We start from the raw sequence: 110,753 nt of genomic DNA on the forward strand, positions 1-110,753 counted from the left end.
GCGACGGAAGCCGCCACCACGGTTGTCATCACGACGGTCACCACCGGAACGGAAACCACCCGACGGACGGTCATCGCGGCGGAAGCCACCACGGTCACCGCCACGGTCGTCACGGTTGAAGCCACCCGACGGACGGTCGTCGCGACGGAAGCCGCCACCACGGTTGTCATCACGACGGTCACCACCGGAACGGAAACCACCCGACGGACGGTCATCGCGGCGGAAGCCACCACGGTCGCCACCACGGCTGTCGCGGTCGCCACCGCGGTTGTCGCGGCGCTCGTAGTTGCCGCGGTCGTCGCGACGCTCGACGGTGCGCTCCTGGGCGACCGGCTCGGCGACGGCGGCGACGGCTGCCGCGACCTCGGCCTCGGCTGCCTCGACGACCTCGGCGACGGCGGCCTCCGGGTCCTCACCGCGCTCGCGGGCGGAACGGGCGACGAGGCGGTCGGCCTCCTCGCGCAGTTCCACGGCGCGGCGCGACAGGCGCTCCAGCTGCTTGGTGAGGTCGGCGACCTCGCGCTCGGCCTGCTTGGCGGCGTTGTTCGCCGAGTCGGCCTGGACCTGGGTGAGCGAACGCGCACCGGTGATCTCGGCGACCTCGGGGTCGAACGCGCCGACGCCCTGGACGATGTGGCGCGAGGCGTCGACGCCCGCGTCCTCCATCAGGCGGAAGATCTGGCGACGCTGGTGCGGGAGCGCCAGCGACACGACGACACCGGACTTGCCGGCGCGGGCGGTACGGCCCGAGCGGTGCAGGTAGTCCTTGTGGTCACCGGCCGGGTCCACGTTCAGGACCAGGTCGATGCCGTCGACGTGGATGCCGCGGGCGGCGACGTCGGTCGCGACGAGCGCGTTGACGTAGCCGTCCTTGAAGTCGGCGAGGACGCGGGTACGGGCACCCTGCGTCATGCCGCCGTGCAGCGCGTCGGCCTTCACGCCGGACTCGATGAGCTGCTCGGCGATGCGGTCGGCGCCCAGCTGGGTGCGGACGAAGATGATGGTGCGGCCCTTGCGGGCGGCGATGGCGGCCGTGACCGGCGCCTTGTCCTTCGGCTTCACGACGAGGACGTGGTGCGTCATGGTCGTGACGTTGCCCTGCGCGCTGTCGACCTCGTGCGTGACGGGGTTGGACAGGTAGCGCTTGACCAGGGTGCCGATCTCGTTCTCCATGGTGGCGGAGAAGAGCATGCGCTGGCCGCCGCCGGGGATCTGGTCGAGCAGCTCGGTGACCTCGGGCAGGAAGCCCAGGTCGGCCATCTGGTCGGCCTCGTCGAGGACCGCGATCTTGACGTTCTCCAGCGAGCAGGCGCCGCGGTTGATGATGTCGCGCAGGCGGCCGGGGGTGGCGACGAGGACGTCGACACCGCGCTCCAGGGCGTAGATCTGGTTGCTCATGGAGGTACCGCCGCAGACGACCTTCATCTTCAGGCCGAGGACGTCGCCGTAGGGCTGGAGGGCGTCCGCGACCTGCATCGCGAGCTCACGGGTCGGCGTGAGGATGATCGCGCGGGGCTTCTTCTTGTCGGTGTGACCGCCCGCCAGCAGGGCCAGGGTCGGCAGACCGAAGGAGAGCGTCTTGCCGGAGCCGGTGCGGCCGCGGCCCAGGATGTCCTTGCCGGCCAGGGCGTCCGGGATGGTCGCGGCCTGGATCGGGAAGGGGGCGGTGACGCCGTTCTGGGCGAGCTTGCGGACGATGCCGTCCGGCAGGCCCAGTTCGCCGAAGGTGATGGTGGGCTCCGCGTCGGCCTCGTCGGCGGCGTCGTCGGAGGGGGAACCGTCGGACGTCACGTCGGCCTCAAGGGCCTCGATGATCTCCTCCGCCTCGATGGCCGCCATGGCCTCGGTGACCGCGAGGGTCTCGGCGGTGACGATCTCGTCGTTGGAGTCGTTCTCGGGCATGACGGAACGGTCAGAACTGGAAATGGACATGCGAAATGCGAAACCTTCCGGAGTCTCGGCACGCGCCCAAACTCCGTGAATCGCAAATCGACCGCCTCAATGCGGTCAGCCACGGCTAGGGAGTACGCGCCACACGGCGCTCTTCGGATTCGGCGCCGGGCAATGGGATCAAACGATCTATAACCATACGCACCCTCCTGGGGGTCTGGCAAGTCGTTCCGGCCGAAACCCGTCTGACCTGGGACGATCCCACCGCAGCGTGCCTCGGGGAAGCGCCGCCGACCCACCCGGAGGCGGCGGGAACTACGACGTGCCGCCCGTCCCGGGGGTCGGGTCGGGGCCCGGGTCGACGGGCGGGGTCGGAGTGGGTTCCGTCACAGGAGGGTCGACGGGGGGATCGACCGGCGGCACGGTGGCCGACCCTCCGGAGCCCCCGGAGCCGGAACCCCCGGACCCGGAACCGGACCCCGAGCCCGAACCCGAGCCGCCCGCACCGGAGCCGCCGGAGGCCGACCCCGAGCCGGAGCCGCCGGAGCCGGAGCCGCCCGCACCGCCCGCGCCGCCCCCTGAGGGTTCCTGCGGCCCCTGGCCGCCCGCGCCGCCACCCGGGCCCGCCGAGGGCGTCGGAGCGCCGGGCCGGCCGGCGGGGGCGCCCGGGCTGGGGGAGGCCCCGGCCGCACCGGAGGCCTTGCCGGGCTCGCCGGCCTTGCCGTCCCGGTTCCCGGCGGCGTCCTTCGCCCCGTGCCCGTTGCCGTGGGCCCCGGAGCCGCGCCCGGCGCCGGCGGCCGCCCCCGTACCGGCGGTGTCCTTGGCGCCGGCCGACGCGGCCGGGCCGGGCTTCGCGGCGTCCTCGCCGACGCTCATGCAGCCGGCCGTCGCCGCCACGGCGAGCGCGGAGACGGCCAGTCTGAGGGAAGTGGTCAACTGGCGCACGGGGGCACCTCCGGAACACGGCGGCGGGGTCCGCGATGAGCGGGTCAAGTTGCCCAACTCCCTTTACCCCGTAAGAGACACGCCCCTTACGCGAACAGCTGCCGGGCCACCTGCGAGCCCAGGTGGACGGCGCCCAGCCCGACCAGCACCGATCCCAGGACGTTCGCCGCCGCCAGGAACGGCTCGCCACGCTCGGCCAGGCGCAGGGTCTCGTAGGAGAAGGTCGAGTACGTGCTCAGCGCCCCGCACAGCCCCGTCCCGAGGAACAGGGCCAGGCTCCGGGGAGCGGCCCCGGCCAGCACCGCCCCGGTCAACGCGCCCAGCAGAAGGCAGGCGGCCGCGTTGACCGCGAAGGTCCCCCACGGGAAGTCGGAGCCGTGGCGCGCCTGCACGGCGCGGTCGGTCAGGTAACGCAGCGGCGCGCCCACGGCCGCCCCCGCGATCACCCACAGCCAGTTCATCCGCGCCCCCGCCGGGCCGGGAACCGCAGGAACCGCCTGGTCAGGGTCGCGCCGGCCAGTACGGCCGCCAGTGCCCCGACCACCGTGAGCGCGGCGTACGCGAGCGCCACCCCGGCCTCGTCGGCGTCCAGCAGTCGCGAGACGTCCAGGGCGTAGGCCGAGAAGGTGGTGAAGCCGCCGAGCACGCCGGTGCCCGCGAAGGGCCGCAGCAGCGGGTGGGCGGTGCGCCCGTCCTCGGCGATCGCCGCTATCAGTACGCCGATCAGCGCGCAGCCCAGGACGTTGATCCCCAGGGTGGTCCACGGGAAGGCCGTCGGCCCGGCGGGCCACAGCAGTGCGGCCCCGTACCGGGCGCAGGCCCCGAGCACGCCGCCGGCGGCGACGGCCGCGAGCACCGGGCCCTGGGGGCGCGCCCGTTCCCCGGCCTGCCGGAGGTCGACGTCCGGGTCGACGGGGTCCGGCTCGCCGGCGGGGGCGGGTCCGCTCACCCGTAGCCCAGGGCGTGCAGCCGTTCGTCGTCGATGCCGAAGTGGTGGGCGATCTCGTGCACGACGGTCACCTCCGTCTCCGCGACCACGCTCTCCCGGTCCTCGCACATGCGCAACGTGGGGTTCCGGTAGATCGTGATGCGGTCCGGCAGCACCCCGGCGTACCACTCGCCGCGCTCGGTGAGGGGGGTCCCCTCGTAGAGCCCGAGGAGCTCGGGGTCGTCGGCCGGTGGCTCGTCCTCGACGAACACCGCCACGTTGTCCATCAGCCGCGTCAGCTCCGGCGGAATGCGGTCCAGGGCCTCTGCGACGAGCTCTTCGAACTCCTCGCGCGTCATCTCCAGCACCCGGTCATTGTCGCTCCGCGGGAAACCGTTTTGGCGATAGCTCCCCGGATCCCATATGCTTCTCACGTCCCCGACGCGCTGAGAAGTGCCCGGCGGGCCTTTAGCCCTCATCGTCTAGTGGCCCAGGACGCCGCCCTTTCAAGGCGGTAGCACGGGTTCGAATCCCGTTGGGGGTACGCATTAACTGTGTGCGAGACTTGTGCTCGCACATTGCAAGGACCTGTGGAGCAGTTGGTTAGCTCGCCACCCTGTCAAGGTGGAGGTCGCGGGTTCAAGTCCCGTCAGGTTCGCTGAGGCTGGAAACGGTCTCGTGGCTGGGTAGCTCAGTTGGTACGAGCGATCGCCTGAAAAGCGATAGGTCGCCGGTTCGACCCCGGCCCCAGCCACCAGAGGAAGGCCCCGTCCATCGGACGGGGCCTTCCGTGCGTCATCCCTCCGGTTCCGGCCGTTCCGCGCGGACCGCGCGCCGCCACCGAATCAGGCCGACGGCGGTCGCGGCCGCCACGACCAGCCCGAGCAGCGCCCGGTCCGGTACGGCGTCGGCGACGGAGCCCACCCACCGCTCCACCGCGAACGAGTCGTCCACGTCGAGCAGCCCCGGCAGCGCGCTCGACCCGTCGTAGACGAGGAACAGGACGCCCAGGGTCAGGAAGAACAGCCCGGACAGCAGCGAGGTGGTGTGCAGTTCCAGGCGGCCCACCCGGAAGGCCCGGCCGCGCAGCCAACGCCGGCCGCCCAGGTCGAAGCGCTCCCAGAGCAGCGCCAGCAGGAACAGCGGCACGGCCATGCCCAGCGCGTACACCGCCAGCAGCAGGCCCCCGTAGACCGGGCTGCCACCGACCGCCGCCACCGTGAGGACGCTGCCCAGGATCGGACCGGCGCAGAAGCCGGCCAGCCCGTAGACCGCGCCGAGGGCGTACACCGACAGGGCGGTGGTCGGGCGGATCCGGCCGGACAGTTCGGCGAGCCGCTTCGGGGCGAAGCCGAGGCCGAGGATCTGGGCGAGGCCGAGCGCGATGATCAACCAGCCGCCGGCGAGCACCAGGGCGTCCCGGTTCTGGTGGAAGAACCGCCCCGCGTACGAACCGGCCGCGCCCAGCGGTACGAGGGTGCTCGCGAGGCCCGCGTAGAAGATCCCGGTGCGCGCGAGGAGCCGGGAGCGGGAGTCGATCGAGTACGCGAAGAAGGCGGGCAGCAGCAGCGCGCTGCACGGGCTGAGCAGCGCGAGGAGGCCGCCCAGCAGGGCGGCCAGGTATCCGATGCCGGTCACCGGCCCGCCGCCGCCTCGGTCTTCGTCGCCTCGGTCTTCGCCGCGGCGATCGCGGCCCGGAAGGCGTCGATGGGCTGCGCCCCGGCGATCGGGCGGCCGTTGACGAGGAAGGACGGGGTGGAGCTGACGCCGATGCGGTAGCCCTCCTCCTGGTCCTTCTTCAGGGCGGCGGCGGCCTCCTCGCCGGCCATGTCCCGCTTGAACCGCTCCAGGTCGGGGACCCCGGCCTCGCGGGCCAGCTCCACCAGACGCGCCCCGGCGAAACCGGCCTCCTTGGCGCCGTCGGCGTACGCGGCCCGGTGGAAGGCGGCGAAGCGGTCCTGCCGGCCGGCGGCCCAGGCGGCCTTGGCGGCGGCCTCGGACTCGGCGCCGAAGATCGGGAAGTTGCGCCACTCGATGCGCAGGGTGCCGTCCTCCACGTACTTCTTCACCAGTTCGGGTTCGGTGTCGCGGGCGAACTTGCCGCAGTAGCCGCACCGGAAGTCGGAGTACTCGATGAGCACGACGGGGGCGTCGGCGCGACCGGTCGCGAGCTTGTCGGCGCCGTCGCGGCGGGCCAGGGCAAGCAGTTCCGGGGCGACGTCCGTACGGGGTCCGGCGTGGGCGGAGGCCGCGGGGGCTTCGGCGGAGGTGTCGCGGGACCTGTCGTCGGGGGCGGTGGCCTGCCAGGAGACCAGGCCGAGGGTGATCGCGGCGACGGCCACGCCGGCCGCGGCGAACAGGGGCGTGCGGGCGGGACGGGGGGAACGGGCGGGGGAAGGCATGCGGGTGCTCCAGGAGTACGGGTGGGGTGGGACCGGCGGGCGGCCCCTCCTAGACCCGCATCACCGAGAGCTCCACCGGACCCGGCGCGGGCCGGTCGGGCCCGCGTACGGGGCCCCGTACGGGCATCGTGCCGTGCGGCCGGCCCTCCTCGGGCGCGGGCCGGGCCGCCGGGAGCGGCGCGTGGTCCTGCCCGGCGCGCGGCGGGAGGGCCGGGGCCCGGCCGGTGTCGGGGGAGCCGGGGGCGCAGGACGGCCCGCGGGGCCCGGCGGGGTCGGCCAGGGCGGCGGCCGGGATCACGCGCGGGTCGACGGAGGCGCCGGCCGACCGGACGGCTGCCCCGGCCCCCGCACCCGGTACGGCCGGAACCGGAACCGCGCGCCCCGGCGGCGGCGCGGCCGCAGCCGGTGTCACCGTGGGGAACAGCACCGCGAGGACGGCCGCCAACAGGCAGCACACACGGTGGCGGCGGGACAAGGTGGGCTGCCTCTCACTCGTACGGCCGGGGGACTCGTCCCGAAATGGTACGGGGAGGCCCACAAATGCGTTCGCCGGCCGGAGGCCGCAGGTGAGATCCTCGATCAGGTATGTCTACTTCCTTCGCCGCCCTGCAGACGCTTCTCGGTGAGATCTCCCTCCGTGACGCGCACCGCCTCGGCCGCCGCCTTGAGGGCGCCCGCCGCATCCGCAAGCCCGAGGCCCAGCAGGCCGTGCTCGACGAGATCGCCGCGGAGGCCGCGAAGGCCGCCGAGCGGCTCGCCGGCCGTGCCTCCCGGATGCCGGAGGTCACGTATCCCGAGAACCTTCCCGTCAGCCAGAAGAAGGACGAGATCGCCGAGGCGATACGCGACCACCAGGTCGTGATCGTCGCCGGCGAGACCGGCTCCGGCAAGACCACGCAGATCCCCAAGATCTGCATGGAGCTGGGCCGTGGCGTCCGGGGCATGATCGGGCACACCCAGCCCCGCCGGATCGCGGCCCGCACGGTCGCGGAGCGGATCGCCGAGGAGCTGAAGTCCGAGATCGGGCAGACCGTCGGTTGGAAGGTCCGGTTCACCGACCAGGTGAACCCGGACGCCACCTACGTGAAGCTGATGACCGACGGCATCCTGCTCGCCGAGATCCAGACCGACCGCGAACTGCGCGCCTACGACACGATCATCATCGACGAGGCCCACGAGCGGTCCCTGAACATCGATTTCCTGCTGGGCTACCTGGCCCGGCTGCTGCCGAAGCGTCCCGACCTGAAGGTCGTGATCACCTCGGCGACCATCGACCCGCAACGGTTCTCCCGGCACTTCGGGGACGCGCCGATCATCGAGGTCAGCGGCCGTACGTATCCGGTGGAGGTGCGCTACCGCCCGCTCCTCGAAGAGGATTCCGAGGACAGCGACCGCGACCAGATCACCGCGATCTGCGAAGCCGTCGACGAACTCCAGTCCGAGGGGCCGGGCGACGTCCTCGTCTTCCTCTCCGGCGAACGGGAGATCCGCGACACCGCGGACGCCCTGGAGAAGCGCAAGCTACGCCTGACGGAGGTCCTCCCCCTCTACGCGCGCCTCTCGCACGCCGAGCAGCACCGGGTCTTCCAGCAGCACACCGGCCGCCGGATCGTCCTCGCGACGAACGTCGCCGAGACCTCGCTGACCGTGCCCGGCATCAAGTACGTCATCGATCCGGGCACCGCCCGCATCTCGCGCTACAGCCACCGCACCAAGGTGCAGCGGCTGCCCATCGAGCGGATCTCCCAGGCCAGCGCGAACCAGCGCAAGGGCCGGTGCGGTCGTACCAGCGACGGCATCTGCATCCGCTTGTACTCGGAGGACGACTTCCTCTCCCGTCCGGAGTTCACGGACGCCGAGATCCTGCGCACCAACCTGGCCTCCGTGATCCTGCAGATGACCGCGGCCGGGTTGGGCGAGATCGAGAAGTTCCCCTTCATCGACCCGCCGGACCACCGCAACATCCGCGACGGCGTGCAGCTGCTCCAGGAGCTGGGCGCCTTCGACCCGGCGGAGAAGGACCCGCGCAAGAAGCTGACGCCGATGGGGCGCCAGCTCTCGCAGCTGCCGGTGGACCCGCGGCTGGCCCGCATGGTGGTCGAGGCCGACAAGAACAACTGCGTCCGCGAGGTCATGGTCATCGCGGCGGCCCTGTCGATCCAGGACCCGCGCGAGCGGCCCTCGGACAAGCAGACCCAGGCCGACCAGAACCACGCCCGCTTCAAGGACGAGACCAGCGACTTCCTCTCGTACCTGAACATGTGGCGCTACGTCCGCGAGCAGCAGAAGGAGCGCGGCTCCTCCTCCTTCCGCCGGATGTGCAAGCAGGAGTACCTGAACTTCCTGCGGATCCGCGAGTGGCAGGACATCTACACGCAGCTGCGCACGGTCGCCCGCTCGATGGGCATCCACGTCAACGAGGCGGACGCGCCGGAGCAGCACGTCCACATCTCGCTGCTGGCCGGCCTGCTCTCGCACATCGGCCTGAAGGACACCGACAAGAACGAGTACCTGGGCGCCCGGTCCGCGAAGTTCGCGGTCTTCCCCGGTTCCTCGCTGTTCAAGAAGCAGCCGAAGTTCCTGATGTCGGCCGAACTGGTGGAGACCTCGCGGCTGTGGGCGCGGGTGAACGCGAAGGTGGAGCCCGAGTGGGTGGAGCCGCTCGCGCAGCACCTCATCAAGCGCACCTACAGCGAGCCGCACTGGGAGAAGGACCAGGCGGCCGTGATGGCGTACGAGAAGGTCACGCTGTACGGCGTACCGATCGTCGCCCAGCGGAAGATCAACTACGGCCGGATCGACGCCGAGGTCTCGCGCGAGCTCTTCATCCGCAACGCGCTGGTCGAGGGTGACTGGCGCACGCACCACAAGTTCTACGCCGACAACCGGAAGCTGCTGACCGAGGTCGAGGAGCTGGAGAACCGGGCCCGGCGCCGCGACATCGTGGTGGACGACGAGACCCTCTTCGACTTCTACGACCGGCGCATCCCGGACCACGTGGTGTCGGGGGCGCACTTCGACTCCTGGTGGAAGCACAAGAAGCGGGAGGAGCCCGAACTCCTCGACTTCGAGCGCGAGATGCTGCTGACCGAGAAGGCGGCCGGGGTCACCAAGGCCGACTACCCGGACAGCTGGCGGCAGGGGCCGTTGAAGTTCCGGGTGACCTACCAGTTCGAGCCGGGCGCGGACGCGGACGGCGTGACCGTGCACGTCCCGCTCCAGGTGCTGAACCAGGTCACCGACGAGGGCTTCGACTGGCAGATCCCGGGCCTGCGCGAGGAGGTCGTCACCGAGCTGATCCGCTCGCTGCCGAAGCCGATCCGCCGGCACTACGTGCCCGCGCCGAACTTCGCGACGCGCTTCCTGGACACGGTCGTGCCGTTGCAGGAGCCGCTGCCGGTGACGCTGGCGCGCGAGCTGCACCGGATGGTCGGGGTGCCGGTCTCGGCCGACGACTTCGACCTGACCCGGATCCCCGACCACCTGAAGATCACCTTCCGGATCGTCGACGAACGACGCAAGAACCTCGCCGAGGACAAGGACCTGGAGGCCCTGCGGCTGCGCCTGAAGCCCAAGGCCCGCCAGGCCCTGTCCCAGGCCGCGGCGGCCACCGCCGAGCGGGCGGGCGGGGAGTCCCTGGAGCGGTCCGGGCTGACCGACTGGACGATCGGCACCCTGACGAAGATCTTCGAGACCCGTCGCGCCGGCCAGCCGGTGAAGGCGTACCCGGCGCTGGTGGACGAGGGGACGACCGTCTCCGTACGGCTCTTCGACACCGAGGCCGAGCAGCGGCGGGCGATGTGGCTGGGCACGCGGAAGCTGATCCTGCTGAACATCCCGGTCAACCCGGCGAAGTTCGCCTCGGACAAGCTCAGCAACCAGCAGAAGCTGGCCCTTTCGCGGAACCCGCACGGCTCCATCCAGGCGCTGTTCGACGACTGCGCGACGGCCGCCGCCGACAAGCTGATCGCGGACCACGGCGGCCCGGCCTGGGACGAGGCGGGCTTCCGCAGGCTCTACGACGCGGTACGGGCCGACCTGGTGGACACGACCGTACGGACGGTGGGCCAGGTGCAGCAGGTGCTGGCCGCCTGGCAGGCCTGCGAGCGGCGACTGAAGGCGACCAACAGCCTGGCCCTGATGGCCAACGTCGCCGACGTGAAGGCCCAGCTGGCCGCGCTCGTACCGGCCGGCTTCGTGACGCTCACCGGCCTGCGCCGGCTGCCGGACCTGATGCGCTACCTGGTGGCGGCGGACCGGCGGCTCCAGCAAATGCCCACGGGCGCCCAGCGCGACACCACGCGCATGGAGAAGGTCCACGAGATGCGGGACGAGTACCTGTGGCTCCTGGAGCAGCTCCCCCAGGGCCGGCCGGTCCCGGAGGAGGTCACCGAGATCCGCTGGATGCTGGAGGAACTCCGGGTCTCCTACTTCGCGCACGCGCTCGGAACGGCGTACCCGATCTCGGACAAGAGGATCGTGAAGGCGGTCGACGCCCTCGCTCCGTGAGCGGGTTAGACCCCACCCCCTGAGCTGCTGTACAGTGGCGTTCGCAGCCGAGAAAAGCGGCCGCGAACGAGGACCTGTGGAGCAGTTGGTTAGCTCGCCACCCTGTCAAGGTGGAGGTCGCGGGTTCAAGTCCCGTCAGGTTCGCAGAAACGTCAGGGCCCGTATCCCCTCAGGGGATACGGGCCCTGACGCGTTTCCCGACGCGTTTCGCGGTGCCGCTTCGGCGGGCGCTTCCGGGCGGAGTTCGGCTCCGACTCCGGGCGGGCCCCGAGTCGGACCCGCGCCATGATCATTGGGCGGCCGCCGAAGCCACTGAAGGCCCCCAGGAGGGGCCGGCACCCCCTAGCGGCCCCTCAACCCCTCGCCGCCCCCGCGAAGCCCCCAGCGGGCCGCCTGCGCGGCCCGGTCCGCGCGCGGCCCGCGCGGGGCGGTTGCCCCTCCCCGGTCGAGGCGCTCTGCGGCGGACATCCCCTTACGGGCGCAATGCCGGATGTACAAGAGTGATCAACTGTGACGGGAGTCACCGCACGAGTTTTTGAGACGCGCACGTTTATCGCACACCTACGCCCGCTCGATTTAATATGTGCAATGGCACCTACCTCGTCGGACCCCGCACGCCCCGACGATTCCACCCCTGCGGGCATAAAAAAAGATCGCGCTGGACCCGGCGGAGTCCAGCGCGATCGAACGGCAATGAGGCTGTTGGGGCAGCCTCAACCGTCTGAAGCGTTGTGGGTTTCATCGGATTGGGGGACCCGATACAGACCCGTTAAAGCGGTGGTACTACTGCGCGACCTCAGGCCTCGCTGCGCTGCTGCGGAATTCCCGCGAGCAGTGCGCGAACCTCAGCCTCGCGATAACGGCGGTGTCCACCCAGGGTGCGGATGGACGTGAGCTTGCCAGCCTTGGCCCAGCGGGTGACCGTCTTCGGGTCCACGCGGAACATCGTGGCAACCTCAGCCGGGGTCAGCAGCGGCTCGGCATCAGGGGTGCGAGCGGTCATGAGCGGCCTCCTCGGGAGAACCGAACCATCTCGGTTCTTTCCTCTAAATTCTGCACCTTGGCCCGCGTTGCCCGAAATGGACATACGCAGGCCGAGTCGGTTATAGGACGAACGGCTTGTCCTCGGCACTACAACTACACCATCCGTCCAGCCCCAAGGGCCAAACCGATGGAATTGCCCTCCGAGGTGTTCATCAGCGGCGGAAGCCGATGGACCGCCCCATAGCGGACAGTCACCCCACTGTGACGATCAGTCACAGGGCGATCGGGAGTCGTCAGACCCCCCATAGAGTGCAATACCGAGCATTCCGCCCTTAGTTGGACGGAAGGAACCCTCCCCGGACTCCTTGTCCTATTTTGGCACGAGGGTAGGGGAAGGGCGCAAGGGTGTAGATAGTGCGGTCCGTCACCCTTGGGCCAATGGCCCGTATCGGGACGTAGGTCCTGGAACTAAGACCCCAATGTGCCGATCAAGGCCCTGATCTGCACCTTGTGGCCGATCGGCCGATACGACCGATACGGGTGATACGCCCAGGGCCCGGCGCGGGCCTCCCGACGGGGGTGGCGAAGGACACCCTGCCAGGTGGATCAGTTCGCGAACAGCCTTTCCCTGACCGACCGCCAGCGCTGGGCCAGTTCGCCGTACACCTCCGAGGCGCCCTCCCGGTCGCCGGCCCGCAGCGCGTCCATCCCGGCCGCGAGGTCGCGGGCGGAGCGGTCGTCGGCGAGGTCGTCAGCCGGCAGCGCGTGCAGCAGCCCCCCGTAATCCAGTTCGACCATCGACCGCGGATGGAACTCCTCCAGCCAGCTCCCGACCTCCACCAACCCCTCGGCCAGCGGCGCGTACCCCTCCGCCTGCCGTAGGGTCCGCAGCCCTCGGGCCAGCCGGCGGCGGGCCTGCACCATCGGCGTCCGGTACCGCAGCCGTTCGCCCGGCACGTACTCCCGCTCCTCGTCGCCGACCAACACGAACCAGCGCAGCGGAACCTGCCACACCCCCGTACGGATCCACGGCCGCGCGTCCGGGTTCCGCTCGCGCCACTCCTCGTACTCCGCCGCCGCCCGCTCGCGCGCAGACGCCGGTAGCGCCGCGTCCAGCACCGGCGGCGGGAACGACTCCGTCAGCTCCCGGAGGGCCAGCCAGCCGCGCAGCCGGGTGCGCCACGGACAGACCAGGACCACCCCGTCCCGCTCGGCCGTGAACGCGTCAGCGCTCTCGTGCGCCGGCACCCCCACCACCGGGACGCGGACCAAGTCCACCAGCGAGCGGCGCAGTTCGTCCTGCGCCGTCGCCACCACCCCGCGCCGGACGTAGTCCGCCCAGTGCGCCCGCTCGGGTTCCGAGAAGGCCGCCAATGGCTCGTAGACACGCAGGTAGGAGGCGTACGGGACGATCGGTACGGGGCGGGCCGAGGGCGGCCGCACTTCGGGGGATTCGCTCACGCTGTCGTACCTCCCCGTTTTCCGGGCTCCCTCACCTCCGGGGCGCCCGCGGCCCGAACGGCGGCGCCCGCGACCCTCCGCGCGCGGCCCGGAACCCCTCGTTCCGTACGGTTCCCGACAGGCCCGCGGGGCCGGTGTGACACGGGAGTGTTCCGATCCCCGGACAGGCCCTTCCCGGGCGACCCACAGGTCTTACGCTGCTCCCAGCGCGCCCTCCCCCACCCGCAGGGCGGGCGTCTTTCCGCCGCATCTCTTCCATGGGAGTCACCACCGTGACCGAAATGACCGACGGCGTCCTGCACACCCTGTTCCGCACGGAACAGGGCGGCCACGAGCAAGTCGTGCTGTGCCAGGACCGAGCCTCAGGCCTCAAGGCCGTCATCGCGATCCACTCCACCGCCCTGGGCCCCGCCCTCGGCGGCACGCGCTTCCACGCGTACGCCTCCGACGAGGAGGCCGTCCTCGACGCGCTGAACCTCGCGCGCGGCATGTCGTACAAGAACGCCCTCGCCGGTCTCGACCTCGGCGGCGGCAAGGCCGTGATCATCGGCGACCCGAGCGCCCTCAAGAGCGAGGAACTGCTGCTGGCCTACGGCCGGTTCGTGGAATCGCTCGGCGGTCGCTACGTGACCGCATGCGACGTCGGCACGTACGTCGCCGACATGGACGTCGTCGCCCGCGAGACCCGCTGGGCCACCGGCCGCTCCCCCGAGAACGGCGGCGCCGGCGACTCCTCGGTCCTCACCGCCTACGGCGTCTTCCAGGGCATGCGCGCCAGCGCACAGCACCTGTGGGGCGACCCGACGCTGCGCGGCCGCAAGGTCGGCGTCGCCGGTGTCGGCAAGGTCGGCCGGCACCTGGTGGAGCACCTGCTGGAGGACGGCGCCGAGGTCGTCATCACCGACGTCCGCGCGGAGTCCGTCCAGGAGATCCTCGACAAGCACCCCGGCTGCAAGGTCACCTCGGTCGCCCACACGGACGCCCTGATCCGCACCCCGGGTCTGGACATCTACGCCCCGTGCGCCCTCGGTGGCGCGCTGAACGACGAGTCCGTCCCGGTGCTCACCGCCACCGTCGTGTGCGGCGCGGCGAACAACCAGCTGGCCCACCCGGGCGTCGAGAAGGACCTCGCCGACCGCGGGATCCTCTACGCGCCGGACTACGTGGTGAACGCGGGCGGTGTCATCCAGGTCGCCGACGAGCTGCACGGCTTCGACTTCGACCGCTGCAAGGCCAAGGCCTCGAAGATCTTCGACACCACCCTGGCCATATTCACACGTGCGAAGGCCGATGGGATCCCGCCGGCCGCCGCGGCCGACCGGATCGCCGAGCAGCGGATGTCCGAGGCGCTCGCGGCCCGCGCCGCCGCCCGGGCGGGCGGCGCGCGTACGGCGTAGTAGCCCCGACTAGGGGCCCGTCGGGGTGCGGCGAGACGGAACTCACTGCACTTCGGCGGGTCGCCCGCCAGGAAAGGGTTAAAATCGCAGCTGACCAGCGAGTACGGGGTGTCCCGCTGGTTCTGCACCGGGGCGCGTCATGCGGGCGGCGTACCGTATGGCCGCGGAAGCAGGTACCGTTAAACCCCTACGGACGGTCTCTCCACGGAGAGCCCGCTCCGAACCATGAACGCGTGTCAGACTCTGGGGCCGTCGAGCCCCGTCACCGAGGGGGTCGAGCCATGGGGCGCGGCCGGGCCAAGGCCAAGCAGACAAAGGTCGCCCGCCAGCTGAAGTACAACAGCGGCGGGACTGACCTCTCGCGTCTGGCCAATGAGCTGGGCGCATCGCCGACAGAGCCGCTGCCTATCAGCGCGCCGGTCGAAGTCGATGACGATCAGGACGATGACGACGACGACCCGTACGCCAAGTACGCGGCTCTGTACAACAGCGATGACGACGACGACGAGGACGAAGAGTCCGGTCCGTCGGCGCACCGTCGCGGGGCTTGACGCGCAGGAACTCCTGCACAGCGGCGTCCGAGTCGGCTGACATACATCGAAACCCGGTCCGGGGCATGGCCCCGGACCGGGTTTCAGTGCTGCTCAGACAGCGTAGGAGCCGGTGAGGGTCGCGCCCTCGGTGTGGTCGCCGCGGTCCAGGATCTCGCCCGCGACCCAGGCGTCGAGGCCCCGGTCGGCGAGGGCGGTCAGGGCCACGTCCACCGACTCCTGCGGGACGACGGCCATCATGCCGACGCCCATGTTCAGGGTCTTCTCCAGCTCCAGCCGCTCGACCTTGCCGGCCCGGCCGACCAGGTCGAAGATCGCGCCCGGGGCCCAGGTCGTACGGTCGACGGTGGCGTGCAGGTGGTCCGGGATGACCCGGGCCAGGTTGGCCGCGAGGCCGCCGCCGGTGATGTGCGAGTACGCGTGGACCTCGGCCGTACGGGTGAGCGCCAGGCAGTCCAACGAGTAGATCTTGGTCGGCTCCAGGAGTTCCTCGCCGAGGGTCCGGCCGAGTTCCTCGACGTGCTGCTCCAGGGACATCCCGGCCCCGTCGAAGAGGACGTGGCGGACCAGCGAGTACCCGTTCGAGTGAAGGCCGGACGAGGCCATCGCGATGACGGCGTCCCCCGTACGGATGCGGTCCGCGCCCAGGAGGCGGTCGTACTCGACCACGCCGGTGCCCGCGCCCGCCACGTCGAAGTCGTCCGGGCCGAGCAGGCCGGGGTGTTCGGCGGTCTCGCCGCCGACCAGGGAGCAGCCGGCGAGGACGCAGCCCTCGGCGATGCCCTTGACGATGGCCGCGACACGCTCGGGGTGGACCTTGCCGACGCAGATGTAGTCCGTCATGAAGAGCGGCTCGGCGCCGCACACGACGATGTCGTCCATGACCATCGCGACCAGGTCGTGGCCGATCGTGTCGTAGACGCCCATCCGGCGGGCGATGTCCACCTTGGTGCCCACCCCGTCGGTGGCGGAGGCCAGCAGGGGACGCTCGTAGCGCTTGAGGGCGGAGGCGTCGAAGAGGCCGGCGAAGCCGCCGAGGCCGCCGAGGACCTCGGGGCGCTGCGTCTTCTTCACCCACTCCTTCATCAGCTCGACGGCGCGGTCGCCCGCTTCGATGTCCACGCCCGCGGCTGCGTAGCTGGCACCGGTGGTCTTCTCTGTCATGACAGGAGAGAGCTTTCGTGTCGTTACTGCGGGTGGTGCGGGGCCCCGGGAGAAGCTTGAAAGACAGGGCCCCGCGCAGGTTGAGCGGGCCGCGCGGGGGATCCGGCTACGGGCGGCGCAGCGCGTCGGCGGCGTCCTTGCCGCCGGCGAGCTCGGTCTCCAGGAGCTGCTTGCCCAGGAGCTGCGGGTCGGGCAGCTCCATCGGGTACTCGCCGTCGAAGCACGCGCGGCAGAGGTTGGGCTTCTGGATGGTGGTCGCCTCGATCATCGTGTCGAGCGCGATGTACGAGAGCGAGTCCGCGCCCATGGAGGTGGCGATCTCGTCGACCGTCATGCCGTTGGCGATCAGCTCGGCCCGGGTGGCGAAGTCGATGCCGAAGAAGCACGGCCACTTCACGGGCGGGGAGGAGATCCGGATGTGGACCTCGGCCGCGCCGGCCTCGCGGAGCATCTTGACCAGGGCGCGCTGGGTGTTGCCGCGGACGATCGAGTCGTCGACGACCACCAGGCGCTTGCCCCGGATGACTTCCTTGAGGGGGTTGAGCTTGAGCCGGATGCCGAGCTGGCGGATCGTCTGCGAGGGCTGGATGAAGGTCCGGCCGACGTAGGCGTTCTTGACCAGGCCCACTCCGAACGGAATTCCGCTCGCCTCGGCGTAGCCGACGGCGGCGGGCGTGCCGGATTCCGGCGTCGCTATCACCAGGTCGGCGTCGACGGGGGCTTCCTTGGCCAGGCGCCGGCCCATCTCGACCCGCGAGAGGTAGACGTTGCGGCCCGCGATGTCGGTGTCCGGGCGCGCCAGGTAGACGTACTCGAAGACACAGCCCTTGGGCTTCGCTTCCGCGAAGCGCGAGGTGCGCAGGCCGTTCTCGTCGATCGCGATGAGCTCGCCCGGCTCGACCTCGCGGACGAAGCTGGCGCCGCAGATGTCGAGGGCGGCGGTCTCGCTCGCGACCACCCAGCCGCGCTCCAGGCGGCCGAGGACCAGCGGGCGGATGCCCTGCGGGTCACGGGCGGTGTAGAGGGTCCCCTCGTCCATGAAGACGAGGGAGAAGGCGCCCTTGACCTTCGGGAGGACCTTGGTGGCCGACTCCTCGATCGTCAGCGGCTTGCCGTCCTCGTCGATCTGCCCCGCGAGCAGGGCGGTGACCAGGTCGGTGTCGTTGGTCGCCGCCACCTGGGTGGCGCGGCCGTCCTGACGGGGGAGGTCGGCGACCATCTCGGCGAGTTCGGCGGTGTTCACCAGGTTGCCGTTGTGACCCAGGGCGATGGAGCCGTGGGCGGTCGCGCGGAAGGTCGGTTGGGCGTTCTCCCAGACGGAGGCTCCGGTGGTCGAGTAGCGGGCGTGACCGACCGCGATATGACCTTGGAGCGAGCCGAGAGAGGTTTCGTCGAAGACTTGGGAAACGAGGCCCATGTCCTTGAAGACGAGGATCTGGGAACCGTTGCTCACAGCGATGCCCGCGGACTCTTGTCCGCGGTGCTGCAGTGCATACAGTCCGAAGTAGGTGAGCTTGGCGACCTCTTCACCCGGAGCCCAGACACCGAAGACGCCGCAAGCGTCCTGGGGGCCCTTCTCACCGGGGAGCAGGTCGTGGTTGAGTCGTCCATCACCACGAGGCACGCTCCGAGTGTAGGCGAGATCGACCACCGGTCCGAATTGAGAAGGACCCAGAAAAGTCACAGTGCGGACAGTCGGGTAACCCCTGCGGAGGGTGACCGCGAAAACCGCTGTGACGTGGGCCTTCTCCGGTCGTCTCGACATCCGGAATGCCCTGGTTGACAGGTGCCTGTGGGTTCGTACAAGGTTCCGATCCATGCAGCCTTCCGGTGACCGCTCCGTCACCCTCGTCGAGCGCCGACACGTGGACCTGGTCCGTGTCGCCAGCGCCATCTGTCGCGGCTGCGCGTAGGCATCGCCGCGCGCCGCGGCGCGCGTGTTCCCTCCTTCCGGCTCCTCCCGTCGCACCGACCGCTGTTGTGACGCCGCGCGCCGACCCCTTCCGCTCTGCCCTCCCGTCCTGACCGAGCCCGCCCCGCCGTGCCGTGCGCCGTCCCGCGCCGCCCCGGGCAGGCCGGTCGGCCATGCCTTGGAGTACCTGTGTCTTCGTACGAATCGAACCTGTCCCGGCGTGCCTTCGGCGGCGCGGTCGGGGTGAGCGCGGCCGCCGCCGCGGTGGGGCTGGGCGCGGGCCCGGCCGCGGCCGCCGGGGCGGAGCACGCCGGACCCGAGGAGCGGGAGTTCAGGGCCGCCCGGGGGCGGCGGTCGAGGCGCCCGAACGTCCTGTTCATCCTGGGTGACGACCTCGGCTGGTCGGACCTGTCCTCGTACGGTTCGCCCCACATCAAGACCCCGAACCTGGACCGTCTCGCCCGCCAGGGCGTGCGGTTCACCGATGCCTACTCGGGCTCCGCGACCTGCTCGCCGACCCGCTTCAGCCTGTACACCGGGCGCTACCCGGCCCGTACGAAGGGCGGGCTGGCCGAGCCGATCGCCGACAAGTCGGTGGGGCTGGAGCCGACGCACCCGACGCTGGCCTCGCTGCTGAAGGAGTCGGGGTACGCCACGGCGCTGATCGGCAAGTGGCACGCGGGGTACCTGCCGGACTACAGCCCGACCCGGTCGGGCTGGGACGAGTTCTTCGGGAACTTCGGCGGGGCGCTGGAGTACTACTCGAAGCTGGGTCTGGGCGGCGAGTACGACCTGTACGAGGGCGACGCCGAGTACAAGGACCTGCGGTACTACACGAAGGTGCTGACCGAGCGGGCGAGCGAGTACGTCTCCCGCGACCACGACGGCAAGCCGTGGCTGCTGAACCTCAACTTCACCACCCCGCACTGGCCGTGGATCGCCGAGGGGGACACGAAGGAGAGCACCGAGATCGTCCGGCGGATCAAGGCGGGCGACGGGCGGGCGCTGTGGCACCAGGACGGCGGTTCGGTCGAGAAGTACAAGCAGTTGGTGGAGGACCTGGACCGGTCGATCGGTGAGGTGCTCAGGGCGCTGAAGCGCTCCGGGCAGGAGGACAACACGGTGGTCGTGTTCTCCAGCGACAACGGCGGCGAGCGGTTCTCGTACAACTGGCCGCTGTCGGGCAACAAGGCCTCGCTCCAGGAGGGCGGGATCCGGGTGCCGAACATCCTGCGCTGGCCGGCCCGGGTGGACGGCGGCCAGGTTAGCCACGTCCCGGTGTTCAGCCCGGACTGGACGGCGACGCTGCTGGAGCTGGCCGGTACCCGCCCGCACCGCGCGTACCCGCTGGACGGGGTGAGCCTGGCCGGGTACCTGCTGCGGGGCGAGAAGCCGGCCGAGCGGGACATCTTCTGGCGGGTGCGCGGGGAGCGGGCGCTGCGGCGCGGCGACTGGAAGTACTACCGGGGCAGGTCGGGCCGGGACCAGCTGTTCAACCTGGCCGGGGACATCAGGGAGCAGGCCGACAAGGCAGCCGTGGAGCCGGCCCGGCTGGCGCAGCTGCGGGCGGCGTGGGAGAAGACCGACGCGGGCCTGCTGCCGTACCCGGCCTGAGCCACCGGGCGGGGCGCCGGGCGGGGCGGCGGGCCGTCACTCGACGGCCGTGACCGCCTTGGCGCCGAGACCCTTGCCGTCGGGGGCCGTGAGGGTGAGGGAGGTGCCCTGGACCTTCCAGGCGAGCGGGCCGCTGCCGAGCAGGGCGGTCAGCGCCCGCTCGACCTCGCCGGTCGGTCCCGCGCAGGCCATCCGGGTCGCGGTGAGCGGCCCGAAGGTGAGCGAGGGGCCGTCGACGGTGGCGGGCGCGCTGAACCGGTTGCAGCCGAGGTTGCCGCTCGCGGCGCCGTCGGCGGCGAGGGTGAACCGGGCCCGGCCCGCCGCCTCGGGGGCGAGGGAGGACACGCTCTGCCCGTCGATCAGGGAGTCGACGCTCCAGTGGGTCGCGACGAGGGGGGCGTCGGGGACCGGGGGCTTGGAGCTCATGGCGATGGTGCTCCCGTCGGCGGTCCTCAGGGTCAGCCGGTCGGGGCCGCGGTCGAGGGTGAGGCGGCCGGTGAGCAGTTTCGCGAAGGCCGTCTCGAACTCCATGTTCTCGCAGGCCATCGTGGTGCTCCGGCCGGGCGTGACGATGAGGACGGAGGCGCCGTCGCGGGCGATCCGGGCCGTGAAGCCGTTGCAGCCGTAGTTGCCGGTGGCCTCGTCGGGGCCGAGGTCGACGCGGGCGGCGGCGGGCGCGTGCAGGGTCCGGCCGCCGGTGGTCAGGGACTCGACGGCCCAGGAGCCCGTGGGGTCGGGGAGCGGGTCGGAACCGCTCTGCGCGGACTGGCCGCAGGCGGCGAGGCCGAGGAGGGCCAGGCCGGTCGTGAGGTGCCTGAGGGTACGCATGCTCCTGGGACGGGCCGGGCGGCCGGACGGTTCCCCCGGCCCGCCGGGTCAGCTCATCAGCGGGAGCAGGGCCGCCAGGTCGGCGCGTTCCCCACTGGCGCTGACCCGCGCGGAGTCCAGGGCCTCGGCCCAGCCGGTGCGGCCGGTGGCGAGCCGGATCCAGGTGAGCGGGTCGGTCTCCACCACGTTGGGCGGGGTACCGCGGGTGTGGCGGGGACCGGCGACGCACTGGACCACCGCGAACGGCGGGATCCGTACCTCCACCGAGCCGCCGGGTGCCTTGACCGCGAGCGCGTCGGCGAGCAGCCGGGTGCAGGCGGCCAGCGCCTGCCGGTCGAGGGGGATGTCCAGGCCGACGGCCCGGTTCAGGTCGTCGGTGTGGACGACCAGCTCGACGGTGCGGGTGACGAGGAAGTCGGCGAGGGTCATGTCGCCGATCCACAGGTCCAGCACCCGGCTGCCCGCGTTGCGTTCCAGCTGCGCGGCCAGTCGGGCGGCGGCCGTCTCGTACAGCTCGGGCAGCGGGGCGCCGTCCAGGGTTTCGCGGGCGGCCTCGGAGATCTTCCCGGCGAGGGAGGCGGTGGCGAAGGGCCATTCGACGGCGGGGAGTTCGGCGACGGCGGCGGGCGGCCGGGCCAGGCCGGCCGCGAGCGAGTCGGCGATCCAGGCGACGTGGGCGGCGAGGTCGGCCACGGTCCAGTCGCCGAGCCCGCTGGACCGGGCGAGCTGCTCCGGCGTCAGGCCCCGTACGGCTGCGGCGACGTGCCCGAACTGCGTGGTGACGGCCGTACGGATCCTGGCGGGGTCGTACGTGCGCGGCTTCTTCTTCCCAGGCGGCATGGGCCGACCCTACTCGGGGGCCGGCCCCGCGGGCCGGGAGGCGTCAGTCGCCGCCGCAACCCCCGCCGCAGCCGCTGCCGCAACTGCTCCCGCAGCCGCCGGAGGAGCCGCAGCCCCCGGAGGACGACGCGGAGCGCTCCTCGCGGCGGCGCGCGGCCCGCTCCTCGCGCCGCTGGGCGTACGAGGCGCCGGCCGGTCGCCACGGGCGCAGGCCGTGGCGGCGGAACGGCATGAGGGGGGCGGCCGTGTACCGGGTGACGACGCGGCCGTCGTGGGTGTTGACGGCGTACTCCAGGACGACCTCGGCGCCTTCGCGGGGCACGCCGTACAGCAGGGCCTCGTACGGTTCGGCGTCCGGGTCGATGTCGTGGTGCTCGGCGCGCAGCCGCTCCGACGGGCCGCCCACGAGGATGCGGCCGGGGCCGGCGGAGTAGCTGTCGTCGAAGCGGTTGCGGAAGGCGACCAGCGGCGGGGCGGTGGGGGTCCGGGCGTCGGGGAGGATCCAGACCGTGTCCGCGGAGCGGCGGACGCCGACGCGCAGCACGGGCTGCGGGCCCGGGTGGAGCCGGCGGGCGGCGCCGCCGGCCGTGACGCCGCGGCCGAGCAACGGGGTGCCGGGGACGAGCAGCAGCAGGGCGAGGACCTGTTGCCCGGTGGCGTCGTAGGGCTGTCCCGGGGGCGCGTTGAGGTCCTGGGCGAGGGCGGTCAGGAGCAGGGCCGCCGCGAGCGCGCAGAGCGGGGCGCCGGTCAGGAGCATCGTGCGGCCGCGGGTGCGGTGGCTGTCCGGGAGGCCGGCCGGCAGCGGACTCCGGGCGTCGCCGGCCGCCTCCAGGATCAGGGCCCGCTGGATCCCGCGGGAGCGCAGCCGCAGCAGGGCGCCGGTGAGGGCGAGGACGGAGACGACGAGGATCAGCCCCGCGCCGGCGCGGCCGGCGGCGTCGTCCGGGGCGAGTTCGCCGAGGACGAGGACCGCGTCCAGGGCGATGAGCGGTGCGGCGACGGCGGTGGCACCGGGCAGGAACCGGTACCAGGCGGGGAGGGCCAGCAGCAGGACGGCCGCCGGGTAGCCGGCCCATTCGGTGCCGACGGAGGTGTCCTCGGGGGTGTTCCAGGCGAGCAGGACGACCGCGCACAGGATCAGGGGCAGGAGGATCCAGCCTCCGGCGACGGGCCCGAGGACGGCGGGGACGCGGGCCGCGAGCCAGCGTTCGGCGTCGGCGGCCTTCCATGCGGGGGCGCCGCCCACGGGTATGGCCGTGGGCGGCAGGTACTTGACGAAGTCACTCACGGCGTCAGTATGCGGACGCCCCCCGTGGGCGCGGATGCCGGGCGTGCCACGGAATCGCTACGGCCGGATCGCCCGGCCGGCTCCGGCGTCGAAGGTCTCGCCCCCGGCCGGGACGTCGACGCCGCGCCGGGGCAAGGGCAGGCCCCGAGCGGGGTCGGGGCCGGGGGCCTCGTCGGCCGGGCTGTTGGGGGCGCTCCGTACAACAGGTGGCCCCGGGAACGTACGGGCCCCCGCCCGGACGGTGTCCGGACGGGGGCTCGTACGTGGAGCGGGCGGGCGGGATCAGGCGAGCAGCGCCGGGATCGTCGCCTCGTGGGCCTCGCGGAGCTCGGCCAGCGGGAGGGTGAACTCGCCCTGGACCTCGATCGCGTCGCCGTCGACCACACCGATGCGGGCGGCCGGCAGACCCCGGGCACCGCACATGTCGGTGAACCGGAGTTCCTCGCTGCGCGGGACGGCCACGATGGCGCGGCCCGCGGACTCGGAGAACAGGAAGGTGAACGCGTCCAGGCCCTCGGGGACCACGATCCGCGCACCATTGCCGCCGCGCAGGCAGGACTCGGTGAGCGCCTGGATCACGCCGCCGTCGGACAGGTCGTGCGCCGCGTCGACCATGCCGTCGCGCGAGGCGGAGATCAGGATCTCGCCGAGCAGCTTCTCGCGACCCAGGTCCACCTTCGGCGGCAGGCCGCCGAGGTGGTCGTGGACGACCTGCGACCAGGCCGAGCCGCCGAACTCCTCGGCGGTGTCGCCGAGCAGGTACAGCAGCTGACCGGCCTCCGCGAACGCCATCGGCGTGCGGCGGTTGACGTCGTCGATCACGCCGAGGACCGCCACGACCGGGGTCGGGTGGATCGCGGTCTCGCCGGTCTGGTTGTACAGCGAGACGTTGCCGCCGGTCACCGGGGTACCCAGCTCCAGGCAGCCGTCCGCGAGGCCGCGGGTGGCCTCGGCGAACTGCCACATGACGTCCGGGTCCTCGGGGGAGCCGAAGTTCAGGCAGTCGGAGATCGCGAGCGGCTTCGCACCGGTCGCGGCGACGTTGCGGTACGCCTCGGCCAGCGCCAGCTGCGCGCCCGTGTACGGGTCGAGCTTGGCGAACCGGCCGTTGCCGTCGGTGGCCATGGCCACGCCGAGGTTGGTCTCCTCGTCGATGCGGACCATGCCCGCGTCCTCGGGCTGCGAGAGCACCGTGTTGCCCTGCACGAACCGGTCGTACTGGTCGGTGATCCAGGACTTCGAGGCCTGGTTCGGGGACGACACCAGCGCCAGGACCTGCGCGCGGAGCTCCTCGGAGGTCTGCGGACGGGGCAGCTTGCCCGCGTCGTCGGCCTGGAGGGCGTCCTGCCAGGAGGGACGCGCGTACGGGCGGTGGTAGGTCGGGCCCTCGTGGGCGACGGTGCCCGGGGGCACGTCCACGATGAGCTCGCCGTGCCAGTAGATCTCCAGCTGCTCGCCCTCGGTCACCTCACCGATGACGGTGGCGATGACGTCCCACTTCTCGCAGATCTCCATGAAGCGCGCGACGTGCTGCGGCTCGACGATCGCGCACATGCGCTCCTGCGACTCGCTCATGAGGATTTCCTCGGGCGAGAGCGTCGCGTCGCGCAGCGGCACGGTGTCCAGCTCGACGCGCATGCCGCCGGAACCGGCCGAGGCCAGTTCGGACGTGGCGCAGGAGAGCCCGGCGCCGCCGAGGTCCTGAATGCCGGCGACCAGCTTCTCCTTGAAGATCTCCAGGGTGCACTCGATGAGGAGCTTCTCCTGGAAGGGGTCGCCGACCTGGACGGCGGGGCGCTTCTTCGGCTTGCCCGTGCCATCGGCACTGTCGGACGCGGCGTCGAAGGTCTCGGACGCGAGGACCGAGACGCCGCCGATGCCGTCGCCGCCCGTGCGGGCGCCGTAGAGGATGACCTTGTTGCCGGGCCCGGAGGCCTTGGCGAGGTGGATGTCCTCGTGCTTCATGACGCCGATGCAGCCGGCGTTCACGAGCGGGTTGCCCTGGTAGCAGGCGTCGAAGACGACCTCGCCGCCGATGTTGGGCAGGCCCAGGCAGTTGCCGTAGCCGCCGATGCCGGCGACGACGCCCGGCAGGACGCGCTTGGTGTCGGGGTGGTCGGCCGCGCCGAAGCGCAGCGGGTCCACGACGGCGACCGGGCGGGCGCCCATCGCGAGGATGTCGCGGACGATGCCGCCGATGCCCGTGGCCGCGCCCTGGTAGGGCTCGATGTACGAGGGGTGGTTGTGCGACTCGACCTTGAAGGTGACCGCGTAGCCCTGGCCGACGTCGACGACGCCCGCGTTCTCGCCGATGCCGACGAGCATGGCGTCGTTCTGCGGGACCTTCTCGCCGAACTGCTTCAGGTGGACCTTGCTGCTCTTGTACGAGCAGTGCTCGGACCACATGACGGAGTACATGGCGAGCTCGGCGCCCGTGGGGCGGCGGCCGAGGATCTCGCGGATGCGCGCGTACTCGTCCTCCTTGAGGCCGAGTTCCTTCCAGGGCTGCGCGGCGTCCGGGGTGCCGGTGGCGTTCTTGACGGTATCGAGGCTCATGCGCTGACCAGCTTCTTCAGGACCGACGTGAAGAACGGGAGGCCGTCGGTGCGGCCCGTCCCGATCAGCGGCTCGACCGCGTGCTCGGGGTGCGGCATGAGGCCGACGACGTTGCCCGCGGCGTTGGTGATGCCGGCGATGTCGCGCAGCGAACCGTTCGGATTGACGTCCACGTACCGGAAGGCCACCCGGCCTTCGGCCTCCAGTTCGTCGAGCGTGCGCTCGTCGGCGGTGTAGCGGCCGTCCATGTTCTTGAGCGGGACGGAGATCTCCTGGCCGACGGCGTAGTCGCCGGTCCACGCGGTCTCCGCGTTCTCCACCCGCAGCGTCTGGTCGCGGCAGATGAAGTGGAGGTGGTTGTTGCGGAGCATCGCCCCCGGCAGCAGGTGGGCCTCGGTGAGGACCTGGAAGCCGTTGCAGATGCCGAGGACGGGCATGCCGCCCCTGGCCTGCTCGATGATGGTCTCCATGACCGGCGAGAAGCGGGAGATGGCCCCGGCGCGCAGGTAGTCCCCGTAGGAGAAGCCGCCCGCGAGGACGACCGCGTCGACCTGGTGCAGGTCCTTGTCGCGGTGCCAGAGCGAGACCGGCTCGGCCCCCGCGAGGCGGATGGCGCGCAGCGAGTCACGGTCGTCGAGCGTTCCGGGGAACGTGACGACTCCGATGCGAGTGGTCACCGTCAGGCCTCGACCTTCACGGTCTCGACGCGGACGGTGAAGTCTTCGATGACGGTGTTGGCGAGGAAGGTTTCGGCCATCTTGTGGATGCGGTCGAGGGCGGCCTGGTCGACCGGTCCCTCCACCTCCAGTTCGAAGCGCTTCCCCTGGCGGACGTCGGCGATCCCCTCGAAGCCCAGACGCGGCAGTGCACGCTGCACCGCCTGGCCCTGGGGGTCGAGGATCTCCGGCTTGAGCATGACGTCGACTACGACGCGTGCCACTGGCACTCCCGTGTGGTGGTTGGTGCGAAGGCGGTTCCATCAGCGTACCCGGCCAAAATTTCTACGCGGGTAGATATCGGATGCCGCCGATCATCCCGTCGTTTCGGCTTCACCAACGCTTCGCAAAATCCACCGGAAAACCACGCACCCGGCATTGCGGCGGGACACGCGGGGAGAATTAACTGGGCTTCGCTATTCAATGAGAATCACGGTACAAAGGAATCTGCCGGGATTCCGGCGGTTTGATGCATTCCACCGAAACATCCACACACGCGACATCACCGCACGTCAACGGGTGGTGACCGCGTACGAAGGGACCGATATCCGTGGCGCAGCACGTAGTAGTCACGCTCTCCGACGACCTCGACGGCGGGGAAGCGGCGGAAACGGTCGTGTTCGCTCTGGACGGTAAGTCTTACGAGATCGACCTCAATGCGGCCAACGCAAAGAAACTGCGGAAGGGCCTGGCCCCCTTCGTGGCCGCCGGCCGTCGCCAGTCCCGTTCCGGGAAGGTGTTCCGGCACACATCGGTGGCCCCCGATCCGGCGGTCGTCCGCGCCTGGGCCCGGGCCAACCAGCACGACGTGCCGCCCCGCGGACGGATCCCCAAGCGGGTCTACGAGGCGTACAACGCAGCCCACTGAGAGCGGATTTGCCAAGCACCCCCACCGATCGGCTAATGTGTGGATCACGCCGAGGGGCCAGCCGGAAGGCCGGAACCCGAAGTCGTGCGGGTGTAGTTCAGTAGCAGAACACCCCCCTTCCAGGGGGGAGGCGCAGTGTGCGATCCCTGTCACCCGCTCTGCACGCTTTACCGGCCACGGTTGTGGATCAGGTAGAGTGATGCTCGCAGCCCACGGCACTCGTGTCGTGCAAGCATGCGGACGTAGCTCAGTTGGTAGAGCACCACCTTGCCAAGGTGGATGTCGCGCGTTCGAGTCGCGTCGTCCGCTCAGCGAATGAAGGCCCCGATCCTTGATCGGGGCCTTTGTCATACCCCCCTTCCGTTCCCGGTCCCGTTCCCCGTTCCGGGGGCCGTGTGGTGTGGATCACCAGCGATGACAAATGTCATCGGGAGCCGTGACAGCGCGCACTGACCGGCCCGGCCGGCCGCCACGAGGCTGGGGACATGACCGACACAGTGATCCAGGCAGAGGGACTGCGCCGCGGCTACACCGGCGGGTTCGAGGCGGTGCGGGGCGTCTCCTTCTCGGTGGCCCGCGGCGAGATCTTCGCGCTGCTCGGCACCAACGGAGCCGGCAAGACCTCCACGGTGGAACTGCTGGAGGGGCTGAGCGCGCCGACCGGCGGGCGGGTCCGCGTCTTCGGCCTGGACCCGTACGCCCGGCGGAGCGAGGTCCGGCCGCGGACCGGCGTCATGCTCCAGGAGGGCGGCTTCCCCTCGGACCTGTCCGTCGCCGAAACCGTCCGGATGTGGAGCGGGGTCACCTCCGGGGCCCGGCCGGCCGCGGAGGTGCTGGAGCTGGTCGGGATGGGCGCGCGGGCCTCCGTAAGGGTCAAGCAGCTGTCCGGGGGCGAGCGGCGGAGGCTGGACCTGGCGCTGGCCCTGCTGGGGCGGCCCGAGGTGCTGTTCCTGGACGAGCCGACCACCGGCATGGACCCGGAGGGGCGCCGGGACACCTGGGCCCTCGTACGGGAACTGCGGGCGCAGGGCACCACGGTGCTGCTGACCACGCACTACCTGGAGGAGGCCGAGGCCCTCGCGGACCGGCTGGCGATCCTGCACGAGGGGGAGCTCGTGCTGACCGGCACCCCCGCCGAGGTGACGGCGACCCGGCCGTCCCGGATCCGTTTCACCCTGCCGGCCGGGGTGCCCGCCGGGCGGCTCCCGCTGGGGCTGCGGGCGGCGGCGGACGGGCCGCGGGTGGAGATCCGTACCGACCGACTCCAGGGGGCGCTCGGCGAACTGCTGCGCTGGGCGCACGACTCCGGGGTCGAACTGGGCGGGCTCGACGCCCGCTCCGCCTCCCTGGAGGAGGCCTTCCTGGACATCGCACGGAGCCGGCGCGAGGCCGGGGCGTTCTCCGCCGGCGGCGCCGGCGACGACCACGGCCACAACCACGGCCACAACCACGACGACCTGATGGCGGGGACCCGATGAGCACGCCGACCCTGAACCCCGGCCGGCTGACCGCGCTCGGCCGCTCCGAACTGACGCTGCTGGTGCGCAACCGGGCCGCCCTGAGCGTGGCCCTGCTCATGCCGGTGATGATGGTCTTCGTCCTGCGTTCGACCCTGAGCGCCGACACCGTGGGCTCGGTGGCCGTGGCCACGCTGACCGGCGGCATCGGGATGGTGCTGCTGCTCGTCGTCTACATGAACCTGGTCTCCGCCTACGTCGCCCGGCGCGAGGAGCTCGTCCTGAAGCGGCTGCGCACCGGCGAGGCCGGCGACCTGGAGATCCTCGCCGGGACCGCGCTGCCCGCCGCCGTCATCGCCCTCGCGCAGATCGGCGCCCTCGCCCTGGCCGGGGCGGCCGTGCTCGACGCGCCCGCGCCGGACCGCCCGTTGCCGCTGGTCGGGGGCGTGCTCGCCGCGCTGCCGCTGCTCGCCGGGATGGCCGCCGCCACCAGTGCCGTCACCCGCAACGTCGAGACCGCCGGGATCACGACGCTGCCGCTGTTCCTGCTGACCGCGCTCGGCTCGGGGCTGTTCGTCCCGCTGGACTCGCTGCCCGACGCGATGGCCACGGTGTGCGAACTGCTGCCGCTCAGCGGGGTGATGACCCTCGTACGAGCCGGTTGGGACGCCGGCGCGACGGGCGGGGACCTCCTGACGGCCGCGGCCGTCACGGTGGCCTGGATCATGGTGACCGTGTTTGCTGTCCAGCGGTGGTTCCGTTGGGAACCGCGCCGCTAGCGCGTACGACGGGGGACGTGGGGACGACGTGTCGAAGCTGACCGGATGGTGGAAGGACCGCAGCAGCGCGGCGAAGGTCGAGCTGTACACGCGCTGGTCGTTCCACTTCTTCATGGCGGTCGAGGCCTTCGCGGTGCTGATGGGGCTCGCGCCCCAGGGCGGCGGGACACTCACCGCCGTGTTGGCGCTGCCGCTGGCCGCGCAGGTCGCGCTGTGCGGACTGCTGTCCTCCCGCGCGCTGGACTGGGCGCTGGGCCGCCGGAACCGCCCGCTGCGGATCACGGTGGCGCTGGTGGCGCTCACCGCCGCGATCTGCGTGGCCATGATGGCCCTGCGGTCCGCCGGGCTGATCACCCACGAGAACGTCGTCCCCACCCTCGTGATCAACACGATGGCCTTCGCCTCCGGTGCGCTGACGCTGACGCTGGTCAAGGTCCGCCACATGCTGCTGCTGGCGCCCGCCGGCGGGGTCGCGGTGGCCGCCATGGGTCTGGCGACCGGGCAACCAGTGCCGGACTCCTTCGGGTTGGCCGTCGGGTACCTGATCGTCAGCCTGTTGCTGACCTTCACCTGCGGGTTCTCCCGGTGGCTGCTGAAGACCGTCTACGAACTGGACCACGCCCGGGAGCTCCAGGCCCAGCTGGCGGTCGCCGAGGAGCGGCTGCGGTTCGGCCGGGACCTGCACGACGTGATGGGCCGCAACCTCGCGGTGATCGCCCTGAAGAGCGAGCTCGCGGTGCAGTTGGCGCGGCGGGAGCGCCCGGAGGCGGTGGACCAGATGATCGAGGTGCAGCAGATCGCCCGCGAGTCCCAGCGGGAGGTCCGCGACGTCGTGCGCGGCTACCGGGAGGCGGACCTCGCGGTGGAGCTGGAGGGCGCGCGCGGGGTGCTCAGCGCGGCCGGCATGGACTGCCGCGTCGAGTTGGGGCCGCGGGGGCGGACGCTGCCGGGCGAGGTGCAGTCGGCGTTGGGCTGGGTGGTCCGCGAGGCGACGACGAACGTGCTGCGGCACGGGGACGCGCGCAGCTGCCTGATCCGGCTGACGGTTCCGGAGGGCGCGGGCCCGGTGACCCTGCTGGTGGAGAACGACGGGGCGCCCGACACCCCGGCCGGGCCGCCCGGCTCCGGCCTCGCCGGGCTGCGCGAGCGGCTCGCGGCGGTGGGCGGGACCCTGTTGGCGGGACCGGCCGGCGGCGGCCTGTTCCGACTGCGGGCCGAGGTTCCCGGCCCGGAAGCGCGACGAGTGGAGGCGCGGGCGTGAACCCCGTACGAGTACTGCTGGCGGACGACGAGCACCTGATCCGGGGCGCGCTGGCCGCGCTGCTGGGTCTGGAGGACGACCTGGTGGTCGTCGCCGAGGCGGCTTCGGGACCGGAGGCGCTGGCCATGGCGCGGGCGCACCGGCCCGACGTGGCGGTCCTGGACCTCCAGATGCCGGGGGCGGACGGTGTGAGCGTGGCCACAGCGCTGCGGTCCGAACTCCCCGACTGCAAGACCATGATCGTGACCAGTCACGGCCGGCCCGGGCACCTGAAGCGGGCCCTGGCGGCCGGGGTGCGCGCCTTCGCGCCGAAGACGGTGTCGGCGCAGCGGCTGGCCGAGCTGATCCGCACCGTGCACGGCGGAGGGCGTTACGTGGATCCGGAGTTGGCGGCCGACGCGATCAGCGCGGGGGACTCGCCGCTGACGGCCCGGGAGGCCGAGGTGCTGGAGTTCGCGGCGGACGGGGCGCCGATCGCCGAGATCGCGGAGCGGGCCTCGCTCTCGCAGGGGACCGTACGGAACTACCTGTCCTCGGCGGCGACGAAGCTGGGAGCCGAGAACCGGCACACGGCCGTGCGTCTCGCACGCGAGCGGGGTTGGGTATAGTTGTCCTCGCGCCACGGCGCACAGGCGGACATAGCTCAGTTGGTAGAGCACCACCTTGCCAAGGTGGATGTCGCGCGTTCGAGTCGCGTTGTCCGCTCAGTTGACGAAGGCCCCGATCATCGATCGGGGCCTTCCTCGTACCCCGGGGCCCTTGGCGTACTCGGGGCCTTTGGCGCTCCCCCGGGCCCGGACCCGGGGCTCCGCCCGGGTCCGGGAGCAGGGGTCAGGTCCAGGACAGGCCGGTGAGCCGCTCGTACGCCTCGACGTACTTGGCGCGGGTCCGGTCGACGACCTCCTGCGGCAGCGCGGGCGGCGGGAGTTCGCCCTTGGGGTCCCAGCCGGAGGCGGGGGACTTCAGCCAGTCGCGGACGAACTGCTTGTCGAAGGACGGCTGCGCGCGGCCCGGCTCCCACAGGTCGGCGGGCCAGAAGCGGGACGAGTCCGGGGTGAGGACCTCGTCGGCCGCGACCAGGACGCCGTCGGCGTCGAAGCCGAACTCGAACTTGGTGTCCGCGAGGAGGATGCCGCGCTCGCGGGCGATGTCGCGGGCCCGTCCGTACACGGCCAGGGTGGCCTGGCGCAGCAGCGCGGCCGTCTCGGGACCGGTGGTGCGGGCGACCTCCTCGTAGGAGACGTTCTCGTCGTGCTGGCCGACCTCGGCCTTGGCGGCCGGGGTGAAGATCGGGGCGGGCAGCTCGGAGCCGTCGACGAGGCCCTCGGGGAGGGCGAGTCCGCAGACGGTGCGGGTCTGCTCGTACTCGGCGAGGCCGGATCCGGTGAGGTAGCCGCGGGCCACGCACTCGACCGGGACCATGTCGAGGTTCTGGCAGATCAGGGTGCGGCCGGCCCAGTCGGCGGGGGCGCCGGCGGGCAGCTCGGTGCTGATCACGTGGTTCGGGACGAGGTCCGCGAGCTGGTCGAACCACCACAGGGACAGCCGGGTCAGGACGCGGCCCTTGTCCGGGATCTCGGAAGGCAGCACCCAGTCGAAGGCGGAGATGCGGTCGCTGGCGACCATGACGAGCCGGCCGTCCTCGTCGCGGTAGAGGTCGCGGACCTTGCCGGTGTGGAGGTGGACGAGGCCGGGCACCTGGACCGGCTCGGGCTTTTCGACGAATCCGGACACGGGGTCTCCCTGTGGTTCTGTACGAGCGCGTGCCCATTCTCCCGCACCGGGCCCCGTGCCCGGCCCGGGGGGGGGCCACCGGCGGGGTCGGTGGCGCTCTGCGGCCCGGTGTCGGTCGCGCTGTGCGGCGCGGGGTCCGTCGCGCTCGCGGCGCGGGGTCGGTCGCGCTCGCGGCGCGGGGTCAGTCGCGCTCGCGGCGCGGGGTCAGTCGCGCTCGCGGCGCGGGGTCAGTCGCGCTTGCAGATCCGGTCGAGGAGGTTGGCGGTGGCGCGCTGGACGCGCTCGTCGACGTGGCCGGGGCGGTCCAGGGCCGGGGACCAGGCGAAGGTGCCGGAGGCGAAGACCAGGGCCCCGCTGGGCGCCCGGTAGAGGGAGGTCTCCTGGTGGCGCTTGGCGCCCTCGGTGTCCAGGTACGGGGAGTGCGCGAGCAGGATCCGGGCCTGGTGCTCGGGGAGTTGGGTGCGCGGGAAGTACCGGTCGGCCTCGCCCGCCACGAGGCCGGCCAGCTCATCGTTCTCGACGGCTCCGGTCGAGTCCCACAGCCAGTGCGTGGAATTGCGGACGATCAGCGGCGCCGGCTCGGGCACGCGGCCCGCGTACTGGATGCCGAGCAGTTGCTGTTCGGGGCGGTCCACCTCGCGCCAGAGGCTGGGCCGGCCCGGGCCCCGGCGCTTGCGGCAGGTCAGGAGCCGGTCGGCCACGCCGGAGGCCGAGGGGCCGAGCTCGACCTGCCAGTACATGGTGTTGGCGGACAGGAAGACGAGGGAGGTGCCGTGGTCGCGGGCCCGCTCGACGGTGCGGCGCATGGGCGCCGACCAGTACTCGTCGTGGCCGGGGAAGACCAGGCCGCGGTAGCGGGTGGGGTCGACGCGGCCGGCGTGCAGGTCGCGGGTGTCGGCGTAGGCGAGGTCGTAGCCGTAGCGCTCGGCCCAGCGGATGAAGTCGTAGGCGTGACCGACGTGCAGGGGCAGGCCGGCGCCCGCGTAGGGGCGGTCGAAGGAGACGGTGACGGCGGCGTCGCGCTCGCCGAGCAGCCGGCCCTCCTCGTCCCAGGCGTGGTAGAGGCTGGCGCCGTTGCGGCCGTCCTCGGGGTAGAGGTTGTAGGCCTGCCAGGTGATGTCGGGCAGCAGGAGCAGGAGGTCGGCGGGGTGGTCGTCGCGGACCGTGAAGGGGATGTGCGAGCGGTAGCCGTCGGCGGTGGTGAGGACGGCGACGTAGGCCCCGACCGTCCAGTACGAGGGGACCTGGAGCCGCCACGACAGCCACCAGTGGTGGCAGGAGACCGTGCGGTCGGCGGCGAGCGGGGGCGGCTGGACGATGCCGGACAGCCGCGGGCTCGTGGTGATCTTGAAGGCGCCGTCGCCGGCGTAGTGGCCGATCCGGTACACGTCGACCGAGAACTGCTGGGGCGGGTCGACGGTGATGTGGAAGTCGATGGCCTCGCCGGGGGAGACGGCTCCGGTGGAGGCGAAGCCCTTGATCTGGCGGTGCACGTCGTCGGCGGTACGGGGGCCGCCGGAGCGGGCGCGCGGGATCTGGCCGGCGGCGACGGCCGGGTCGACGTACCAGGGGACGACCTGGCCGGAGTCGTCGTAGTAGAGCTCGCTGCCCCGGAACCAGGGCAGGGGTCCCTGCCCGAAGGGGTCGTTCACCGCGTGCGCGAGCGCACCTGACTCCCAACGCCGGATCTGGTCCGCACCCATTCCGCTCCCCTCCCTCGCTCCCCCGAACGCGTCTTCCCTCGCCTCGGTGCACGACAGCTTTCGGACACCTGCCGGTACCGGTCCCAGCACATCACATTACGCACGCAGCCCGTCACCGTTCGTCGCGAATTAACGGGCCCGAAAGCAGGAGTGGAAGGGCTGCCCCCGCTTGGGTGGGTCGGATTGGGGTGGTCGGGGTGGCTTTCGGGGGGCGCCGGCGGGCGGGACGCGGCGGGCTCGGGCGCGGGGTGCGCGGGGGCCGATGGCGGGTTCTGGCCTGCGTCGGGACGTCGTCGTCGTACGGATCCGGGTGCCGGGCCGTGCCGGGCAGGGCGGGGCCGGGCAGGGCAGGGCCGTGCCGGGAGGGGCGGGGCCGTGCCGGGCAGGGCCCGGGGGCGGTTCGCCGGGCACGGGTCAGACCAGGCGGACCGGCTTGTCCGGGCGGACGCCGAGTTCGGCGAGCCAGTCGCGCAGGGGGCCGGGATCGCCATCCTCCACGAGGGACAGCACCCGGGGGGCGAGGTCGGAGCGGCGTTCGCCGCCGACCAGCAGGACCGGGCCGTCCAGCCAGTCCAGGCCCGGGCCGGCGCCGGCCGAGTCCACTGCGGCGCAGCAGACCAGGGCCGTGACGTGGTCGGCGAGCAGGTCCCGGCCGCTGCGCGGCGGCTGGAGCGGGAACAGCGGCACCGTGTCGGCGCCCCGGGCCTTGGCGGCGTCCGCGACGCGGCTGCCCGCGGCGTGCTCCTCGCGGGCCAGGTCGCCGCTGAGCCGGCCGGCGAGGGCCTCGGCGGCGACGCAGTCGCCGGCCGGGTCGGTCAGGTGGCCCAGGACCCGTTCGAGGGTGGGGCCGTCGAAGGCGTCGCCGGTCGGGGTCGGGGCGGGGGCGGCGGAGGCCGGCGGGGCCGCCGGTGGGGCGGTCGCGGAGGCGTACGCCTTCGGGGCGGCGGAGGCGGCCGCGGTCGCCCCGGCGGGCACGCCGACCGGGGCGGCGGGGCTCACGGGACGGGGCTCGGCGGGACGGGGCTCGGCGGGGTGCGGTGCGGCGGGACGGGGTTCGTCGGGGTGCCGGGAGTCGGTGGGCGGCGTGCCCGTGGGCGGGCCCGCGGGGACGGACAGGGAGTCCAGCGCGGTGTGCAGTCGGGCCGCCTCCGTACGCCACTTGCGGTCCACGACCTCCTCCGGGTACGCCGTCCAGTCCACCGGCGACCAGTCCGGGCCGGTCTCGGCGGGGCCGCCGTGGAAGAGCCGGGCGGCCAACAGCGAGGTGGCCTCGTCGATCGCGCCGGGCTGTTCCAGCAGGTCGCAGGCGGGCCGGTCGCCGAGGCGCGAGGTGAAGCCGTCGGCCAGCCGGTCCCGGCGGGACAGTTCGGTCAGGGCCGAGACCACCCCGGCGTCGAGGTGCGCCGGCCAGCGACCCATCCGCCAGGCGGGCAGGGCGACGCGGGTCAGCAGCCGGTCCCAGCCCGCGTAGGCGAGGCCGACCTGTTCCTGGGCGATGATGCGCAGCCCGTAGTCCACACCGTGGGCGCGGTCGGAGGCGGCCGCGGCCACGCCGCGTTCCATCTCGGCGGCGTCCGTGCGGCACAGCCGCAGCAGCAGCCGGGCGGGAGGCGCGATCCAGCCGAGGCCGCGACGCCCGCCCACGTCCACCGCGGCGTCGAGCCCGCGGACGAAGCCGCGCGCGTCGGCTATGTCCGGGTGCGCGGAGGGGCCCGTACCGGCGACGACCGGGGCGAGGACGGCGCGCAGTTCGGCGACGCGCATCCACCACAGGAACGGGGAGCCGATCACCAGCACGGGAGCGGCGCCCGGCGCGGATTCGGGTCCGGCAGCCGGGGCGGCGCGGCGGTGGGCCGGGTGCGTACGGTCCTCCAGCCAGCTGTCGCAGTCCGGGGTGAGGGCTATGGCCGAGGGCGCCGGCACGTCCATCCGGTCGGCCAGATCGCGCACGAGCCGGTAGAGGTCGGGCGCGGCGGCCTCGGAGAGGGGCACCGTCGGTGTCACGGCGGGGCCGGCGCGCAGCACCACCGCGGCGAAGATTCCGCCCACGAGCAGCACCAGCACGGCGACCGCGCAGACGACCAGGGTCACAGCGGGCCAGGGATCCCCGACCAGCCGGCCCGTCATCCGGGCGCTCACCAGGACCACCGCGAGGGCGGCGGGCAGCAGCACGGCGGCCAGCGCCCTACTGCGGACCCGCAGCACGGCGAGGGCCCGTGAACGCGCGGAGGGCGCGCCCACTTCTGCGATCGAACCTGTTCCGGACACGGCCGGACCTCACCCCCTCTGCCCTGCGGCGGCGTAGCTCACTCCCCCACTGTGACACCCGCCACCGACATCGCAATGCCGGTGGGCCATGTGCCGGAATGCTTGCGCCGCACCCTAGTTGGGGCGGGGGCGGCCGTCAGGCAGTCCGGGTGACGATCACCCGATGGAATGGCTTTGGGTAAAGGTGGGTGCGTTCGAACGCGGCCGGATGCAGTCGCACGCGGACATGCGCGCGGGCCCGGAGCGCACCGTTCGCGCCCCGGGCCCGCCTTGTCGCTGTCGTGCCGGTCAGCGGCCTTCGGCCGCCTTGGCCGCAATGTCCGTACGGTGCTGCGATCCGTCGAGCCGGATGCGCGCGACGGCCTTATACGCCTTCTCGCGGGCCTGCGCCAGATCGGTTCCGGTCGCCGTCACGGAGAGCACGCGACCGCCGGCGCTGAGGACCGCGTCGCCCTCGCTCCGGGTGCCGGCGTGCAGCACGTAGGCGTCGGGGCCGTCCTGCTCCGCGACCTCGGCCAGGCCCTCGATGGGGTCGCCGGTGCGCGGGGTCTCCGGGTAGTTGTGCGAGGCGATGACGACCGTGACGGCCGCCTCGTCGCTCCAGGCGAGCGGGGATCCGGCGTCCAGGGTGCCGTTGGCGGCGTTGAGCAGGACGCCCGCCAGCGGGGTGCGCAGCCGGGCGAGGACCACCTGGGTCTCGGGGTCGCCGAAGCGGGCGTTGAACTCGATGACCCGGGTGCCGCGGCCGGTGAGGGCCAGGCCCGCGTAGAGCAGTCCGGAGAAGGGGGTGCCGCGACGGCGCAGTTCGTCGACGGTGGGCTGGAGCACCAGCTCCATCACCTCGTCGACGAGCTTCGGGTCGGCCCACGGGAGCGGCGAGTAGGCGCCCATGCCGCCGGTGTTGGGGCCCTCGTCGCCGTCGAGCGCGCGCTTGAAGTCCTGCGCGGGCTGGAGCGGCAGCACGGTGACGCCGTCGGTGATGGCGAAGAGGGACACCTCGGGGCCGTCGAGGAACTCCTCGATGACGACGCGGTCGCAGGCCAGCGCGTGGGCGCGGGCGGTGGCCAGGTCGTCGGTGACGACGACGCCCTTGCCGGCGGCGAGGCCGTCGTCCTTGACCACGTACGGGGGGCCGAAGGCGTCGAGGGCCTCGTCCACCTCGTCCGGGGTGGCGCAGACGTGGCTGCGCGCGGTCGGGACCCCGGCGGCGGCCATGACGTCCTTGGCGAAGGCCTTGGACCCCTCCAGCCGGGCGGCCGCGGCGGACGGGCCGAAGACGGGGATGCCGGCCGCGCGGACGGCGTCGCCGACGCCGGCGACCAGCGGGGCCTCCGGGCCGACGACGACCAGGTCGGCGCCGAGTTCGCCGGCGAGCCGGGCGACGGCGTCGCCGTCGAGGGCGTCGACCGGGCGCAGCTCCGCCACCTCGGCGATGCCGGCGTTGCCGGGAGCGCAGTACAGCGCGTTGACGTCGGGGTCGAGGGACAGAGAGCGGCACAGGGCGTGTTCGCGGGCGCCGCCGCCGATGACGAGGACCTTCACGCCGCCCAGGGTAGCCCGGACGGCGCGGCCGGTTTCGTGCGGCCACCCAACTACGGGGCGCTACTCATTCGTGTATTCCTCCACAACGGTGGCTCCGAGCTCGCGCACGATCAGGTCGTGGCCGGACAGCGCGCTCTCCACGAGGTCCGGATCGTCCGCCTCCGCGACGTCGTCCTCGGGGGCCACCGGCGGGGGCGCCTGGTGCGCGGGGGGCTGCTGCTCGGGGGTCGGCCGGTGGGACTGCTCGTACGACTGCTGCGGCCCGGCGGGGGCCTGCGGCTGCTGCGCGGGCGGCGGGTTGTGGGCCGGGGCGGGCGGGCCCGCGTACGAGCCCTGCGCCACGGGGGTGGGGGCGCCGGCCTGGCCGATGACGGCCTCGATCCTCCAGTTGACCTGGAACTGCTCGGCCAGGACCGCCTTCAGGACCTCCTCGCTGCCGCTGCTCGCGAAGTTGTCGCGGGCGCCGGGGTTGGGGAAGCCGAGCTGGAGGGTGGTCCCGTCGAAGCCGGTGACCTGGGCGTTCTGGCTGAGCAGGATCCAGGTGAAGCGGCGCCGGTTCTTGACGGCCTCCAGGACGCCGGGCCACATCGCCTGGACCTGACCCGCGCCGGCGGCCATGCCGGGGGAGGGCGCGGCCGGGGCGGCGGCGGCCGACCGGGACGCGGGGGCGGACGGGGCCGGGGCGGGCGGCTGCGCGCCGCTGCCGGGGGCGGCGGCGCTGGGCCAGGCACCGGCAGCCGGGGCCGGGGCCTGGGCGGCTGCGGGGGCGGCTGCGGGGGCGGCTGCGGGGGGCGCGGCCGGGCCGGCGGCGCCGGGCCAGGCCCCGGGGGCCCCGCTGCCGGGCTGGGCGGCGCCGGGCCAGGCGCCGGGGGCCGGGGTGGGGGCGACGGGGGCCTGGGGGGCCTGGGGGGCTGCGGCGGGCGGTGCGGGGGCCTGGGCGGCCCGCGCGGGGGCCGGAGCGGGCGCTTCCTCGGCGCGTACGGCGGCGCGCGCGGCGGCCACGCCCCCGCCGGGACCGGCCGGAGCCATGCCGTGCGCCTCGGGAGCCGGTACGTAGGCCATCGCGGGCGGGGCCGCGAACGCGGCGGCCGCCCCGGCCGGGGGTCCGCTGCGCTCCAGCCGGTCGAGGCGGGCCTGGAAGGACCGTTCGTCGTCGAAGGCGGCCGGCAGCAGCACCCGGGCGCAAATCAACTCCAGCTGGAGCCGCGGCGAGGTCGCCCCGCGCATCTCGGTGAGGCCGGTGTTGACCAGGTCGGCGGCGCGCGACAACTCGGCGGCCCCGAACACGGAGGCCTGGGCCTGCATCCGCTCCACGACGTCGGCCGGGGCGTCGATGAGGCCCTTCTCCCCGGCGTCGGGCACGGCGGCCAGGATCACCAGGTCGCGCAGCCGCTCCAGCAGGTCGGCGACGAAGCGGCGCGGGTCGTTCCCGCCCTCCACGACGCGGTCCACGACCTCGAAGGCGGCGGCCCCGTCGCCGGCGGCGAAGGCGTCGATGACGGAGTCGAGCAGGGAGGCTTCGGTGTAGCCGAGCAGGGAGGTCGCCATGGCGTACGTCACACCGTCATCGGCGGCGCCGGCGAGGAGTTGGTCCATCACGGACATCGAGTCACGCACCGACCCGGCGCCGGCGCGCACCACCAGCGGCAGCACGCCGTCCTCGACGGTGGCGCCCTCACGGCCGCAGACCTCGCCGAGGTAGTCGCGCAGGGTGCCGGGCGGGACGAGCCGGAAGGGGTAGTGGTGCGTGCGCGACCGGATGGTGCCGATGACCTTCTCGGGCTCGGTCGTGGCGAAGATGAACTTGAGGTGCTCCGGCGGCTCCTCGACCACCTTCAGCAGAGCGTTGAAGCCCGCCGAGGTGACCATGTGGGCCTCGTCGATGATGTAGATCTTGTAGCGGCTCGACGCCGGCCCGAAGAACGCCTTTTCCCGCAGGTCACGGGCGTCGTCCACACCACCGTGCGAGGCGGCGTCGATCTCGATGACGTCGATCGAGCCCGGGCCGTTCCGGGCGAGGTCGCGGCAGGACTGGCACTCCCCGCACGGGTCGGGCGTGGGGCCCTTCTCGCAGTTCAGGCAGCGGGCGAGGATGCGCGCGCTGGTGGTCTTCCCGCAGCCGCGCGGACCGCTGAACAGGTACGCGTGATTGACCCGGTTGTTGCGCAGGGCCTGCATCAGCGGGGCAGTGACATGCTCCTGCCCGATGACCTCGGCGAACGACTCGGGGCGGTAGCGGCGGTACAGCGCAAGGGACGACACGTCTACGAGGTTATCCGGGCCCGCCGACAACGGCGGCCCGCCGACGCCCCGGACCCGCCGCGGCGACCCGGCCCGGAACGCAAAGCGCCCCCCACGCACCCGCCAGAGCCCACTTACCCTTGCTGCCTTCCGGCCCTGGGGGAGTTGGGTGAGATAGCGCCACGTGAGGGGCTGGGCCCCACCCTAGCGGATACCGACCCCCGCTATCGACCCGGACCCGCACGGGCCGCATTCCGACGGCCGGGGAGGGGTCGCGGGAGGCGGACTGCGGGGGCGGGGGCGGGGCGGGGTCGGGTCGCGCCGGGCTACGGGCTCACGGGCCCAAGCCTCAGCGGGCCGCGGCTCGGGGTCGGCGCCCGAACCCGGGCCGACCGGTCGGTGACCCCGGGCCGGCCGGGCGGTCAGCCGGGCCGGCGATCCTCGGCCCGGGCTGCCGGGTCCCCTGCGCCCCACCTCGGGTCCGCGCGGGACCGCCCCTGACGCCGCTTCCGGAGCCGGGACGGGGGTCCGCGCGGGACGCCCCTGACGCCGCTTCCCCGAGCCGGGACGACGACCCGTACCGCTTCGGCGACCGGATCCGGGGCGACGGGCCCCGAGCCTGCTGCCGACCCCGAGCGGGTGGTGGCGGGCGTCCGGACCCCGATCCCGATCGGGGGTCGACGTCGGATCCCGTCCGGCTCCGACCCGACCCGGAGCCGGGCCGGCGGGGATCAAGGACCGATCAGGGAGGACTTCCGAACCCGTGATCCGGATCGTGTTCGCGAGCACCCCTCAACGTCTTGTATTGTTTGCGGCGGAGGATTCGCCTAGTGGCCTAGGGCGCACGCTTGGAAAGCGTGTTGGGGGCAACCCCTCACGAGTTCGAATCTCGTATCCTCCGCCAGTGCCTCACCGGGCACTTGAAGGCCCCGACCGGGAAACCGGCCGGGGCCTTCTGCGTTCCGTGGTCTCAGTCGCAGTCTCGTTTATTTGCCTCAAAACCGGACCTTCCCCGCGTTCCCGCCTCGATGGCCTAGGCCTATCCCTCGTACTCCCAAGGGTTCAGCAGCAGTGCGCCTGATCGCGCCAGATGCTTGATGTTGCGGCTCACGAGCGTCCAGCCGTTCGCCAGGGCAGTGGCGGCGATCAGCGCATCGGGTGGATCGATGCTGGTTCCGGCATTTTTGAGCCTCCGGTGAAGAGCGAGGTAGGCAAGTGCCTCCCGCTCGCCGACGGCGGCGATCCGGTCGCGGTATTGATCACGGAGGTCCGTGAGCGCCCGCTCGAAAGCCGTACGCCGCACCGGATCAAGTGTTCCGGCAATGCCTGCTTCGATCTCCGCGACCGTGATGACGCTCAGGTAGAGGGCAGGAGACGGAACCGAGCGAGCCCAGGCGACGACGGCAGGGGCAGGCTTCGGCCGGGTGGTGATCTCGGCGACCACATTGGTGTCGAGCAGATGGATCACTCGCCGTCCGCCGCATCGTCATAGGACCGCTGCCCGAACTCCAGACCCTCGAACGGGGCCGCCGTAAGTCGCTCAAGGAACCCGTCGCTGCCCAGCGTCGCCCAGCGGTGAAGCGTGTCAGGCAAGGCATCGATGTCGGTGTCGGCGAGCTCGGCATCGAAGTGCCCAAGCTGATGCTCGGGCAGGGACTCCCGGATCTCCCGGATCGTCCGTAGCGGATGGGATTGAGGATGCGACTCCTCGGGTCTGCGCGGCGGGAGCGGCAGATTCGGGGCAGTGCTCATGATCGGCTCCTCCACGCTGTGGTCACGGGCTCATGCCTGAAGACCACCCTAGGCCGGGCTGTCCTGGAGAGGGTCGGAAACGACCCGAATCCGAGCTTTGACGGGACCCGTCCGCCGAGTCGCCGCCAGCTGTGTCCGGCAGCCGCCGTCTGCCAGGACAGCAACGCCCCTTTGGTTGGAACCAGCTGAACGAAGCTGTCGGGCTGGACACAATGGGGAGCGCCGCCCTGTAGCCGGTTTCGTGACACGTCGCGTGCACCGCGGCATCGGTACGTGGCGAAGATCAGCTGTCGTCCCCTCCATCGAAGGTAGCGAATGACACAGAGCTCAGCCGCCCGAGCCGGACGCTTCCACATGGGGCGCTTGTCCGAGGGGCGGCCGCAGGCCCTGGACTCCTGGCGTGTCACCACAGACGATGCCGATGTGGCCGCGCGTGTCGCCAGCTTCCTGGGTGGGGAACCTCAACCGAACGAAGGGGGAGGAGGCGGTCTTGCCTACGAAGTGCTGACGAGCCGCGAGAGCGTACGCATTCTGCTGGATGGGCATGCCGCGGTGGCGGCTCGTATGGTCCTCCGGGGCGGTAAGGGCATCATCCACGAGTGCGACGGCGTGGAGTTCCTGTCACCGGAAGAGAAGAAGGGCCAGCCCTGCGGCTGCCCGCCGCTGCTTGAGAACAAGAAGCTGGCGGCCAAAAATGGCCGCGGCCCGATGCCGTCCATCGACATCACTTTCCGGATCGCAGCGACACCTGTGCTGGGCCCGTTCCACTTCATGACGACCTCATGGCAGATGGCCGCACAGCTATCCGACCTGCTGGAGGCGCTGGAACGTGTCGACGGCCCGGCCGTCTGCGACCTCACCATGGAGCTCGTCGTCTATACGACCAAGACGGGCAGGAGCGTCTGCTACCGAAAGCCGGTGGTCACGGTACTCGGCAGCCCCGACACCGTTGCGCCCGAACCGCCGCCATCGGCCGAGCCCACGCCCGCTCCGGCACCATCCGTACCCCGCCGCAAGGCCAGGCCGGCCCCTGAGCCGACCACCCCTTCCGCGCCGCAGTCGAGCCACTCGGTCAACGTGGATGCCGTTCTGCTCCGCCGTGCCGCCCAGGTGCTGGGCACCGGCGACCACCAGGAAACTGTCATCGCCGCCCTGTCCGAGATCGTGGCAGGACCGCAGCAGACCACAGAGCTTGCCTGTGGATAACTCTCGTGGCCGAAATCGTCCCTAGTAGTGTCAAGACGTGGCCACTCCCCTGTTCTTCGACACCACCCTCCACACCCTCCCCTCGGTACCCGCGGAGGCCGTGGAGCACGGCGAGGTGTTCACGCGACGTTGGGTCGTCGACCTGATCCTCGACCTCGTGGGCTACACCTCGGACAAAGCCCTCTGCGACCTTAAGCTCGTGGAGCCGGCCTGCGGCTCGGGAGCGTTCCTGGGGGCTGTGGCATCACGGATCAGCGCGTCCTGCCGCGAGCAGAAGCGTCCCATCAGCGACGCGCGTGGAGCCGTACGAGCGCTCGATCTGCTGGACCGCAACGTCCAGAGCAGCCGCGACGTCGTTGAGAATCAGTTGGTCGGCGACGGCTGGGACCCGGAGGACGCCCAGCTGGTGGCGGCATCCTGGGTCGAACAGGGTGATTACCTGCTCCAGCCGGAAGCGACCCAGTACGCGGACTACGCGGTTGGCAACCCGCCCTACATCCGCCTGGAGGACGTACCCGCGGACCGGATGGCGGTCTACCGTCACGCGTGCCCCACCATGGGCGGCCGTGCAGACATCTACGTCGGCTTCTTCGAAGTAGCGCTCCGAAGCCTCGGGTCAGGAGGTCGGCTGGGCTTCATCTGCGCGGACCGCTGGATGCGCAACCAGTACGGCCGGCGACTGCGGCAACTGGTTACGAAGAGCTTCAGCATGGACCTGGTCCTGGTCATGCACGACGTCGACGCGTTCGACGAGCAGGTTTCCGCCTACCCGGCCATCACGCTCATCAGCAAGCGGAGCCAGGGAACCGCCGTAGCAGCGGACACCACGCGAGCCTTCGGTGCTGCCCAAGCCACCGACTTCGCGCGCTGGTACGCGAGCGGTCGGACTGAAAGGGTCGCGACAGAATCCTTCCAGGCCGCGCGCATGCCGCACTGGTTCCCGGAGGAGGACTCTTGGCCAAGCGCCTCTCCCGCCCGGCTGGCCGTACTCGAAGAGCTGACGGAGCGCTTCCAACTGCTTGAGAACAAGGGCACCGGCACCCGGGTCGGCATCGGGATCGCCACCGGCGCGGACAAGGTCTTCCTCACCAACGACGGCAAGTTGATCGAGGATGACCGTCTCCTGCCGATGGCCATGGTCCGCGACACCACGAGCGGGACCTTGAACTGGAACGGCACCTACTTGGTGAATCCCTGGACGGCCGGCGGCGACCTGGTCGACCTCGCGGCCTATCCGCGACTTTCCAGGTATCTCGATGAACACGGAGCAGCGTTGCGCCGGCGCTACGTGGCGGTAAAGCAGCCCCACCGCTGGTACAAGACCATCGACAAGGTCGATCACGCGCTGACCCGGCGGCCCAAGCTGCTGTTCCCGGACATGAAGCTGACGATCCATCCGGTACTCGACGAGGGCGGACTGTACCCTCACCACAACCTGTACTTCATCGTCTCGGATGTCTGGGACATGCGCGTTCTGGGTGGTCTGCTGCTCTCCAAGGTCGCAGAAGCCTTCGTGGAGGCGTACGCGGTCAAGATGCGAGGGGGGACCCTTCGCTTCCAGGCGCAGTACCTCCGTAAGATCCGGGTACCTCACCCGGAAGCGATCAATGAGCGTGACCGGGACGCCCTGGCAGCAGCCTTCGACAAGCGAGACGTGAGGGCAGCCACCGAGGCCGCCCTGCGCGTCTACGGACTTGCCGAACTGCCTGACTAGGAGGACGGATCTTGACGGTCACCCGCCAGGATTTCGAAGACGCGATAGCCACCTACTGGGGTGCCAAGAAGCTCCAGCGCGAACAGTCCGCGATCAAGGCTGCGGTCGGCGCCGGCACAGCCGGATCGGTGCGCGGCGGTAAGCACTTCGATGCGATCGCGGTCCTCTTGGCGAAGTTCTTCCTGGAGGCCGGCTATCCGCCCGACAGCATCCGGGTCACCAAGAAGCAAGGACTCGAACTCCCCGGCCACTACCGCCCTCAGAAGCAGTGGGACCTGGTGGTCGTCCATGAGGGCGTACTTGTCGCCGCCTTCGAACTCAAGGCGTTGGGTGCACCCTCCTTCGGCAACAACTACAACAACAGGGTCGAGGAAGCGCTCGGCAGCGCGGTCGATCTGCGGCGAGCGGCCCTTGCCGACCTGTATCCGAAGGAGAAGCCCTGGCTCGGCTACTTCTTCATCATGGAAGACCACCAGAAGTCCCGGAAGCCGGTCAGGATCGCGAAAGGCGCTCTGCCTATCGACTCACCCTGGCGCGGAACCTCCTACCAGGACCGCTTCGGGATCTTTTGTGAGCGCCTCGTGGCCGAGCAGTTGTACGACGCCGCTTGCTACGTCACGTCATCGGCCGAGGAGCCCAAGCCCATCGAGTTGGTGGAGAGCCTTGACTGGCGACACTTCTCAGCGGCGATAAACGCCCGGCTCACGTATCTGAAGGAGCTCGGGATTCCCGGCTAGGAGCGACTTGCGGGACCTCGACCAACTCGGTCGAGCCCCGTACGCGGCTCCATTCGTGGGGCCGAGGCCCCCCACCTCCGACCGTCGCCGTACCTGCCAGGGCTACGCGCGCCGTCCACGGCCGGTGCGCACGCCTCCACGTAGGCTCCCCGGAGGGGTCGTGACTCGGAATGCTCGCCCCTGACCCGACCATGACGCTGTGTCACGATCCGATGCCTTGACCATGAACGCGACGACAACGTCTCGACAGGCCACCGAGGCCGCCTCCGCCGGTCCGACGCGATCACCGACCCGCGCGAGTGCGTACGGCGCGCACCGGCTTCCGCCGCGACCGCGGACGCCGGGGTGGGGCGCCCGGTTCAAGGTGGGTGGGGTGGGGGCCGAAGGTGGGGGTGGTCGATTTTTGAGAGGGAGTTCCGTATGCGTTCGATCCCGGGTGTGGGCCTGCGCCGTCCGATCCTGCGGCCCGTGCTGGTGGCCGCCGCCGTTCTCGTCGTCCCGCTCGCGGGGGTGCCCGTCGCGTACGCGGCGCAAGTGGTGGAATCCGTACGTCCGGGCGACGAGGCGCGGACCGAGCCGTACATCGTCACCCTCGCTCCGGACGCCGACCCTCAGCGGGTGATGGACGAGACGGGGGTGACGAAGGCCCGGTACGTGTACCGCAGCGCCGTACGGGGCTTCGCCGCCGACCTCGACGCGGCGCAGCTGGCCGCCCTGCGCGCGCACCCCGCGGTGGTCGGCGTCGAGCGGGACGGCCGGGCCGTCGGTGCGCCGGTCGAGGCGGACGCCGCCACCGGCGACTGGTGAGCCACGGCCACGGGCCGCGAGGACCCGAACCGCGGGGAGGCGGTGAGGGGTCCCCCACCGCAGCGCCCCCACCGCAGCGCCCCCACCGCAGCGCCCCCGCGCTACGCCGCCAGGGTCGTCCGCGGCTCGGGGTGCGCGGCCCGCCCCCGGTCCCGCATCAGGACCAGGGCGAGGCCGGCCGCGGCCAGGACGCCCGCCGCCGCCGCGGTGAAGGTGGCCGACATGGCGGAGGTGAAGGCGTCGCGGGCGGCTCCGGCCAGCGCCGGGTCGGACAGCGCCGCGGCCACGGAGTGCCGGGCGGCGTCCGGCGTACCGGCGGGCATCGCCCCGGAGTAGACCGAGGTGAGCAGGGCCCCGAGGACGGCCACGCCGAGGGCGGCGCCGGCCTGCTGGACGGTGTCGTTGAGGGCGGAGCCGACGCCGGCGTGCTCCTCGGGGACGGCGCCCATCAGGGCCGCGGTGGCCGCGGGCATCGCCAGGCCGCCGCCGATGCCCATCACCGTCATGGCGACGCCGAGCGGGGTGAAGCCGTCGCCGGCCTCCAGCGTGGCGAGGACCGCGAAGCCGGCGGCGATCACGGCGAGGCCGACGGCGGTCATGATCCGGTTGCCGATCCGGTTGCCGAGGCCGGCGCCGAGGCCGTTGAAGAGCAGGGTGGCGACGGCGAGCGGGGTGAAGGCGAGCCCGGCCTCGGTGGGGCTGTAGCCGGCGACGAACTGGAGGTACTGGGTCAGCACCAGCATCAGGCCGCCGTTGGCGAAGGTCAGCAGCACCAGCGAGAAGCTCGCCCCGCTGAACATCCGGTCGCGGAAGAGGGACATCGGGACCATCGGGTGTGCGGTACGAACCTCGTGGACGACGAAGCCCGTCAGCGCGCCGACGGCGAGGGTGAGACAGACCAGCGTCGAGGGGTCGGTGAGGCCGTCCTTCGGGAGGGCGATGATCGTCCAGATCAGGGCGGTCATACCGGTGACGGACAGGGCCATGCCCGCGAAGTCGGGCTTGCGCCAGGGGCCCTTGGACTCCGGCATCAGGACCAGCGCGGCGGCGATGGCGAGCAGCACGATCGGCACGTTCATCAGGAAGACGGCGCCCCACCAGAAGTGGGCGATCAGGATCCCGCCGACCGCCGGTCCGCCGACGAGGCCGACGACGGCGGCCGCGCCCCAGGCGGAGATGGCCTTGCGGCGTTCCTCCTCGTCGAAGACGGTGATCAGGATCGAGAGCGTGCTCGGCATCACGAGGGCGCCGCCGATGCCCATGACCACGCGTCCCGCGATGAGTTGGGCGGGGGATTCGGCGTACGCGGCGAGCAGGGAGGCGATCCCGAACAGCGCGAGCCCGATGATCATCACGCGGCGGCGGCCGAACCGGTCGGAGAGGCTACCGGCGGTGAGCAGGAGGCCGGCGAAGACCAGGATGTACGACTCGATGATCCACTGGATGGCTTCGGCGCCGGCGCCGAGGTCCTCGGCGATCGGCGGGATGGACACGGTGAGCACCATGTTGTCGACGACCAGCACGAGCGTGCTGAGGCAGAGCACGATCAGGATGAGCCAGCGGCGCGGGTCCCGTCCGGGCGCCGCGCCCTCGGCCCCCGCGACGCCCGTGGCCCCGGTGCCGGTCGTATCCCCCGTACCTCCAGCACCCCCAGTGCCACGTGCACCACCCGCACCACCCGCACCGCTGCCCCTCGCGATTCCGCCCATGATGACGACCTCTCCCCTTGCGCCGCTTGATGCGTACATCGTTCGCATGCTGTCGATGTGCACAACGTACGCTGATGCGTACAGTGTTCGCAACCGTGCGAGCGAAAGCCCGGCACCTCGCCGGGCGGCTGCTGCGGGACGTGGTCAGCCGGGCCTGTCCCGATCTGGACGGCCGGCGCCGCAGGGACCGCAGCCGGTTCCGGCCGCGCCGGTCGCGCCGGCGCTGCCGGCCCCGGGGGCGGTGGGGGTCTGACGGCGGCTCCGGGAGCCCGCGGCCTTACGCGACTTGCAGGGAGACCTCGGTCGCCTTGATCAGCGCGACGACGGGGGTACCGGCGGCCAGGCCCAGCGCCTCGACGGCGTCGGCGGTGATGGCGGCGGTCAGCCCGCCCCCGTTCACGTCGACTTTCACGGAGGCCATGGCCGGACCGGTGACGACGTCGACGACGGTCCCGGCGATCCGGTTCCGGATGGACAGCCCCTCGACGGGCCCGGTCGCGAGCGCCACCTCGGTCGCCTTGACCAGGGCCTTCACGGCGGATCCGGTGGCGAGACCGAGGTCCTTGACCGCGTCGGCGGTGATGGCGGCGGTGATGTCCTGACCGCCGTCGAGGCGCACCTTGACCGTCGCCATGGCCTCACCGGTGGTGACGGCGGTGACGGTTCCGGCGATCTGGTTGCGGATGCTCAGGCTCATGGCGCTTCGACCTCTTACGTCATCGACTCGTGCGGATCGGGGGATCCGCACAAGATCGACCGTACGAGCCGTCGCGCCGCCCCGCTCCGCACCCCTCGCATCCGCCGGCCGGAACCACCCACCCGGCCGGCCCCTGCGCGAACCCCCGGCCGGCGGGCCGCCGGCGGGCCGTCGAGCCACCGCAACCCCGGGGGCGCCCGTCGAGGACTCCGCCCCGGGGCCCGGCTCTGCGGCAGCCCGTTCGGTCGGAACCGCCCTTGCGGGGGACGGCACTTGGCCCTGACGCCGACTCGGGGACGCGTCAGGGGCGGGCCGGGGGTCTCCCCGGTGCGGCCGGTGGGCGCCCGGCGGCACCGTAGGGGCATGAAGATCACCACCGCCGCCGCGCTCGCCCTCGCCGCCGCGCTCGCCCTCACGGTCACCGGTACGGCCGGCGCGTCGGCGGACCCCGGGTCCGTCACGCCCGTCACGCCCGTCGCCCCCGCCCCCGCCCCCGCCGCCGCCGCTCCCGCCTACGACTTCTCCGACTGTCCCGCCCTCCCCGCCGGGGTCGACGCGGCGCGCTGGAAGTGCGAGTTGCACACCGCCTCCGGGTCGCTCCGCCTCGGCAACCGCGACATCCCCGCACTGGCCCCGATGACCCTCACCTTCGCCGAGGGACCGATGCCCGACGGCAGCAACGGCCAGGCCTGGGGATCCCTGCGCGGCGCCCCCTCCGTCGTCCCCGGCGGACTGCTCGGCACCGCCGCCGCCGACCGGAGCCCGCTGCTCGGCCTGTCCCTGCAACCCGAGTACGGCGGCCGGTCCGACTTCTACTCCGTCGGCGACAGCATGGGCTTCTTCACCCTGCGCTACCGCGCCGTCAGCCCGCTCCTGCCCACCGGCTGCGTCATCGGCGCCGGTGACGCCCCCATCAAGATCCGACTGAAGCGGGTGGGCGACTCCGAGCGGGTGTCCAAGAACCCTCCGGTGATCAAGTACGCGGCGACCGACACCGAGTTCGGTGTTCCGGCGGCCACCGGATGCGGCCCGATGACCCGGCTCGTGAACGACCGTCTCGGCCTCCCGGCGACCACCGGCAACAAGATCACTCTGGCCGGGGAGTACACCTACCGGACGTACGACCAACTCACCGTTCGCTGAGGTGGGACCGGGTCCCGGTCGTCCGGGACCCGGCCAACCGGGACCCGGTCGGCCCGGACCTTTCTTTGGGTGGAAAGAACCGGGAGAAACAACCTTCCCCACCCCACCAGCCTCCCCGGGAACGCTGTCACTCACACGGGTGAACAGGTCCAACTCAGCTGGATTTCGCACGGGTTGCGGGGCATATGCTCGCCCCGACCACCCCGCAAACGAAGACGGCCCCCGCCGGGACGGCAATCCCGGACGAGGGCCTCACCAAGCAGGAAGTAGACGCTTCCCATGGCTTCTCCGCAGGCTACCGCGCCCTCACCCGCGCCGTACGGCGTTCGCCACGCGAACGTCCGACTCACGACCCGGTTCACCGTGATCGGGAACCACCTGCTCCAGAACCCGCGGATGACGCTGTTCGCGCGCGGACTCGGCGCGTACATCCAATCCCTCCCGGCCGGAACGCCCATCGGCATCAAGGACCTGGCCAGACGGGTCCCGGAGGGCAGGGGCCGGATCGCGGGGGCCCTGCGCGAGCTGGAGGCCCACGGGTACCTGCAACGGACCGTGGACCGGCTGCCCGACGGGCGGTGCGTCACCCGGACGATGTCCTGGAACCGACCCCGGCCGATGACGCGGGCGACGCCCCCGCCACCACCGAACCCGCAACCGGCCCCGAGGCCGACCCCCGAGCCCGAGCCGGAGCCGGAGCCGGAGCCCGAGCCCGAGCCCGAGCCCGAGCCCGAGCCCGAGCCGACGGCCCTACAGGAGCCCGACCCGGAGCCCGCACCGGACCCGGAGCCGACGGCCGTACGGGAGCCCGACCCGGAGCCGGAGCCGCAGCACCGCCCCGAACCCGCCCCCGCCCCCGAGCCCGACCCGCCCTCGCCGCGCCGCCTCGCGGCCATGGCCCTGCTCGCGCGGTTGCGCCGCGTCGACCACCGGTTGCTCCTCGGGCAACGGGACATCGAGCGCCTCGCGGGCCCGGCCGAGGTCTGGTTGGAGCGCGGCGGCAGCATCGAGGCGATCACCAGCGTCCTGGTGGCCCGCCTGCCCGACCTGCTGACCAACCCGGCCGGGTTCATCGCCCACCGGCTCCGAACACAGGTCCCGCCCGCCCTGGCGGCCGAGTTCAGACGGCCCGCCCACGTCCCCCCGGACCCCTTCCAGAACTGCACGACCTGCGGACTCGCCTTCCGCAGCCCCACCCCCGGCCGGTGCCGCGGCTGCGCGGAGCCCTCGTAGAATTCCGGCCACACGGTCGACCCGGGGGGCTCACATGGCGCGGCGCATCAGACGGCCGGGGCGCAGGCGCGGCATCGCCGCCGCCGTTCTGGCGGTGGTCGGAGCGGCTCTCGTGGCGGGGTTCGCCCTGGGGGTGGTCCGGCCGGTCACCGCCGTGAGCGACTCGATGACGCCCACCCTGCCCCTCGACCGGCGGGTCCACTTCGAACAGGGCCCGGTCGGGGCGGTCGAGCGCGGGGACGTCGTCCGCGTTCCCGTTCCGTGGGTACCCGACGGCGACCTGCTGACCCGCGTGGTGGCGGTGGGCGGCGACCGCGTCTCCTCCACCGCGGGCGCGACCACGCTCACCCTCAACGGCGAGCCGCTCGTCGAGCCCTACCTACGGGACGCCGACCGCCCCTCGGCCTTCGACTTCGACGTGACCGTCCCCGACGGCCGGATCTTCGTGATGGGCGACCACCGGCTCAACTCCCGTGACTCGGCCATGGATCCGATGGGAGAGGAGCAGGGCACCGTCCTCGCGACGAACGTCCGCGCGAAGGTAGCCGACTCCTCCGACGGCTTCGTCCTCGTCTGCGCCCTGGGCATGCTGGGCGTCCTCATGCTCGCCGCCTGCCTCGGCCTCACGATCGCCGCGCTGGTGACGCGAGGCGACGCGCGGCGAGCGGAGACCCTCGCCGGTCGCATGTCCCCACCGCACGGCACGAGTTGAGCGGACGCCCGGCTTCGGGGCGGTGGGGCCCCTCGGCGTCCGTACGCCAGGGGGCGGCGCGTACCCGTTACTCGAACGAGGGCATCTCCCCGACCGTCGTCGTCAGGTCGATCACCGCGAACGCCGCGCCCTGCGGGTCCGCGACCGCCGCGAAGCGGCCGAAGGGGCTGTCCATCGGGCCGAAGTGCAGCTGACCGCCGTGCTTCTTCGTCTTCGCGACCGCCTCGTCGCAGTCGGGGACCGCGAAGTAGACCTGGATGTAGGAGGGAACCTCGGGCGGGAACTCGTCGCCCATCGCCATCCGGCCGAGCACCGGGTTGCTCCTGCCGCCCAGGCTGAACACCTTGAAGTCCATCCCGGCCATCTCCGGGTCGTCGCCCGTCTCCATCTGCTCGGCCTCGTACCCGAACACCGTCGGCAGGAACGCGTCCGGCTTCGCGACGTCCCGGCTGAAGACCTCCGCCCAGGCGTATGCGCCCGCCTCGCCCGTCTTCTCGAAGCCCTTGTGCTCGCCGGACTGCCAGACGCCGAAGACCGCGCCGCCCGGCTCCTTCGCGATCAGCATCGTGCCCTGCCCGCCGACCTGCATCGGCTCCATGAGCAGTTCGCCGCCCGCCGCCTTGATCTTCTCCGCCGTCGCCGCCGCGTCCGGCGAGGCGAAGTACAGACACCACTGCGACGGCGCGTCGGCGCCCGGCATCGGCGGGACGACGGCCGCGACGGCCTTCCCGTCGGAGTACGCCTGCGTGTAGTTGCCGTACTCGCTGCTGGACTCGCCGAAGGTCCAGCCGAGCACGTCCGCGTAGAACTCCTTGGCGCCCTCCGCATCGGTGAACATCGCGTCCACCCAGCAGGGCGCGCCTTCCTGGAACTCAGCCATGGTCGATCGACTCCCGTGTCGTCGTGTCCGCGTGCGCGTGTGTCGTTCCCACGCTAGGCGGGGGGTCCCGCAACCGCGCGCCGACCGCGCGCCGACCGCGCGCTCGGCCCGCGCGCGGGGGAGGCTGGAGCCATGGACATCACCATCCGGCTGGCCCAGCAGCCCGAGGCCGACGCCCTGCTCGGCCGCAGCCCGCTCGCCGCCCTCACCGGCATGCTGCTCGACCAGCAGGTGCCGATGGAGTGGGCGTTCTCCGGGCCCTGGACGATCGCGCAGCGGCTCGGCGCCGACGACCTCGACGCGCACGCCATCGCCGCCCACGACCCCGACGCCTTCGCCGCGCTGCTCTCGCAGAAGCCCGCCGTGCACCGTTACCCCGGGTCGATGGCGAAGCGGATCCAGCAGCTGTGCGCGTACCTGGTCGAGCACTACGACGGGGACGCCGCCGCCGTCTGGGCCGACGCCGCCACCGGTCAGGAGCTGCTGGAGCGGCTCAAGGCGCTGCCGGGCTTCGGGGAGCAGAAGGCGCAGATCTTCCTGGCGCTGCTCGGCAAGCGGTACGGGGTGCGCCCCAAGGGCTGGCGGGAGGCCGCGGGCGGCTACGGCCCGGCGAACATCCACCGCTCCGCCGCCGACATCACCGGCCCGGAGTCCCTGGCGAAGGTCCGCGCGCACAAGCAGGAGATGAAGGCCGCCGCGAAGGCCAAGGGGTCGGCGTAGCCCGAGCGGCGTCGGCGCGGCCCGCCGTACCGCCACCGACCGGAGGCGGCCGTTCCTGCCCTAGGGTCGATTGCATGATCGAAAACCTCGCCCGCGCCGCGACCGCCGAGAGCATCTCCGACGGGCCCGGCAGCGTCATCACCCTGCTCACCGACACCGACGAGCTCACCTGCAACACCGCGAGCTTCGAGGTCGGGGCGGCCGGCGCGCCCGTGCACTTCCACACGAAGGCGACCGAGTTCTTCCACGTCACCGACGGGCGCCTCGACGTCCTGGTCGGCGACGAGGTCCACACCCTCGGCAAGGGCGACTTCCTCACCGTCCCGCCCGGCGTGAAGCACGCCTTCGCCCCGGCCGCGGGCCACACGGCCGAGGTCTTCGTCGGCTTCACCCCGGGCATGGCCCGCTTCGACTACTACCGGCTCCTCGGCCGCGTCCGCGCCGGCGAGGCGACCGTCCAGGACATCAAGGACAGCTCACCGGTGTACGACAACCACTACGCGGAGAGCGAGGCCTGGGCCGGCCGGCTGCGCAACGCCGAGGCGTAGACCACATCGGCGTCCAGGCGCCGCAGTTCCTCCGCGAGCAGCTCGGCCGTGCTGCGGATCTTGAGGGCCACCTTGCGGTCCGGCCAGCCGGGCAGCAGCAGCGTCGCCAGCACGCCGGCGGGCCGGTCCACCCGTATCTCCCCGGCGCTGGTCTCCAGCCGGACCCGGGTGATCACCGGACCCTCGGTGGCCACCCGGTCCACGCGGACCTGCAACCGGTCCTCCAGCCAGCGCGCCAACAGCTCGGCGCTCGCGTTGTCCGGCTCGCTCTCCACGGCCGCGCCCGTCACCGGCAGCGGCTTGTGGTCGAAGGCGGCGGCCAGCAGGGAGCGCCACGGCGTCAGCCGGGTCCAGGCCAGGTCGGTGTCGCCGGCGGCGTACGAGGCGGCCCGCTGGTCCAGCACGCCGACCGGGTCGGGCGCCGCCTGCGCGTCGGTGATCCGGCGCTGCGCCAGCGCGCCCAGCTGGTCGCGGGCCGGATCGGCCGGCGCCTCGGACGGCCACCAGGCCACCACCGGCGCGTCGGGCACCAGCAGCGGGAGCACGACGGAACCCGCCTGCCCGGTGAGCTCGCCGTGCAGCCGCAGCAGCACGATCTCGCCGGAGCCGGCGTCGGTGCCGACGCGCAACTCGGCGTCGAGCCGGGTCTGGCGCAGCCGCTGGGGGCCCCGGGCCGTCCGCTTGATCACCGCGATGATGCGGCACGGATGCTCTCGGGAGGCCTCGGAGGCGGCGCGCACGGCGTCGTAGGCGTTCTCCTCGTCGGTGACCACGACGAGGGTCAGCACCAGCCCCATGGCCGGGCTGCCGACGGCTCGGCGCGCTTCGAGCAAGGCCCGGACGACCTTGCTGGACGTGGTGTCGGTGAGTTCGGTCCGCATGCCCCCGAGTCTGTCAGCGCCGACGGCCCCAGCGGCACCCGGTGCACTCGAATCCGACTGGACCGGGGGCCGGGCGCCCGCGAGGTGGGCCGACGCTCCGTCAGGTCAGCGCCTGCGGCGGGCCGTTCCGAAGAGGGAGCGGGAGATCTCCCGGCCCAACGAGGTGCCGACGGAGCGGGCCAACGAGCGGAAGATGCCGCTGCCCACCACCTGTTCGGCCAGCGACGGATCCGGCTTCGGCGCCCTCCGGGCCGACTTCTGGGCCTCCTTGGCCTCCTTCTCCGCCTGCTTCTCCGCCTCGGCCGCGGCCGCCGCCGCCTCCGCGGCCGCCTCGGCCGCCGCCTGTTCGGCGCTGATCTTCTCGTACGCCGACTCGCGGTCCACGGCCTCGGCGTAGCGCGAGTACAGCGGCGACGCCTTCACCGCCCGGTCCAGTTCGGCCGCGTCGACCGGCCCCATCAGGGACTGCGGGGCGCGCAGCCGGGTCGCGGCGACCGGTGTCGGGGCGCCGTTCTCACTGAGCACCGTGATCACCGCCTCTCCCGTACCGAGACCGGTGAGCAACTCCTCCAGGTCGTAAGCGGAATGGGGGAAGGTCTTCACGGTGGCCTTCAGCGCCTTCGCGTCGTCCGGGGTGAAGGCGCGCAGCGCGTGCTGCACCCGGTTGCCGAGCTGCGCCAGCACGTCGGCCGGGACGTCCTTCGGCGTCTGGGTCACGAAGAAGACGCCGACCCCCTTGGAACGGATCAGCCGGACCGTCCGGGTGAGGGAATCCAGGAAGGCCTTCGAGGCCCCGTTGAAGAGGAGGTGCGCCTCGTCGAAGAAGAAGACCAACTTGGGCCGTTCCAGATCGCCGACTTCCGGGAGTTCGGCGTAGAGGTCGGCGAGCAGCCACATCAAAAAGGTCGAGAAGAGTTGCGGTTCGTCCTGAACCGCCGGGAGTTCCAGTACGGAAACCGTTCCGCGCCCGTCCGCGGCCGTCCGCAGGAATTCACTCGTGTCGAATTCGGGCTCACCGAAGAATTCCGAGGCGCCTTGCTGCTCGAATGCGGTCAGCGCCCGCAGGATCACCCCGGCGGTCACCGTCGAGAGCCCGCCGATCCCCTTCAGCTCCGCCTTGCCGCGCTCCGATACGAGGAACGCGACGACCGCGCGCAAGTCCTTGAGGTCGAACAGCTCCAGGCCCTTGGAGTCGGCGTAGTGGAAGATCAGGCCGAGGGACTGCTCCTGCGTCTGGTTCAGCTGGAGCACCTTCGACAGCAGGACCGGGCCGAACGAGGTCACCGTCGCCCGCAGCGGGATGCCGGGGCCGATCCCGCCCAGGGAGTAGAACTCGCCGGGGCAGCCGGTGGCCCGCCACTCCTGGCCGACCTCCGCCGCCCGCGCCCTGACCTTCTCGGTGTCCGCGCCGGGCGCCGAGATCCCCGAGACGTCCCCCTTGATGTCGGCGAGGAAGACGGGCACCCCGTTCGCGGACAGCTGCTCGGCGATGAGCTGGAGGGTCTTCGTCTTGCCGGTGCCGGTCGCGCCCGCGACGAGCCCGTGCCGGTTGAGCATCCCCAACGGGATGCGGATCCGCCGGTCCGGCAGGCAGGCTCCGTCCCAGATCAGCGCGCCCAGATCGAGCGCGGGCCCGGTGAAGGCGTACCCCGCCGCGATAGCTCCGGCCGGGTCCGCCGGGTCCGCGGGAACGGCGGGGTCGGTGCTCTGGCTCATGCGTCACTCCCGGAATAGCCCTGTCCGTCACTTTTGCACCCACGGCACGAGGCTGCGCCCGGAGGCACGGGCCCGGTAGGCTTTCCGTGTGATCTTCAAGCGCATCGGAAGCGGGCGGCCGTACCCCGACCACGGCAGGGAAACCACCCGGCAGTGGGCGGACGTAGCCCCGCGCCCGGTCCGGCTCGACCAGCTCGTCACGACCAAGGGACAGCTGGACCTCGAAACGCTGCTCGCCGAGGACTCCACCTTCTACGGCGACCTCTTCGCGCACGTCGTGAAGTGGCAGGGCGATCTGTACCTGGAGGACGGGTTGCACCGCGCGGTGCGCGCGGCCCTCCAACAACGACAGGTGCTGCACGCACGCGTCCTGGAAATGGACTGATTGCGCCTTTCGGGTCAGCCTTGCCCGATCAATAGATCATTTAGTAGGCATCGTCACGACGCGGCACTACGCTGCGCCCATGAGCATGCTCACTCCCCCCGGCATGGGCGGAAAGTACCGCGTTACGGGAGCTGCCTACCCCCGCATGAGCCGCCGGCCCCGACGCCGGAAGGTCGTCCTCGCCGTGCTCGGCTCGCTCCTCGCGCTGTCCCTGCTCGGCTACGGGGCGCTCCAGCTCATCGGGGTGTTCCGGGGCGACGGCGGCGGTAAGCGGAATGCGGCGGCGGCCGGCAAGGACTGCCCCACGGCGTCCGCGACGCCCGCCAGGGCCGCGCAACCGGCCTCCGCTCCCCAACCGGGACCCGCCACCTCCGCCTCGCCCGCGGTCGCGCTTCCCCAACCCGGCCAGATCACGGTCAACGTCTACAACGCGACCCCGCGCCCGGGCCTCGCCAAGGCGGTCCGTGACGAGCTGGAGAAACGCGGCTTCGTCATCGGCCAGGTCGGCAACGCCCCGCCCACCTTCGACAAGAAGGTCCCGGGCATCGGGATACTGCTCGGCGCTCCCACGACCGACAAGGCGGCCTACGCCGTCCTCGGCACCCAGGTCGACGGGCTCACCCAGCAGAACGACACGCGCGAAGGCGCGGACATCGACCTGATCCTCGGCGACGCCTTCAAAGAACTGAAGCCCAAGGTGGAGGCGGACCGGGCCGTGGCCCTGCTGGCCAACCCCGCGCCCGCACCCAGCGGAAAGTGCTGATCCCGGTCCGATCCGGTCCCCCGGACCGGACCGGGACCGGTCACGGCTGACGCCCCGCGCGGCCCACGGGCTCTCCACCGCGCGGAGCCGACGTGTCCGCTGCGGCTCCACCCCGCGGCGGAGCCGACGTGTCCGCCGCGGCTCCTACTCCGCGGAGCCGTACATGCGGTCGCCCGCGTCGCCCAGGCCCGGCACGATGTAGCCGTGCTCGTTGAGGCGTTCGTCCACGGCGGCCGTCACCACCGTCACCGGCGTGCCCGCCAGCTCGCGCTCCATGACCTCGACGCCCTCGGGCGCGGCCAACAGCACCACGGCGGTCACGTCGTCGGCGCCGCGCTTGATGAGCTCCTGGATGGCCGCAACCAGCGTGCCGCCGGTGGCCAACATCGGGTCCACCACGTACACCTGCCGGCCCGAGAGGTCCTCCGGCATGCGCGTCGCGTACGTGGAGGCCTCCAGGGTCTCCTCGTTGCGGACCATGCCCAGGAAGCCCACCTCGGCGGTCGGCAGCAGCCGCACCATGCCGTCCAGCATGCCCAGACCGGCGCGCAGGATCGGTACGACCAGCGGGCGCGGGTGCGAGAGCTTCACGCCGGTCGTGGGGCCGACCGGGGTCTCGATGTCGGCCTGCTCGGTGCGCACGTCGCGGGTGGCCTCGTACGCGAGGAGGGTCACCAGCTCGTCGGCGAGGCGCCGGAAGGTGGGTGAGTCGGTGCGCTTGTCGCGCAGCGTGGTGAGTTTGTGCGCCACCAAGGGGTGATCGACTACCTGCAAACGCACAACATCCTCCAAGACTCAGCCGGGTTTCGACCTACGACCTGCGACCCTGCTACCTGCGACAACGGCCGCTGTTCGCGACCCACACCCAAAAGGCTACGCGGTGCGACGACCGCCCGGTGTCCACGGCCGCGACCGCCCCCTCCCGGGCGCGGAGATGCGGCCCGCCCCGATGCCCAGCACGCTGGACGGGTGAGCAATGGACTGGTGATCGCGGCGGTCGACGGATCCGAGCACAGCCTCCGGGCGCTGGAGTGGGCCCGCAAGGCCGCCTTGCGCCACGACGCCGCCCTGATGGTCGCCCACGTACTGCCCGACGCCTCCCAGTTGTACGCGGGCCGCCGCTCCGCGCTGCGCCATCCGAACGAACCCGAGCGGTATCCCGACCCGGTCGGCGACCACATCCGCCACGTGCTGGACGCCTCCCCCGAGCTGCCCCGCGAGGTCCGTTACGAGGCCTTGGAGGGCTCCGTACCCGAGGCCCTGCGGGTGATCGCCGACGAGAACCGACCGCTGATGCTCGTCATGGGCTCCCGGGGGCGCGGCGGGTTCGCCACGCTGTTGCTCGGCTCGAACAGCCGCGCCGTCTCCACCACCGCGACCTGCCCGGTGGTCGTGGTCCCGCACGCCGACCGGGACGCGGCCGCCGCCGCGGCCGAGCCGTCGGCCGGCCGGGTGGTCCTCGGGCTGCACGCCGCCGAGACGCCCGAGGACGTACTGACCTTCGCGTTCGCGGAAGCGGCCGCGCGGGGGACCACCGTCCAGGTGGTCTCGGCGTACGACCTGCCGCCCTCCCCGACGCTGCTGATCGACAGCCCCTTCGCGGTGGTCCCGCCCGAGGCGCTCGCCGACGACGGGGACGCCGTGCCCGCCGAACGGGAGATGCTGCGCGCGCAGACGCGCAGGCTGGAGCCGCTGCGGGCCCGGTGGCCGGACGTGCCCGTGGAACAGGCCTCCGTGCCCGGGGACCCGGCGGGACGCCTGGTGACGGCCTCCCGGTCGGCCGCGCTGGTCGTGGTGGGGCGCCACCATCCGCGCCGCCGGTCCCTGCTGATGGGCTCGGTGGCCAATGCCGTGCTCCAGCACGCGCACGGCCCGGTGGCCGTCGTACCGGACCTCACCGACGACACCGACGCCACGGACACCACCGACGAGGCGAAGGGCTGAGCCGCCGCCGGCAGCAGCCGGAAGCGGTCCCTCCGCCCGGGGCCCTGACCTGGAGCGATTTGGGAAGGGCCGGCATCAATCGCGCCACCCGGGGGAAGGTGGGACCCGGGGGGTCTGCTTCGCGCCGGCGGAGGAGGACGACCGGACCGGGGTGGTTGCCGATGCCCGAGACGCAGTCGAGCCGAGTCAGTGATCAGAGCGACGGGAGCGATACCGGGAGCGAGCCGCTCGAAACGCCCGAAAGCGCGGCAGCGCGCCGGGCGCGGCGGGCGCAGTTCCTCCGCGACCTGAACGAGGCCCGCGAACTGCGCGACCGCGTACAGCCCCGGCGCGCCCGCGCGGCCCGCATGCGTCAGCAAATGCGGATGCGTACGTTCCGTTGGTGAGCGGCGGCGCGACCGGCGTGGCGGCGGGCGCCGCGACACGGCCGCCGCGCGGAAGACCTCTCGCAAAGCCGCTGTTTCTGCCACGATGCCGATTGGGCGGGGTACGGAACGGCCTGCGTCAGGGTTGATCCCACCCCATCCTCCGGCCGGGGGGACCTCCAACCGGCACGCCTATGACCAGTGGGAGAGTCACGGTGTACTTCGCCGCACTGCTCGCGCGCACCGAAGACGGGTGGGAAGCGAGCGACCTGGAACTCGACGACGTCGAGTCCCTCAGTGATCTGATCGATCTCGCCCGTTCCGCCGCTGTCGACGACGACACGGTGGTCGCCCTCATCGAGCAGGAGGACGCCTGGTTCGGCGTCGTCCGCGTGGACGGTGAGGAGGACCCCCGGTACTACGTATCGAACGCCTCCGCAGCCGACCGCAGCTCCTACGGATCGATGCTGACCAAAGAGCTGCTGGGCAGCGACGAGGAGGACGACGAACTCGACGTACTGGACCTGGACGGGACCGAAGACGGCGAGGACGAACCGGTCGCCTCGTTCACGGACGAGGACGACGACGCGGACGACAGGGCGGTACCGGGCTCCGAGCCCGTCCCGGCCGGTCCGCTCGGCGACCCCCGGCTGCTGGACGACCTCGGAGTCAGCAACAAGCAACTGATGACCCTCGACGGGGACGCCCTCTCGGAGATCGCCGACTCCCTCGGCGCCACCGAGGTCCTGGAGGCCGTCCGCTAGTGAGCACCGCGCACGACACCACGTACGGACCCGATCCCGTACGGGACCCCTGGCGGGACTCCATGCGCCTGGCGCTGGAGGAGGCGGCCCTCGCGGTGCCGGCCGGCGACGTGCCGGTCGGTGCCGTCCTGCTCGGCCCGACCGGGGAACTCCTCGCCGTCGGGCACAACGAGCGCGAGGCCACCGGCGACCCCACGGCGCACGCCGAGGTACTGGCGCTGCGCCGGGCGGCCGCCCGGCTCGGGGAGTGGCGGCTGACGGGGTGCACCCTCGTGGTGACCCTGGAGCCGTGCGTGATGTGCGCGGGCGCACTGGTGCAGTCCCGCGTGGCCCGGGTGGTCTTCGGGGCCGGGGACGAGAAGGCGGGCGCGGCGGGGTCCCTCTGGGACCTCGTCCGTGACCGTCGGCTCAACCACCGCCCGGAGGTGATCCGCGGGGTGCTCGAAGCCGAGTGCGCGCGGCAACTCAGGGACTTCTTCCGCGACCTGTGAGACGGGCTCCGGCGGCCCCGGTGGGCCGTTGGAGGGGCCTGCGGATACGGATTTCGGCTCAGCGTGCTCTGTGGGCTAAGCTCTCTCTCGGTAGCGTGTCCGAGCGGCCGAAGGAGCACGCCTCGAAAGCGTGTGATGGTGCAAGCTATCCGTGGGTTCAAATCCCACCGCTACCGCTCCGATCGAAAGCCCCGCCCCGCAAGGGTCGGGGCTTTCGGCGTTTCCCCGGGGTCGGAGGGGACGCCGGTCGGGGGCCGCCGGGCGGGGTTCCGGGGGCTCTCCGGGGGACATCCGCGTGACCGGCCGCCCGCTCGGCCGTTGTCACGGCATGACCAAGACCCAGCGCATGCTCGCCGCCATCGCCCTCGCGGGGGCCGCCGCGGGCCTCGCCGCCCCCGCGGCCACCGCGGCGCCCCTCGCCCCGCTCACCCTCCCGGACCTGCCGACGGCCACTCCGGGCATGCCGCAGGGCGGGCAGCCGCGTTCCGTCCAGGAGATCGGCGGGAAGGTCAGCGAGGGCGCCAACCAGCTCAACCAGCTGATGGAGCTGCCGAACCAGCTGGCCCCCGTCATCGCCCCCGTCCAACCCATCACCGACCTCGCCGGCGGGATCGAGTAGCCGCGACCGGCCCGACAGCCCCCGGACACACGAAGAAGGCCCCGACCGGAGTCGGGACCTTCGACGTGTTGGACGGGGGAAGTGGCATCGGGGGGACAAGCCACTTCCCCCGGTCAGGACGGAACCCGCCAGTCCGAGCCGCAGTCAGGGGGGAAGCCTGCGGCTCGGACCCCGCAGTGAGGCCCTGTCCCTCACCCACCGATTTCCTGCCAGAACCGGTGGGCTCGTGTTCAATCCTGCGCCTTCCACGACCGGAAACGGTCCGACAAAGGGCCCGTACGGCCGGGTCATTGGTCCTTAAAGGGCAGGTGAGTGTCCCAACCTGACCGGTTAGACTCACCCGACTTTGCAGGACCGGTTGGGGAGGCCGTCACCGCACATGGACACCAAGAAGATCATCATGGGCGCGCTCGTCGTCTTCGTGCTCTACGTGATCATCACCCAGCCGGTCAAAGCAGCTGATTTCGTCCAAATAGGTTTCCAGGGAATCTCGGATGCCGCCTCCGGTATCGGCGAGTTCATGACCGAACTGGTGAGCTGAGCCCGTACGCTGAAGCGGTTTCCGGACTTCCCGGCCCCCCACTCCGACGGGTGGGGGGTCTTTTGCATTCCCGCGACTCCACGAGATTGTCCGCATATGCCCAACTTGCCCTCAACACGGCGATATACGGTGCTTGCGTATAGTGCACATCTCTTGTGATGCTATGACCGCTTTTGACGGATGACTTGACTGAAGGGGTGGCGTGACCGTGCCGGCCAGTACTGCGCCTCAGGTGCCACCCCAGCAGGACGTCCAGGAAGAGCCTCCGGCCGCGCCGCGGCCGCAGAGCCGGGGCGCCGACACCCGGGCCCTCACCCAGGTGCTCTTCGGCCAGCTGAAGGGCCTGCAGCCGGGCACCGGCGAGCACCGCCGGGTGCGGGCGGCCCTGATCGAGGCGAACCTCCCCCTCGTCCGGTACGCGGCGGCCCGCTTCCGCAGCCGCAACGAGCCGATGGAGGACGTCGTCCAGGTCGGCACGATCGGGCTCATCAACGCGATCGACCGCTTCGACCCGGAGCGCGGAGTGCAGTTCCCGACCTTCGCCATGCCGACCGTGGTGGGCGAGATCAAACGATACTTCCGTGACAACGTCCGCACCGTGCACGTACCGCGCCGGCTGCACGAGCTGTGGGTGCAGGTCAACGCGGCCACCGAGGACCTCACGACCCTCCACGGCCGCACCCCGACCACGCCCGAGATCGCCGAGCGGCTGCGGATCGGCGAGGACGAGGTGCTCTCCTGCATCGAGGCCGGCCGGAGCTACCACGCGACCTCCCTGGAGGCCGCCCAGGAGGGCGACGGCATGCCCGGCCTGCTGGACCGGCTCGGCTACGAGGACCCGGAGCTGGCCGGGGTCGAACACCGCGACCTCGTCCGCCACCTGCTCGTCCAGCTGCCCGAGCGCGAGCAACGGATCCTGCTCCTGCGGTACTACAACAATCTGACCCAGTCGCAGATCAGCGCCGAGCTCGGCGTCTCCCAGATGCACGTGTCCCGCCTGCTCGCCCGGAGCTTCGCCCGACTGAGATCCGCAAACAGGATCGAGGCCTAACCGGATCGGGTGGAGGCATTCCCGCGTTTCCCTACAGAAACGGCTCATTCCGGTCGGTCCGCGCTCTGTCGCTGGAGATACTTGTCGACATGACGCTACAGCGTGTTGCCGACATGTGACATTCTGCTGGAACCGCGTTTGCCGCAGCCCCGCCTCCGGTATTCAGGTGGAGGCTGCGTTCCTCCGACGGGCGCGCAGAACACGCGACCGTCCGCGACCTCAAGGGGGTGGCATGTCCGTAGACCAGGGCAGCTCCAAAGTGCTCACGCTCGTCAAGCGTGAGCAGCCGGCAGTGTCCGACCGCTCGGAAGCCATCGACACCCGCACCCTCTCCCGCTCCCTCTTCCGGCGACTTGCCGCCCTGGACGCGGACAGCCCCGAACGGACCTATGTACGCGACACCCTGATCGAGCTGAACCTCCCGCTCGTGCGCTACGCGGCGGCCCGCTTCCGCAGCCGCAACGAGCCGATGGAGGACATCGTCCAGGTCGGCACGATCGGCCTGATCAAGGCGATCGACCGCTTCGACTGCGAACGCGGGGTCGAGTTCCCGACGTTCGCGATGCCGACCGTCGTGGGCGAGATCAAACGGTTCTTCCGGGACACGTCCTGGTCCGTCCGCGTCCCGCGCCGGCTCCAGGAACTGCGCCTCGCGCTGACCAAGGCCAGCGACGACCTCGCCCAGAAGCTCGACCGGTCGCCGACCGTCCCCGAGCTCGCGGCCGTGCTCGGGGTCACCGAGGAGGAGGTCGTCGACGGTCTGGCCGTCGGCAACGCCTACACCGCCTCCTCGCTCGACTCGCCCTCCCCGGAGGACGAGGGCGGCGAGGGCTCCCTCGCGGACCGGCTGGGGTACGAGGACACCGCGCTGGAGGGTGTCGAGTACCGCGAGTCCCTGAAGCCGCTGCTGGCCAAACTCCCGCCCCGGGAACGGCAGATCATCATGCTGCGGTTCTTCGCGAACATGACCCAGTCGCAGATCGGCGAGGAGGTCGGCATCTCCCAGATGCACGTCTCCCGACTGCTGACGCGCACGCTCGCGCAGCTCCGCGTGGGCCTGATCGGCGAGTAGGGGCTTCGGCCCTCCCGAGCGGAGGGCCGAACCTTCGCACGGGGTTCCTATTTGACGTGTCGTCAGGAAAACTGGCGCGATGCGAACGGGATCCCGCGCGGCGCTCGTCCTCGCCCTGTGCTGCACGGCCGCCGCCGCCCTCACCGGTTGCGGCGGCCCGGCCCGGGACGGCTACCTCGCCGTGGGCGCGGCCGCCCCCGGGCCCGAGCGGGGAGCGGGGGAGAACGTCGCGCCCCGCGCCGGAGTGGAGTTCCAGCCGCTCGCGGCGCCGCTGCCGGACGCCCCGGCGGCGTCCTCCGCCTCGGCGTCCGTCCCCGTGCCGGGCAGCCCCTCCGACCACGGCCCTACGATGCCCGGCGCCCCGGGGTCACGGTCCCCCGGGAGCTCCGGCGAGGGCGGAGGGACGGACACCGCCCCGGGCGGCTCCGCGCCGCCCCCCGGCGCTCCGCCTGAGGGGGGCCGACCCACCCCGCCCGCCGGCACCCCGCCCGGGCGACCGGGGACGCCCCCGGGCACGCCGGGCACCCCCGCGCCGCCGGCGCCGCAGCCCGGCACCGGCACGCCCACCCCACCGCCGCCCGCCCCGCCTCCGCCTCCGCCCGCCACCGCGGCGAGGCTCTCGCTGAGCGCGCCGACGCGCGGGGCGGCGTCCGAGCGCCGGTGCGAGCGCGTCACGGTCACCTTCACCAACACCGGCGGCACGGCGACCCGTTCGGGCACGGTCGGCTTCGAGACCCACATCATCGGCGCGCTCGGCGTCGACTGGGCCACGATCCACACCTCCCAGCCGCTGCCCGGCCCGATCGCGGCGGGCGCCGCGAGGACGCAGACGTACACGGTGTGCGTGGAGGCCTGGCGGGTCCCGCTGGGCATGCGGGTGGAGACCCGCAAGGTCACCGCGTCCTGGAGCTAGTGCGGATCGGCCCGGACGGCCGGCCCTGTGCGGGCCCGGCCGGGTCAGCCCGGTCGGCCGTCGGTCGGGCGGGTCAGCCCGGTCGGCCGTTGGTCGGGCGGGTCAGCCAGGTCGGCCGTCGGTCGGGCGGGTCAGCGCAGGATCAGCCAGAGGGCGGCGGCGACCACCAGGAGCAGGGCGAGGGCCAGGGCGAGCTTGATCCCGTTGCCCTTCCCGGCGGCCTTGCGGCGGCGTCGGGCCCCCGGAACGGACGGGGTGCGGGCCGGGGCGGCCTCGTCGACGAACGCGCGGAACATCTGCGTACTGCCCGCGGGGTCGTAGCCGGGCTCGGGCTCGGAAGCGTCATGGTTCGCAGCCATGGCCCAGGACCCTAGCGGGTTTTCCGCCGCCGGCGGGTTTTCCGATTCCTTTACCGCCGGACCCCCCGGATTCATTTGCCTGTAGCAACCATCCGCTTCTATGGTTGCCCTAAGCAACAAGATGGGGGGCATGCCGGTGACCACGCCGACAGCGCGGAGCGGTACCCGCTACGAGGAGCTGGCCCGCCAGCTCACCGGAATCGGAGCGGTCAAACGCGACCTGGCCCGGATCCTGCCCCACGACTGCCCGCCCGGCTCCGCCGCCGTCCTGACCGTGCTCGACCGGCACGGGGAGATGCGGCTGAGCCGGCTGTCCGAGTTCATGGCCGTCGACATCTCGGTGACCAGCCGCCACGTGGCCCACGTGGCCCAGCGCGGCTGGATCGAACGGGAGACCGACCCGGTCGACGGCCGTTGCCGGATCCTGCGCCTCACCCCGGCGGGGCGCGCGCTGCTCGACGAGCTCGGCGCGCGCTACACCGGCGCGCTGGAAACGGCCCTGGCCGACTGGTCGGCCGCGGACATCGACGTACTCAACACCCTGCTGGCCCGACTCCGATCGAGCTTCTAGTACTAAGGAAACGCATGGCTACGACCACACCCGACGGTGTGCGGGAAGGCGGCCGGTCGGAGACCACGTCCGACAGCGCGCCGATGACCCACCCGCAGATCATGAAGGCACTGTCCGGGCTGATGCTCGGCATGTTCGTGGCGATCCTGTCCTCCACGATCGTCTCCAACGCGCTGCCGCAGATCATCAACGACCTCGGCGGCACCCAGTCCTCCTACACCTGGGTCGTGACCGCGGCCCTGCTGTCGATGACGGCCGCCACCCCGCTCTGGGGCAAGCTGTCCGACCTCTTCAGCAAGAAGCTGCTCGTCCAGATATCCCTCGTCATCTACGTGCTGGGCTCCGTCGTCGCCGGCCTGTCCCAGAACACCGGCATGCTCATCGCCTGCCGCGTGGTCCAGGGCATCGGCGTCGGCGGTCTCTCCGCCCTCGCCCAGATCGTGATGGCCGCGATGATCTCCCCGCGCGAGCGCGGTCGCTACAGCGGCTACCTCGGCGCCGTCTTCGCCGTCGCCACCGTCGGCGGCCCGCTCCTCGGCGGTGTCATCACCGACACCGAGTGGCTGGGCTGGCGCTGGTGCTTCTACGTGGGCGTGCCCTTCGCGATCATCGCGCTGATCGTGCTCCAGCGGACCCTGCACCTCCCGGTCGTACGCCGCGACGTCAAGGTCGACTGGCTGGGCGCCTTCCTGATCAGCGGCTCGGTCTCGCTGCTGCTGATCTGGGTCACCCAGGCCGGCGACTCCTACGCGTGGATGTCCTGGCAGACCTGGGCGATGACCGGCGGCGCCGTGGCGCTCGGCCTGCTGTTCGTCCTCGTCGAGTCCCGTGCGAGCGACCCGATCATCCCGCTGCGGCTGTTCCGCAACAAGACCATCACCCTGGCCTCGGCGGCCTCGCTGTTCGTCGGCATCGCGATGTTCTCCGGCACGGTCTTCTTCAGCCAGTACTTCCAGCTGGCCCGCGACGAGTCCCCCACCATGTCCGGCGTGCTGACCATCCCGATGATCGCCGGCCTGTTCGTCTCCTCCACCGTCTCCGGCCAGGTCATCACCAAGACCGGCCGCTGGAAGGCGTGGCTCGTCTCGGGCGCCGTCCTGCTCACCGTCGGCCTCGGCCTGCTGGGCACCCTGCGCTACGACACCCCGTACTGGCACATCGCCGTCTACATGGCGCTGACCGGCCTCGGCCTCGGCATGATGATGCAGAACCTGGTCCTCGCGACGCAGAACCAGGTGGCCCCCGAGGACCTCGGCGCGGCCAGCTCCGTCGTCACCTTCTTCCGCTCGCTCGGCGGCGCCATGGGCGTCTCGGCGCTCGGCGCGGTCATGGCCACCCGGGTCACCCACTACGTCCAGGACGGCCTCACCGCCCTCGGCCCGAAGGCCGCGGCGATGGGACACGGCGGCACCGGCGGGGGCGGCATCCCCGACCTCGACAAGCTGCCCGCGCCGTTCCGAACCGTCATCGAGGCCGCGTACGGCCACGGTGTCGGCGACGTCTTCCTCTACGCCGCTCCGTTCGCGCTGCTCTCCCTGGTGCTGGTGCTGTTCATCAAGGAGGTCGCGCTCAAGTCGAAGCCGGCCGCGCACGCACCGGCGGCCGAGGGCTCCACGGCCGCGGCCCCGGTAACGGCACAGGCCGGCGCCGGCGTGGACGCCGTCGTCCTGAGCAAGGCGGGCAAGGGGTCCGCCGGATCCTAGTCAGTCCTTGTCGGAGACGGCTCCGGCGGCGGTAACCGTGGCCCGGATGCCCGCGATCAGGACGTCGACGCCGGCTCGACGTCCGCGTCGGGAGCCCGGCGGCCCGGCCCGCCGCAGCCGTTCGGCCAGCTGCCGGTGAGGAACCGGGACACGGCCGGGTGGGCGCCGGTACGACCGGCACCCACCGTTCCCGCTTCGACCGGCAACCGGCGCAACGCCGTGTCGAGGGCCCGTGCGTGCGGGCCGGTGTTCGGGTGGACGACGCTGAGCGGGACCACCCACGGGTGCCCCGCCGGCAGCTCGCGGTAGCCGCGGGCCGGCTCCCGCAGCCGGTCCGGCCAGGGGTCCCGCCCGGCCGGGTCGGCCGGGCCGGCCGGTCGGGTCGGTCGGGTCGGTCGGGCCGGCCGGTCGGGTCGGTCGGGTCGGCCGGGTCGGCCGGGTCGGCCGGGTCGGTCAGCCGGTCGGGTCGGGCCGGTCGGCCGGTCGGGTCCGGATCAGGACGCGGCCGTCAGGTCGTAGAACGTGGTCCCGCCGATGGTGGTGGCCTTGAAGCCGGCCCGGACCCAGCTCACGATGGCGGAACCCGCGGCCCCGCCGGGGCGGCCGCCGCCGGTGGTGGTTCCGGGGCCTGCTGCTCCCGCCGCTCCCGTTGTTGCGGGGGCTCCGGCCTCGGATCCGTTCTGGGATCCGTTCTGGGATCCGTTCTGGGATCCGTTCTGGGATCCGTTCTGGGATCCCGACTGCGCGATGAACCAGTGGATGCGGCCCGCCTTCACGTACGCCTGGAACTGCTCCAGGGTCGGGGAGGGGTCGCTGCCGTTGAAGCCGCCGATGGCCATCACCGGCTCGCCGGAGGCCAGCTGGTAGCTCGCCGCGTTCTGCGATCCGACGGCCGCGGCCGCCCAGGTGTAGCGGTCGGCGTCCGCCCGGAGGGCCTTCGTCGCCTCCGCCCCGACGCGGGTGCCGCCGAGCAGTCCGCCCATGCCGCCACCCGTGCCTCCCGCGCCGCCGCCGGGGCCGCGGGCCGCGCCGCCGGCGGCGCCCGGGAGACCCCGTCCGGGCCGGCCGTCGGTGGCGGCCGGGCCTCCCGTACCGCCTGTACCGCCCGTACCGTCGCCGCCCGCGGCGCCGCGGCCGTCGGTGCCCGGTGCGCCCGCCGGGAAGCCCCCGGGCGGGGCCTCGCCGCCGGGGCCGGCGCCTTGGCGCATCCCGCCGGGGCCGCCCCGACCGACCGCCACGGCCGGGCCCGCCGTCACGATGGAGCCCGTGTGGCCGGCGCTCACCGTGGTCAGGCAGTACGCGAGCGGCCCGGCCAGCGAGGCCGCCAGGCCCAGGGCCGCCGTCGCGCGCAGCAGCCGTCGGTCGAGGCGGCCGGCGAGGAGCAGCGCCGGCGCGGCGAGCCCGCCCGTCACCAGGACCGCCCAGCGCAGCCAGGGCAGGTAGCCGTCGGCCCGGCCGAGCAGGACGAAGGACCAGTACGCGGTCACCGCGAGGGTCCCGGAGAGGGTGAACGCGGCGGCCCGTGAGCCCCGTTCCTCCCACAGCACGCCCACGCCCGCCCCGATCAGGGCGGCCACGAACGGGGCCAGGGCGACGGTGTAGTACTCGTGGAAGATGCCCTGCATCCAGCTGAAGACGACGGCCGTGATCAGCAGGCAGCCACCCCAGGCCAGGAAGACCGCACGGGCCATGCCCTGAAGGGAGTCGGCCGCCCGACGGGCCTTCCAGGTGATGACGAGACCGGCGACCAGCAGGATCAGCGCGGCGGGCAGCAGCCAGGAGATCTGCCCGCCGACAATGGCCGAGAAGAGCCGGTCGACGCCGGTCTCGCCCCAGCCGCCACCGCCTCCGCCCGGGCGTCCGCCGCCGCCGACGCTGCCGGTCTCGTTCCCGTTGATCCGACCCAGACCGTTGTAGCCGAGGGTCAGTTCCAGGAAGGAGTTGTTCTGCGAGCCCCCGATGTACGGCCGGGAGGCGGCGGGCCACAGCTCCACCACGGCGACCCACCAGCCGCCCGCCACCACGGCGGCCACGCCCGCCAGCAGCAACTGGCCCAGCCGCCGGCGCAGCCGCGTCGGCGCGCAGACCGCGTACAGCAGGGCGAGCGGCGGCAGGATGACGAAGGCCTGGAGGGTCTTCGTCAGGAAGGCGAAGCCGACCGCGACGCCGGCCCAGACGAGCCAGCGGGTGTGCGCCCCCTCCAGGGCGCGCAGTACGCAGTACACGGTGACGGTCAGCAGGAGGGTGAGCAGCGCGTCCGGGTTGTTGAAGCGGAACATGAGCGCGGCGACGGGGGTGAGCGCGAAGGCGCTGCCGCTGAGCAGGGCCGCGGCGGGTCCGAACTGGCGGCGTACGCAGGCGTACAGCAGCGCGGTGGTGCCCACGCCCATCAGGGCCTGCGGGACGAGGATCTGCCAGGAGCCGAGCCCGAAGAGGCGGACGGACAGCGCCATGGGCCACAGGGCGGCCGGGGGCTTGTCGACGGTGATGGAGTTGCCGGCGTCGGAGGAGCCGAAGAAGAAGGCCTTCCAGCTCTCGGAGCCGGCCTGGACGGCCGCGGAGTAGAAGGAGTTGGCGTAGCCGGAGGAGCCGAGGTTCCAGAGCAGCAGCAGGGCCGTGCCCAGGAGCAGGGCCGCGTACGCGGGGCGTTCCCAGCGCGGCCGCACGGCCGCCGCGGGGAGGGTGACGGGTGCGGGTTCGGGTGCGGCGGGTGGGAAGAGCGGCTGTGCGGCCGTGGTCACGGGCCCTCCTGGGTCGTCGGGGTGACGGTGGTCGGGTCCGTCGGGGTCGGGTCGGTCGTCGGGCGGATCGGGGTCGTCACGGTCGTCGGGCGGATGGGGGGCGTGGGAGCCGCGTCGGGCACGGGGCGCGTGCGGTGGTTCGGGGTCGTGGGCCGCGCGGGCGGGTCGGGGAAGACCCAGGCCCGCAGGAGCAGGAAGCGGAGCACGGTGGCGGCGAGGTTCGCGGTGATCAGGACGGCCAGCTCGGTGCCGTGCGAGGGCTCGGCGCTCGCCGCCCCCAGCGCGGCCAGCGAGCCGCTGGTCAGGGCCAGCCCGATGCCGAACACGACGAGTCCCTGGGCCTGGTGACGGATCGCCCGGGCCCGGCCGCGCACACCGAAGGTCAGCCTCCGGTTGGCGGCGGTGTTGGCGACGGCGCACAGCAGCAGGGCGGCCGCGTTGGCGCCCTGTGGTCCGGCCGCCCCGCGCAGGGCGGAGTAGAGCAGCAGGTACAGCAGGGTGCTCAGGATCCCGACGGCGCAGAAGCCCAGGAGCTGGCGGGCCAGCCCGCGGGGGACTCCGGGCAGGGCGGTGCGGTCGCGGGGGTCGTCGCCGAAGGGGCGGGCGAGCCGGTCGAGGGGGAGCGCGCCGACGGCCAGGGCGCGCCCCACCCGCCAGACCCCTTTGAGGTCCTCGGCGGCGGTGCGCGCGATGTGGACGGTGGAGTCGGGGTCGTCGACCCAGTCCACGGGAACCTCGTGGATCCGCAGGCCGGCCCGCTCGGCGAGCACCAGCAGTTCGGTGTCGAAGAACCAGCCGGAATCCTCCACCAGGGGCAGCAACCGTTCGGCGACCTCGCCACGGATGGCCTTGAACCCGCACTGGGCGTCGCTGAACCGGGCGGCGAGCGACGAGCGCAGCAGCAGGTTGTAGGCCCGCGAGACGAACTCCCGCTTCGCGCCCCGCACCACTCGCGAGGAGCGGGCGAGCCGGGTGCCGATCGCGAGGTCGGAGTGGCCGGAGATCAGCGGGGCGACCAGCGGCAGCAGGGCGTTCAGGTCGGTGGAGAGGTCCACGTCCATGTACGCGAGGACGGGTGCCTCCGAGCGGGACCAAACGGTGCGCAGGGCCCGACCGCGGCCCTTCTCCTCCAGCCGGGTGCTGCGTACTTCCGGGCAGCCGACGGCGAGGGCGGACGCGACCTCGGGGGTGCGGTCGGTGCTCGCGTTGTCGGCGATGGTGATGCGGAAGGGGTAGGGGAAGGTGCGCGTGAGGTGGGCGTGCAGCCGGCGGACGCAGGGGCCGAGGTCCTTCTCCTCGTTGAAGACCGGGATCACCACGTCGAGCACGGGCACACCGGGCAGGGGCGCGAGGGGCGTCCGTGCCGGAAGGGCCCCGGGAGAGGCGTCGGTTGACATGGGACGACCCTCGCGGGCCGGCCTGTCACCGCTGTGTGCTGAGCCTGTGGCCCGTCTGTGAGTCCGTGGCGTTGTCGGGTTCCCCGGCGAGCGGCAGGTGTACCTCGAAGGCGGTCCGGCCGGGTGCGCTGCGTACGCCGACCCCTCCGCCGTGCGCCGAGACCACGGCGTGCACGATGGCGAGCCCGAGGCCGGTGGAGCCGGCGGCCCGGGACCTGGAGGCGTCTCCCCGGGCGAACCGTTCGAAGACGTGGGGCAGCAGCTCGGGCGGGATGCCGGGCCCGTCGTCCTCGATCCACAGCCGGACGACGCGTGTTTCACGTGAAACACGGGCGGTGACCGTCGTGCCGGGCGGGGTGTGGGTGCGGGCGTTGGCGAGGAGGTTGACCAGGACCTGCTGGATGCGGGCCGGGTCGACGCGTACGGGTACGGGCTCGTCGGGCAGGTCGAGCCGCCAGTGGTGTCCGGGGCCGGCGGCGCGGGCGTCGCTGACGGCGTCCACGACGAGCGGGGCGAGGTCGGTGTCGGTGGCGTCGGCGGACAGCGGCCGGCCGGCGTCGAGCCGGGCCAGCAGCAGGAGGTCCTCGACGAGGCCCGTCATCCGGGTGGCCTCGGATTCGATCCGGCCCAGGGCGTGCCGGGTGTCGGGGCCGGGCTCCTCGCGTCCCCGGCGGGTCAGTTCGGCGTAGCCCCGGATGGAGGCGAGCGGGGTGCGCAGCTCGTGGCTGGCGTCGGCGACGAACTGCCGGACCCGGGTTTCGCTTTCCTGGCGGGCGGTGAGCGCGGAGGAGACGTGGCCCAGCATCCGGTTGAGGGCGGCGCCGACCTGCCCCACTTCGGTGCGGGGGTCGGCCTCCGCGTCGGGGACCCGTTCGTGCAGTGCGGGTTCCCCGCTGTGCAGGGGCAGTTCGGAGACCCGGGTGGCGGTGGTGGCGACGCGGCGCAGCGGTCGCAGGGCGACCCCGACCAGGGCCTGTCCGGCGAGGGAGGCCGCGATCAGCCCGGCCAGGGTGACGGAGACCTCGACCCCGATCAGGGTGTGCACCGTACGGTCGACGTCACGGAGCGGGAGCGCGAGGACCAGGCTGCCGCCGGGCGCGGCCTGCGCCCGGTAGCCCCCGAGACCGGGAAGTTCCAGTTCCACGGGGGCGCCGCCGCCCTGCGCGGCTCGGCGGGCGACGCCGGCCAGGGCCTCGGTCTGGGCCTCGGTGAGGGCACGCAGGTGGTCGACCGCCGAGCCGTCGGCGGGCGTGCTGCGGGCGGTACCGATGACGGCGCCGGTGGGGTCGAGGCGGATCCCGGCGGTGTTCTGCGGGTTGCCGGGGGCCAGTACGAAGCCGAGCGGGTTGTCCCGGGAGGCCTTGCCCGCCCCGGGACCCCGCAGGGCGATGCCCAGGGAGACGGTCAGCTGCTCGTCGAGCCGGTCGACCAGGTAGGAGCGCAGCGCGAGGGTGGTGACCGTGCCGATGGCCGCGCCGACGACCGCGATCAGCGCCACCGCCGAGACCACCAGCCGGGTCCGCAGGGACCACGGCCGGCGGCCGGAGGAACGAGCGGAGCGGCGGCCGGACCGGCGGGTCCGCAGGGGGAGGCGTACGGGCACTACTCGGCCGGCTTGATCAGGTAACCGGCGCCGCGCCGGGTGTGGATCATCGGGGGCAGGCCGGTGCCCGCCTCCAGCTTGCGGCGCAGGTAGGAGATGTAGAGCTCCACCACGTTGGCCTGGCCGCCGAAGTCGTAGGACCAGACCCGGTCCAGGATCTGCGCCTTGCTGAGCACGCGGCGCGGGTTGCGCATGAGGTAGCGCAACAGCTCGAACTCGGTGGCGGTCAGGTGGACCTCCTGGCCGCCCCGGACCACCTCGTGGCTGTCCTCGTCGAGGCGCAGGTCGCCGACGGACAGGACGGAGCCGCCGCGTGCGGCCTGCGCCGCGCCCGACCGGCGGACCAGGCCGCGCAGCCGGGCCACGACCTCCTCCAGGCTGAACGGCTTGGTGACGTAGTCGTCGCCGCCGGCCGTCAGGCCCGCGATCCGGTCCTCGACCGAGTCCCTGGCCGTCAGGAACAGCACCGGCACCTGCGGGATCTCCCGCCGCAGCCGGCCGAGGACCGCCAGGCCGTCCATGTCCGGGAGCATGATGTCCAGCACGACCACGTCCGGGCGGAACGCGCGCGCCGCCCGGACGGCGCCCGCCCCGTCGCCGGCGCTGCGGACCTCGCAGCCCTCGTAGCGCAGGGCCATGGACAGCAGCTCGGAGAGGGAGGCCTCGTCGTCGACGACGAGGACCCGGCAGGGTCCCCCGTCGGGGCGCACGAGGGCCGTCGGGTTGCCGGTGGACGTGGACGCGTGGGAGGTGGTCGTCGCAGTCATGCGTTCACGCTGGCCGTCGCCTCTGAGAGCGTTCTTGCCCCTTCCTGTGAATCTCCTGAGAATCGCCGGCGGGGTCCCGGGCCGTGACGTCCCGGGCGACCCCGCGGCTCAGCCGTCGAGGCGGAACAGCCGGGCGCCGTTGTCGTGGCAGACGGCGCGCAGCCAGTCGTCGCCGAGGCCGAGCCGTTCCAGGGCCTGGAGCTGGTGCTCGTAGGGATAGGGAATGTTCGGAAAGTCGGTGCCCAGCAGGATGCGGTCGCCGAGGTCCGCGAGCCGTCCGAGGTCCCCGGCCGGGAACTCGCCGAACTGCGCGGAGAAGTCGGTGAAGGCCATCGTGGTGTCGAGGCGGACCTCCGGGTACCGGTCGGCCAGGTCCAGGAAGTCGACGTACTCGGGCATGCCCATGTGCGCGACGATCAGCGGCAACCTCGGGTGGCGGGCCAGCAGTCGGGCGATCGGCTCGGGGCCGGTGTGCTTGCCGGGCACCGGGCCCGAACCGCAGTGGATCACGAGGGGGGCGCCCGCCTCGGCGAGCAGTCCCCAGACCGGTTCGAGCCGGTCGTCGTTCGGGTCGTAGCCGCCGACCTGGAGGTGCGCCTTGAAGACGCGGGCGCCGGCGTCGAGCGCCCGGGTGACGTACCCGGCGACGCCGTCCTCCGGGAAGAAGGTCGCGGTGTGCAGGCAGTCGGGGGTGCGGGCGGCGAAGTCGACGGACCAGGAGTTGAGCCAGGCGGCCATCGCGGGCTTGTGCGGGTAGAGCATGGCGGTGAAGGCCCGCACGCCGAACTCCCGCAGCAGGGCGATGCGCCGCTCCTCCTCGTGCCGGTAGGTGATGGGCCAGGCGACGCCGGTCAGCGGACCGGCCGCGTCGAAGTACTCCCACACCTTGTCCAGGACCCGCTCGGGCATGAAGTGCGTGTGGACGTCGACCAGTCCCGGCAGCCCGAGCCGTTCCCGGAAGGTCCGTACCGCCCGGACCGTGTCAGCCGTTGCGGACAAAGCCGTGGCTCCGATCGACCGTCGCGACGTGCAGGGTGTAGCTGTCGTACCAGTGGGCGCGGCCCTGCTCCATGGCCGCCCGGTGCTCCAGGTCGTCCCGCCAGACGGCGAGGGAATCGTGGTCGCGGAAGTAGGCGACGGTGATGCCGAGGCCGCCGGGGCCGCGCGCGGACTCGTAGCCGAGGAAACCGGGGTTCTGCGCGACGATCTCGTTCATCCGGGCGTTGGTCTCCGAGTATCCGCTCTCGTCGGGGGTGCGGACATCGGGGGTGCGGACACTGCTGAAGACGGCCATGACGTACGGCGGTTCGAACGCCTGGACGGGCTGGATGCTCATGCCCACCAGCCTCGGTGGACCGCTCCGGCGTGTCCACCGCAATCGGCCCCGGGAGGCCGAAGGGATCCAAGTTTTGACCCGGGGCCGTCACGGCCGGCCGCCGGCGCCGGACCCCGTCGGTCAGAACAGCCCGTCCTGCGCGGCGTCCGGCGCCGGCGGGGCGATGTCCGCGAGCGGCACGTCGGTGACGGCCGCCACCGCCCCGGGTACGGGGGCCAGTTCCCAGCCGGCCAGCAGCCGCGTGTCCACCACGAGCCCGTCGGCGAGGTGCAGGTCCGGCCCGGCCGCGCCCGCCAGCACGCCCACCACCGTCCCGCCCGGCACCATCTCCGTGACCACCCGGGCCGGGACCGGCAGCCCGGCGAGTCCGAACGGCACGGCGTGGTCGACGACGGCGCGGGGCAGCCGTTCCAGGGACTCCGGCCACCCGGGCAGCGCTGCGGACCGGTCGTACAGCTCGGCAACCTCCCGGGCCCGCTCGGACGCGGCGGGCAGCAGGCCGCGCAGGACCCGTTTGCGGGCGTAGGCGATCCGGTCGGGCACCCCGAGGGCGGCCCGCAGCAGCTCCTCGGTGCGGCGCGCGGCCATCAGCGGGCCCCGCCCCAGCCAGGTCCACGTCACCGCGCCCTGCTCCAGCAGCCGGACCGGGCCGCGGTCCTCGGCGGTGATGCCGACCTTGACCGTGTCCGGGCCGAACCAGGCGAGGTAGACCCGGTAGGGGCGCGGATCGGCGGCGTTGGTGTCGGCGGCCACCGAGAAGGACCGGTCCAGGCGGGCGCACTCGGGGCACTGGGCGTTCCCCGTACGGCCCGGGACGGCCAGGCCGGTCGGGCAGGGGGTGCGCTTCCCGGCCCGGCGCACGCCCAGGCAGCGCCGCTCGCCCACGGCGGTGAAGGCCAGGCGCTGCCCGGGGGCGAGGGGGCTGTCGCGGTCCTCGCGGCCGGTCCATCCGATGGCGGGCCGCCCGTCCGACCACCGGATCCCGGTGCACCTCCAGGTCACAGCGGGAGCGGCCGCTCGAAGAAGGTGTCGAGGACGACGGTGGCGTGCGTGCCGCTGACCCCCTCGATCGCGTACAGCCGGCGCAGTACGTCCTGCAGTTGCCCGGTGGACGCGGTACGCACCTTGACCAGTACGGAGGCGCTGCCCGCGATGACGTGGGCCTCCTGGATCTCCGGGATCGCCTCGAACGCGGGCCCGGACTCGCCCATCCAGACCCGGGAGTCGACCATCACGTAGGCCAGCACCCCGCTGCCCACGGCGGCCGGGTCGACGTCGACGGTGGTCCGCCGGATGACCCCGCGCTCGCGGAGCTTGCGCACCCGTTCGTGGGTCGCCCCGGCCGAGAGCCCGACGGCGGCGCCGAGGGCTGCGTACGACTGACCCGCGTCCTGCTGGAGACACAGGACGAGCGCCCGGTCGATGTCGTCCACGCGATCTTCCTCTCATGAGCCGGCAGCTCTTGCGAAGACGGTACCTGATCCTGCAATCTCACCATCACACCGAACAGAATTCGGCACAGTGGAACTCAGGGGGAAGAATGTCAGCCATAGCCGACCAGGCCTTGTACGAGATCCTGGACAGTCGTTTCCGTACCGGCCGCTGCGCCAACGGCGACATGCGCCTGGAGCGCCTGCACGACGACTGCCGCTGGGCCGAGGGGCCGCTGTACCTGCCGGCCTGGCGCCAGCTGGTGTGGAGCGACATCCCGAACGACCGGATGCTGCGCTGGGACGAGACCACCGGCGCGGTCTCGGTGTTCCGCTCCCCGGCGGGCCACGCCAACGGCAACACCCTGGACCGCGAGGGCCGCCTGATCACCTGTGAGCAGGGCAACCGCCGCGTCACCCGGACCGAACACGACGGCCGGATCACCGTCATCGCCGACCGCTGGAACGGCAAGCGGCTCAACAGCCCGAACGACGCGGTGGTCCGCTCGGACGGCTCCGTCTGGTTCTCCGACCCGGACTTCGGCATCACCAGCGACTACGAGGGCCACCGCGCGCCGAGCGAGATCGGCGCCTGCAACCTCTACCGGGCCGACCCGGCCACGGGCGAGGTCCGCCTCGTCGCGGGCGACTTCCTCGGCCCGAACGGCCTGGTCTTCTCCCCGGACGAGAGCGAGCTGTACGCGGCGGACACCCGCGCCGGCCACATCCGAGCCTTCACTGTCGATCCGGACGGCACCCTCAGCGGTGACCGCGTCTTCACGACCTGCCCCCGGGCCGACAACATCCGTTTCGACGACGAGGGCCGGCTGTGGGCCGCCGCGATCGAATCGGGCGTGCACTGCTACGCGGCGGACGGCGACCTGATCGGCCGCCTGCGCGTCCCCGAACCCGTCTCGAACATCACCTTCGGCGGCCCGAAGAACAACCGCCTCTTCATCACCGCCACCACCTCGCTCTACTCGCTGGTGATGTCGGTGACGGGCCTGCCGCGCGTGCGCACCTGACCACCCGAGCCGACCACCGGGTGGACCACCGACCGGGGCCGCGAGCAAGCGGCCCCGGTCGCGACGCCGGTCCCGCCTACCGCGCGACGAACTGGGTCAGGACCGCCTGCACCTCGTAGATGTCCACGCCCTTGGTGAACGTCTTCTCGATCGGCGTCGGGGTGCCCGATATCCAGATCTTCAACTCGGCGTCGAGATCGAAGTGGCCGGCGGTCTCCACGGAGAAGTGCGTGATGCTCCGGTAGGGGATCGAGTGGTACTCCACCTTCTTCCCCGTGAGCCCCTGCTTGTCGACGAGCACCAGCCGCCGGTCGGTGAACAGGATCGTGTCCCGGATCAGCAGATAGGCGGCGTGCACCTGCTCGCCGTTGCCCAACAGCCGGGCGTAGTCCCGCTGCGCCGACACCGGATCGACGGTGTGCGCGTTCCCGAACAGACCCATGGGTCCCCCCTCGAAGGATCGAAACGATCAACAGTCCTTCGAAGGCTAGCGACGGCGATGTCAAGGCAACGCAAAAGGCCCCCCAGCGAACTGGGGGGCCTTTTCGGCTGTGCACTCGGCAGGATTCGAACCTGCAACCTTCTGATCCGTAGTCAGATGCTCTATCCGTTAAGCTACGAGTGCTTGGGCTTCTCGGGGTTTTCCGCCCGGTTGGCCTTGCGAGAACAACAATACATGGACCTCGGCGGGACGCGAAATCCATTAGCCCCACCCCTTCTGACCTGGGAAAACACCCCGGAAGAAGATCATCCGGAGGTTCTCGGGGGAGTGCCGCGCGCCCCCGTACAGGGGCCTCCCTCGGGCGAGCCCCCGGAGCCGACCGGACTCGGGCGCCCGGCGTCAACGCCCCGGAACGCACCGAAGCCCCGGTCCGTGTGGACCGGGGCTTCGTCAGGTGCGGAGGCGGAGGGATTTGAACCCTCGATGGGGGGTAAGCCCCAAACCGCATTAGCAGTGCGGCGCCATAGACCGGACTAGGCGACGCCTCCAGCACACCCCCGCGTACGAAGGTGCGTGCAGATGATGACACAGCCGTGGGGCCGCTCACCAATCCGCTCCCACGGTACAAGGAGCCGGGGGCACAGGGCAAAGCCTTAAGCCCGCTCCTCGGAAAGTCCCCGCCCTCGAATCCGCGTGCGGCACACGTCCGCGCGCATCCCCGCCCCCGTACGCAACATCGGGGCGGGCGCGTCGTTGGTGGGGGGTACGACGTACGGACGACCTGGAGTGCCCCATGCTGCGTCTCGCCGCCTTCGCCGTCACCTCAGCCCTGGCCGCAGCGGCCGCCGGCCCCCTGCCGCCGCTGCCGTCCCTGCCGGTGGCACGGCTGCTGTCCGCCCCTGCCCCTGCCCCCGACCACCTCACCATCGCCGTCTCCGCGACCGGCAACCGGTACCTCGACGGCGAGTACCGCCTGGAGTGCGACCCCGTCGGCGGTACGCACCCCGAGGCCAAGAAGGCCTGCGCGCGCCTCGACGAACTCGCCCGACAGGGCAAGAACCCCTTCGCGGCCGAGCCGAAGCGACAGATCTGCACCTTCCAGGACGGCGGTCCCGCGACCGCCCGCGTCACCGGTAGTTGGCGCGGCGAGAAGGTGGACAGCACGTTCCGTCGGCAGAACGGATGCGACATCGCCCGGTGGAACGAGTTGGAACCTGTGCTTCCGAGTGCGCGTTCCTGACCTGGGAGTATGCGCCGGATGCGCGGTTTCCCCCGTACATCCGCCACCTCGCCGCGGGGCCGTGCGCTTAGACTCCTCCCGTGACATGCCGGTAGTCGTGGTCAGGGAGGAAGCTCGTCGTGAGCAGCAGGCCATCCCGAGGCGCTGCTCGCCTCGCAGCAATACTCGACGCGCTTCCCGACGCGTTGTTGCTCGTCAACGCCAACGGCACGGTCGTCAACGCGAATTCGATCGCCCTAGCGGTCATGGAGAGCCCCGGCACGGGGCTCGTGGGACGCGGCGTACTGGACCTGCTGCCGGAGTTCGACTCCAAGCTGATCCCCGGTTCGATGCGCCGGCCCGGCGACAACGACGAGGGCCGTTCCAAGCCCAAGCGGATGACCGCGCGCCGCACCGACGGTTCCGAGTTCCCGGTGGAGCTCACCAGCGCCCACCTCGACGGCCGGGACGCCTACCGCGAGCCCCAGCCCGCCTACACCGGTGACGAGCTGCTGATGCTCGTCGTGCGGGACCTCTCCGAAACCGTCGACACCGAGGCCGAGCTGGCCCGCTCGCAGCGGCAGACCGAGATGATCCTGCGGGCCGCCGCCGAGGGCGTCGTCGGCACCGACACCGACGGTCGGGTCGTGCTGGTGAATCCGGCCGCCGCGCAGATCCTCGGCTACCGCGCCACCGATCTCGGCAACCGCGAGCTGCACGGGCTGGTCCAGCACTCGCGCGCCGACGGATCGCCCTTCCCCTTCGACGAGTCCCCCCTCGCCGACACCCTGCGCAGCGGCCGCAAGCACCGCGTTCGCGGGCAGGTGCTGTGGAACAAGTCCGGACAGCCCGTCGCCGTCGACCTGACGACCTCGCCCGTACGGGACGGGGAGCTGCTCGTCGGCGCCGTCATGACGTTCACCGACCGGCGGGCCTACGACGCCCTCGCGGCGCGCCATGCCCAGTTGCTGGCCGTCCTCGGGGAGTCGCTGCGCGGTCCCCTCGACGAACTGCGCGGGGAACTGGCCACCCTGGCCGCCGACGACGCAGGCCAGCTGTGGCCCGAGGCGAACCAGTTGCTGCACCACCTGGCCGCCGGGTACTCGCGGATGACCGCGCTGGTGGACAACGTGCTCGCCTTCCAGCGGCTCGACGCGGGCGCCGAGAAGCTCAAGAAGAAGAACGTCCTGATCAACACGGTCGTCTCGGACGGCATCGACGGCGCGGTCGAACTGATCGGTCCCGGCCGGGTGCAGTTCGCCGTGCACGCCCCGACCATCGAGGCCGAGGTGGACGCGGAACGCATCGCGACCGCCCTCGCCCACCTGGTCGCCGACGTCGCCGGAGTGGACGCCACCGGCAAGACGGCCCAGGGCAGCGGGTACGGGGACTCCACGATCGTGGTCGCCGCCGCCCAACGCGGCGAGGTCGTACGGATCGAGGTGCGCGGCCCCCACGAGGGCGGCACCCCCGTGCACGAACCGGTCGTACGGGGCATCGTCGCCGCGCACGGCGGAGTCCTGCAGACCGTGGAGGTGCCCGGAGCGCCCGGTGGGGCGTACGTACTGGAACTGCCGCTCGGCTCGGGCGCGGGGACGGTGACCCTGCCGGAGCCCCCCGAGGAGCCGGCGACGCCGGAGGCCGGCGCGGGCGCCGCGAGCGCGTCGGACGGCAACGGCCCCGGTGGCCGCCGGGCCCGGCGCGGAGTGGACGCCTTCCTCGATGACGCGGCCGACGGGGCCGACCCGGACGCCGGGTCCGACGGGGCGAAGGCCCCCGCGGCCCGTGCGGGCGGGGGCGCGCTCGCGCTGCCGTCCGGGCGGCGCCGGGCGGACGGCAGCCCCGCCGACTCCGGTCCGGCGGAACTCGCGCAGTCCCCGGTGAACCCCGCCGGGCTCGGCACCGGGCGCAGGCGCGGCCGGGACGGCGACGGCAGCGCCGACGCCGAGCGCGGCGGAGCCGGCCGGCCCGTGCCCCCGCAGGGCAACGCCATGCCCGCGCTGCCTCCCGTACCGACGGTGCCCCCGGTCCCCGTCACCGAGCATCCGGCCGGACGCCGCCGGGCGCTGGGCCCCGTCGCTCCGGCGGCGCAGCCCGGTGGTCCCGTGTCGGCGGCCGGGCTCGCGGCGCCCCGACCCATCGCTCCCGAGGGCGGCTTCGCGCTGCCCGCCGGTCCGACTCCGGCCGCCCCGCAGGCCCCCGCGATGGCCGGTTCGGCCCCCGCTCCCGCCGAGGCCGACGCCGACGCGTCGGGCCGGCGCGGTCGCCGGGTGCTCGGGGCACCCGCGGGCGCCGATCCCGAGGCCCCCGAGGCCTCCGCCGAGGACGCCGAGGATCCCGCGCACCCGACCGGCAGGCGCCGCGGGGTGCCCGCCGCCCCGGCCTGGCCCGTGCCCTCGGCCCGTACCGCTTCCGAGGAGTCGGAGCAGGCCGCGGCCGCTCCGGCCGCCGTCCCCGGCGCGCGTCGGCCCGCCGGCGCCCCGGCGCCGGCCGGGCAGCCGATCAGCGTGCGCACGCTCGGCACCCTGGGGCAGGGCATCTCCGTGGACCCGGGTGCGGGTGACACCAACGGTGCGGGGCAGGGCGGTTCCGGCTCGGGCCGGCGTCGTCGGCTGTCCGAACCTGCCCCCCAGGGACGCGCCTTCGCCATAGGGGCGCCCGAGGCGGGCTCCGCCGAGGGCCCCGAGCCGCTGGACGGCCCCGGTGGCGCCGTCGAGGTGGTCAACCGGCCCGCGCCGCGGCCCGTGGACGACGAGCTGCCGCCGGAGCCGCTGGACAACCCGCGCCGGCTGCTGGTGTGGCCGGCGCCCGACGCCCAGACCCAGCAGGCCCTCAGCGACCGCGGCTACCGTCCGGTGATCGTGCACTCCCGTGAGGAGGTCGACGCACAGATCGCGGCCTTCCCCGCGGCCCTGTTCGTCGACCCGCTGACCGGCCCGATCACCCGGACCGCGCTGCAGTCCCTGCGTCAGGCCGCGGTGGCCGCCGAGGTGCCCGTCCTGGTCACGGCCGGGCTGGGCCATGCCACGCGGGAGGCGGCGTACGGCGCCGACCCGGCCGTGCTGCTGAAGGCGCTCGCGCCGCGCGACAGCGAGCAGCACCCCTCCCGGGTGCTGTTGATCGAGGAGCACACGGAGATCGCCACCGCCCTGACCGCGGCGCTGGAGCGGCGCGGCCTCCAGGTCGCGCGGGCGGGCGCCGACACCGACGCCGTGGAACTCGCGAGCCGGATGCGGCCCAACCTTGTGGTCATGGACCTGATGCAGGTCCGGCGCCGACGGGCCGGGATCGTGGACTGGCTGCGCGCGAACGGGCAGCTGAACCGCACGCCGCTGGTCGTCTACACGACCGCCGGCATCGAGGCGTCCGAACTGCCGCGGCTGGCCTCCGGGGAGAGCGTCCTGTTCCTCGCCGAGCGGGCCACCACCGCGGACGTGCAGGGCCGCATCGTGGACCTGCTGGCCAAGATCGGCACCAACTAGTCATCCTGGGCCGATGGCCATCACCGACACGTCCGAGCAGACCGTCCCCGCCGACAACGGCGAAGTGAGCCTCCTGATCGCCCGGCAGGTGGAGGCGGGCCACGAGGAGACGTTCGAGGCGTGGGCGCACGGGATCCTGGAGACGGCCGCCGGTTTCCCCGACCACCTCGGGTACGGGCTGTTCCGGCCCGCGGTGGAGGGCGGGCCGTGGTTCCTCGTGCACCGCTTCCGCAACCAGGACGCGTTGGCGCGCTGGCAGGACTCGCCCGAGCGGGCGCAGTGGTTCTCGAACTGCCTCGGCCACCACCACACCGAGATAGCCCGGCGCGAACTGCACGGCATGGAGACCTGGTTCGCCAAGCCGGGCACGACCCGGCCCGCGCCGCCGCGCTGGAAGATGGTGGTCAGCTCGGGGCTGGCCATCTTCCCGATCTCGCTGGTGGGCAACGCGGTGCTCGGGCCGTACCTGGTGGACCTGCACTTCGTGCTGCGGACGGCCGCGTTCGCGGTCGTCTTCAGCACCCTGATGACCTACGTGGCCATGCCGGCCGTCAGCAGGCTGCTGCGGCCGTGGCTCACGCGCGGCTGACGTCCCCCGGCCCGGTCACCCCAGGGTGGTGACGTCCAGGGCGCCGTCCGCGTACTGCTTGCGGATCACCTTCTTGTCGAACTTGCCGACGCTGGTCTTCGGCACGGCGGCGACCAGGCTCCAGCGCTCCGGCAGCTGCCACTTGGCGATCGACGCGGCGAGGAAGTCGCGCAGCTCCGCGTAGTCCGCGGTGGCGCCCTCCTTGAGGACGACGGTGGCCAGCGGGCGCTCGCCCCACTTGTCGTCCGGAACGGCGACGACCGCCGCCTCGGCCACCTCGGGGTGGGCCATCAGCGCGTTCTCCAGCTCGACGCTGGAGATCCACTCGCCGCCCGACTTGATGACGTCCTTGGCGCGGTCGGTCAGGGTGAGGAAGCCGCCGGGGCTGATCACTCCGACGTCCCCGGTCTTGAGCCAGCCGTCGGCGCTGAACTTGTCCGCGGGACGTTCGGGCTCGCCGGCCGCGCCGCCGTAGTAGGCGCCCGCGATCCAGGTACCGCGCACCTCCAGCTCGCCCGCGGACTCGCCGTCCCAGGGCAGGTGATCGCCACCGGGGCCGACGAGGCGGGCCTCGACACCCGCCGGGAAACGGCCCTGGGTGACCCGGTAGGGCCACTCCTCCTCGGCGCTCAGGCCGGCCGGGGGATGCGCCATGGTGCCCAGCGGCGAGGTCTCGGTCATGCCCCAGGCGTGGCACAGCCGGACGCCGAGCCGGTCGTAGGCCTCCATCAGGGAGGGCGGACAGGCCGAGCCCCCGATGGTGACCTGCTTCATCGAGGTCAGGTCCCGCGGCTGGGCGGTGACCTCGGCCAGCAGCCCCTGCCAGATGGTGGGGACGGCCGCCGCGTGGGAGGGCCTCTCGCGCTCGATCATCTCGGCGAGCGGGGCGGGCTGGAGGAACCGGTCGGGCATCAGCATGTTGATGCCGGTCATGAAGGTGGCGTGCGGCAGGCCCCAGGCGTTCACGTGGAACTGCGGGACGACGACGAGGGTGGTGTCCTTGTCGCTCAACCCCATCGACTCGGCCATGTTGACCTGCATGGAGTGCAGGTAGATGGACCGGTGCGAGTAGACGACGCCCTTGGGGTCGCCGGTGGTGCCGGAGGTGTAGCACATGGCCGCGGCCTGGCGCTCGTCCAGCTCGGGCCACTCGTAGCGGTCGGAGCGGCCCTCGATGAGCTCCTCGTACTCGTGCACGCGCACGTCGAGGCCGTCGAGCGCGGAGCGGTCGCCGATGCCGGCGACGACGACGTGCTCGATGGTCGGCAGGTGCGGCAGCAGCGGCGCGAGGAGCGGCAGCAGGGTGCCGTTGACCAGGACGACCTTGTCCACGGCGTGATTCACGATGAAGACGAGCTGCTCGGGGGGCAGCCGCAGATTGAGCGTGTGCAGGACCGCGCCCATGGACGGGATGGCGAAGTACGCCTCCACGTGCTCCGCGTTGTTCCACATGAGCGTCGCCACGCGGTCGTCCTGCCGGACGCCGAGTTCGTCGCGCAGGGCGGTGGCCAGACGGTTGGCGCGGGTACCGATCTCGGCGAAGCTGCGACGGTGCGGCTCGGCCTCCCCGGTCCAGGTCGTGACCTGGGACTTCCCGTGGATCGTCATCCCGTGTCGAAGTATGCGGGTGACGAGGAGCGGTACGTCCTGCATGGTGCTCAGCAAAGCGTCCTCCCGGTGAGCGCTGCGGCGCTGCGGCGGCGTACGGATGCTGCCGATTCTGCGCACGTACCGGTCGGTCTGTCACTACCCGGGAGTACAAACAGCTGCGGCGATCACTGTGCGGAGTCGCGCGTGGCGGTGTTTCACGTGAAACGAGGTCGGCGGCGGCGCCGGTGTTTCACGTGAAACGAAGGGTCTGTTTCACGTGAAACGGGTGGCTGCTTCACGTGGAACCAGCGGCTGTTCCACGTGAAACAAGAGGCTGTTCAGCGCACCGGGGTGAGTTCCGGGTCCTCGCGGAGCTTGACCAGGGCCCGGGAGACGGCGCTCTTGACCGTGCCGACGGAGACCCCGAGCACCTCGGCGGTCTGCACCTCGCTCAGGTCCTCGTAGTAGCGCAGGACCACCATGGCCCGCTGGCGGTCGGGCAACCGGGTCACGGCACGCCACATCGCGTCCCGCAGGGCCTGCGCCTCCGCAGGATCGGCGGCGGGCCGCTCCTCGGTCTCCGGCAGCTCGTCGCAGACGAACTCGTCGACCTTGCGCTTGCGCCACTGGGAGGTACGGGTGTTGACCAGGGCCCGCCGGACGTAGCCGTCCAGCGCCCGGTGGTCCTCGATCCGGTCCCAGGCGACGTACGTCTTGGCGAGGGCCGTCTGGAGCAGGTCCTCGGCATCGCACGGGTTGGCGGTGAGCGAGCGCGCGGTGCGCATCAGGACCGTGCCGCGGGTCCGTACGTAAGCCGAGAACGACGGGTACGGCGTCGGGTTCGAGGCGAGCGTGCACACAGGCGTGGTCATGGGTCCACGCTAGGAGCGGACCGCGCCCACCGGATCGGCCCCAGGTGCCGAAGCTGGGTCCGTCTCAGGTTGTAGGACGGGGGCGTGCCCCACCTCCTGAAGGTGGAGGGACGCGGCCCGCCTCCCGTGGGCGACGCAGACGTCCCCGACGCCCGGGCGGCGTCGCCCCCGGCACCCGTACGTCAGCGGTCCACACCGAGGATCAGCCCCGAGGTCGGCACCCCGGTACCCGCCGTGACCAGGGCGTGCGCGGCTCCCTCGGCCTGGTTGACGGAGGTGCCGCGCAGTTGACGGACGGCCTCGGCGATGCCGTTCATGCCGTGCAGGTAGGCCTCTCCGAGCTGGCCCCCGTGGGTGTTGAGCGGCAGCGCCTCGGCGGCGACGAAGTCGGCCGCCTCGCCGGGCCGGCAGAAACCGAACTCTTCCAACTGCATCAGCACGAAGGGGGTGAAGTGGTCGTAGAGGATCCCGACGTCGATGTCCGAGGGACGCAGACCGCTGGTCCGCCACAGCTGACGGGCGACCACGTCCATCTCCGGGAGCCCGGAGAGGTCGTCCCGGTAGAAGGAGGTCATCGCCTCTTGGCGGCGCCCCGCGCCCTGCGCGGCGGCGGTGATCACGGCGGGCGCCTGCCGCAGGTCCCGGGCCCGCTCGGTGGTGGTGACGACGAGGGCCTGGCCGCCGTCGGTCTCCTGGCAGCAGTCCAGCAGCCGCAGCGGTTCCACGATCCATCGCGAGGCCGCGTGGTCGGCGAGGGTGATGGGCTTGCCGTGGAAGTAGGCGGCCGGATTGTTGGCGGCGTGCCGCCGATCGGTGACGGCGACGTGGCCGAACGCCTCGGGGGTGAGGTGGTAGGTGTGCAGGTAGCGCTGGGCGGCCATCGCCACCCAGGAAGCCGGGGTGAGCAGGCCCCAGGGCAGCGACCAGCCGAGGGCCGCGCCCTCCGCCGAGGGTTCCCGTTGCTGGACGCCGGAGCCGAAGCGGCGGCCCGAGCGCTCGTTGAAGGCCCGGTAGCAGACGACGACCTCCGCCACCCCGGTGGCGACGGCCAGTGCCGCCTGTTGGACGGTGGCGCAGGCCGCGCCGCCGCCGTAGTGGATCCGGGAGAAGAAGGAGAGGTCTCCGATGCCGGCCGCCTGGGCGACGGTGATCTCGGGGCTGGTGTCCATCGTGAAGGTGACCATGCCGTCCACGTCGGCGGGGGTCAGTCCGGCGTCGTCGAGGGCGGCGTGCACGGCTTCGACGGCGAGCTTGAGTTCGCTGCGGCCGGAGTCCTTGGAGAACTCCGTCGCGCCGATGCCGGCGATGGCGGCCCGGCCGCCGAGCTGGTCGCGGGTGCGGACGCTCATGCGGCGGCCCCCGGGCGCAGGGTCACGGTGACCGTGCCGGTGACGTGTCGGCCGAGGCCGTTGGCGCCGACGATCCCGATCTCGGCGGTGTACCCGTCGAGGGCGGTGACGGTGCCGGTGAGGGTCATGGTGTCGCCCGGGTGGTTGGGGGCGCCCAGCCGGATGGCCACCTTGCGCAGCACGGTGTGCGGGCCGAGTCGGTCGGTCACGTACCGGCCGACGAGGCCGTTGGTGGTCAGGATGTTCATGAAGACGTCGGGGGAGCCCTTCTCCCGGGCCAGTTCGGCGTCGTGGTGCACGTCCTGGTAGTCACGGGAGGCGATAGCGCCCGCGACGATCAGGGTGCGGGTCACCGGTATCTCCAGGGGCGGCAGTGTGTCGCCGACCTTCAGCGGTGTCTCGCCGGCGTTCATGCGTGGTCCCTTCCGGTGGCCGGGATCGCGGCGGCCACCGCACCGTTGTCGGGCGGGTGGGGCGGGTCGGCCGGGGCGGTCCCGTCGGCCGGGTCCGGGGCGTCGGCCGGGTCCGGGACGTCGGCCGGGTCCGGGGCGTCGGCCAGGAGCGTGCCCAGCTCGGCCAGCAGCTCGCTGCCGCAGCCCAGGTACGCGTCCAGTTGGCGCCCCCACAGGAAGTGCCGGTGCACCGGGTGGTCCAGGTCGGCGCCCATGCCGCCGTGCAGGTGCTGCCCCGCGTGCACGACCCGTTTTCCGGCCTCCGAGGCCCACCACCCCGCCGTGAGGACATGGGGGTCCGCCGGGAGCCCCGCGTCGATGCGCCAGGCCGCCTCGTACGCGGTGACCCGGATCGCCTCGGTGTCCATGTACGCGTCGGCGGCGCGCAGCATGACGCCCTGGTTGGTGGACAGCGGCCGGCCGAACTGCTCCCGGGTGGAGGTGTACTCCACGGCCCGGGCCAGCGAGCCGGCGCAGACGCCCGCCTGGAGGCCGGCGAAGGCTGTACGGGCCACCGCGAGCGTGTCCTCGTACGCCCCGGGGCCGTCGCCGAGGCGCTCCCCGTCGGCGTCGGTGAGCTCCAGCCGTCCGGCGGCCCAGGGGGCGGTGGTCTCCACCGGGGTGGTCCGCACGCCGGGCGCGTCGGCCCGTACGAGCCACAGGGCGCGGTCCGCGTCCGGGACCAGGACGTGCGTGGCGTCCCGCAGCCAGGGCACGAACGGCGCCGTACCGGTGAGCCGTCCCGCCGGGGAGGCGCTGATCCGGCCGCGGGCGGGGAAGGCTCCGCACACCACGGCCTCGCCGGTACCGAGGGCGGGCAGCAGTCGGGCGCGCTGCGCGTCGCTGCCGTGCCGGGTCAGGGGCAGGATCCCGTACGCGCAGGTGGCCGCGTACGGGACCTGGGCGGTGGTGCGGCCCTGCTCCTCCAGCAGCAGGACGAGGCCGAGCAGGCCGACGTCCTCGACCGCGGCGGTGAGTCCGGCGGCGGTGAGGGCCTTCCACAGTTCGGCGTCGCTGCCGGTGCCCGCGGCGGCGAGGCGTTCGTGGGTGGCGAGGTCCGCGAAGATCGTTGCGGCGAGGTCGGCCGCGGCGGCCTGTTCCTCGGTGGGGTGGAAGTCCATCAGCCCTCGCTCCCTCGGAAGACGGGCAGTTCGAGTTCCTCGTCGACCCGCAGGAACTCCAACCGGACGGGCATCCCGATGCGCACCTTGTCGTAGGGGACCCCGGTGATGTTGCTGACCATCCGGACCCCTTCGGCGAGTTCGACGAGCGCGACCGCGTAGGGCGGCGCGAAGGCCGGGAACGGCGGGTGGTGCATCACGACGTACGAGAACACCGTGCCGACGCCCGCGGCCTCGACGGTGTCCCAGTCGGGGCAGGCGCAGGCGTTGCAGCCGGGGAGCCACGGGAAGCGCAGGGTGGCGCAGCCGGTGCAGCGTTGGATGAGGAGCCGGTGCTGTGCGACCCCGTCCCAGAACCCGCGGTTGTCCCGGTTGATGACCGGGCGGGGCCGGCGGGCGGCGGGCTGTCGGTCGGCGGACTTCCGGTCGGCGGGGGCCGGGGGCACCGCTGCGGGCGCCCGGACGGCCGCGGCCCTGGCCGCCGGGGCGTACTTGAGGATGCGGAAGCGGTGTGTTCCGGCGAGTACGCCGTTCGCGTGGACGTCCATCCGGGTCGTCACGAAATGCCCGCTGCCCAGCTTCGTCGTCTTGCGCGCCGAGACCGACTCGATCACCGCGTCGAAGGTCACCGCGTCCCCCGGGCGCAGCGGCCGCAGGTACTCCTGCTCGCAGTCGGTGGCGACCACGGAGGTGCAGCCCGCGCCGTCGAGGAGGCCGAGCAGCTCGTCGTAGGCGGAGGACCGGTCGGTGTGGCCGGACAGCCCACCCATGGTCCACGCCTGGAGCATGGTGGGCGGTGCGACGGCGCCGGGCCCGGTGTAGGCCGGGTTCGTGTCCCCCATCGCCTCGCACCAATGCCGGATCATCGGCTCGTTGACCGCGTCCTTGGCCCGCCCCCCGGTGGCGGCGGGCCGCCCCTCGAACGCCTTCAGCCGCTCGTGGAACGGGTCCGCCCCGTCGGCGGCCGGTGCCCCGGTCATCGCTTCCTCCCCTTCATGCCGAGCCGCATCATCGCGACGATCTCCCGCTGGACCTCGCTGACCCCGCCGCCGAACGTGTTGATCTGGGCGGCCCGGTTCATCCGCTCCAGCTCGCCCCCGGCGAACGCGTCGGGCCCCCGGACCAGAGCGTCCTCGCCGACCACCTCCTGGCACATCCGGTACACCTCGACGGTGGACTCGGTGCCGAGGAACTTCACCCCGCTGGCGTCGCCCGGGGCGAGGGCGCCGGCGCCCACGTCCTGGACGAGGCGCCAGTTGAGGAGGCGTACGGCGGCCAGCCGGGCGTGCGCCTCGGCGAGCCGGGAGCGCACCCAGGGCCGGTCGGCCGGTCGGTCACCGGTGGCCGGGTCCGGGGTCCGGGCGTGCCGCAGGGCCGCCCCGTAGAAGTCCTCGGCCTGCATGCCGATGGCGGCGAGGGCGACGCGTTCGTGGTTCAGCTGGTTGGTGATCAGGCTCCAGCCACCGTGCTCGGGGCCGACGAGGTGACCGGCAGGCACGCGCACGGAGTCGTAGTACGTGGCCGTGGTGGTGAGCCCGCCGACCGTCTCGATCGGGGTCCAGCCGAAGCCAGGACTGTCCGTGGGCACCAGGACGATCGAGATGCCCTTGTGCTTCGGGGCCTCGGGATCGGTCCGGCAGGCGAGCCAGATCCAGTCCGCGTTCTGGGCGTTGGACGTGAAGACCTTCTGCCCGTCGATCACCCACGCGTCGTCCTCGCGCAGGGCCCGGGTGCGCAACGAGGCGAGGTCGGTGCCCGCCTCGGGCTCCGAGTAGCCGATGGCGAAGACGATGTCGCCCCGGAGGATCCGGGGCAGGAAGTAGGCCTTCTGCTCCTCGGTCCCGTACTTCATGAGGGTGGGGCCGACGGTGTTGAGCGTGACCATGGAGACGGGTGCGCCCGCCCGGTAGGCCTCGTCGAAGAACACGAACTGCTCGTCCGCGCCCCGGCCTTGCCCGCCGTACTCCACGGGCCAGCCGAGGCCGAGCAGTCCGTCCGCGCCGATCCGGCGCAGGACCGCGCGCTGCGCTTCGAGGCCCCCGGGCACCCCGTCCGGCAGCAGGTTCTTGAAGTACGCGCGCAGTTCGGCGCGCAGCCGCAACTGATCTTCGGTCGGGGCGAGGTGCACGGCGCTTGGCCTCCCGGCGGGACATCGGCAGAGTGAACCTGACTGTCCGTCAGATTTGATGGCGATGTCAAGGTCGGGAACCGAGGCCGAGCGGCGGGTGCCGGCCCGCGACGGACGGGCCGCGGCCGGCGACGGACGGGCTGCGGACACGCGGGAGCGCCCGTACGACCGGACCCCAGCCGGTCCGGTCGTACGGGCGCCCTCAGCGGTAGGTGGCCGCCCGAGCGGCCCGCGGGACCACGGTCACCAGGGGAAGAAGTTCACCGCGATGTTCGAGTTGCCCTGCTGGATCGCCGTGAAGGCCGAACCGTTGACCTGCGCGGTGTTGTTCTGGTTCGACGCACCGGAGCCGGTGGCCACCTGCTGTGAGGTGGAGGAGTTGCCGTTGTTGTTGCCGCCCACACCACTGCCGATGATGCTCGCGACGCTCGCATTCGATCCGTCGTTCGCGAAGGAGCCGTTGTCAGCTGCGGCCACCCCGCCGAAGAGGGTGGCGGCGAGGGGGAGAGCGGCGACGGCGGCGATGACGCGGGCGGTACGGATGCTTGCCATGTCTGAATCCTCCAGGAACCGAAGTCGGGTGTACTGCGGGGCAGTTGGCCGACCGCCCCGGTCGTTGCGTTGCTGACGACGTCGCGGAACCAGAGTTGCCCACCGAATCCCCGGCGAACCACCCCGCAGTAACCGATTCCCCCGCAAGCATGACCAACCCGGGATAAACCCGGTTTGCTCCGCCGACGCCGCAGATCAGCGCCCCGAGCAGCGGCGAAACCCGTGCCGCACAAGGGGCGAAGCGTTACGTCAAACCCGCCCGCCCCGGACATGCCGAAGAGAGCCGCGTCATCCGGGAACCCCACCGTCTCCCGGGCATGCGGCCCTGCGATACCAACCTTCACGCCCCCTGCGCGCCCCCGGCGCCCGCCGGGGCATACCAACCGTGCCCCGATCCCGGAGCACTGCGCGACGCGATCCACGGCCACGACCGACCGGGCTCAAGCGCCTCGCGTTTCCTACGTCGTACGGGCTGACACCCTTGGCACTGCGTGCTGCGCACTTCGCCTTAGGTACGTCACCCTTCGCACGTCACACATCCGACTGCCTGCTTCGTACGTCACTCGTCATCGCGTCATGCGTCACTAGCCATGCGTCACTCGTCATGCGTCGCCGCGCCTCGTGCGCCACGCTTCACGCTCCGCGCCTCGTGCGCCACGCTTCACGCTCCGCGCTTCATGCGTCGCGCTGTATGCCTCGCCCAGGCGGCTTCACGCCGACCGCGCCTGCCGATTCCGGGACCACAGCGTTCGGTCCCACGGGCGGAGCAACCTGTCCGACACCGTTCCGTTCCTGCCACTTCGGATCCCACCGCGCACGGCTACGCCACTTCCGACTCCACCGCTTGCGACTGCACAGCTTCGGGTCCTACGCCATCGGCTCCCGCCCGCTCGGGTCGCACTACCACCGACCCGCCACCTCCGGCACTACGACCTCTGACCCGACGACCAGCGGTCGTCCGGCACCGGCGGCCCCATGGCCACCGTTCCCACTTCCGTGGCGCCTGCTCCCACGGCCCAACCCTTCAAGCACTCACGTACTCACTGGCGCACGTACTCACTCACTCGGGTACGCACCGACCTCACACACCCGCCCTCGCGCCCGGCACCGTTCCCGGCCACACCACGGCGGACTGCGGACGAACTCTCCTACGCGGCCAGCCCCAGTTGTCCCCGGCCCGCGGCGCGGCGGGTCGTCACAGCGACCGGACCGGAAGGCACCGTCGCGGCGGGCTCGGTTCCAGCGCCCGTACGAACGGCACCGGCGGTTCCGGAGTTCCCGGCGAGCGCGGCGGCAGTGGTCGAGCGGCGGACGGACGGGGTCTTGCCGTGGGCCTCGGCGCGGATCCGCTGCTTGATCGTCGGCGGCAGCGACCCGCCCCGCATCATCGCCCGCCACGTCCGCCGCGCCTCGACGGCCGGTCGGCGCACGGCGGGAACCGCGGGAGCGGCCGCAGCGGCGGCTGCCACCGGGGCGGCCTTCGAGGCGAGGCCGAGGAGGCCGAGGAGCGCCACCAGAGCGGCGAGGACGGTGGACCAGATCGACGTGACGGTGCTGCGGTGGTTCATGACGAGCGCCTCATTTCCCGATGTTCCGACGGATGGATCTGAATACATTCGTCATGATGTGGTCGCAACCGGAGAGCCCCCTCAACGCGCGCCGATCTTCCGACAAACACCACTCGAAAGGCCCAAAAGCGCCCTTTCGCATCTGACAAGATCATGGAACGACCGGCACCCGGACACCGACGAGACAGGGGCAGCGCATGATCATTCAGCAGGAACTCTCTTTCAACACACAGGAGTTGCTGGCCCTCTACGAGTCGGTCGAGTGGGTGGGCTACACCTCGGACCCGGAGCGCCTGCGCCGCGGCGTGGCCAACTCGCATCTGGTCCTGACGGCTCGGGACGAGTCGGGGCAGCTCATGGGTCTGGCCCGGACGATCTCCGACGACGAGCACGTCTGCTATGTCCAGGACCTGCTCGTGGACCCGGCCCACCACCGCAAGGGCATCGGCCGCGCGCTGCTCGAAGCACTCAAGGACCGCTACCGGCACTGCCGCTTCTTCCTCCTCTCCACGGACCACGCCGCGTCCCCCGAGGGCAAGGTCAGCCACGCCTTCTACCGCGACCTGGGCTTCCTCTCGTACGAGGAGAAGGAAATCTCCGGCTTCGGCCTCCCCCGCGACCGCTGACGCCCCGACCACCCGGCCACCCGGCCACCGCGAGGATGCCGACCGTGTCGCTCACCCACCTCGCGCTCACGTGCGGGCGAACCGCCGGCGTCGCCGACATCCGCCTCACCACGACCTACGGCGACATGCTGTAGGGCTACCCCATGCCCGAGCCGGCCCGGCAACCCGAAAACCCGCTCGCTCCCGTTACCCCGACGGGGAACAATCCCGGCCGTGGGCACGGACCTGACGGTTTCATCGAATGCCGATGGAACGAACACCTCGACGAGGACGACCGCGACCGGCACGGGGCCATCAACCTCGCGCACCGCTACGACGGCCGCACCCGACGGATCCTGGGAGTTCCGGGGCCGCAACACCGACCTCACCCGATCCGCCGAGCTCGCCGGCGTCACCGACCCGGTCGCCCTGCACCGCGCCGGCAGGTCGTACCCCGAGGGCACGGAATGGCCCGACGGCGACCGCCTCTTCCGCGTCGGCCGCCTCACCCGCGCCCAAGCGGTCCCGGACACCGACCGGGGCGCGTCCGCATGGTCATGCACACCCTGGCCGACCGCCACGGCGCCGGCGCCGTCCGCATGGTCGTCTGGTTCACCCGACCCCACCGCCCCCAGCGCCGCCCGAACCCCCGCCCGCCATGCGAACGGCCCCTGACCACATGTCCGGGTCAGGGGCCGCTCTCCGCGGTGGGTGTGGGATTTGAACCCACGGTGACATCGCTGCCACGACGGTTTTCAAGACCGTTCCCTTAGGCCGCTCGGGCAACCCACCTGGCCGGTACAGAGTACCGGGATGTGGGGGTGGGTGGGGTGGGTGTTCCCGGCGGGGGCGGGGTGGGGCGGGTCAGGACGTCTGGGCCTTGTCGTAGGCCGCCTTGGCTTCGTTGCCGAAGTAGGGGCCGTACATCCGGTTCGGCAGGAAGACGTAGCCGAAGCTGTTCACCGAGACCTGGGTGCCGAGGCCGGTCGCCTCGTTGAAGTCCTGGAACCAGGGGCCGCCGCTGGAGCCGCCGGTCATGTTGCAGCCCAGGCCGTGGTCCTTGGTGAGCAGGAAGTCCTTGTTGCTGTTCCCGCTGCAGTAGACGAGCTTGGAGCCGTCGTAGGGCGCGGCCGCGGGGAAGCCGAAGGAGTACATCTTCTTGTTGTAGCCGCCGTTGAAGAGGATGCCCTGGGCGCCGACGACCTGGCTGAGTTTCTGGCCGTTCAGGGGGGCTACGACGGCGAGGCCGACGTCCATGTTCATGTCCTCGCTCGCCGCCCACTGGTCCGTGGCGAAGGTCTTGGTCGCGGACCACTGGCCGTACGGCGCGTTGCCGTTGTCGTAGGCGGGCACGAAGACCCAGTTCGTGTGCCAGGCGCCCTGGTACTTCACGCAGTGGCCGGCGGTGATGACCGTGCTGCCGTTGGCGCTCGTGACCGAGTCGCCGGAACAGGACGCGGTCCGGCCGCCCATCGTGAAGAAGACCCGGCCCGAGGTCTTCACGATCGCCCCGCCGCCCGTCCAGGCGCCGCCCGCCTGCGGGAACGCCGTCGGGGAGGCCGAGGTCGAGGCCGTCGCGGGGGAGGAGGTCGAGGCGGTCGTCGGGGCCACGAGGGTGGGCCGGCCGGCTGCCGAGGGAGCCGAGCGGACGGAGCCGGGGGCGGCCGTCACGTCGAGCGGGACGGCTTGGCGCATCCGTTCCGCGGTCCAGAACCCCTGGCTGTGCTGCTGTCGGAACGAGGTGGGCGTGGGTTCCGCCGCGACCGAGGGGGTGGCCGCCGTCAGGGCTCCCGCGAGCAGGGTGCCCGCGGCGAGGAGGACGGACGCCGCCGTGCGATGACGATTCACGCAGGACTCCTTCTGCCGTGCCCGGACCGGTCGGGCCCGGGCAGGGTGGGGGTGAAGAGCGCTGTCGGTGCGGATCTGTCGGTGCGGATCGGCTGTGCGGACGTGCGGGTGTGCGGACGTGCGGTGTGCGGACGTGCGGGTGTGCAGGTGTGCGGATGCGCAGCCGTGCGGGCGTACGGATCCGCCGTGCTGCCGCGCGTGGCCGGGGCAGAATCGCACGGGGGCGGTGAGATGTCAGCGGGCAGTCTGAACGTTCGGTCGGTTCCGGCCATGAAATGGCCAACTCCGCTTGCTGCTACTCACTTTGTCGTGCCCAAGCCTCACACCGCCCCCGCCCATCGCACGCTCCCCGCGCGTCACATCGTGAGCAGGACGCCCACGTACGAGACCCCCGCCACCATCACCCACGCCCCCAGCCCCAGCAGCGCGGCCCGCCCGCCCGTCCGGGCCAGCGTCGGCAGGTGCACCGCGCTCCCGAGGCCGAACAGGGCGGCCGCCAGGAGTGCCTCTTGGGTCGTGTGCGCCCATTCCAGCGCCACGTCGGGCAGCGTGCCCGTGGCGCGCAGCGCGGCCGCGGCCAGGAACCCGGTCACGAACAGCGGTACCGGGGCGGGCCTGCGCCCCGACGGGGTGCGTACGCCGCGTCGGCGGGCCCGTAGCGAGAAGGCCACGGCCGCCACCAGCGGGGCCAGCAGGGCCACCCGCATCAGTTTGATGAGGACGGCCTCGCCGAGCGCGCCGGGGCTGGCGGTCTGCGCGGTCGCCACGACCTGCCCGACGTCGTGGACGCTCGCGCCCACCCAGCGCCCGAAGGCCGGGTCGGAGAGCGCCAACGGGCTCTGGAGGAGCGGGAGGACGGCGATGGCGAGGGTTCCGCAGAGGGTGACGAGGGCCACCGAGGAGGCCACGTCCTCCTCGTCGCTGCCGGAGACCTGGCTCACCGCGCCGATCGCGGAGGCGCCGCAGATCGAGTAGCCGGTGGCAATCAACAGGGGTTGGTCGCCGGGGAGTCCGAGGCGGCGGCCCAGCCAGAGGGTGCCGAAGAAGGTTGCCGCGACGACGCCGGTCACCATCAGCACGGTCGCCCAGCCCAGCTTCACCACCTGGTCGAGGCCCAGTCCCAGGCCGAGCAGGACGATGCCGATCCGCATCAGTCGCCGGCCCGCCAGGGACAGGCCGGGGCGGGCGGGTCCGCGGACGACGTCGCGCAGGCGGGGCAGGTGGGCGACGGCGATGCCGAGTACGACGGCGGCGGTGAGCATCGGCACCGCCGGGACCAGCAGGTGCACGCCCCACGCCACCAGCGCGCCGGCGGCGGCCAGGAGCAACCCGGGCCGGGAACTCCGTGTTTCACGTGAAACGTCGAGCAGCCGCACCCGCTCCGGCCGGTGCGGGATGCGGTTCAGCAGGGCCATCAGTCCACCGGCTCCGGGTAGACCCGGCGGACACTGCTGCCCAGGCGGGCCACGTCGGCGCCGTAGACGTGCAGCGAGATCGCCGTCGTACGACAGGAGTTGCGCACCTTGTGGATGTCGCCGGGCGGGGCGAAGCCGCACACGTCGCCCTGGCCGTTGACCACCTGCTCGGTCGCCACCAGCCGCGCGGGCCGCGTCGGGGACGCGGCGGGGGCGAGGCGGTAGCGGATCTCGCTCTCCGAGCCCTCGTGCACCCCGGCGACGCACCAGGAGACGTGGTCGTGGATGGAGGTCTCCTGGCCGGGCAGCCACACCAGGGCGACCACCGAGAAGCCGCCGTCCGGTTCCGTGTGCAGGATGTGCTGCCGGTACCGGTCGGGGTGGCCTTCGCGCTGCCCCGCGGTGAGCAGGTCGGGCGTGCCCAGGTGCGGGGCGAGCCGCTCTCCGACCAGGTAGGCGGTCAGGTCGGGGGCCAGTCCCCGGTCCACGACCCTGCGTATCTCACTGACGAGGGCGGCCATCCTCGCTGTCGTTCGGGCCGGCGTGGTGGTGGTCATGCGAGCAGCGTCCGCCCGGGCGCCCATCACGTCCAACACCAGTTCTGACCCGAAAACCCAAGCTCCGCTTATGGGTTGGGCCGCGCCGGCGCGGCAGGATCAGCAGCCGACGCGGTTCGCGGCGACCTGTTTGAGCGCGTCCAGCACCACGGCCGTCGCCGGGATCCGCAGGTGGTCGCGGTACACGTACGCGGCGATGTGGCGGCGCGCCGCCGGCTGGAGCACGCGACCGCAGACCCGGTTGAGCGAGAGCGAGGGCAGCACCAGCGCCGGCATCATCGCCACGCCCAGGCCCTGCGCGACCAGACTCTGCACCACGAGGTTGTCGTCGGTCGCGAACCGGATGTCGGGGACGAAGCCCAGCTCCGCACACTCGTGCAGCAGGTTCGCCCGGCAGCGCGGACAGCCGGCGATCCACCGTTCCTCGGCGAGGTCGGCCAGGTTCACCGCCCGGCGGCGGGCGAGCGGATGCCCGGTGGGAAGCAGCACCGTCAGCTGGTCCTCCATCAGCCTCACCTCGGCGACGTCCTCGGGGATCTCCTCGTGCAGGCCGGGATAGGTGAAGGCCAGGGTGATGTCGCACTCGCCGCGCTGGAGCCGGCGCAGCGACTCGGGCGGTTCCCCTTCGAGCAGTTCGACCTGCACGCCGGGATGGTCCTTGGCGAGTCCGCTGAGGGCTTCCGGGACGAGGGTGACGTTGGCACTGGGGAAGCCGCAGACCCGTACGCGGCCGGTGCGCAGGCGCGTGTAGGCCTTCAGCTGGGCCTCGGCGGCGGAGAGGCTGCCCAGGATGGACTCGGCGTGGCGGGCGAGGGACTCGCCGGCCTCGGTGAGTTTCATCGTCCGGCCCACGCGGGTGAACAGCGGTGTGCCGACGGCGCGTTCGAGTGCCTTCATCTGCTGGGTGATCGCCGGCTGGGTGTAGCCCAGGACGCGCGCGGCCGCCGAGTACGAGCCCGCGGCGACCACTTCGTGGAATGTCCGTATGTGCCGTGAATCGAACACGACCGAAGCATAAGCGGATGTTGGGAGGGGCCGTGAGCGGATTCCCGCCCACGGCCCCTCCCATCGAGCCGGTCTCCTCGCCGGGTGGACGCGTGGTCCACCGGGCGGGACCGCCCGCTACTTGTCGCCGACGCGCGAGCCGAGCGTGATGTCGACCGTGGTGGGCCTGCCGTCGCGCTGGTAGGTCAGCTTCACCGTGTCGCCCGGCTTGTACGTCCAGATCATGCTGATCAGGGTCGGCCCGCTGTCGACCGGCTTGCCGCCGAATTCGGTGATCAGGTCGCCGGGCTTGAGGCCCGCCTTGCCGGCCGGACCGTTCGGGTCGACCAGTTCGTTGGCGGGCGCGCCCTGCTCGGATACCTTCGCGCCGTCGGTCTTCGCCTGGAGGTCGACGGAGACCGAGATCACCGGGTAGACCGGCTTGCCCGTCTTGATCAGCGATTCGGCGACGTTCTTGGCCTGGTTGATCGGGATGGCGAAACCGAGGCCGATCGAGCCGGCCTGTCCGCCGCCGAATCCGCCGTTGCCCGCGGACTGGATCGCCGAGTTGATGCCGATGACCGCGCCGCGGCCGTCGAGCAGCGGACCGCCGGAGTTGCCCGGGTTGATCGAGGCGTCCGTCTGCAGGGCACTCATGTACGAGTTCTTGCTGCCGGAGCCGTCGCCGGAGGCCACCGGACGGTTCTTGGCGCTGACGATGCCGGTGGTGACCGTGTTGGAGAGGCCGAACGGAGCACCGATCGCGATGGTCGCGTCGCCGACGGCCACCTTGTCGGAGTCCCCGAGCGCCAGCGGCTTGAGGCCGGCGGGCGGGTTCTTCAGCTTGAGGACGGCGACGTCGTAGCCCTGGGCCCGGCCGATCACCTCGGCCTCGTACTTCTTGCCGTCGGAGAAGATCGCGGAGACCTTGCCTCCGTTCGCCGCGGAGGCCACCACGTGGTTGTTCGTGAGGATGTGGCCCTGCTGGTCGTAGACGAAGCCGGTGCCGGTGCCGCCCTCGCCGTCCCCGGCCGAGGCCGAGGCCTCGATGGTGACGACGCTGGGCAGCGAGGCTGCGGCGAGTCCGGCGATCGAGCCGGAGTCCCGCTTGAGGTCCTTCGGCGTGCTCGCGCTGATCGTCGTCGAGCCCGATCCGCCCTCGCTGCGCTCGGCGGCCCAGTAGCCGATGCCGCCGCCGACGCCGCCCGCGAGGAGCGCCGCCACGAGTACGGCCGCGATCAGGCCGCCCTTGCCCCTGCCCTTGCCCTTGGGAGGCGGGGTGCCGTCCGGGGTGAGCGGTGCGCCCCAGGCGCCGCCTCCGTGGCCGCCGCCTTCGTACGCGGGAACCGCCGGCGGGGGCGGGGGCCAGCCCTCGGCGCCGTACGCGGCCGTGGGGGCCGGCTCACCGTACGGCGGGGCCTGGGCGTAGCCCTGACCCGGCGCGCCCGGGTGGGCGGGAGCGGCCGGCGCGTGGGCCGGGGCCTGCGGCGGCGCGGGCGGAGGTGCGGTCGGCGGAAGCTGCTGGGTCTGCTCGACCCCCGGGGCCGGAGCGCCCGGCGCCCCGACGGGCGTCGGAGCGGCCACCGGCACGGGGGGTGCTGACGGGGCCGCGGGGGGCGTCTGGGCCGCGGTGCCCTCGTTCTCGGTGCTCACAGCGCTCTCTCCTCGTCACACACGGCTTTGGACACGGTCTATACGGCTGACACATCACGTCACAGCTGACCCGACTGGCACTGCTGAAACAGCTGCTGGAAATATCTGGCGATATCGACCCGACATCGGTCCGACTAAACGTTCGACGCGCCGCACAAGTTCCAGGGCGAAGCCTTTCCCATGACCCGTCAGAGCACTGTAAGCCGGACCTGTGCGTCTCCCCCCATCCTTTATCCGCGACATTTCGGACGCATCCGCAGGACTCGCCCCGACGCGCGGGTGCGCCACGATGGCACCATGACCGGGTGACCCACGCAACGCCGCGCCCCATCCAGGTCGTCGCCCATCGCGGCGCCTCGGAGGATGCCCCCGAGCACACCCTGGCCGCCTACCGGAAGGCCATCGAGGACGGCGCCGACGCCCTCGAATGCGACGTCCGACTGACCGCGGACGGCCATCTGGTCCTGGTCCACGACCGCCGGGTGAACCGTACGTCGAACGGCCGCGGCGCCGTATCGGCCCTGGAGCTCGCCGATCTCGCCGCCCTCGACTTCGGGTCCTGGAAGGACCGCGAGGAGTCCCCCGACTGGGACGCCGACCCCGAGCGCACCTCCGTCCTCACCCTGGAGAGGCTGCTGGAGCTGGTGTCCGACGCCGGCCGGCCGGTCCAGCTCGCCATCGAGACGAAGCACCCCACCCGCTGGGCCGGACAGGTGGAGGAGCGCCTCCTCTTCCTGCTCAAGCGCTTCGGCCTGGACGCCCCGCCGGCCGACGGTCCGCACCCGGTCCGCGTCATGAGCTTCTCCGCCCGCTCCCTGCACCGGGTGCGTTCCGCCGCCCCCACGATCCCGACCGTGTACCTGATGCAGTTCATCTCGCCCCGGATGCGCGACGGCCGGTTGCCCGCCGGGGTCCGGATCGCCGGACCGGGGATGCGGATCGTGCGCGGCCACCCCGGATTCGTCCGCAAGCTCCAGGCCGCGGGGTACTCCGTCCACGTATGGACCGTGAACGAGCCCGAAGACGTTCAGCTGTGCGCTGATCTGGGTGTGGAAGCGATCATCACGAACAGGCCCCGCCAAGTTCTGTCACAACTGGGACGCTGACGTCCCTATTTGCACACCCGTCACAGGCGCCCCCTCATGACAGGGTGTGCTCCGGCGCATCCGCTCCGCAATCAATGGTCATGAATGCGTCAGAGGGCCCGGTCGTGGCGGTTTCCGGTCCAGGCCATTGGGGCATCCAGATCATGGCGTGGGGCTAAGGAGGTACCGGGGGTGGCGTTGGTGATGGCACAAGAAGTGCCCACGTCTTCGTGCATGGACGTGTCCCATGGGCCGGCGGGCGTGGGCGAGGCGAGACACCGCATGCGCGAACACCTACGCATCAGCGGTCTGTCCGAATCGGTCGTGGACGATGCCGTACTGATCCTTTCCGAACTGCTCAGCAACGCCTGCCGACACGGCCGGCCCCTGGGCGCGCGGGAGATCGGCGACGGGGAGATACGCGCCGCGTGGCGCGTCGACAAGGCGGGCCGGCTGACGGTCGAGGTCACGGACGGCGGCGGTCCCACCCGCCCGGTTCCGTCCACCCCCTCGGTCACCGCCCGGGGCGGCCGCGGGCTCAACATCATCAACGCGCTGGCCCAGGACTGGGGCGTCCGCGACGGGGCGGCGGGTGAGGTCACCGTGTGGGTGATCGTCGCCCGAGGGGCGCGGCACGAGGATTTCGCTACGCGCGTCACAGCCCCGGCGATCGGCTACGCATCGGCCTTCGACGACCTGGATCCGTGAGCGGTCCGCACATCCGGGCGTCCGCGCATACGCGCATGCGTGTCACCGGCGGCGTCCGCATCCATATCCGCATCCGTATCCGCATCCGTCCGCGGGCACCAGCCCGTTTCACCCGCACCACCCGCATCGATCCCCGCAGTACCGGTCATCCGCGCAGGCGGCCGTCCGGGAGCGCACGCCGACCGTGCTCCCGGCCGTACCCCACCGGTTCCGGCGGTACGAACGGCTAGGCTCGCGACCAGAGAGACCGCCGTACCGCCGCAACCGGGAGACACCCACGATGGCCAAGAAGCGCCCCGCCGCGAAGACCGCGAAGCCGCAGCTCAACAACGGGGAGATCCCCGTGGTGGGCGCGCGCGAGCCCTGTCCCTGCGGATCCGGTCGCCGCTACAAGGCCTGCCACGGCGCGGCCGCCGCGCACGCCGTCACCGAGCACGTGCGGCGCCCCTTCGAGGGGCTGCCGGGCGAGTGCGACTGGGTGGCGCTGCGCGAGCTCGTGCCCGCGGCCACCATCCCGCTGACCCTCAAGGCCGGACTGCCCGAGGGCGTCCCGTCCGTCACGCTGGTGACCGTACTGCCCATGGCGTGGCCGGCCCTGCGCCGCGAGGACGGCTCCGTCCTGCTCGGCCTGCAGAACGACTCGACCACCGGTGACCTGGCCCGCGACATGGCCGACACCCTGGAGCGCGCGCTCGTGGCCGAGCCCGGAACGCCGGTCGCGGCACGTCGAGTTCCGGCCGAGGGCACCCGTCTTCAGGATCTGCTCGACCTCGACGGCGTTTTCGAGCCGGTTGTGCACAGCGGCTTCGAATTCTGGATTCCGGAGTCGGAGAGCGCCCAGACCTCCGCCCCGGAGATCGCCGCCTCGCTGGAACGCGCCAACGCAGCCGCCATCCCGACGGTCAAGCTGGAGGGCGTCGACGCGGCCTACTGGTGCGAGACGCCGGACAAGAACCATCTGCGGTGGGTCATGCCGCACGCCGAGGAGAAGCTCCTCGACGCCTTGGCGCGGCTGCACGCCGCGGGCACCTCCTCGCTCGGCGAGGGCACCAAACTCGTGGGCTCCTTCCGGGCGCACGGCCTCGTCGTTCCCGTCTGGGACCTGCCCACCGGAGTCTCCGCCGACGACGTGGAGAAGCCGGCCGCCGAGTTCGCGGAGCGGCTCGCCGCGGCCCTGGCCACGGACACCCCGCTCACCGCCGAGGAGCGCCGCGCGCGCGGTGGCCTCACCAACCGCCAGGTGACGCTCAGCTGACGCCCGCGCGCCCGCGGGAGCGGTGACGGCGACCGCAACTCCCCCTAATCGCCTGCAAATCCGTGTCCGAATATCAGAGATCGAATTTGCGAACAGGCGATCTCTTGTTACCGTTCTTGTAGCCCGGTCGCTGGTGCATCCCCCGTCGCCAGCGACCGGGCCCTTCCATTTCAGGCTGCGGTCAACCGTCTGCCGGGTCCGGTGAGTTGCTCCCGGACCGCAGGAGCAGCTGCCCTTCATCATCCGGAACTGCAAATTCCGCTACCGCCGAGTAGTCGGCCGTCCTTCCGGCCGAGTCCTCCTGGGGCGTCTCGCACAATCCCGGTTCGTCCCCCGCTCCCACGACGCAGCGGATCCGCACCGTGCGCCCCTCGGGTCCCATGACGGTGAGCACCGCGTCCAGGATCCGTCCGCTGGTGTTGCGGTAGTAGGTCCGCCCCCAGGTCCGGCCCCCGCTCTCCAGGACACAGGTCTGCGCCTCCACCCCGTGCGGGGAGGAGAGTTCGGGACCGCACCGGGTGTCCGTACGCGTCCGCACGTCCGGCCCGGGCTCCGACGGGAGCACCTCGCGCGCGACGGACCGCGTCGCATCCGGGTTCCGGGCCGCGACCGGCGTACGGGAAGGGCCGGAAAGGCCGAGCGAGGAGAGCAACCCCCCGCCTTTTCCGTCATCCTGACCGGCGAGATCCGGCCCGGCGATCGCCCCGGCGAGGGGGAGCGACAAGATGACGAGCACACCGGCGCCGATACCGATCAGGCGGAGATTCATTCGCCGAAGATAGCGACGCCGGAAAGGGCCCCGGAGATCCCCGCGCCCAATTCCCTTGTAATCCGGCCCTGCTGGCACCCGTACGAGTGATGCGGCCGCCGCCGGGATCTTCCCGCGCCTGGCCGTATGTTCCCTCCCCGAGGCCGCCGTGGTCACCCGGGGACGTCGTGCTCAGTAGGCGAGCCGGCTGCCGCCGCCCGGGGCGCCGCTGCTGGCCTCGACGAGCGCGTCCACGACCGCTTCGACGTCCGGCAGCCACAGGCCGTCGGGGCCCGTCGCGGGTTCGCGTTCCCAGTGGACCTGCCCGCCACCGGAAGCGGTGGAGGGCGGCAGCAACAGGTAGCCGCCCTCACCGTGGAACCGCAGCGAGGCGGGCACGTGGTCCTTGGCGTAGAGGAGTTCACCGAGGCGCTCCAGCGAGTACGGCGCCACCAGCAGCGCCCACCGGGTCGGCGTGGCGACGATCGGCCCGAGCCGCATGCCCTGCGCGTCCAGTCGTACGACGGCACGCGCGGCGGCGGCGGCCGGCAGGCTCACCGCGCAGGGCGCGGCGCCACCGGTGGCCAGGAGCAGCGGGGCACTGGGCCGCCTGGCCCACCACCAGGCCACCATCCGGGGGTCGGTGGTGGCGGCGAGCAGTCCGGGGTCGAAGGGATGCGCGCCGGGCACCGCGCAGTCGGGGTCCGGGCACGCGCAGCGCGCACCGTCCGCGCCGGCCCGGCCCACTCCGGGCAGCACGGGCCATTTCCGCAGGGTGGCGCAGGTGAGCGCCGCGTCGAGCAGGGACGGAACCGCCGCTGCCGAGGCCGCGCGGGACGCGGCGCGCGGGGACTTCCACCGGTCGCGGAGCCGCTGGAGACGCCTTCCGAGGATCTCGCGCATGAGCGCTCGTTCCTTTCCGTTGAACGCCAAGGGGCCACATCACACCATGTGAGCGGTGTTTCACCACACGTACAGGTTTCGCGGCACCGTTCGCCGGAAGCAGGTTCACACGCTTCGTGCAGTTTTCTTACGGGTCCATCAAACGTCCGGCGGGGGCGGAGAGCGACCCGCACCGGTGTCGAGACCGGCTCCGCCGCTAAGGACGGCGGCGCGTGCCGCGCGGTTCCCGGCGGTGCCGGAAGGCGTCAACTGGCCCTGGGCACTACCGATTACGTACCCGAGGCCACTGCGACGCCCGCTCAGTCGATCGCAAAAACCGTACGCTTCCAGCTTTTTCCGGCCAAGTTTTACCCCTGGCCGGACAGTGAGTTGTCGTCCCTCGGACACCGATATTCCCGCTGGTGCCATGCTGGACATCGCTCCTCGTGTGCGTGTAGATGTGGATCCATCGATGGCGGCGCAGCACGATCTGGGGGTTTGCGATGCTATATGGCGAATCGCACCAGGTGGAAAGGCGGACGCCATGAGCGCCCCGCATCTACCGAAAGTGGCTGGAATCGATCCAGCAGTTACAGCGTCAGCGCAGACTCCGGCGCCCACGCCCGCTTCCACGCCCGTACGCACCACCCCCGCGCAGGCCGCCCAGCCTGCCGCGAGCAGCGTCATCCAGGACCGGCTGGCGGGCATGGTCTCGGACCTCACCACGCTCCACGAACTCACCGAACGCCTCGCCCGGGCCCGTGACCTCGACTCCTCCCTCCAGGAGTTCCTGCGGGCCGGAGCCGCCCTCGTCGGCGCACGTCGCGGCCTGGTCGTCCTGGAGCCCTCCGACGGACTCGGCCCCACCACCACGATCGGCCTCGGTCTGGGGCGCGCGGACCTCGGTCACATCGAGACGGTGCCGCGCAGCGCCACCTCCTACGGCCGCATCCTCGACGGACTCCCCGACGCCCACGGCGGCTCCGAGGTGCTCCCCGAGCCGGGCAGCGCGCCGACGGCGCCCGGAGCCGGCGCCCACGAACCCCCCGTCGACCCCCGCCACCGCGAGGTCGCGGCCCGACTCGGCTACGCGGCCAGCTACGCGCTGCCGCTGACCGCCGACGCCACCGGCCGGCTCGGCGCGGCCGTCTGGCTCTACGACGAACAGGCCGAGCCGAGCGAGCGTCAGCGCGACCTCGCCGGGCTCTACGTGCGGCACGCCGCCGAGCACTTGGCGCGGATGGTCGAGGTGGACCGCTCGCGCACCCGGCTGGCCACCGTCGCCGAGGAGCTGCTGCCCAGCCGGCTCCCCCGGATCGCCGGGGTCCAGCTCGCCGCCCGGCACCACACCGGACCGCGCGGCGGCGGCGACTGGTACGACGCCCTCCCGTTGCCCGAGGGCGCCATGGGCCTGGCCGTCGGCTCCGTCACCGGTTCCGGGCCGAGCGCCGTCGCCGCGATGGGACGGCTGCGGGCATCGCTGCGCGCGTACGCCGTCATGGAGGGCGAGGACCCCGTCGCCGTCCTGTCCGACCTCGAACTGCTGCTGCGCCTGACCGAGCCGGCCCGCTCGGCGACCGCGCTCTTCGCGTACTGCGAGCCCGCCGCGCGAAAGATCATCCTCGCCGGGGCCGGGCACGCCCCGCCCCTGCTGATCGGCGAGCGGCGTACCGAGTACGTGGAGACCTCGCTCTCCGCGCCGCTCGGGATGCTGGCCTGCTGGGAGGCGCCCAGCGTGGAGATCGAGCCCGCGTCGGGAGAAACGGTGCTGCTCTACACGGACGGGCTGTTGCGGCGGACCGGTGACGCCATGGACCGGGCGTACGCCCGGCTGCACGCGGCGGCGGCGGGGGTTCCCCGTACGGCCCGGGACGACCCGGGGGCGATCTGCGACCACATCCTGCGGACCGTGCTGCCCGGCGAGGACCCGGCCGCGCCCCGTGCGGATCCGCACGAGGACGTGGTGCTGCTCGCCGTCCGGTTCGACTGAGATCCGGTGCGGTGGGGGCGGGGGAACGTGCCGCCACGGAAGACGATCGTCCGGTTTGACTGATATGTCACAAGTCACGCCGGGCGGCTTCTCCTCGCACATACGATGGATGAGGTCCGTACCCGGTACCCGCATGTCGTAGCAGCTGAGGAGAAGACGTGGCTGACGAGCTCACCCCGGAGACCCCGGAAGAAGAGCAGCCCCAGAAGAAGCACAAGCAGCGCAAGAACGGGCTGTACCCGGGCGTCAGCGAAGAACTCGCGGAGAGCATGCGCGGTGGTTGGGCCGACACCGAGCTGCGCGGCCTGGAGCCCATCGCCCAGGCGTCGCACACGGCCGCGCGTCGCGCCGCGCTGTCCGCGCGCTTCCCCGGCGACCGCCTCGTCATCGCGGCCGGCCGGCTGAAGACCCGCTCGAACGACACCGAGTACCCCTTCCGCGCCTCGACCGAGTACGCCTACCTCACCGGCGACCAGACCGAGAACGGCGTCCTGGTCCTGGAGCCCACGGGCGGGACCGGGCACACCGCCACGATCTACCTGCTGCCCCGCTCCAACCGCGAGAACGGCGAGTTCTGGCTCTCCGGGCAGGGCGAACTGTGGGTCGGCCGCCGCCATTCCCTGGCCGAGGCCGAGCAGCTGCTGGGCATCCCGGCCAAGGACGTCCGCGAACTCGCCGAGGCCCTCGCCGAGGCGGAGGGCCCGGTCCGCAACGTCCGCGGTCACGACTCCGTCATCGAGACCGCCCTCACCGACAAGGTGACCAAGGAGCTCGACGAGGAGCTGCGCGTCTACCTCTCCGAGGCCCGCGCGGTGAAGGACGACTTCGAGATCGGCGAGCTCCAGAAGGCCGTCGACTCCACCGTCCGCGGCTTCGAGGACGTCGTAAGGGTCCTCGACAAGGCCGAGGCCACGTCCGAGCGCTACATCGAGGGCACCTTCTTCCTGCGCGCCCGCGTCGAGGGCAACGACGTCGGCTACGGCTCCATCTGCGCCGCCGGCCCGCACGCGTGCACCCTGCACTGGGTCCGCAACGACGGCGACGTCCGCTCCGGCGACCTGCTGCTGCTCGACGCCGGCGTGGAAACCCACTCCCTCTACACCGCCGACGTCACGCGCACCCTGCCCATCAGCGGCAGCTGGACCGACATCCAGCGCAAGATCTACGACGCGGTGTACGCCTCCCAGGAAGCCGGCATCGCCGCCGTCAAGCCGGGCGCCAAGTTCCGCGACTTCCACGACGCCTCCCAGCACGTGCTCGCCGAGAAGCTGGTCGAGTGGGGCCTGCTGGAGGGCCCGGTCGAGCGCGTCCTGGAGTTGGGCCTGCAGCGCCGCTGGACCCTGCACGGCACCGGCCACATGCTCGGCATGGACGTCCACGACTGCGCCGCCGCGCGCACCGAGGCGTACGTCGACGGCACGTTGGAGCCGGGCGTGTGCCTGACCGTCGAGCCGGGCCTGTACTTCCAGGCCGACGACCTGACCGTGCCCGAGGAGTACCGGGGCATCGGCGTCCGGATCGAGGACGACATCCTCGTGACCGAGGACGGCAACCGGAACCTGTCGGCCGCCCTGCCGCGCACGTCGGACGACGTCGAGGCGTGGATGGCCCGCCTCAAGGGCTGAGCCGAGCATTCGAAAGGTCGACGACCGGCGTCCGACGCCGGCCCGCGACACACGGTGGGCGGGACCTCCTGCGGGAGGTCCCGCCCACCGGCGCGTTGCGCGGCGGGCGGGGCTTGCGGAGGGAGCGGCTTCGGGGGGAGCTGTTACGAGACCTTCAGGAGCGCGTCGTCGCGCCACTTCAGCATCTTGTCGAAGCTCACCACGGCTCCCCGGCCGGGTCGGTTGCGGAAGCGGACGTGGTCGGCGAGTTCCTCGATCAGGTGCAGGCCCCGGCCGTTCTCGGCCAGGGAGGGTCTGCGACGGGCCACCGTCGCGGCCGGGAAACCCGGGCCGGAGTCGGACACTTCGATGCGGCAGCGGTCCCCGTCCAGATAGGCCGTGACGTGGTATGCCCCGGTCCCGTCCGGATCGTCGCGGCCCTCCCCGTCACCGTCGACGGAACCGTCCGGGGTGCCGACGCCGGACATGCCGCAGCGGGGGTCCGCCCCGCGGCCGCCGTGCTCCACCGCGTTCGCACACGCCTCGGTCAGTGCCACCGACAGGTCGAAGGAGATGTCCGGGTCCACCCCCGCGGTCTCCATCGTCCCCAACAGCAGTCGCCTGGCGAGCGGCACGCTCGCGGCTTCGCGCCTCAAGTGGAGAGACCACCAGATGCTCATACGGTTACCTATTGCCGCCCCGGGTGGGCCGTAAGCCCCCCACGGCCACCCGAGCCCTCTTTCGGCCGATGCGGTACTCCCGGGAATCCGTGGCGGCGGTGGCCGTCGGGTGACGCGCACGGCCCCCAGGCCGGTCCCTCCCCGACCCCTTCGCCGGCGCCGCCGCTGACCTCGGCCTGACCGGAGGCCGGAGCGCAGAGGTCCCTTGCGTACCTGCCGTATGCAGGACCTGAGCCCAGTGCGATGATGGCCCGGCCATGACTGCCCCCCACACGACGCGCACCGGAGCCGGCCTCCGGACGACCCGGGCCGCGGTGTTCGCCGCGGTCTGCGTCGTGCTGTCCGCGGTGGGTCACGTCGTGGCCTCCTGCGCGGCCGTGCCCTGGTGGGCGCTGGTCTCCGCCTTCGCCGCCGTGTTCGCGGTCGCGGCCCCGCTCTCCGGACGTCGGCGCTCGCCCGGCGGCATCGCCGCCGTGCTCGCCCTCGGACAGGTCGGGCTGCACACCCTCTTCGGCCTCGGCCAGCACGGCGAAGCCGCCGCTCGGGCGACGGCCGCGGACTCCGACACCTCCCTCGCGGCGCTGGCCGCCCGGCTGGTCTGCGGGGGCAACTCCGTACCGCTCAGCCCGGCCGACGCCCGGCGGATCCTGGAGACCGCCGGCCTCGACCCGGTCGCCCTGGCCGGACAGGCCGCCGTCGCACAGGGCCACGCGGCGCACGAGCACGTGGCGGAGGCCGCCGGGCACCAGGCGATCGGGCTGTTCAGCCCGGCCATGCTCGCCGGGCACCTGGTGGCCGCGCTGGCGGTCGGCTGGCTGCTGGGCCGGGGGGACGCCGCGCTGCTCCGGCTCCTCGAACTGTCCCGGCTCTCCACCGAAGCCGACCCCGTACGTCCGCTGCGCGCCGCGCTGGCCTTCGTACGCGCACTCGCCGCCGGGATCCCCGGCGCGCCCGTCCGTACCCGGCGCACCGGGCTCGGCGCCGCCGCACCCGCGGCGGGGACCGGGCGCGAGGCGCTCCAGCACACGGTGATCAGGCGCGGGCCCCCCGCGGCGCTCTCCCTCGCAGCCTGACGCGGCGCCCTCGCCCCGGAGCAACAGCCACGGGAGCACCGGTGCCGCGACCTCCGCGCGCGCCCGTGCGCGGAGCCCGTCACCCCTGCTTCCGTGGAGTGTTCCCGCATGAAGACCTCTCGCGTCTCCTTCGCCGCCGCCCTCGCCGCCGGCACCGTCCTCGTCCTGT

Annotated in this window: 103 protein-coding genes, 12 tRNA genes and 1 other RNA gene (1 of these 116 running past the window's edge); 53 read left to right on the forward strand and 63 right to left on the reverse strand. The window is 72.3% G+C overall.

The genetic code is table 11. From position 1 onward, the window contains the following. The 5 genes from ACZ4XJ_RS13765 to ACZ4XJ_RS13785 form a co-directional block, all read right to left on the reverse strand. Positions 1-1,932 (reverse strand): DEAD/DEAH box helicase (locus ACZ4XJ_RS13765; protein WP_362874968.1); only part of this gene is annotated, 1,932 nt, incomplete at its 3' end. A gap of 273 nt (positions 1,933-2,205) precedes the next feature. Then, positions 2,206-2,835: a hypothetical protein gene (locus tag ACZ4XJ_RS13770; RefSeq protein ID WP_362874969.1), complete on the reverse strand. Its 630-nt coding sequence runs from the start codon at positions 2,833-2,835 to the stop codon at positions 2,206-2,208. 86 nt (positions 2,836-2,921) lie between these two features. Beyond that, positions 2,922-3,296, reverse strand: coding sequence for a fluoride efflux transporter CrcB (gene crcB / locus ACZ4XJ_RS13775; protein WP_468496290.1), 375 nt, complete (start codon positions 3,294-3,296; stop codon positions 2,922-2,924). After that, on the reverse strand, positions 3,293-3,784 hold the full coding sequence (locus ACZ4XJ_RS13780; protein WP_468496291.1) for a fluoride efflux transporter FluC: 492 nt from the start codon (positions 3,782-3,784) through the stop codon (positions 3,293-3,295). The genes crcB and ACZ4XJ_RS13780 overlap by 4 nt, the downstream gene beginning before the upstream one ends. After that, positions 3,781-4,131, reverse strand: coding sequence for a metallopeptidase family protein (locus tag ACZ4XJ_RS13785; RefSeq protein ID WP_030225620.1), 351 nt, complete (start codon positions 4,129-4,131; stop codon positions 3,781-3,783). The genes ACZ4XJ_RS13780 and ACZ4XJ_RS13785 overlap by 4 nt, the downstream gene beginning before the upstream one ends. Before the next feature lie 103 nt (positions 4,132-4,234). On the opposite strand from ACZ4XJ_RS13785, the gene ACZ4XJ_RS13790 reads away from it, so the two are divergent. From ACZ4XJ_RS13790 to ACZ4XJ_RS13800, 3 genes are all read left to right on the forward strand, one after another. Beyond that, positions 4,235-4,307, forward strand: a tRNA-Glu gene (locus ACZ4XJ_RS13790). A gap of 40 nt (positions 4,308-4,347) precedes the next feature. After that, positions 4,348-4,421 (forward strand) — tRNA-Asp (locus ACZ4XJ_RS13795). A 22-nt stretch (positions 4,422-4,443) separates the two neighbouring features. Then, positions 4,444-4,520 (forward strand) — tRNA-Phe (locus ACZ4XJ_RS13800). 38 nt (positions 4,521-4,558) lie between these two features. On the opposite strand, the gene ACZ4XJ_RS13805 is transcribed toward ACZ4XJ_RS13800, so the two are convergent. From ACZ4XJ_RS13805 to ACZ4XJ_RS13815, 3 genes are read right to left on the reverse strand one after another with little or no spacing between them, the layout of a single operon-like run. Next, complete coding sequence (locus ACZ4XJ_RS13805; protein WP_468496292.1) at positions 4,559-5,401, reverse strand: cytochrome c biogenesis CcdA family protein; 843 nt, start codon at positions 5,399-5,401, stop codon at positions 4,559-4,561. Next, the gene (locus ACZ4XJ_RS13810) at positions 5,398-6,165 is read right to left on the reverse strand and encodes a DsbA family protein (RefSeq protein WP_468496293.1); all 768 of its coding nucleotides are present in this window, start codon (positions 6,163-6,165) and stop codon (positions 5,398-5,400) included. The genes ACZ4XJ_RS13805 and ACZ4XJ_RS13810 overlap by 4 nt, the downstream gene beginning before the upstream one ends. Before the next feature lie 49 nt (positions 6,166-6,214). Beyond that, positions 6,215-6,640, reverse strand: a complete 426-nt coding sequence (locus ACZ4XJ_RS13815; RefSeq protein ID WP_468496294.1) for a hypothetical protein — start codon at positions 6,638-6,640, stop codon at positions 6,215-6,217. A 110-nt stretch (positions 6,641-6,750) separates the two neighbouring features. Here ACZ4XJ_RS13815 and hrpA point away from each other — a divergent pair, with 110 nt between their 5' ends. After that, positions 6,751-10,674: an ATP-dependent RNA helicase HrpA gene (gene hrpA / locus ACZ4XJ_RS13820; RefSeq protein WP_468496295.1), complete on the forward strand. Its 3,924-nt coding sequence runs from the start codon at positions 6,751-6,753 to the stop codon at positions 10,672-10,674. A gap of 70 nt (positions 10,675-10,744) precedes the next feature. Beyond that, a tRNA-Asp gene (locus tag ACZ4XJ_RS13825) sits at positions 10,745-10,818 on the forward strand. 652 nt (positions 10,819-11,470) lie between these two features. Here ACZ4XJ_RS13825 and bldC read toward each other — a convergent pair. Both bldC and ACZ4XJ_RS13835 read right to left on the reverse strand, forming a co-directional pair. Further along, positions 11,471-11,677, reverse strand: a complete 207-nt coding sequence (bldC, locus tag ACZ4XJ_RS13830) for a developmental transcriptional regulator BldC (protein ID WP_003949541.1) — start codon at positions 11,675-11,677, stop codon at positions 11,471-11,473. A 587-nt stretch (positions 11,678-12,264) separates the two neighbouring features. Continuing rightward, entirely contained in the window at positions 12,265-13,119 is an 855-nt protein-coding gene (locus ACZ4XJ_RS13835) for a DUF8083 family protein (RefSeq protein ID WP_362874976.1), read from the reverse strand. Between the two features lie 257 nt (positions 13,120-13,376). Between ACZ4XJ_RS13835 and ACZ4XJ_RS13840 the strand changes: the two genes are divergently transcribed. Together ACZ4XJ_RS13840 and ACZ4XJ_RS13845 are read left to right on the forward strand one after the other, a co-directional pair. After that, on the forward strand, positions 13,377-14,516 hold the full coding sequence (locus ACZ4XJ_RS13840; protein ID WP_468496296.1) for a Leu/Phe/Val dehydrogenase: 1,140 nt from the start codon (positions 13,377-13,379) through the stop codon (positions 14,514-14,516). A 281-nt stretch (positions 14,517-14,797) separates the two neighbouring features. Then, the gene (locus ACZ4XJ_RS13845; protein ID WP_362874978.1) at positions 14,798-15,067 is read left to right on the forward strand and encodes a DUF3073 domain-containing protein; all 270 of its coding nucleotides are present in this window, start codon (positions 14,798-14,800) and stop codon (positions 15,065-15,067) included. A 93-nt stretch (positions 15,068-15,160) separates the two neighbouring features. On the opposite strand, the gene purM is transcribed toward ACZ4XJ_RS13845, so the two are convergent. Both purM and purF read right to left on the reverse strand, forming a co-directional pair. After that, positions 15,161-16,231 (reverse strand): phosphoribosylformylglycinamidine cyclo-ligase, encoded by a 1,071-nt coding sequence (gene purM / locus ACZ4XJ_RS13850; RefSeq protein ID WP_362874979.1) that lies wholly within the window; start codon positions 16,229-16,231, stop codon positions 15,161-15,163. A gap of 106 nt (positions 16,232-16,337) precedes the next feature. After that, positions 16,338-17,855, reverse strand: a complete 1,518-nt coding sequence (purF, locus tag ACZ4XJ_RS13855; protein ID WP_468496297.1) for an amidophosphoribosyltransferase — start codon at positions 17,853-17,855, stop codon at positions 16,338-16,340. Between the two features lie 193 nt (positions 17,856-18,048). Between purF and ACZ4XJ_RS13860 the strand changes: the two genes are divergently transcribed. Together ACZ4XJ_RS13860 and ACZ4XJ_RS13865 are read left to right on the forward strand one after the other, a co-directional pair. Continuing rightward, entirely contained in the window at positions 18,049-18,144 is a 96-nt protein-coding gene (locus ACZ4XJ_RS13860; RefSeq protein WP_362874981.1) for a putative leader peptide, read from the forward strand. Positions 18,145-18,332: 188 nt separating this feature from the next. Then, complete coding sequence (locus ACZ4XJ_RS13865) at positions 18,333-19,757, forward strand: sulfatase-like hydrolase/transferase (RefSeq protein ID WP_468496298.1); 1,425 nt, start codon at positions 18,333-18,335, stop codon at positions 19,755-19,757. 36 nt (positions 19,758-19,793) lie between these two features. On the opposite strand, the gene ACZ4XJ_RS13870 is transcribed toward ACZ4XJ_RS13865, so the two are convergent. The 6 genes from ACZ4XJ_RS13870 to purS all read right to left on the reverse strand — a co-directional run bounded on the left by ACZ4XJ_RS13870 (position 19,794) and on the right by purS (position 26,209). After that, positions 19,794-20,585: an META domain-containing protein gene (locus ACZ4XJ_RS13870; protein ID WP_468496299.1), complete on the reverse strand. Its 792-nt coding sequence runs from the start codon at positions 20,583-20,585 to the stop codon at positions 19,794-19,796. 48 nt (positions 20,586-20,633) lie between these two features. Further along, positions 20,634-21,425, reverse strand: a complete 792-nt coding sequence (locus ACZ4XJ_RS13875) for a maleylpyruvate isomerase family mycothiol-dependent enzyme (RefSeq protein WP_362874984.1) — start codon at positions 21,423-21,425, stop codon at positions 20,634-20,636. 43 nt (positions 21,426-21,468) lie between these two features. Next, the gene (locus ACZ4XJ_RS13880; RefSeq protein WP_362874985.1) at positions 21,469-22,713 is read right to left on the reverse strand and encodes a hypothetical protein; all 1,245 of its coding nucleotides are present in this window, start codon (positions 22,711-22,713) and stop codon (positions 21,469-21,471) included. Positions 22,714-22,995: 282 nt separating this feature from the next. Next, complete coding sequence (purL, locus tag ACZ4XJ_RS13885) at positions 22,996-25,269, reverse strand: phosphoribosylformylglycinamidine synthase subunit PurL (RefSeq protein WP_362874986.1); 2,274 nt, start codon at positions 25,267-25,269, stop codon at positions 22,996-22,998. Next, positions 25,266-25,946 carry a phosphoribosylformylglycinamidine synthase subunit PurQ gene (gene purQ / locus ACZ4XJ_RS13890; RefSeq protein ID WP_362874987.1) on the reverse strand — a complete coding sequence of 227 codons (681 nt, stop codon included), beginning with the start codon at positions 25,944-25,946 and terminating at the stop codon, positions 25,266-25,268. The genes purL and purQ overlap by 4 nt, the downstream gene beginning before the upstream one ends. A gap of 2 nt (positions 25,947-25,948) precedes the next feature. Next, positions 25,949-26,209, reverse strand: coding sequence for a phosphoribosylformylglycinamidine synthase subunit PurS (purS, locus tag ACZ4XJ_RS13895; RefSeq protein ID WP_362874988.1), 261 nt, complete (start codon positions 26,207-26,209; stop codon positions 25,949-25,951). Between the two features lie 326 nt (positions 26,210-26,535). Here purS and ACZ4XJ_RS13900 point away from each other — a divergent pair, with 326 nt between their 5' ends. From ACZ4XJ_RS13900 to ACZ4XJ_RS13935, 8 genes are all read left to right on the forward strand, one after another. Further along, on the forward strand, positions 26,536-26,853 hold the full coding sequence (locus ACZ4XJ_RS13900) for a histone-like nucleoid-structuring protein Lsr2 (RefSeq protein WP_362874989.1): 318 nt from the start codon (positions 26,536-26,538) through the stop codon (positions 26,851-26,853). A gap of 86 nt (positions 26,854-26,939) precedes the next feature. After that, positions 26,940-27,011: transfer RNA gene (locus ACZ4XJ_RS13905), tRNA-Gly, on the forward strand. Between the two features lie 78 nt (positions 27,012-27,089). Then, positions 27,090-27,162: transfer RNA gene (locus ACZ4XJ_RS13910), tRNA-Gly, on the forward strand. 176 nt (positions 27,163-27,338) lie between these two features. Further along, positions 27,339-28,331 carry an ABC transporter ATP-binding protein gene (locus ACZ4XJ_RS13915; RefSeq protein WP_468496300.1) on the forward strand — a complete coding sequence of 331 codons (993 nt, stop codon included), beginning with the start codon at positions 27,339-27,341 and terminating at the stop codon, positions 28,329-28,331. After that, positions 28,328-29,089 (forward strand): ABC transporter permease, encoded by a 762-nt coding sequence (locus ACZ4XJ_RS13920; RefSeq protein WP_468496301.1) that lies wholly within the window; start codon positions 28,328-28,330, stop codon positions 29,087-29,089. The genes ACZ4XJ_RS13915 and ACZ4XJ_RS13920 overlap by 4 nt, the downstream gene beginning before the upstream one ends. 28 nt (positions 29,090-29,117) lie before the next feature. Further along, positions 29,118-30,350, forward strand: a complete 1,233-nt coding sequence (locus ACZ4XJ_RS13925) for a sensor histidine kinase (protein ID WP_468496302.1) — start codon at positions 29,118-29,120, stop codon at positions 30,348-30,350. Next, the gene (locus ACZ4XJ_RS13930; protein ID WP_281208694.1) at positions 30,347-30,958 is read left to right on the forward strand and encodes a response regulator; all 612 of its coding nucleotides are present in this window, start codon (positions 30,347-30,349) and stop codon (positions 30,956-30,958) included. The genes ACZ4XJ_RS13925 and ACZ4XJ_RS13930 overlap by 4 nt, the downstream gene beginning before the upstream one ends. Positions 30,959-30,982: 24 nt before the next feature. Beyond that, a tRNA-Gly gene (locus tag ACZ4XJ_RS13935) sits at positions 30,983-31,055 on the forward strand. A 126-nt stretch (positions 31,056-31,181) separates the two neighbouring features. On the opposite strand, the gene ACZ4XJ_RS13940 is transcribed toward ACZ4XJ_RS13935, so the two are convergent. From ACZ4XJ_RS13940 to ffs, 6 genes are all read right to left on the reverse strand, one after another. Further along, the gene (locus tag ACZ4XJ_RS13940) at positions 31,182-32,084 is read right to left on the reverse strand and encodes a phosphoribosylaminoimidazolesuccinocarboxamide synthase (protein ID WP_362874993.1); all 903 of its coding nucleotides are present in this window, start codon (positions 32,082-32,084) and stop codon (positions 31,182-31,184) included. Positions 32,085-32,311: 227 nt separating this feature from the next. After that, entirely contained in the window at positions 32,312-33,787 is a 1,476-nt protein-coding gene (locus tag ACZ4XJ_RS13945) for a N,N-dimethylformamidase beta subunit family domain-containing protein (protein WP_468496303.1), read from the reverse strand. 414 nt (positions 33,788-34,201) lie between these two features. Then, positions 34,202-36,055, reverse strand: a complete 1,854-nt coding sequence (locus ACZ4XJ_RS13950) for a M48 family metalloprotease (RefSeq protein WP_468496304.1) — start codon at positions 36,053-36,055, stop codon at positions 34,202-34,204. 288 nt (positions 36,056-36,343) lie between these two features. Then, complete coding sequence (purD, locus tag ACZ4XJ_RS13955) at positions 36,344-37,597, reverse strand: phosphoribosylamine--glycine ligase (protein WP_362874996.1); 1,254 nt, start codon at positions 37,595-37,597, stop codon at positions 36,344-36,346. Positions 37,598-37,657: 60 nt separating this feature from the next. Then, a complete protein-coding gene (locus tag ACZ4XJ_RS13960; protein WP_468496305.1) occupies positions 37,658-39,859 on the reverse strand; it encodes a DNA polymerase III subunit gamma and tau in 2,202 nt (733 codons plus the stop codon). Between the two features lie 77 nt (positions 39,860-39,936). After that, positions 39,937-40,035, reverse strand: an RNA gene (gene ffs / locus ACZ4XJ_RS13965) — signal recognition particle sRNA small type. A gap of 619 nt (positions 40,036-40,654) precedes the next feature. Between ffs and ACZ4XJ_RS13970 the strand changes: the two genes are divergently transcribed. Beyond that, positions 40,655-40,742, forward strand: a tRNA-Ser gene (locus ACZ4XJ_RS13970). A 135-nt stretch (positions 40,743-40,877) separates the two neighbouring features. Here ACZ4XJ_RS13970 and ACZ4XJ_RS13975 read toward each other — a convergent pair. Then, positions 40,878-41,306 (reverse strand): PIN domain-containing protein, encoded by a 429-nt coding sequence (locus tag ACZ4XJ_RS13975; RefSeq protein WP_468496306.1) that lies wholly within the window; start codon positions 41,304-41,306, stop codon positions 40,878-40,880. Further along, positions 41,303-41,590 (reverse strand): hypothetical protein, encoded by a 288-nt coding sequence (locus ACZ4XJ_RS13980; RefSeq protein ID WP_267804114.1) that lies wholly within the window; start codon positions 41,588-41,590, stop codon positions 41,303-41,305. Before ACZ4XJ_RS13980 ends, ACZ4XJ_RS13975 begins: the two co-directional genes overlap by 4 nt. A 354-nt stretch (positions 41,591-41,944) precedes the next feature. Between ACZ4XJ_RS13980 and ACZ4XJ_RS13985 the strand changes: the two genes are divergently transcribed. The 4 genes from ACZ4XJ_RS13985 to ACZ4XJ_RS14000 all read left to right on the forward strand — a co-directional run bounded on the left by ACZ4XJ_RS13985 (position 41,945) and on the right by ACZ4XJ_RS14000 (position 46,054). After that, positions 41,945-42,796, forward strand: coding sequence for a recombination directionality factor (locus tag ACZ4XJ_RS13985; RefSeq protein ID WP_468496558.1), 852 nt, complete (start codon positions 41,945-41,947; stop codon positions 42,794-42,796). Positions 42,797-42,833: 37 nt separating this feature from the next. Next, positions 42,834-44,510: an Eco57I restriction-modification methylase domain-containing protein gene (locus ACZ4XJ_RS13990; RefSeq protein WP_468496307.1), complete on the forward strand. Its 1,677-nt coding sequence runs from the start codon at positions 42,834-42,836 to the stop codon at positions 44,508-44,510. A gap of 11 nt (positions 44,511-44,521) precedes the next feature. Then, a complete protein-coding gene (locus tag ACZ4XJ_RS13995) occupies positions 44,522-45,247 on the forward strand; it encodes a PaeR7I family type II restriction endonuclease (protein ID WP_468496308.1) in 726 nt (241 codons plus the stop codon). Between the two features lie 420 nt (positions 45,248-45,667). After that, positions 45,668-46,054: a protease inhibitor I9 family protein gene (locus ACZ4XJ_RS14000; protein ID WP_468496309.1), complete on the forward strand. Its 387-nt coding sequence runs from the start codon at positions 45,668-45,670 to the stop codon at positions 46,052-46,054. Positions 46,055-46,155: 101 nt separating this feature from the next. On the opposite strand, the gene ACZ4XJ_RS14005 is transcribed toward ACZ4XJ_RS14000, so the two are convergent. Together ACZ4XJ_RS14005 and ACZ4XJ_RS14010 are read right to left on the reverse strand one after the other, a co-directional pair. Next, the gene (locus ACZ4XJ_RS14005) at positions 46,156-47,763 is read right to left on the reverse strand and encodes an MFS transporter (RefSeq protein ID WP_468496310.1); all 1,608 of its coding nucleotides are present in this window, start codon (positions 47,761-47,763) and stop codon (positions 46,156-46,158) included. Between the two features lie 277 nt (positions 47,764-48,040). Continuing rightward, entirely contained in the window at positions 48,041-48,460 is a 420-nt protein-coding gene (locus ACZ4XJ_RS14010; protein WP_468496311.1) for a TOBE domain-containing protein, read from the reverse strand. 363 nt (positions 48,461-48,823) lie between these two features. Here ACZ4XJ_RS14010 and ACZ4XJ_RS14015 point away from each other — a divergent pair, with 363 nt between their 5' ends. From ACZ4XJ_RS14015 to lepB, 3 genes are all read left to right on the forward strand, one after another. Continuing rightward, entirely contained in the window at positions 48,824-49,603 is a 780-nt protein-coding gene (locus ACZ4XJ_RS14015; RefSeq protein ID WP_468496312.1) for a hypothetical protein, read from the forward strand. 279 nt (positions 49,604-49,882) lie between these two features. Beyond that, a complete protein-coding gene (locus ACZ4XJ_RS14020; protein WP_468496313.1) occupies positions 49,883-50,836 on the forward strand; it encodes a helix-turn-helix domain-containing protein in 954 nt (317 codons plus the stop codon). A 34-nt stretch (positions 50,837-50,870) separates the two neighbouring features. Beyond that, positions 50,871-51,548, forward strand: coding sequence for a signal peptidase I (lepB, locus tag ACZ4XJ_RS14025; protein ID WP_468496314.1), 678 nt, complete (start codon positions 50,871-50,873; stop codon positions 51,546-51,548). A 67-nt stretch (positions 51,549-51,615) separates the two neighbouring features. Here the strand turns inward: lepB and ACZ4XJ_RS14030 are convergent, their stop codons facing one another. Continuing rightward, the gene (locus ACZ4XJ_RS14030) at positions 51,616-52,428 is read right to left on the reverse strand and encodes a VOC family protein (protein ID WP_468496315.1); all 813 of its coding nucleotides are present in this window, start codon (positions 52,426-52,428) and stop codon (positions 51,616-51,618) included. Between the two features lie 132 nt (positions 52,429-52,560). Between ACZ4XJ_RS14030 and ACZ4XJ_RS14035 the strand changes: the two genes are divergently transcribed. Both ACZ4XJ_RS14035 and ACZ4XJ_RS14040 read left to right on the forward strand, forming a co-directional pair. Beyond that, positions 52,561-53,148: an HhH-GPD-type base excision DNA repair protein gene (locus tag ACZ4XJ_RS14035; RefSeq protein WP_362875010.1), complete on the forward strand. Its 588-nt coding sequence runs from the start codon at positions 52,561-52,563 to the stop codon at positions 53,146-53,148. A 74-nt stretch (positions 53,149-53,222) separates the two neighbouring features. Next, positions 53,223-53,696, forward strand: a complete 474-nt coding sequence (locus tag ACZ4XJ_RS14040) for a cupin domain-containing protein (protein ID WP_468496316.1) — start codon at positions 53,223-53,225, stop codon at positions 53,694-53,696. Here the strand turns inward: ACZ4XJ_RS14040 and opcA are convergent. Next, positions 53,645-54,577, reverse strand: coding sequence for a glucose-6-phosphate dehydrogenase assembly protein OpcA (gene opcA, locus ACZ4XJ_RS14045; protein ID WP_362875012.1), 933 nt, complete (start codon positions 54,575-54,577; stop codon positions 53,645-53,647). The two genes, ACZ4XJ_RS14040 and opcA, sit on opposite strands and share 52 nt — an antisense overlap. 105 nt (positions 54,578-54,682) lie before the next feature. Next, complete coding sequence (locus ACZ4XJ_RS14050) at positions 54,683-56,293, reverse strand: helicase HerA-like domain-containing protein (RefSeq protein ID WP_468496317.1); 1,611 nt, start codon at positions 56,291-56,293, stop codon at positions 54,683-54,685. Between the two features lie 88 nt (positions 56,294-56,381). Between ACZ4XJ_RS14050 and ACZ4XJ_RS14055 the strand changes: the two genes are divergently transcribed. Both ACZ4XJ_RS14055 and ACZ4XJ_RS14060 read left to right on the forward strand, forming a co-directional pair. Then, positions 56,382-56,678, forward strand: a complete 297-nt coding sequence (locus ACZ4XJ_RS14055) for a type II toxin-antitoxin system VapB family antitoxin (protein WP_008740979.1) — start codon at positions 56,382-56,384, stop codon at positions 56,676-56,678. Between the two features lie 79 nt (positions 56,679-56,757). Beyond that, positions 56,758-57,441, forward strand: a complete 684-nt coding sequence (locus ACZ4XJ_RS14060; RefSeq protein WP_383987561.1) for a LytR C-terminal domain-containing protein — start codon at positions 56,758-56,760, stop codon at positions 57,439-57,441. A 144-nt stretch (positions 57,442-57,585) separates the two neighbouring features. Here ACZ4XJ_RS14060 and upp read toward each other — a convergent pair whose 3' ends face one another. Continuing rightward, on the reverse strand, positions 57,586-58,221 hold the full coding sequence (upp, locus tag ACZ4XJ_RS14065) for a uracil phosphoribosyltransferase (protein WP_214353071.1): 636 nt from the start codon (positions 58,219-58,221) through the stop codon (positions 57,586-57,588). 189 nt (positions 58,222-58,410) lie between these two features. Between upp and ACZ4XJ_RS14070 the strand changes: the two genes are divergently transcribed. The 10 genes from ACZ4XJ_RS14070 (at position 58,411) to ACZ4XJ_RS14115 (ending at position 65,201) form a co-directional block, all read left to right on the forward strand. Continuing rightward, positions 58,411-59,385 carry a universal stress protein gene (locus ACZ4XJ_RS14070; RefSeq protein ID WP_362875015.1) on the forward strand — a complete coding sequence of 325 codons (975 nt, stop codon included), beginning with the start codon at positions 58,411-58,413 and terminating at the stop codon, positions 59,383-59,385. Positions 59,386-59,546: 161 nt separating this feature from the next. Beyond that, positions 59,547-59,771, forward strand: a complete 225-nt coding sequence (locus ACZ4XJ_RS14075) for a hypothetical protein (RefSeq protein WP_362875016.1) — start codon at positions 59,547-59,549, stop codon at positions 59,769-59,771. A 194-nt stretch (positions 59,772-59,965) separates the two neighbouring features. Then, on the forward strand, positions 59,966-60,514 hold the full coding sequence (locus ACZ4XJ_RS14080; protein ID WP_362875452.1) for a tRNA adenosine deaminase-associated protein: 549 nt from the start codon (positions 59,966-59,968) through the stop codon (positions 60,512-60,514). A 62-nt stretch (positions 60,515-60,576) separates the two neighbouring features. Beyond that, positions 60,577-61,005, forward strand: coding sequence for a tRNA adenosine(34) deaminase TadA (tadA, locus tag ACZ4XJ_RS14085; RefSeq protein ID WP_362875453.1), 429 nt, complete (start codon positions 60,577-60,579; stop codon positions 61,003-61,005). 89 nt (positions 61,006-61,094) lie between these two features. Further along, positions 61,095-61,181: transfer RNA gene (locus ACZ4XJ_RS14090), tRNA-Ser, on the forward strand. Between the two features lie 152 nt (positions 61,182-61,333). Then, on the forward strand, positions 61,334-61,624 hold the full coding sequence (locus tag ACZ4XJ_RS14095; RefSeq protein WP_362875017.1) for a hypothetical protein: 291 nt from the start codon (positions 61,334-61,336) through the stop codon (positions 61,622-61,624). A 379-nt stretch (positions 61,625-62,003) separates the two neighbouring features. After that, complete coding sequence (locus ACZ4XJ_RS14100; protein ID WP_362875018.1) at positions 62,004-62,165, forward strand: hypothetical protein; 162 nt, start codon at positions 62,004-62,006, stop codon at positions 62,163-62,165. A 208-nt stretch (positions 62,166-62,373) separates the two neighbouring features. Then, on the forward strand, positions 62,374-63,216 hold the full coding sequence (locus ACZ4XJ_RS14105) for an RNA polymerase sigma factor SigF (protein WP_362875019.1): 843 nt from the start codon (positions 62,374-62,376) through the stop codon (positions 63,214-63,216). Between the two features lie 232 nt (positions 63,217-63,448). Then, positions 63,449-64,288, forward strand: coding sequence for an RNA polymerase sigma factor SigF (locus ACZ4XJ_RS14110; RefSeq protein ID WP_383987548.1), 840 nt, complete (start codon positions 63,449-63,451; stop codon positions 64,286-64,288). A 79-nt stretch (positions 64,289-64,367) separates the two neighbouring features. Then, positions 64,368-65,201: a hypothetical protein gene (locus ACZ4XJ_RS14115; RefSeq protein WP_362875021.1), complete on the forward strand. Its 834-nt coding sequence runs from the start codon at positions 64,368-64,370 to the stop codon at positions 65,199-65,201. Positions 65,202-65,332: 131 nt separating this feature from the next. On the opposite strand, the gene ACZ4XJ_RS14120 is transcribed toward ACZ4XJ_RS14115, so the two are convergent. Then, on the reverse strand, positions 65,333-65,560 hold the full coding sequence (locus tag ACZ4XJ_RS14120) for a hypothetical protein (RefSeq protein ID WP_362875022.1): 228 nt from the start codon (positions 65,558-65,560) through the stop codon (positions 65,333-65,335). A gap of 130 nt (positions 65,561-65,690) precedes the next feature. Here ACZ4XJ_RS14120 and ACZ4XJ_RS14125 point away from each other — a divergent pair, with 130 nt between their 5' ends. Together ACZ4XJ_RS14125 and ACZ4XJ_RS14130 are read left to right on the forward strand one after the other, a co-directional pair. Continuing rightward, entirely contained in the window at positions 65,691-66,131 is a 441-nt protein-coding gene (locus ACZ4XJ_RS14125; RefSeq protein ID WP_362875023.1) for a MarR family winged helix-turn-helix transcriptional regulator, read from the forward strand. Positions 66,132-66,214: 83 nt separating this feature from the next. After that, positions 66,215-67,834, forward strand: coding sequence for an MDR family MFS transporter (locus ACZ4XJ_RS14130; RefSeq protein ID WP_468496559.1), 1,620 nt, complete (start codon positions 66,215-66,217; stop codon positions 67,832-67,834). A 56-nt stretch (positions 67,835-67,890) separates the two neighbouring features. Here the strand turns inward: ACZ4XJ_RS14130 and ACZ4XJ_RS14135 are convergent, their stop codons facing one another. The 9 genes from ACZ4XJ_RS14135 to ACZ4XJ_RS14175 all read right to left on the reverse strand — a co-directional run bounded on the left by ACZ4XJ_RS14135 (position 67,891) and on the right by ACZ4XJ_RS14175 (position 77,111). Then, complete coding sequence (locus ACZ4XJ_RS14135) at positions 67,891-68,112, reverse strand: hypothetical protein (RefSeq protein WP_468496318.1); 222 nt, start codon at positions 68,110-68,112, stop codon at positions 67,891-67,893. 216 nt (positions 68,113-68,328) lie between these two features. After that, on the reverse strand, positions 68,329-70,575 hold the full coding sequence (locus ACZ4XJ_RS14140) for a glycosyltransferase family 39 protein (protein WP_468496319.1): 2,247 nt from the start codon (positions 70,573-70,575) through the stop codon (positions 68,329-68,331). Beyond that, positions 70,572-71,972, reverse strand: coding sequence for a bifunctional glycosyltransferase family 2/GtrA family protein (locus ACZ4XJ_RS14145; protein WP_468496320.1), 1,401 nt, complete (start codon positions 71,970-71,972; stop codon positions 70,572-70,574). The genes ACZ4XJ_RS14140 and ACZ4XJ_RS14145 overlap by 4 nt, the downstream gene beginning before the upstream one ends. Positions 71,973-71,997: 25 nt before the next feature. Continuing rightward, on the reverse strand, positions 71,998-73,557 hold the full coding sequence (locus ACZ4XJ_RS14150) for a sensor histidine kinase (RefSeq protein WP_468496560.1): 1,560 nt from the start codon (positions 73,555-73,557) through the stop codon (positions 71,998-72,000). Positions 73,558-73,574: 17 nt separating this feature from the next. After that, entirely contained in the window at positions 73,575-74,342 is a 768-nt protein-coding gene (locus tag ACZ4XJ_RS14155; protein ID WP_362875029.1) for a response regulator transcription factor, read from the reverse strand. A 108-nt stretch (positions 74,343-74,450) separates the two neighbouring features. After that, positions 74,451-75,341 carry an amidohydrolase family protein gene (locus ACZ4XJ_RS14160; RefSeq protein ID WP_362875030.1) on the reverse strand — a complete coding sequence of 297 codons (891 nt, stop codon included), beginning with the start codon at positions 75,339-75,341 and terminating at the stop codon, positions 74,451-74,453. Then, the gene (locus tag ACZ4XJ_RS14165; protein ID WP_468496321.1) at positions 75,325-75,678 is read right to left on the reverse strand and encodes an antibiotic biosynthesis monooxygenase family protein; all 354 of its coding nucleotides are present in this window, start codon (positions 75,676-75,678) and stop codon (positions 75,325-75,327) included. The genes ACZ4XJ_RS14160 and ACZ4XJ_RS14165 overlap by 17 nt, the downstream gene beginning before the upstream one ends. Before the next feature lie 120 nt (positions 75,679-75,798). Then, on the reverse strand, positions 75,799-76,680 hold the full coding sequence (locus ACZ4XJ_RS14170; protein ID WP_468496322.1) for a DUF2797 domain-containing protein: 882 nt from the start codon (positions 76,678-76,680) through the stop codon (positions 75,799-75,801). Next, a complete protein-coding gene (locus tag ACZ4XJ_RS14175) occupies positions 76,677-77,111 on the reverse strand; it encodes an Lrp/AsnC family transcriptional regulator (protein ID WP_362875033.1) in 435 nt (144 codons plus the stop codon). The genes ACZ4XJ_RS14170 and ACZ4XJ_RS14175 overlap by 4 nt, the downstream gene beginning before the upstream one ends. A 107-nt stretch (positions 77,112-77,218) precedes the next feature. On the opposite strand from ACZ4XJ_RS14175, the gene ACZ4XJ_RS14180 reads away from it, so the two are divergent. Further along, the gene (locus tag ACZ4XJ_RS14180; protein ID WP_468496323.1) at positions 77,219-78,133 is read left to right on the forward strand and encodes an SMP-30/gluconolactonase/LRE family protein; all 915 of its coding nucleotides are present in this window, start codon (positions 77,219-77,221) and stop codon (positions 78,131-78,133) included. Positions 78,134-78,209: 76 nt separating this feature from the next. Here ACZ4XJ_RS14180 and ACZ4XJ_RS14185 read toward each other — a convergent pair whose 3' ends face one another. From ACZ4XJ_RS14185 to ACZ4XJ_RS14195, 3 genes are all read right to left on the reverse strand, one after another. Further along, complete coding sequence (locus ACZ4XJ_RS14185) at positions 78,210-78,575, reverse strand: PH domain-containing protein (protein ID WP_362875035.1); 366 nt, start codon at positions 78,573-78,575, stop codon at positions 78,210-78,212. Between the two features lie 110 nt (positions 78,576-78,685). Then, positions 78,686-78,758 (reverse strand) — tRNA-Arg (locus tag ACZ4XJ_RS14190). A 274-nt stretch (positions 78,759-79,032) separates the two neighbouring features. Further along, positions 79,033-79,123: transfer RNA gene (locus tag ACZ4XJ_RS14195), tRNA-Ser, on the reverse strand. A gap of 245 nt (positions 79,124-79,368) precedes the next feature. On the opposite strand from ACZ4XJ_RS14195, the gene ACZ4XJ_RS14200 reads away from it, so the two are divergent. The 3 genes from ACZ4XJ_RS14200 (at position 79,369) to ACZ4XJ_RS14210 (ending at position 83,865) form a co-directional block, all read left to right on the forward strand. Next, on the forward strand, positions 79,369-79,815 hold the full coding sequence (locus ACZ4XJ_RS14200) for an SSI family serine proteinase inhibitor (protein ID WP_468496324.1): 447 nt from the start codon (positions 79,369-79,371) through the stop codon (positions 79,813-79,815). 119 nt (positions 79,816-79,934) lie between these two features. Next, positions 79,935-83,276 (forward strand): response regulator, encoded by a 3,342-nt coding sequence (locus ACZ4XJ_RS14205; RefSeq protein WP_468496325.1) that lies wholly within the window; start codon positions 79,935-79,937, stop codon positions 83,274-83,276. A 13-nt stretch (positions 83,277-83,289) separates the two neighbouring features. Then, the gene (locus ACZ4XJ_RS14210; RefSeq protein ID WP_362875039.1) at positions 83,290-83,865 is read left to right on the forward strand and encodes an antibiotic biosynthesis monooxygenase; all 576 of its coding nucleotides are present in this window, start codon (positions 83,290-83,292) and stop codon (positions 83,863-83,865) included. 15 nt (positions 83,866-83,880) lie between these two features. Here ACZ4XJ_RS14210 and ACZ4XJ_RS14215 read toward each other — a convergent pair whose 3' ends face one another. The 9 genes from ACZ4XJ_RS14215 to ACZ4XJ_RS14255 all read right to left on the reverse strand — a co-directional run bounded on the left by ACZ4XJ_RS14215 (position 83,881) and on the right by ACZ4XJ_RS14255 (position 93,497). After that, a complete protein-coding gene (locus ACZ4XJ_RS14215) occupies positions 83,881-85,530 on the reverse strand; it encodes a long-chain fatty acid--CoA ligase (RefSeq protein ID WP_468496326.1) in 1,650 nt (549 codons plus the stop codon). A 263-nt stretch (positions 85,531-85,793) separates the two neighbouring features. Then, positions 85,794-86,327: a SigE family RNA polymerase sigma factor gene (locus tag ACZ4XJ_RS14220; protein WP_362875041.1), complete on the reverse strand. Its 534-nt coding sequence runs from the start codon at positions 86,325-86,327 to the stop codon at positions 85,794-85,796. A gap of 182 nt (positions 86,328-86,509) precedes the next feature. Then, on the reverse strand, positions 86,510-87,676 hold the full coding sequence (locus tag ACZ4XJ_RS14225) for a lipid-transfer protein (protein ID WP_468496327.1): 1,167 nt from the start codon (positions 87,674-87,676) through the stop codon (positions 86,510-86,512). Further along, positions 87,673-88,089 (reverse strand): MaoC family dehydratase, encoded by a 417-nt coding sequence (locus tag ACZ4XJ_RS14230; protein ID WP_468496328.1) that lies wholly within the window; start codon positions 88,087-88,089, stop codon positions 87,673-87,675. Before ACZ4XJ_RS14230 ends, ACZ4XJ_RS14225 begins: the two co-directional genes overlap by 4 nt. After that, the gene (locus tag ACZ4XJ_RS14235; protein ID WP_468496329.1) at positions 88,086-89,249 is read right to left on the reverse strand and encodes an acyl-CoA dehydrogenase family protein; all 1,164 of its coding nucleotides are present in this window, start codon (positions 89,247-89,249) and stop codon (positions 88,086-88,088) included. The genes ACZ4XJ_RS14230 and ACZ4XJ_RS14235 overlap by 4 nt, the downstream gene beginning before the upstream one ends. Next, positions 89,249-90,229, reverse strand: coding sequence for a bifunctional MaoC family dehydratase N-terminal/OB-fold nucleic acid binding domain-containing protein (locus ACZ4XJ_RS14240; protein WP_362875044.1), 981 nt, complete (start codon positions 90,227-90,229; stop codon positions 89,249-89,251). Before ACZ4XJ_RS14240 ends, ACZ4XJ_RS14235 begins: the two co-directional genes overlap by 1 nt. Continuing rightward, a complete protein-coding gene (locus tag ACZ4XJ_RS14245; RefSeq protein WP_468496330.1) occupies positions 90,226-91,377 on the reverse strand; it encodes an acyl-CoA dehydrogenase family protein in 1,152 nt (383 codons plus the stop codon). Before ACZ4XJ_RS14245 ends, ACZ4XJ_RS14240 begins: the two co-directional genes overlap by 4 nt. A 243-nt stretch (positions 91,378-91,620) precedes the next feature. Next, positions 91,621-91,929 (reverse strand): hypothetical protein, encoded by a 309-nt coding sequence (locus tag ACZ4XJ_RS14250; protein WP_362875046.1) that lies wholly within the window; start codon positions 91,927-91,929, stop codon positions 91,621-91,623. A gap of 1,148 nt (positions 91,930-93,077) precedes the next feature. Next, entirely contained in the window at positions 93,078-93,497 is a 420-nt protein-coding gene (locus ACZ4XJ_RS14255; protein ID WP_468496331.1) for a DUF6344 domain-containing protein, read from the reverse strand. A gap of 197 nt (positions 93,498-93,694) precedes the next feature. Between ACZ4XJ_RS14255 and ACZ4XJ_RS14260 the strand changes: the two genes are divergently transcribed. Next, positions 93,695-94,123, forward strand: a complete 429-nt coding sequence (locus ACZ4XJ_RS14260) for a GNAT family N-acetyltransferase (protein ID WP_468496332.1) — start codon at positions 93,695-93,697, stop codon at positions 94,121-94,123. A gap of 684 nt (positions 94,124-94,807) precedes the next feature. On the opposite strand, the gene ACZ4XJ_RS14265 is transcribed toward ACZ4XJ_RS14260, so the two are convergent. From ACZ4XJ_RS14265 to ACZ4XJ_RS14290, 6 genes are all read right to left on the reverse strand, one after another. Beyond that, positions 94,808-94,894 (reverse strand) — tRNA-Ser (locus ACZ4XJ_RS14265). A gap of 72 nt (positions 94,895-94,966) precedes the next feature. Then, positions 94,967-95,950: a trypsin-like serine peptidase gene (locus tag ACZ4XJ_RS14270; protein WP_468496333.1), complete on the reverse strand. Its 984-nt coding sequence runs from the start codon at positions 95,948-95,950 to the stop codon at positions 94,967-94,969. 356 nt (positions 95,951-96,306) lie between these two features. Then, positions 96,307-97,365: a YeiH family protein gene (locus tag ACZ4XJ_RS14275; protein ID WP_362875052.1), complete on the reverse strand. Its 1,059-nt coding sequence runs from the start codon at positions 97,363-97,365 to the stop codon at positions 96,307-96,309. Further along, a complete protein-coding gene (locus ACZ4XJ_RS14280; RefSeq protein WP_468496334.1) occupies positions 97,365-97,922 on the reverse strand; it encodes a cysteine dioxygenase family protein in 558 nt (185 codons plus the stop codon). The genes ACZ4XJ_RS14275 and ACZ4XJ_RS14280 overlap by 1 nt, the downstream gene beginning before the upstream one ends. Positions 97,923-98,021: 99 nt before the next feature. Continuing rightward, on the reverse strand, positions 98,022-98,927 hold the full coding sequence (locus ACZ4XJ_RS14285; RefSeq protein WP_362875055.1) for a LysR family transcriptional regulator: 906 nt from the start codon (positions 98,925-98,927) through the stop codon (positions 98,022-98,024). A gap of 117 nt (positions 98,928-99,044) precedes the next feature. Continuing rightward, positions 99,045-100,559, reverse strand: coding sequence for a S1C family serine protease (locus ACZ4XJ_RS14290; RefSeq protein ID WP_468496335.1), 1,515 nt, complete (start codon positions 100,557-100,559; stop codon positions 99,045-99,047). A gap of 305 nt (positions 100,560-100,864) precedes the next feature. Here ACZ4XJ_RS14290 and ACZ4XJ_RS14295 point away from each other — a divergent pair, with 305 nt between their 5' ends. The 3 genes from ACZ4XJ_RS14295 (at position 100,865) to ACZ4XJ_RS14305 (ending at position 103,607) form a co-directional block, all read left to right on the forward strand. Next, positions 100,865-101,665: a glycerophosphodiester phosphodiesterase gene (locus ACZ4XJ_RS14295; protein WP_468496336.1), complete on the forward strand. Its 801-nt coding sequence runs from the start codon at positions 100,865-100,867 to the stop codon at positions 101,663-101,665. Between the two features lie 84 nt (positions 101,666-101,749). Further along, positions 101,750-102,352, forward strand: coding sequence for an ATP-binding protein (locus ACZ4XJ_RS14300; RefSeq protein ID WP_362875058.1), 603 nt, complete (start codon positions 101,750-101,752; stop codon positions 102,350-102,352). Positions 102,353-102,632: 280 nt separating this feature from the next. Next, a complete protein-coding gene (locus tag ACZ4XJ_RS14305) occupies positions 102,633-103,607 on the forward strand; it encodes a DUF5926 family protein (protein WP_362875059.1) in 975 nt (324 codons plus the stop codon). Between the two features lie 181 nt (positions 103,608-103,788). On the opposite strand, the gene ACZ4XJ_RS14310 is transcribed toward ACZ4XJ_RS14305, so the two are convergent. Both ACZ4XJ_RS14310 and ACZ4XJ_RS14315 read right to left on the reverse strand, forming a co-directional pair. Then, a complete protein-coding gene (locus ACZ4XJ_RS14310) occupies positions 103,789-104,376 on the reverse strand; it encodes a hypothetical protein (RefSeq protein ID WP_468496337.1) in 588 nt (195 codons plus the stop codon). Positions 104,377-104,547: 171 nt separating this feature from the next. Beyond that, entirely contained in the window at positions 104,548-105,258 is a 711-nt protein-coding gene (locus ACZ4XJ_RS14315; RefSeq protein ID WP_468496338.1) for a bifunctional DNA primase/polymerase, read from the reverse strand. Positions 105,259-105,664: 406 nt separating this feature from the next. Here ACZ4XJ_RS14315 and ACZ4XJ_RS14320 point away from each other — a divergent pair, with 406 nt between their 5' ends. Next, positions 105,665-107,227 (forward strand): PP2C family protein-serine/threonine phosphatase, encoded by a 1,563-nt coding sequence (locus ACZ4XJ_RS14320; protein ID WP_468496339.1) that lies wholly within the window; start codon positions 105,665-105,667, stop codon positions 107,225-107,227. Positions 107,228-107,385: 158 nt separating this feature from the next. Continuing rightward, positions 107,386-108,852, forward strand: a complete 1,467-nt coding sequence (locus tag ACZ4XJ_RS14325) for an aminopeptidase P family protein (RefSeq protein WP_468496340.1) — start codon at positions 107,386-107,388, stop codon at positions 108,850-108,852. A 143-nt stretch (positions 108,853-108,995) separates the two neighbouring features. Here the strand turns inward: ACZ4XJ_RS14325 and ACZ4XJ_RS14330 are convergent, their stop codons facing one another. Beyond that, positions 108,996-109,511, reverse strand: coding sequence for an ATP-binding protein (locus ACZ4XJ_RS14330; RefSeq protein WP_468496341.1), 516 nt, complete (start codon positions 109,509-109,511; stop codon positions 108,996-108,998). A gap of 257 nt (positions 109,512-109,768) precedes the next feature. Between ACZ4XJ_RS14330 and ACZ4XJ_RS14335 the strand changes: the two genes are divergently transcribed. Together ACZ4XJ_RS14335 and ACZ4XJ_RS14340 are read left to right on the forward strand one after the other, a co-directional pair. Further along, positions 109,769-110,584 (forward strand): hypothetical protein, encoded by an 816-nt coding sequence (locus ACZ4XJ_RS14335; protein WP_468496342.1) that lies wholly within the window; start codon positions 109,769-109,771, stop codon positions 110,582-110,584. Positions 110,585-110,692: 108 nt separating this feature from the next. Further along, a protein-coding gene (locus tag ACZ4XJ_RS14340; protein WP_362875066.1) for a YcnI family copper-binding membrane protein crosses the window boundary here: on the forward strand, positions 110,693-110,753 show its beginning. Its footprint extends 668 nt past the window's final position; only the first 61 of its 729 coding nucleotides appear in the window; the start codon lies at positions 110,693-110,695; its stop codon lies off the right edge, out of view.

Source organism: Streptomyces sp. NPDC029836 (assembly GCF_055574495.1).

What these genes read in the sequence shown, in the direction of transcription:
- purL (WP_362874986.1), bottom strand. Translation starts at nt 25,269, where the DNA reads ATGAGCCTCGATACCGTCAAGAACGCCACCGGCACCCCGGACGCCGCG.
- ACZ4XJ_RS13915 (WP_468496300.1), top strand. Translation starts at nt 27,339, where the DNA reads ATGACCGACACAGTGATCCAGGCAGAGGGACTGCGCCGCGGCTACACC.
- ACZ4XJ_RS14110 (WP_383987548.1), top strand. Translation starts at nt 63,449, where the DNA reads ATGTCCGTAGACCAGGGCAGCTCCAAAGTGCTCACGCTCGTCAAGCGT.
- opcA (WP_362875012.1), bottom strand. Translation starts at nt 54,577, where the DNA reads ATGCGGACCGAACTCACCGACACCACGTCCAGCAAGGTCGTCCGGGCC.
- hrpA (WP_468496295.1), top strand. Translation starts at nt 6,751, where the DNA reads ATGTCTACTTCCTTCGCCGCCCTGCAGACGCTTCTCGGTGAGATCTCC.
- ACZ4XJ_RS14230 (WP_468496328.1), bottom strand. Translation starts at nt 88,089, where the DNA reads ATGAACGCCGGCGAGACACCGCTGAAGGTCGGCGACACACTGCCGCCC.
- ACZ4XJ_RS14050 (WP_468496317.1), bottom strand. Translation starts at nt 56,293, where the DNA reads ATGAGCCAGAGCACCGACCCCGCCGTTCCCGCGGACCCGGCGGACCCG.
- ACZ4XJ_RS13985 (WP_468496558.1), top strand. Translation starts at nt 41,945, where the DNA reads ATGGGGCGCTTGTCCGAGGGGCGGCCGCAGGCCCTGGACTCCTGGCGT.
- ACZ4XJ_RS14200 (WP_468496324.1), top strand. Translation starts at nt 79,369, where the DNA reads ATGCTGCGTCTCGCCGCCTTCGCCGTCACCTCAGCCCTGGCCGCAGCG.
- ACZ4XJ_RS13840 (WP_468496296.1), top strand. Translation starts at nt 13,377, where the DNA reads ATGGGAGTCACCACCGTGACCGAAATGACCGACGGCGTCCTGCACACC.
- ACZ4XJ_RS14330 (WP_468496341.1), bottom strand. Translation starts at nt 109,511, where the DNA reads ATGAGCATCTGGTGGTCTCTCCACTTGAGGCGCGAAGCCGCGAGCGTG.
- ACZ4XJ_RS14035 (WP_362875010.1), top strand. Translation starts at nt 52,561, where the DNA reads ATGGACATCACCATCCGGCTGGCCCAGCAGCCCGAGGCCGACGCCCTG.
- ACZ4XJ_RS14180 (WP_468496323.1), top strand. Translation starts at nt 77,219, where the DNA reads ATGTCAGCCATAGCCGACCAGGCCTTGTACGAGATCCTGGACAGTCGT.
- ACZ4XJ_RS14010 (WP_468496311.1), bottom strand. Translation starts at nt 48,460, where the DNA reads ATGAGCCTGAGCATCCGCAACCAGATCGCCGGAACCGTCACCGCCGTC.
- ACZ4XJ_RS14315 (WP_468496338.1), bottom strand. Translation starts at nt 105,258, where the DNA reads ATGCGCGAGATCCTCGGAAGGCGTCTCCAGCGGCTCCGCGACCGGTGG.
- purM (WP_362874979.1), bottom strand. Translation starts at nt 16,231, where the DNA reads ATGACAGAGAAGACCACCGGTGCCAGCTACGCAGCCGCGGGCGTGGAC.
- ACZ4XJ_RS14130 (WP_468496559.1), top strand. Translation starts at nt 66,215, where the DNA reads ATGACCCACCCGCAGATCATGAAGGCACTGTCCGGGCTGATGCTCGGC.
- ACZ4XJ_RS14075 (WP_362875016.1), top strand. Translation starts at nt 59,547, where the DNA reads ATGCCCGAGACGCAGTCGAGCCGAGTCAGTGATCAGAGCGACGGGAGC.
- ACZ4XJ_RS14155 (WP_362875029.1), bottom strand. Translation starts at nt 74,342, where the DNA reads ATGACTGCGACGACCACCTCCCACGCGTCCACGTCCACCGGCAACCCG.
- ACZ4XJ_RS13860 (WP_362874981.1), top strand. Translation starts at nt 18,049, where the DNA reads ATGCAGCCTTCCGGTGACCGCTCCGTCACCCTCGTCGAGCGCCGACAC.
- ACZ4XJ_RS14060 (WP_383987561.1), top strand. Translation starts at nt 56,758, where the DNA reads ATGAGCATGCTCACTCCCCCCGGCATGGGCGGAAAGTACCGCGTTACG.
- ACZ4XJ_RS14100 (WP_362875018.1), top strand. Translation starts at nt 62,004, where the DNA reads ATGGACACCAAGAAGATCATCATGGGCGCGCTCGTCGTCTTCGTGCTC.
- tadA (WP_362875453.1), top strand. Translation starts at nt 60,577, where the DNA reads ATGCGCCTGGCGCTGGAGGAGGCGGCCCTCGCGGTGCCGGCCGGCGAC.
- lepB (WP_468496314.1), top strand. Translation starts at nt 50,871, where the DNA reads ATGGCGCGGCGCATCAGACGGCCGGGGCGCAGGCGCGGCATCGCCGCC.
- ACZ4XJ_RS13870 (WP_468496299.1), bottom strand. Translation starts at nt 20,585, where the DNA reads ATGCGTACCCTCAGGCACCTCACGACCGGCCTGGCCCTCCTCGGCCTC.
- ACZ4XJ_RS13810 (WP_468496293.1), bottom strand. Translation starts at nt 6,165, where the DNA reads ATGCCTTCCCCCGCCCGTTCCCCCCGTCCCGCCCGCACGCCCCTGTTC.
- ACZ4XJ_RS14000 (WP_468496309.1), top strand. Translation starts at nt 45,668, where the DNA reads ATGCGTTCGATCCCGGGTGTGGGCCTGCGCCGTCCGATCCTGCGGCCC.
- ACZ4XJ_RS14260 (WP_468496332.1), top strand. Translation starts at nt 93,695, where the DNA reads ATGATCATTCAGCAGGAACTCTCTTTCAACACACAGGAGTTGCTGGCC.
- ACZ4XJ_RS13920 (WP_468496301.1), top strand. Translation starts at nt 28,328, where the DNA reads ATGAGCACGCCGACCCTGAACCCCGGCCGGCTGACCGCGCTCGGCCGC.
- ACZ4XJ_RS14310 (WP_468496337.1), bottom strand. Translation starts at nt 104,376, where the DNA reads ATGAATCTCCGCCTGATCGGTATCGGCGCCGGTGTGCTCGTCATCTTG.
- ACZ4XJ_RS13845 (WP_362874978.1), top strand. Translation starts at nt 14,798, where the DNA reads ATGGGGCGCGGCCGGGCCAAGGCCAAGCAGACAAAGGTCGCCCGCCAG.
- ACZ4XJ_RS14305 (WP_362875059.1), top strand. Translation starts at nt 102,633, where the DNA reads ATGGCCAAGAAGCGCCCCGCCGCGAAGACCGCGAAGCCGCAGCTCAAC.
- ACZ4XJ_RS14115 (WP_362875021.1), top strand. Translation starts at nt 64,368, where the DNA reads ATGCGAACGGGATCCCGCGCGGCGCTCGTCCTCGCCCTGTGCTGCACG.
- ACZ4XJ_RS14210 (WP_362875039.1), top strand. Translation starts at nt 83,290, where the DNA reads ATGGCCATCACCGACACGTCCGAGCAGACCGTCCCCGCCGACAACGGC.
- ACZ4XJ_RS14255 (WP_468496331.1), bottom strand. Translation starts at nt 93,497, where the DNA reads ATGAACCACCGCAGCACCGTCACGTCGATCTGGTCCACCGTCCTCGCC.
- ACZ4XJ_RS14335 (WP_468496342.1), top strand. Translation starts at nt 109,769, where the DNA reads ATGACTGCCCCCCACACGACGCGCACCGGAGCCGGCCTCCGGACGACC.
- ACZ4XJ_RS14220 (WP_362875041.1), bottom strand. Translation starts at nt 86,327, where the DNA reads ATGACCACGCCTGTGTGCACGCTCGCCTCGAACCCGACGCCGTACCCG.
- ACZ4XJ_RS14145 (WP_468496320.1), bottom strand. Translation starts at nt 71,972, where the DNA reads ATGTCAACCGACGCCTCTCCCGGGGCCCTTCCGGCACGGACGCCCCTC.
- ACZ4XJ_RS14095 (WP_362875017.1), top strand. Translation starts at nt 61,334, where the DNA reads ATGACCAAGACCCAGCGCATGCTCGCCGCCATCGCCCTCGCGGGGGCC.
- ACZ4XJ_RS14165 (WP_468496321.1), bottom strand. Translation starts at nt 75,678, where the DNA reads ATGAGCATCCAGCCCGTCCAGGCGTTCGAACCGCCGTACGTCATGGCC.
- ACZ4XJ_RS13980 (WP_267804114.1), bottom strand. Translation starts at nt 41,590, where the DNA reads ATGAGCACTGCCCCGAATCTGCCGCTCCCGCCGCGCAGACCCGAGGAG.
- ACZ4XJ_RS14120 (WP_362875022.1), bottom strand. Translation starts at nt 65,560, where the DNA reads ATGGCTGCGAACCATGACGCTTCCGAGCCCGAGCCCGGCTACGACCCC.
- crcB (WP_468496290.1), bottom strand. Translation starts at nt 3,296, where the DNA reads ATGAACTGGCTGTGGGTGATCGCGGGGGCGGCCGTGGGCGCGCCGCTG.
- bldC (WP_003949541.1), bottom strand. Translation starts at nt 11,677, where the DNA reads ATGACCGCTCGCACCCCTGATGCCGAGCCGCTGCTGACCCCGGCTGAG.
- ACZ4XJ_RS14125 (WP_362875023.1), top strand. Translation starts at nt 65,691, where the DNA reads ATGCCGGTGACCACGCCGACAGCGCGGAGCGGTACCCGCTACGAGGAG.
- ACZ4XJ_RS14250 (WP_362875046.1), bottom strand. Translation starts at nt 91,929, where the DNA reads ATGGCAAGCATCCGTACCGCCCGCGTCATCGCCGCCGTCGCCGCTCTC.
- ACZ4XJ_RS13945 (WP_468496303.1), bottom strand. Translation starts at nt 33,787, where the DNA reads ATGGGTGCGGACCAGATCCGGCGTTGGGAGTCAGGTGCGCTCGCGCAC.
- ACZ4XJ_RS14005 (WP_468496310.1), bottom strand. Translation starts at nt 47,763, where the DNA reads ATGGGCGGAATCGCGAGGGGCAGCGGTGCGGGTGGTGCGGGTGGTGCA.
- ACZ4XJ_RS14280 (WP_468496334.1), bottom strand. Translation starts at nt 97,922, where the DNA reads ATGACCACCACCACGCCGGCCCGAACGACAGCGAGGATGGCCGCCCTC.
- ACZ4XJ_RS13875 (WP_362874984.1), bottom strand. Translation starts at nt 21,425, where the DNA reads ATGCCGCCTGGGAAGAAGAAGCCGCGCACGTACGACCCCGCCAGGATC.
- ACZ4XJ_RS14030 (WP_468496315.1), bottom strand. Translation starts at nt 52,428, where the DNA reads ATGGCTGAGTTCCAGGAAGGCGCGCCCTGCTGGGTGGACGCGATGTTC.
- ACZ4XJ_RS14235 (WP_468496329.1), bottom strand. Translation starts at nt 89,249, where the DNA reads ATGGACTTCCACCCCACCGAGGAACAGGCCGCCGCGGCCGACCTCGCC.
- ACZ4XJ_RS14225 (WP_468496327.1), bottom strand. Translation starts at nt 87,676, where the DNA reads ATGAGCGTCCGCACCCGCGACCAGCTCGGCGGCCGGGCCGCCATCGCC.
- ACZ4XJ_RS14015 (WP_468496312.1), top strand. Translation starts at nt 48,824, where the DNA reads ATGAAGATCACCACCGCCGCCGCGCTCGCCCTCGCCGCCGCGCTCGCC.
- ACZ4XJ_RS14185 (WP_362875035.1), bottom strand. Translation starts at nt 78,575, where the DNA reads ATGGGTCTGTTCGGGAACGCGCACACCGTCGATCCGGTGTCGGCGCAG.
- ACZ4XJ_RS14020 (WP_468496313.1), top strand. Translation starts at nt 49,883, where the DNA reads ATGGCTTCTCCGCAGGCTACCGCGCCCTCACCCGCGCCGTACGGCGTT.
- ACZ4XJ_RS14275 (WP_362875052.1), bottom strand. Translation starts at nt 97,365, where the DNA reads ATGGCCCTGCTGAACCGCATCCCGCACCGGCCGGAGCGGGTGCGGCTG.
- ACZ4XJ_RS14040 (WP_468496316.1), top strand. Translation starts at nt 53,223, where the DNA reads ATGATCGAAAACCTCGCCCGCGCCGCGACCGCCGAGAGCATCTCCGAC.
- ACZ4XJ_RS14300 (WP_362875058.1), top strand. Translation starts at nt 101,750, where the DNA reads ATGCGTCAGAGGGCCCGGTCGTGGCGGTTTCCGGTCCAGGCCATTGGG.
- ACZ4XJ_RS14320 (WP_468496339.1), top strand. Translation starts at nt 105,665, where the DNA reads ATGCTGGACATCGCTCCTCGTGTGCGTGTAGATGTGGATCCATCGATG.
- ACZ4XJ_RS14240 (WP_362875044.1), bottom strand. Translation starts at nt 90,229, where the DNA reads ATGACCGGGGCACCGGCCGCCGACGGGGCGGACCCGTTCCACGAGCGG.